Origin of the sequence: Streptomyces fumanus (genome assembly GCF_014655295.1) — a bacterium.
Classification (GTDB): domain Bacteria; phylum Actinomycetota; class Actinomycetes; order Streptomycetales; family Streptomycetaceae; genus Streptomyces; species Streptomyces fumanus.
On sequence record NZ_BNBI01000009.1, the window covers coordinates 167016 to 282358 of the forward strand.

The following is a 115343-nucleotide window of genomic DNA, read 5'->3' on the forward strand; positions in this document are numbered from 1 at the left end:
CGCCCGCCGCCGCGGCGATCTCCGCCTCGGCGACCACGCCGGTGACGCGGCGCAGCTTCTTCATCGGGCCCAGCTCGGAGTCGTAGACCTTCTTGACGCCGTCGCCGAGGGACGCCTCGATGGTGCGGATGTCGCGGACCAGCCGGGTCAGGCCCTGCGGTTCGACGGAGGCGGCCTGGTCGGAGCCCCACATGGCGCGGTCGAGGGTGATGTGGCGCTCGACGAAGGTGGCGCCGAGGGCGACGGCGGCCAGGGTGGTCTGCAGGCCGGTCTCGTGGCCGGAGTAGCCGATCGGGACGTTCGGGTACTCCTGCTGGAGGGTGTTGATGACCCGCAGGTTCAGCTCCTCGGCCTTGGCCGGGTAGGTGGAGGTGGCGTGGCAGAGCAGGATGTTGTCGCTGCCCAGGACCTCGACCGCGTGCCGGATCTGCTTGGGGGTGGACATGCCGGTGGAGAGGATGATGGTGCGGCCGGTGGCGCGCAGGGTACGCAGCAGCTCGTCGTCGGTCAGCGAGGCGCTGGCCACCTTGTGGGCGGGCACGTCGAACTTCTCCAGGAAGGCGACGGCCTCGGTGTCCCACGGGGAGGCGAACCAGTCGATCCCCTTCTCCTTGCAGTACGCGTCGATCTGGCGGTACTCGTCCTCGCCGAACTCCACGCGGTGGCGGTAGTCGATGTACGTCATCCGGCCCCAGGGGGTGTCGCGCTCGATGTCCCATTGGTCGCGCGGGGTGCAGATCTCCGGGGTGCGCTTCTGGAACTTCACGGCGTCGCAGCCGGCCTCGGCGGCCACGTCGATCAGCTTGAAGGCGTTCTCCAGCTCGCCGTTGTGGTTGATGCCGATCTCGCCGGTGATGTAGACGGGCTGACCGGGGCCGGCGGTCTTGGAACCGAGGGCGCGCAGGCGGGAGTTGGTGCTCATGGCAGGAGGGGTCCTTACTTGGTGAGGGGGGCGAGAGAGTCGAGCGAGGGTCCGAGGATCCAGCCGGCGATCTCCCGGATCGCGCCGTCGCCACCGGGGACGGTGGTGACCGCGCGGGCGGCGCCACGGACGACGTCGTGGGCGCCGGCGACCGCCACGGGCCAGCCGACGAGGGCGAAGCACGGAAGGTCGTTGACGTCGTTGCCGACGTAGAGCACGCGCTCGGGGGCGATGCCCTGGTCCTCGCACCACTGCTTGAGGGCGAGGTCCTTGCGGTCGACGCCGTGCAGCACCGGCAGGTGGAGCTTGCGGGCGCGGGCGGCGACGACCGGGTTCTGCTCGGTGGACAGGATCAGCATGCGCAGTCCCGAGCGGCGCAGGGCGGCGATGCCCAGGCCGTCGCCGCGGTGCACGGCGACGAACTCCCGTCCGTCGGAGTCGATCAGCACCCGGTCGTCGGTCTGGGTGCCGTCGAAGTCGAGCACGACCGCGTCGATGTCGTCGGCCGTGGGCAGGGCGCCCGGCCGGTCGGCGTCGAGCAGCGGGGCGAGCGCGCGGGCGCGGGCCAGGTCGTGCGGGTCGTCGATCTCCAGGACGCGGGCGGGGTCGGTGCGCACCGGCTCGGTGCGGCCGAAGAAGCGGTGCCGGTGCTCGCGGAAGCCGGGCGCGGCCATGGCGTAGGCGGCGCCGGTCTCCAGCAGGTCCTGGGGGCGGTCCTGGCGGCGGGGCCGGTAGGACTTGTCGTGGTTGACGCCGTACCCGCCCTCGGCGGGGTCGTCGCCGTCGCGCCAGAGGAAGCCGTGGAACGGGGCGACGGTCACCGCGGTGTCGGCGCCCTGCTCGGCGACGGCGGCGGCCACCGCGTCGATGTCCTCGCGGATCAGGAACGGGCTGGTGCACTGCACGAGCAGCACCACGTCGACGGGGGTGCCGTGCAGCGCCTCGTGGGCGTCCAGGGCGTGCAGCACGGCGGCCTCGGAGGTGGCGGTGTCCCCGGCGATGGCGGCGGGGCGCAGCACCACCTCGGCGCCGGCCTGCCGGGCGGCGGCGGCGATGGCCTGGTCGTCGGTGGAGACGACCACGTCGGTGACCAGGCGGGCGGCGCGGCACTCGCGGACCGCGCGGGCCACCAGCGGGACGCCGCCGACGGGGGCGAGGTTCTTCGCGGGGACGCCCTTGGAGCCGCCCCGCGCGGGGATCACCGCGAGCACCCGGCGCTTCGTCGCGCCGCGGCCCGCTTCCGGGTGGGTCATGGGGTCTGCTCCTCGGGCAGGGGGCGGGGTGGTGGCCGGGCCCGTCACAGCTCCCCCATCCGCCGGATGACGGGCGCCACCCGCTGCACTCCGTGCCGGTAGGCGCCGCGGGCGGCGCGGCGCACGATCTGCCGGACCGGACCGGGGTCCTTGTCGGCGGCGGGCGCGCCGGGCAGCGGGTGGCCGTCGGGGGCGAGGTGGTGCCGGGCGAGGATGCCGGGCAGGTAGCCGGGGGCGGTGACGGGCGTGTAGTACGGGGTGAGCGGGGGCAGGCCGCCGGGCCGGTCGAGCAGCTTGGCGATGCGCTCCCGGGCGGCGTCGAAGGCGGACTCGTACGCCCCGCCCTCGGCGGCGACGCCCTGCCGGGCCACCCACTCCGCGTCCGGTACCGGCCGGTGGCCGGCGTCGAGCTGGTCCCAGGAGGCGAGGCAGCCGGAGCCCACGAAGTGGTGGTTGCCGAGCGCCTCGCGGACCCCGAGGTCGGTGAGGACGACGGTGGGGATGCGGCGGTGCAGGGACTCCAGGGCGGCCGTGGAGCTGACGGTGACCAGCAGGTCGGTGCGGTCCAGGACCTCGCCCATGTGTCCGTAGACGAGGCGGAAGTTGGGCGGCGGATCGGCCCGCTGCACCAGCTTCTGGTACGGCAGTTCCTCGATGTGGGTGGTGTGCTCGCCGGGCTTGGACCGCAGCTTGAGCAGCACCTCCCGCTCGGGGTGCTTGCGGGCGTGCCGGATCAGCCGCTCCAGCAGGTACGTACGGTCCCGGCGGCTGTCGGGAACGGAGGGCTGGGCGGCGAAGACGACGGTGTACGGGTCGTGCTCGCCGGTGTAGGCGGCGCCGCCGAGGAAGGGCAGCGCGACCTCGGTCACCGCGCCCGCGTCGGCGCCCACCCCTTCGTACACGGCGCGGAAGCGCTCCGCGTCCTGGCGGGAGTTGGCGAGCACCAGGTCGGCGCCGTGCCGCAGCAGCAGGCCGTCGGCGAGCTTCTCGTAGACGACGCCGACATAGCCGGTGACGACGACGGGGCGGTCGGCGCGGTCGGCCCAGACCCGGCCGAGCCCGTGCAGCATGGCCTGGACGCCGCCGCCGACCAGGGCGAGGACCAGGATGTCGTACGGCTTCTCGCCCATGGCGCGCAGGAACTCCACCGCCGTGACCTCGTCGAGGGAGTCGGCGCTGACGCCGACCTCCCGCAACTGGCGGGCGGTGGGGGTCGCACGGCCGCGCAGCAGATAGCCGTCCAGACGGAGTTCCGTCCGGCCGGCCTGCCGCGGGGCGATGCGGTTCGCGGTGAGCGCGCCCCATTTCCACCGGGTGTCGGAATCCGCGAGGACCGCCACCCGCAGGGGCTTCGTTGGACTGGCTGGCACGTCGATGACGCTAGGAAGCGATGGCGAGGTGCGGCCCAACCCGAACACAACAAACGGTTAACAGCACACCGCCGAATGGAGAATCGGCTCGTCGGACGCTCGGAAAAGTGTTCGCGTCACGGCTTCGCCATACGGCGTTCACCCGGTATCAAGGTGCGGGTAAAGCCGTGTGCCGGGCCGCCGCCTAACGTCCGTGACGTGCTCAAGCTCTCCGTCATCGTGCCGTTCTACAACGTGCGGCCATACGTCCCCGATGCCCTGCGCAGTCTGCGTGCCAACGCGCGCGAGGACTTCGAATTCATTCTCGTCGACGACCGCTCCACCGACGGGACCGCGGACCTGCTCGCGCGCGCGGAGCGCGAGCTGCCGGGGGCGGTGCTGATCAGACACGAGGAGAACGGCGGTCTGGCGACCGCCCGGAACACCGGTATCGACGCGGCCCGCGGGGAGTACCTGACCTTCCTGGACGGCGACGACTGGCTGGCGCCCGGGTACTACGCCAAGCTGGTCGCCGCCATCGAGGACCTGGGCTGCGACTTCGTGCGCACCGACCATGTGCAGTGCACCGCGCGGGCCCGGTCGGTGCACCGGGTGCCGCACGGCCGGCGCAATGTGGTGCTGTCCCCGCGCGGGGCGATCCTGCCCGCCCACCGCACCACCTCCGTCGACTACGCCTACGCCTGGGCCGGCATCTACCACCGCAGGCTGGTCGACCGCGGCCTGCTGCACTTCACCCACGGGCTGCGCACCGCCGAGGACCGGCCGTGGATCTGGAAGCTGCACCGCGAGGCCGACTCGTTCGCGGTGACCAGCCTGCTCGGCGTCTTCTACCGGCGCGGGGTCGCCTCCTCGCTCACCCAGGTCGGCGACGCCCGGCAGCTCGACTTCGTGCGCGCCTTCGACCAGGTGATCGACGAGACGGCCGCCGACCCGGAGGCGGCGGCGCTGCTGCCGAAGGCGGTGCGCACGTACTGCGCGATCATCTCCCACCATCTCGGTTCCATCGAAAGGTTCGAGGCGCCCGTGGCCCGGAAACTGAAGGCGATGAGCACCGCCGCGCTGCGGCGGATGCCGCAGGACGTGCTCGACGACGCGCTGGCCTCGATGGACGCCGAGCGGGCCGCCAAGCTGCGCAGGCTGCGCCGCCGTCCGGTGCAGGGCACGGAGGTGGCGGCGTGACCACGCAAGTCTTCCTGGCGTCCACGCTGTACGGCACCGCGACGCTGGCCGCCGCCCTGGACGCCGGCTGCTTCGCCCCGGCCGACCGGCGCATCCTGCTGGTGTCGAACAACGCGACCACCCCGGAGACGACCCCGGCGGTGGACGCGATGCCGGGCTTCGAGCACCTGCGGTCCCGGTTCGACGACGTGGTGTCCTGGAACGAGACGATCTTCCCGTTCCACCCGGGGGCCTGGGCACCGCGCCCGGACGACGTCCCGATGTGGGAGCGGTATCTGCGGCTGGCCTGGGGCATCGGCGACGACGACATCGCGCTCGCCGTGGAGTCCATCCAGGTCAACCCGGCGCTCGGGGTGGCGCAGATCCTCACCGACGCGCCGGTCACGGTGTACGCGGACGGCCTGATGAGCTACGGGCCGACCCGCAACAAGATCGACCCGCTGGTCGGCACCCGGGTGGAGCGGCTGCTCCACCTGGACCTGGTGCCGGGCCTGCGCCCGCTGCTGCTCACCGAGTTCGGCGTCGCGCCCGAGGTGGTGCCGACCGGCGCGTTCACCAAGGTGCTGGCCGAGCTGGTCGACACCGGCGCGGACCTGCCCGAGGTCGAGGAGCCCGCGCTGCTGCTCGGCCAGTACCTGTCGGCGCTGAACATCCTCACCGCCGAGCAGGAGGAGGACCTGCACGTACGGATGCTCAAGGGCGCCGTCGCGCTCGGCCACACCCGGATCGTGTTCAAGCCGCACCCGACCGCGCCGGCCCGCTTCACCCGCACCCTGGAGCAGGAGGCCGAGCTGCTCGGCGCCGACCTGACCGTGCTGGACGCGCCGGTCCTCGCCGAGGTGCTCTACCAGCGCACCCGCCCGGCGCTGGTGGTCGGCTGCTTCTCCACGGCCCTGATCACCGCCTCCGCGCTGTACGGCCTGCCGGTCGCCCGGATCGGCACGGACACGCTGCTGGACCGGCTGTCGCCGTTCGAGAACAGCAACCGGATGCCGGTGACGATCGTGGACGCGCTGCTGCCCGACCTGACCGACCGGGCGGCCGTCGCCGCCGGGACCGGCGCCCTGGACCCGGCGGACCTCGCCGATCTGGTGCGGGCCGTCGGCTTCACCATGCAGCCGAAGATCCTGCCGGGGCTGCGCGCGGAGACCGAGCGGTACCTGGCGGCCCGACTGGACGAGCGGACCTGGCGCTACTTCAAGAAGAAGCGCCTGACCTCCCTGGGCCTGCCCGGCGGGGTGCCGGCGCAGCTCGGCTTCCTGCCGCGCAACGCGACGGTCCGCCGGGTGGCCCGCACCGCCCGCAGCCTCCAGCGGCGGGTGGTGCGCCGCTGAGCCGTCCAGGGCCCGGCGGTGAACAGCACGCGAAACCCATGGAAACGTAAGCCAAAGGGCCGGTTACTCCATGCAATCCATGGTGAACCCTGGTTCGTCCCTCTAGTATCGCGGATGCCGCCTGCTTCTTGCGCCATCGAACCCGTGAGGCATCCATGACGAACCTCGGTCGGCTCTACCCGCTCCTCGACGACGTGCAGCTCCCGGACACGATCCCCTACTCCCAGGTCAGCACCTGGGAGCTGCGGTTCCTCTATCTGCTGGGGCGGCACCACCTCACCGGCCGGGACCGGATCGTGGAACTGGGCTCCGGCGGGGGCGGCTCGACGTACGCGCTGGCGCTGGGGCTGAAGGAGAGCCCGGTCTTCGACGAGCGGACCGGGAAGCTGCACGCCTACGACTTCTTCCGCGTCGGCAAGGGCACCTTCGCCAGCGAGAAGTTCTTCACCGCCGGGACCAAGCCCGAGGACGGCAACTCCTTCCTGGACGACTTCCGCCGGCACCTGGAGCCGTTCCTGCCGTTCCTGGAGATCCACGCCGGGGACCTGTGGCAGACCTCCGACCCGCACGACACCAGCCCGGTGGAGTTCCTGCACATCGACATCGCCAAGACGGCCCGGGTCTTCCGCTGCGTCACCGAGCGGTTCCTGACCCGGCTGCGGCCCGGCTCGGTGGTGCTGCACCAGGACTTCGCCGGGCCCCGGCTGCCGTGGCTGCACCACAGCACCGGCGCGCTGCTGCCGTACATCGAGATCGCCGGGCCGCCGATCCGCTCCACGCTCGCCTTCGAGGTGGTCCGCCCGATCCCCGAGGAAGTGCTGCGGACCATCGCGCAGGACGCCTACACGGTCGACGAGAAACTCGACCTGATCTCCGCCGTGCAGGACCGGCTCGACCGGGACCACACCGGCGGCATCCCCTTCACCTCGGTCCTGGAGTTCGCCAAGGCGTACGTCGCCCACTACGCCGGCGACCACAAGCGGGCCTGGGCCCTGGCCAAGCCGCTGACCGGCGACGCATACCTGAGCCGGACCCGCGCCGACCACTTCACGCAGTTGCGCACGGCGTACGAGCAGGACCGCGAGCGGCACGGCGGCGGCTCGAAGCTGGGCAAGCTGGTGAAGAAGGCCGTCGGCCGCTGACGGACAGCGAAAACGCCGTGCGCCCCCCGGTCGGGGGGCGCACGGCGTTGCTCACGCGCCGAGGATCGCCCGGATGTCCGCCGCGTTGGCCTCGGTGACCTTCCACAGGGACTGCTGGCGTTCGTGCACATCGGCGACGGTCGCCGCGTGGTGGTCCAGGATGTCGATCGCCCGTTCGGTGAGGACCGCGCCCAGGTTCTTGTCGTGCACCGACACGCCCCACTCGGGCCGCTCGATGTCGGCCAGGAAGTACGCCATCTTCGGGTGCGAGATCAGCGAAACGATCGGCGTGCCGACCCCGAACGGGATCATGCCGGCGTGCCCGCGCATCCCGATGACCAGCCGCGTCTTGGCGTACAGATCGCGGATCTCGTCGTTGTCGAAGTCGTACATCGGGATCACCGGCAGCGATATGCCGTGCTCGCGGCGGAGATCGAAGGCGATCTTCTCGTCGTCCAGCGAGTGCGCGACGCACCGGACCTCGGTGTGCGCGCCGATGGCCCGCACCGCCTTGGCCATCTCGGCGAGGAAGTGCCCGTAGTCGTGGCCGAAGCGCAGGCCCGCCCGGTCGTAGGCCGCGTTCAGCAGGACGGTGTCCTCGCGGTACGACGGGTCGGTCCAGCCGGGGACCAACTGGCGGCTGACCGTGGTGGGGCAGGGCTGGAAGCGGACCTTGTCCTGGAGGTGGGGCGGGAGCATGGCCCGTACCTTGGCGATGGAGCCGTGGTTGCGCAGCCCGAAGAACGCGGACTTCTCCACCAGCAGCCGCAGGCTCTCCCGGAACCGCCCGGCCCGGTAGGACTGCCCGTCGAAGGCGTTGAACCCGACCGCGTACACCATGATCGGCACATCGATGGCGCGCAGGTGCTCGTCGGGGACGTTCCACTGCCAGGCGCTGTTGCCGTTGGGCATGGTGTCCGGGATGAACAGGCCGCCGCCGCCGATGACCAGTCCGCGCCGGGCGTTGACCCGCTCCAGGGCGGCCTTGTCGAACAGGCGGTGGGCGTGCACCGAGTGCCAGCGCCGGCTGGTGGTGTCCGCGCCGAAGCCGAGCCGTACCGTCTCCGGGAGCAGCTTGTCCCCGGCGTTGCCCTGCCGGTCCATGTAGAACGCGACGTGCGCGAGCTGGTCCTCGGGGGCGCCCAGCTCCTGCGCGGGCACACTGGCCGCGCGCTGCGCCCACAGGCGGCTGGAGCGGTGGGTGGGGTCGACGGCGAGGCCGGCCGTGGCGTACGTCAGCGCCTCCGCGTTGTCGCCGTGCACCCAGGCCATCTGGGCGAGCCGGGCGTAGGCGGTGGCGGCCCGGTTGGGGGCGGCGGTGGCCAGCAGCAACTGGGCCTTGGCCTCCTCGTACCGGGAGACGCTCATCAGGGCGTGCCCGAGGACCTCGTGCGGCCACGCCTCGTCGAGCGGGATGCGCACGCTGGAGAGGATGTCGACGGCGTCCTGGTAGTCGCCGGCCGCGATGTGCGCGGCGGCCACCTTGCGGGCGTACTCCACGTTGCCGGTGCGCCTGACGTGCGGGGTGCCGTAGTGCACCAGCAGGTCGTGGTGGAGGCCGCCGGAGGAGTTGAGGTAGGCGGCGTGGAACTCGGCGTCGGACATCTGGAACTCGCGCCAGCGGTCCTCCGCCTGCGTGTACCCGGACTCGCCGCCCTGCCAGGGCTTGTGCCGCCCGGTGAAGTGCAGGATCGCGGTGTCCTCCGGCACCGGCAGGTCGCCGGAGAGCCGCCGCTTGACGAAGTTGTACCGGGCGTCGAGGCGGACGAAGTCGCCGTTCAGGACGGCGTTGAGGATGCCCTGGTCGTGCTTGTCCAGCTCGTAGTCGCCGCTGCGGCCGGTGGCGTCCAGCTTGGCGCAGAACTCGTCGGACAGGTACTCGCGCTGGATGACCAGCAGCCCGGAGTTGAGCTTGTGCTGCCCGTAGAAGAACTGCGGCACGGCCGCCAGGCCCTCGCGGAGCTTGAGCAGCTCGCCCAGGTCACCGAGGACGACCATGTCGGTGTCGAGGGTGATGATGGTGTCGTACTCGCGGATGCGGAAGACGTCGAGGATGAAGTACGCCTTGCGGACCAGGTAGTTGTCCTGGTCGCCCTTCTTGTACGAGTCGTAGTGCTCGGCGTTCACCCGGCGCAGCACGATCCGCGGGTGCAGGGCGTGGATCTTGGCGATGGAGCCGGGGCGCAGGTCGTCGTAGAGGACGACGAAGTCCTCGCAGACGCTCGGGTTGGACAGGGCGAGGCTGCGCAGCAGGACGAGGAAACCGGGCAGGTAGTTCTCGTCGACGTAGGACGCGAAGGCGATGCGGCGCTTGCCGGTGAGGTCGTGGGCCGCCGTCGCCGGGAGGGCGGTGGCCGGCGTGGAGAGGGTCGTCGTCATCGCAGGGATATCCTCATGTCGGTCACGCTCTGGGCCCGCTGCATGACCCATTCCTTCTCGCTGGTGTATTCGTGCACGGACGTGATGGCCAGCTTCATCGCCTCGGGCACGCGGTAGGCGCCGCTCTCGTAGAAGTCGAAGCCGATCAGGTCGAGCTTGGGGCTGACGTCCAGGAAGTCCAGCAGGAACAGCATGTTGAAGCCGGTGGTCGGGATGCCGGACCAGGCGTCGGTGCCGAGGCGGCCGATGTTCCGCACCGGCCAGCGCAGCGACTCGTCGCCGAGGTAGGTCTGGGCGCCGGGGACCAGGCGGTTGCGCAGCGACCACTTCCAGTCGCCGGAGATGCCGCCGAAGACCAGCCGGGTGGTGACCTGCTTCTCCCAGTTGAAGCCGTGCTTGTGGATGGTGGCGTGGATGTCGGTCCGGCTGCCGGTGTGCTTGGGGTCGATCTTGTACGAGTTGAAGCGCACCACCAGGTCGTAGGCGTCGATCTCGGCGCCCATCGAACTGGCGCCGACCCGGCCGGAATTGGCGATCAGGCAGATCGACTTGCCGGCGATCTGGTTGCGGAACTCGCCCAGCGTGATCCACCGCACGCCCCCGATGGTCGGGTCGGCGACCGGGCCGCGCATCCGGCTGCGGCGCTGTTCGGCGTAGAGCCCGAGGACCGGGGTGAGCGCGGTCAGGTCCTGGTCGACGGCGGTGCGCAGCTCCAGGTACTGGCTGAGCAGTTGCTGCCGGTCGGCGACCGGGGCCTGCTCCTCGGCGAGGATCAGGAGCGCTCCCACCAGGCGCGGCTCGGCGGCGGCCCAGTCGCCGGCGGCGTGCGCGGCCAGCCCCTCGGCCCAGACGTCGGTGGCCTCGCCGCGGGCGTGCTCGCGGGCGGCCGGGCACTGCCGGGCCAGCAGGTCGAGCAGCTCGCGCTCCTTGTCGGCGCCGCCGCGCAGGCCGGCGATGCGGGCGCGGACGCCGAAGCCGTCGTCGTCGGTGAGGCTGAGGTACTTCTCGTACGCCTCGACCGCCTCGGTCTCCTCGCCGAGGGCCTCCAGCAGCCGGGCCCGCAGCCGCCAGCCGGCCCGGGAGTTCTTCCGCTGGGCGAGGACGGTGTCGCTGATGACCAGGGCGAGGTTCAGCTCGTCGTCGTACCCGCACTGCAGGGCCTTGTTGGCGACCGCGAGCAGGGCGTCGAGCAGCTCGTTGGGGATGGCGGCCCCGGCGACGGGGGCGGCGGCGCCCTTCACCGCCCGCTTGAGCAGGGCGGTGGCGCCGGACGGGGCAACGGCGGCGGGCGCGTCGATGCGGTAGGTGCCCCACACCACGAGCAGCTTGCGCAACTGCTCGGCGAGTTCGCCGCGCCGCCGGTCGAGGCTGCCGACGAGTTTGCCGCTGTGCACGGCGCAGGCACGCAGACAGTCGTCCAGCTCACCCCCACCGGTACGTGACCGCCTGTTCTGGACCCTCGTCATGGCACTCCTGGTCTTCTTTTCTGCTTTTTCCCAAGCGATGTTGGTTGTCGGGAGAATTTAGGAAGCAAAAACGACATCCGGATGAACGCACTGGTACTACCGGGCGAATCGTTGGCCTGTCGATCTGTCGTTCCCTCGATTCGGACTAATGTGCTGAGACGTCCACAGCGCATGCACAGCGCGTCCTCAGCCTCCGGCCCGACGAGGGGAACTCCGTGACCAGCACCACCGTGCGCCCGGCGCCCGAACCGACCCGGCCGCCGGACGCGGTGCCGGGCGCGGCACCGGCTCCCGCCCCGGCCCGCCGGGCACGGCCCCGGCTGCACGCCCTGGACGGGCTGCGGCTGCTGGCCGCGCTGATGGTGGCCGCGTACCACTTCGGCGGGCGCGGCGGGAACATCACCGTGGCCTGGGGCAGTTCGCCCAAGCACCAGTTCCCCACGCTGCACTCGTGGTTCGCCTACGGCTGCCTGGGCGTGCAGATCTTCTTCGTGATCAGCGGCTTCGTGATCTGCATGAGCGGCTGGGGACGACCGCTGCGGTCGTTCTTCGCCTCCCGCGCCGCCCGGCTGCTGCCCGCTTACTGGGTGGCGGTCGTCCTGGTGGCGGCCGTCTTCGCGCTGCCGGCGGTGGCCTACGAGGCGGTGTCGCCGAGCGACGCGCTGGTGAACCTGACGATGTTCCAGCAGCCGCTGGGCGCCGACCGGGTGCTGGGCGTGTGCTGGACGCTCTGGGTCGAGGTGCGGTTCTACGCGCTGTTCGCGCTCTGCGTCGTGCTGCCGGGCGCCACCCGGCGGCGGGTGATCATGTTCTGCGCCTGCTGGACGCTGGCCGCCGTGATCGCCGCCGCGGCCGACGAGCCGGTGCTCGACCTGGTGCTGATGCCGGAGTACGCCTCGCTGTTCGTCGGCGGCATCGGCCTGTACCTGGTCCACCGCGACCGGCGGGACGTGTACGCCTGGGGGATCGTGGGGGTGAGCCTGCTGATCGGCCAGCAGCAGGCGGTGGAGTCGCTGTGGCACCCGGCGGGCCCGGACGACTTCTCCTACCGGTCCTCGCTGGGCATCATCGCCGTGGTGACGTTCGGCTTCGCGGCGGTGGCGGCGATCGCGCTGGGCTGGCTGCGCTGGGCGAACTGGCGCTGGCTGACGCTGGCGGGGGCACTGACGTACCCGTTCTACCTGGTGCACGAGCACCTGGGCTGGGTGCTGATCGACGCCCTGCACCAGAGGCTGGGCGTGCCGTCGGCGGCGACCTTCGGCCTGACGGTGGCGGCGATGCTGGTGCTGGCCTGGCTGCTGTACCGGTTCGTGGAGACGCCGCTGACGCCGCAACTGCGGGCGGCGCTGTCCCGGCCGCGCCCGGAGCGCGCTCAGCCGATGCCGTAGCGGGGGCGGGGCCCCGGTCGGTGCCGTACGGGCGCCGGGTCTCAGTCGATGCCGTAGCGGGCGGCGATCCCGGTGAGCAGCAGGTCGAGACCTTCCTCGAAGTGGCGGTCGTAGTCGGCGAACAGCTCCGGTCCGGCCGCCGCGCTGAGCGGGAAGTCCGCCAGCATCCGGGCGCGTTCGGCCAGGTCGAAGCCGTCGCGCGGGCTGCCCGGCGAGGGCTGGACGCCCTGTTCCTCGGTGACGAAGCCGAGGGTGTAGAGGTACGTCGTGGTCACCGCCCGCACGGCCTGGGGGAGGGTGAGGCCGGTGCCGGTGAGCAGCGTCAGGTTCTCCTCCATCTGCTCGGCGTGCTCGATGCCGGTGAAGCGTGAGCCGCTGAACACCTTGGCGCCGTCGCGGTAGCCGAGCAGCGCCGCGCGCAGTCCCCGGTTGACCTTCAGCAGGCGGTCCCGCCAGGTGTCGGCCGGGTCGAGGGCGGTGCCGGCCACCATCCGCCGGAACATCTCGGTGGCCATCTCGTCCAGCAGCGCCTGCTTGTCCTTGAAGTGCCAGTACAGGGCGGGCGCCTTGACGTCCAGCTCCTTGGCGATGGCGCGCAGGGTGAGGCCCTCCAGGCCCACCTCGTTCAGCAGCTTCAGGGCGGTCTCCGCGACCCGCGCGCGGTCCAGCGGCGCCCGGCGTTCCGTGCTCACCGGGCCAACCTACCCTGACCGCGCTTGACACCTTAACGACGTTAAGGGCACGCTTGCCGGGACGGGCACTTAACGGCGTTAAGGAGCGGCATCGTGCAGACGGACGTACTGATCGTGGGCGCCGGCCCCACCGGGCTCGCCCTCGGCATCGACCTGGCCCGGCGCGGGATCGCCGCGCTGGTCCTGGAGAAGGCGGACGGCCTCTTCCCCGGTTCGCGCGGCAAGGGCCTCCAGCCGCGCACCCTGGAGGTCTTCGACGACCTCGGCGTGCTGGCCGCGATCCGCGCGGCGGGCGGCCGCTATCCGGTGGGGATGATCTGGCGGGACGGCGAGCGGCTCGGCGAGCACGCCCTGTGGGACCCGATCGAGCCGACCGAGCAGGCCCCGTACACCGAGCCGTGGATGGTGCCGCAGTGGCGCACCCAGCGGATATTGCGGGCGAGGCTGGAGGAACTGGGCGGGCGGATCCTCTTCGGCCGGGAGGTCGTCGGCCTCGACCAGGACGAGGCGGAGGTCCGGGTGCGCTGCGCCGACGGCAGCGCACTGCGCGCCCGGTACGCGGTCGCCGCCGACGGCGGACGCTCGGCGGTGCGCCGCGCGGTCGGCGTCCCGGTGACGGGCCGGGCCGTCGACCCGGGGCCCTCGCTCGTCGCGGACGTGCGGATCACCGGCCTGGACCGGGAGAACTGGCACCTCTTCCCGCCGGGCGACGACGGCGAGGGCCTGCTCGCCCTCTGCCCGCTGGCCGGCACCGACGACTTCCAGGTCACCGCCCGCTTCCCGGCGGGCACCGACGTGGACCTCTCCCTGGAGGGCATCCGCAAGACCGTCGCCGCCCGCACCCACCTGGCCCCTGAGCACGTGACGGAGGTGCGGTGGGCCTCGGACTTCCGGCCCCGCGAGGGGCTCGCCGACCGGTTCCGGGCGGGCCGTGTCCTGCTCGCCGGGGACGCGGCGCACCTCCACTCGCCGGCCGGCGGACAGGGGCTGAACACCAGCGTCCAGGACGCCTACAACCTGGGCTGGAAGCTGGGCGCGGTACTGACCGGCGGCGCCGACCCGGCACTGCTGGACACCTACGAGGAGGAGCGCCGCCGGGTCGCCGCCGAGATGCTCGGGCTGACCACCGGCGTCCACCGGGGCGAGGTGCGGCGCGGCAGGGCGACCGCGCAGCTCGACCTCGGCTACCGGGACTCCTCGCTGGCCCGGGAGACCCGGCCGGCCCCCGACGGTCCGGTACGGGCCGGTGACCGCGCCCCCGACGCCGTCCTGGACGGCACCCGGGTCTTCGACGCCTGCCGGGGCCCGCACTGGACCCTGCTCGCCCTGGACACCGCCCCGCCCGCGCTGCCGGACGCGGTACGGGTGGTGCGCGCCGCGGCCCATCCGGCGTACGGCACCGGGCTGTTCCTCGTCCGCCCGGACGGGTACGTCGGCTGGGCCGGCGATGCCGCCGCGGAGGGCCTCGGCGACTACCTGGCCCGCGTGGCGCTCGCCTGACCCCTTACGTACCGGCCAGCGACAGCTTCGCGGCGAACCCGAGGAACAGCGCCCCCGCCGCCGAGGTGGCCGTCGCCGACAGCCTCCGGCGGCGGCGGAAGGCGGCGGCGAGCCGGGTGCCGCTGAAGATCAGCGCGCTCAGGTACAGGAAGCTGAACAACTGCGCGAACGCGCCGAGCACCACGAACGACAGCGCCGGATAGGCGTACCCCGGGTCGACGAACTGCACGAAGAAGGCGACGAAGAACAGGATCGCCTTCGGGTTGAACAGGCTGACCACCAGCGCCCGGCGGAAGGGCCGCTCCTCGGGACCGGCCGCCGGCGCCGCCTCGGCGGCGCTCTCCTGGCGCCGGGTCCGCCACATCGCCCACGCGGCCCGCAGCATCCCGATCGCCAGCCAGGTCAGATAGCCGGCGCCCGCGTACTTCACGGCACCGAACAGCAGCGGGTTGGCCTGGAGCAGCGAGGCCACCCCGGCGGCCGACAGGGTCATCAGCGCGACGTCCCCGCACCAGACCCCGGCCGCCGCCCGGTACCCGGCGCGGACCCCGCAGCGGGCGGCGACGGAGAGGACGTACAGCGAGTTGGGGCCGGGCAGCAGGACGATGAGGACGAGGCCCGCGAGATACGTGGGAAGGTCGATGACGCCGAACATGAGAGGGAGTCTCGCACGAGTGTCCGGCGGGGCAGCGGGGGTCCGGTGGTCGAGAAGGTGCCTGATGGGTCAGAAGGTGCCTGGTGGGTCCGGTGGGTCTGGTGGGTCTGGTGGGTCCGGTGGGTCTGGTGGGTCTGGTGGGTCAGAACGCGTCTGACGGTACGTACGTCCCCCACACCCCGCGCAGCGCGTCGCACACCTCGCCGACCGTGGCCCGTGCCCGCAGCGCCTCCTTCATCGGGTACAGCACGTTGTCCTCGCCCTCGGCGGCCTTCCGCAGCGCGGTCAGGGCGGAGTCGACGGCCGGCTGGTCGCGCTCGGCGCGCAGCCGGGCGAGCCGCTCGGCCTGCTGCGCCTCGATGGCGGGGTCGACGCGGAGCGGCTCGTAGGGCTCCTCCTCGTCCAACTGGAACCGGTTGACGCCGACCACGACCCGCTCGCCGGAGTCGGTCTCCTGGGCGATCCGGTACGCGCTGCGCTCGATCTCGCTCTTCTGGAAGCCGTGCTCGATCGCGCTGACCGCGCCGCCGAAGTCCTCGACCTTGCGCATCAGCTCCAGCGCCGCCGCCTCCACGTCGTCGGTCATGCTCTCGATGACGTAGGACCCGGCGAACGGGTCGACGGTCGCCGTCACGTCCGTCTCGTAGGCGAGCACCTGCTGGGTGCGCAGGGCGAGCCGGGCGGACTTGTCGGTGGGCAGCGCGATGGCCTCGTCGAAGGAGTTGGTGTGCAGCGACTGGGTGCCGCCGAGCACCGCCGCGAGGCCCTGCACGGCCACCCGGACCAGGTTGACCTCGGGCTGCTGCGCGGTGAGCTGCACCCCGGCGGTCTGGGTGTGGAAGCGCAGCATCAGCGACTTGGGGTTCTTGGCGCCGAACTCCTCCTTCATCACCCGCGCCCAGATCCGGCGGGCGGCACGGAACTTGGCGACCTCCTCCAGGATCGTGGTCCGGGCCACGAAGAAGAACGACAGCCGGGGCGCGAAGTCGTCCACGTCCATCCCGGCGGCGACCGCCGTGCGGACGTACTCGATGCCGTCGGCGAGGGTGAAGGCGATCTCCTGCGCGGGCGAGGCACCCGCCTCCGCCATGTGGTAGCCGGAGATCGAAATGGTGTTCCACTTCGGGATCTCGGCCCGGCAGTACTTGAAGATGTCGGCGATCAGCCGCAGCGAGGGCTTGGGCGGGAAGATGTACGTGCCCCGCGCGATGTACTCCTTCAGCACGTCGTTCTGGATGGTGCCGGTCAGCTTGTCCGCGCCGACGCCCTGTTCCTCGGCGACGAGTTGGTAGAGGAGCAGCAGCAGGGCGGCCGGGGCGTTGATCGTCATCGACGTGGAGACCTTGTCCAGCGGGATGCCGTCGAACAGCACCCGCATGTCGTCGATCGAGTCGATCGCCACGCCGACCTTGCCGACCTCGCCGTGCGCGATCGGCGCGTCGGAGTCGTGGCCCATCTGGGTGGGCAGGTCGAAGGCGACCGACAGGCCCATGGTGCCGTTGGCGATGAGCTGCTTGTACCGGGCGTTGGACTCCGTCGCCGTGCCGAAACCGGCGTACTGGCGCATCGTCCAGGGCCGTCCCGTGTACATCGACGGGTACACGCCCCGGGTGAAGGGGTAGGCGCCCGGCTCGCCCAGCTTCTCGGCGGGGTTCCAGCCCGTGAGGGCGTCGGGCCCGTACACCGGCTCGATGGGCAGTCCGGACTCCGACTCACGCGCCATGGATGGTTGCCTCCCGCTGAGCAGTTACTCACTGGTTACCGGCTGGTACGCCCGACTTCTGGTCGGAGCGTAGCGGCGCCGCGCGCGCCCGGTGGAGGGGAGCACGCTGGGACCTTGCTCACAGCATGGTCGCGGTCCGGGTCACACACAACCGTGCGATTCCGTTAACGCCGTGTGCCGCGCGGGGATGCATGAGGGGTGACACCGGTGAGCCGATCGGGGAGGCGCGCGATGCGGGGCACGGGCAAGGCGTCGGCCGCGCTGCTGGTCCTGGCGGTGGCCTGCGGCTGCACGGTCCAGGGCACGGGCGAGGGCGGCGGGTCGCGCGCACCGATCCGCATCGAGTTCCCGGGCGGCACCCCTGCGGGCCGGACCTCGGACCCCGGACCGCGGGACCCGGACCCCGGTCGTCGGTCCCCGGACCCCGGGCCGCGGCAGTCGGACCCCCCGGACCGGCGGGACACGCACTCCCCGGACCGGTCGGACGGCGCGGACGGCCCGGGCCGTGCGGGACCCGCGCCCGCCGTGCTGTGGTCCCGCGGCGACACCGGCCGGGACGTCCGCGAACTCCAGGCCCGGCTGCGCCAGATCGCCTGGCTGTTCGACGGTCCGACCGGCACCTACGACGAGCTGACCGAGCGCGCGGTCCGCGGCTTCCAGGGCAAGCGCGGCCTGCCCGCGACCGGCCGGACGGACCGCGTCACCTGGCAGAAGCTGCTGGCGATGACCCGCGAACCGGGCTACTGGGACCTGTACCTGATGGGCGGCCAGCCCGCCGCCGCGCCCGACCCGCGCTGCCTGACCGGCCGGGTGCTGTGCATCAGCAAGACCAGCCGCACCCTGCGCTGGATGGTCGACGGCCGCACCCTGGCGACGATGGCGGTCCGCTTCGGCTCCCGGTACACGCCGACCCGCGACGGCGTCTTCGAGGTCTACTGGAAGTCCCGGAACCACTGGTCGACGCTCTACGACACGTCGATGCCGTACGCCATGTTCTTCAGCGGCGGCCAGGCGGTGCACTTCTCGTCCGACTTCGCGGCCCGGGGCTACGCCGGCGCCTCGCACGGCTGCGTCAACGTCCGGGACGAGGCGGCGATCGCCGACCTGTACGCGCGGGTCCGCACCGGCGACAAGGTCGTCGTCCACCGGTGAGGCGGAGAGGGCGCGGGCGGGACCGGGGGAACATGTCCCACCCGCGCCGAGGTGCACGAGCCGCGGGTACGGGGGGAACCCCGGCTCGGTGCGACAGCCGATGACCAGTCGGCTCACCCAGTACTGCGCCGGGCGGGCCGAAAGTGTCACTCCTTGGCGGAAGGTTTTTTTCCGCGTGGGGAACCGTGCTGGTCGGAGGGGGTGTGCGGGGGTACGGGACGGTGCGCGTCGGCGGCACCGCCCGCGCCCGAGGCGCCGCTGCCTTGCGGGCCCTTGCCCCGGCTCTTCTTCTCGGTGTTGCCGTTGTTGCCGTTGTTGCCGTTGGCTTTGTCGCTGTTGCCGTTGGCCTTGTCGCTGTTGCCCCTGTTGCCGTTGTTGCCGTTACTCCCCTTGTTACCGTTCTGGCCGTTCTGGCCGTTCCCCCTGTTGCCGTTGCCGCCCTGGGACTCGCCGGTCGTTCCCTTCCTGCCGTCGGCCTTGTCGCCGTCGTCGCCGTCGGCCTTGCCGCCGTGGCCCCGCTTCTCGCACTCGGCGTCGGGCGGCGTGCGCGGGCCGTGCTTGCGCAGGGCGTCGTGTTCCTTGCCGGCGCGGATGTCCCGGCAGGCGGAGGTGCGGTCCCGCTCGCCGGTGGGGTCCGGTGCGCCGGGGGCGTGCCCGGCGCCGGCCTCGTCGTGCGGGGCGGTGGTGCGGGCCGACGGGGAGGCCGGGGGGCGGTCGGGGGTGGCGGCGGTGGAGACGGAGGCGGCGGGGTCGGGGGCGCGGTGGTCGCCGAAGGGCGTCGGCAGGACTCCGGTTGCGGCCGCGATCCCGGCGCCGCCGACCATGCCGGCGGTGAGCGCGGCGGCCAGCCCCAGCTTCAGCGGGCGGGTCCGGCGCGGGCGCCCGGCATCGTTGTCGCGCCCGCCGAGCCGGACCAGCCCGGCGTCGAGGCCCCGGCCCCGGGCATCCCGGCCGGGGACGCCGGACCCGGCGCCCGCCGCGTCGGCGGAGGCGGCGCGCGCCTCGCGGAAGGCGGCCAGGGCGGCGGCCTCGCCGGGGAGTTCACCGCTGGTCGGCGGGGTCGGGGCGGACAGCGCGGCGAGGGTCGAGGCGAGCCGTTCGGCCCGGTCGCGGACCGCGGGGTCGACCGACTCCAGCGACTCCCCGCGCAGCAAAAGCTCCGCCGTTTCGCGGTCCAGCCACCTGTCCTGCTCGTCGGCCATCACATGTCCCTCTGCGTCCGCGCACGCGTATGCGTCACAGTGGCGGACGTCGCCGCACGGGCGCGCGGTTCTCGCTGGGCGGGCAGCGCGTCGAGCGCGTCGGCCGATTCCGCATCGGCGCCGAGGAGTTCGGCGAGGCGCTTCAGACCGCGGTGGGCGGCGGTGCGGACGGCGCCGGGACGTTTCCCCAGGGTCCGGGCGGCGGTCTTGGCGTCGAGGCCGACCACGACCCGGAGGACGACGGCCTCGGCCTGGTCCTGCGGCAGCTTGGCTATGAGGGAGAGGGTGGTGCCGGTGGTGAGCGCCTCGATGGCCTCGCCGGCGGTGTCGGAGGAGGCGGGCTTGCCGGTCAGTTCGGTCTCGTCGCCGACGGTCGCGGGGCGGCGCCCGCGCATCCGTATGTGGTCCAGGGCGCGGTTGCGGGCTATCCGGGCGGCCCAGCCGCGGAACCGGTCCGCGTCGCCGTCGAACCGCTCCAGGTCCCGGGCGATCTGCAGCCATGCCTCGGACGCCACGTCCTCGGCGTCCGGATCACCGACCAGCGTCCGTACATAGCCCAGCAGCCGCGGGTGCACCGCGCGGTACACAGTCCGGAACGCGGTCTCGTCCCCGTCCTGTGCCGCGCGCACCGCGGCGGTCAGCTCGGCGTCGTCCCCCAGCACCGCGCGCGCCTCTCTTTGCGCCTGTTTCGCCTCGGGTGGCCCACGGTGGTCTACCGCGGGACGGGGCGGGGCACCGCCCTCCGCACACCGGCGCGAACGGCACGTTACGTCCTGAAACCGCTCCCCGTCCATGGCCGTACTCCTGGCCGTACAGGATGCAACTAAGCCGTGACGCGGAGAGGTGTGACACAAAACGCAGGGGTGGCGCTGTAGGAAGTACGGGCCGCCGCGCGGCCCGCGCCGCGCGACGGCCGGGGCCTCTCCTGTGGGGGGTGGCGGCCCCGGCCGTCGCCTCGGCCGGGGTGCCCCGGTCACTGCTTCCCGCCCTTGCTCCCGCCCTTGTTCGCACTCTGCGCCGAGCCGTTGCCGGGGTGTGTCCTCGTCGGCCGGCCGGGGTCCGCCGGGCGGTCCGGTGGGGCGGGCCGGGCGGTGGGGGGTGTCGTCAGGCGGCGGGCGCAGTACGCGGCGACCTCGTCCTCGCCGCCCGCCGCCGCGACCAGGCGTCGCCAGGCGGTGGCGTTCCGCGCGGGGTCCGGGAGCCGTTCGTAGGCGCGGCAGTCGGCCTCGGGGTCCGGGGCGGGGGCCGGCCGGTCCGGGTCGGCGGGGGCGGAGGTGCGGGTGGGGTCGGCGGAGGTGGGCGCGGGGGCCTCGGGGGTGGGCCGGGCCGGGGGCGGTGGGGTCGTGGCGGCGGGCGGCCGGTCGCGGTGGCGGTCGGTGTCCCCGGGGGCCGGGCGGCCCGCGTCGATCGCGGCGTAGGCGACGCCGCCCAGGGCGAGGCCGGCCGCCAGCACCGACAGGGTGATCCGGCGCGCGGGCCGGCGGGGCCGCCAGTCGTCCCGGCGCCGGGTGCGCGCCGCCTGGTGCGTCCCGCTGTCCCGGGCGTCCCGGAACGCGGCGAGGGCCCGGTCCTCACGGCCGGCGGCGTCGGCGCGCAGGGCGGTGGCGAGCAGGGACTCCAGCGGGACGCGGTCGGCAGGGCCCCGACCGCCGTGCCGTCCAGCCATGTCCGCCGCCTCTGTCCGTTCCCGTTCCGGCCCGCCCGCCGGGCGGTTCCCGGCGCCGGTCATGTCGACTCCCCCAGCGTCCGGGGCGGCTCATCCGTCACACCGTCCGCGCGGAGCTGCCGCGCCAGCTTCTTCAGCCCCCGGTACGCGGCCGTCCGCACCGCCCCCGGCCGCTTGCCCAGCACCCGGGCCGCGGCCGGGCCGTCCAGGCCGACCACCACCCGCAGCAGCACCGCCTCCGCCTGGTCCCGGGGCAGCGCCCGGATCAGGGTCAGGGCCGCCTCCGTGGACAGCGACTCCAGCGCCTGGTCGTGGGTGGAGTGCGGGCCGGGCAGGTCCAGCAGGTCCCGCTCCAGGGCCGACCCCCGGGGCCGCACCCGCTGGCGCCGCAGGTGGTCCAGGGCCCGGTGCCGGGCGATGGTCGCCGTCCAGCCGCGGAAGCCCGCCCCGTCGCCCCGGAACCGCCCGAGGTCCCGGGCGATCTCCAGCCAGGCGTCGGACGCCACGTCCTCGGCGTCGTCCCCGACCAGCCCCCGCAGATAGCCGAGCAGACCGGGCTGCACGATCCGGTACGCGACCGCGAAGGCGGCCTCGTCGCCCTCCTGGGCACGCGCGACGGCCGCCCCCAGCTCCCCGTCGTACGCGGGTGCGCGACGGAGTTCCCCTCTCTGGCCCAAGAACCGTCCTCGTCCGTGCCGGGATCGCGGGCGCGCCCGGGCGGGCCCGCCTCCGTGCGGCACGACGGGTCGTGCCCCTGTCCTCCACGCTCCTCAGCGTCACGGCGCACGGAAGTGTCACAGGCGCGGACCGCGTCGGCACGCGCCGTCACCAGGAGTGACGTTTGGCCGGTGCTTGACGCTGAGTCAGTGACACCTGTGGGCCTACTGTGACAGGTGACCCGAACACGTTTTCTTCCTAGGGGTGGGGTAATTGAGTCCTCGCAGGACCCATGCGTACAGACCGCTCAGTCTGCGCGGGCGTGCCTGGCTGACGGCCGGGGCCGTGGTACTGAGCACGGCGGGTGTCGTCACGTACGCGACGGCCGACCAGCCCGCGCCGGCGGACGGCCGGGGCGGTGCGGAACGCGAACCCACCATCCGCACCGTCAAGCTGCACAGCGAGAGCGGGGGCCGCAAGGGACTGGAGCGCCGGACCACCGGCCGGTTCAGCGCGGTCCTGGTGACCTGGGACGACCCCGAGGCCAAGGCCAAGGGCACGCCCGAGGTGCGCACCCGGGACCTGGAGAGCGGTGACTGGTCCCCGTGGCAGCCGCTGGACACCGAGCCCAACCAGGCCGACGGCGCCGAGGGCGAACGCGCCGCCGCCCGCGGCGGCACCGGCTCGCTGTGGACCGGCGACTCCGACGGCATCGAGGTGCGCGTGGTCACGGCGGACGGCGAGGAGGCGGGCGGCCAGCCGGCCGGCATGGACGTCAAGCTGCTCGACCCGGGCACCGACCCGGAGGGCGGCCCGGAGCCGGCCGCGTACGCGGCGGACGCCACGGACCCGGCGACGCCCCCGGCCACGGACCAGGGGACGGTTCCGCCGACCGCCGACGAGCCCTCGGCCCCCGAGCCGACCGGGGTCTCGGACACCCCGGCGACCCCCGAGGTCCCGGCGACCCCCGAGTCCCCCGCGATCACGCAGACCCCGCCGGTCACCTCCGCACCACCCTCCCCGACCCCCTCCCCGACCTCCACGGTTCCCGCCCCCCGCCCCTCGACGGTGGTCAAGCCGCCCGTCATCACCCAGGCCGAGTGGGGCGCCTCCACGGAGTACGACGGCACGCCGGGCTACGGCACGAAGATCGACGCCGCCGTCGTCCACCACACCGGCATGGACAGCGACAACACCCTGTCCTGCGCCCAGTCCCGGGCCCGGCTGCGCTCCATCCAGCAGGAGCACTTCGCCCGCGGCTACTACGACATCGGCTACAACTTCCTCGTCGACCGCTGCGGCCAGATCTTCGAGGGCCGCAGCGGCGGCATGGACCTCCCGGTGACCGGCGCCCACGACGTCGGCTTCAACACCAACACCGTCGGCATCTCCTACCTCGGCAACTTCGAGTCGGCCCGGCCCAGCCGCGCCGCCCTCGACGCGATCGCGCGGATCGTGGCGTGGAAGTTCGGGATGTACGGCATCGACCCGACCGGCAAGGTCACCCTGACCTCCGGCAGCCCCAAGGGCCAGGACGGCAACCTGGTCGAGAAGGGCACCAAGATCACGCTGCCCCGGGTCTTCGGGCACCGGGACACCAACGCCACCGCCTGCCCCGGCAAGAACCTCTACCCCAAGCTCTCCCGGATCGCGGCGCTCGCGAAGACCCCGGGCATCTCGCACGCCCTGCCCACCTCCGACTACGACCGCGACGGCATCACCGACCTGGTCGCCGGCGTGCCGAAGGCGAACGGCGTGCGGGTCGTGCCCGGCGGCGTGGACGGCCCGGTCACCGCCAAGAAGGCCACGCTCACCCAGAACAGCCCCGGCGTGCCCGGTTCCTCCGAGTCCGGCGACGCCTTCGGCACCGCGACCGCCTGGGGCGACAACAACGGCGACGGTTACGCCGATCTGGTGATCGGCAGCCCGGGCGAGGACGACACCGACGGGCACGCCGACCGCGGCTCGGTCACGGTGCTGTACGGCCCCGGCCTGGCGTCCGGTTACTCGTACACCACCACCGGTGTCACCGCCACCGGAGCGAAGCTCGGCTCCGCCGTGGCCGTGGGCGACTTCAACGCCGACGGCAAGGCGGACGTCTTCTCGGCCGGCACCGGCAAGGGCGGCAACTACAACGTCCGGCTGCGCGGCGGCGCCACCACGTACGGCACCCTGACCTCCGCCACCGGCCCGGTCGCCTACCTCGACGCGGCGACCGGCGACTTCAACCGGGACGGCTACGCCGACGTCGCCCTCAACTACCGCGACACCGGCGGCACCGGCCGCGTCGTCCGCTTCGCGGGCTCGGCCTCCGGCCTGACCAAGGCCGGGGTCATCTCCGTCAAGGGCGGCCGGTCGCTCGCGGTCGGCGACTTCAACGGCAACGGGTACGACGACCTGGTCATCGGCCAGCCGGTGGCCGCCGAGTCCGGCGGCGTCTCCGGCGGGCAGCTCACCATGCTGTTCGGCACCTCCAGCGGGTTCACCACCACCGGCATGAAGGTGATCCACCAGAACACCGCCTCCGTCCCCGGCGGCAACGAGTCCGGCGACGCCCTCGGCACCTCCGTCTCGGCCGGCGACTACGACGCCGACGGTTACACGGACGTCCTGGCCGGCGCCCCCGGCGAGGACCTCACCCGCGACGGCGCCAACCGCGCCGACGCGGGCAACGCGCTGCTGCTCAAGGGCGGCTCGGCCGGCCTCACCGGCTCCGGTTCGGTCGCCGTCTCCCAGGACACCAGCGGCGTCCCCGGCTCCACCGAGACCGGAGACCGGCTCGGCTCCGCCGTGGCCCTCGCCGACCTGTCCGGGTACGGGCGGGCCGACCTCACCCTGGGCGCCGACGGCGAGGACGGCACCGACGGCGTCCTGATCCACGTGCCGAGCGGCAGCCGGGGCCTCGGGTTCGCCGACTCCGTGCTCTACAGCCGGACCACCCTGGGCACGCCGTCGGACGCCCGCCTCGGGCAGACGCTCACCCCCTGACCGGGCGGCGGGCCGGGACCGTACGCCCGTACGGTCCCGGCCCGGTCTCACCCGCCCGCCGTCGCCTCCCGGCACAGCAGCCGCAGCGAGCCGTCCCCGGTGTAGCGGCGGCGGGCCTCTTCCATCGGGTCCCACAGCTTCCCATCCGGGGTGCGCACCCAGTGGTCGCCGCCGGACGACCACCACTCGGCGCCGGTCTGGCGGACGATCACCTCGCCGGCGTAGGCGCCCAGGCCCCGCAGCACGGTCTCCACGGCGGCGTACGGGGCGTCCTCGCGGCGTATGCCGTCGATCACGCGGTCGACCCGCCACAGGCTCTGCGCCGAGTAGTCCAGGCGCAGCCGGGCGCCCTCGCGCAGGGCGGCCACCGCGTCCGCCGCCCACCGGGCCGGCCGGGCGGCGGCCTGCGGCCTGGGGTCCCGGCGCGCCGTCGCCGTGGTAGCTGTCGCTGTCGTCGTGGTCGCTGTCGTCGCACTCGTCGAAGTCGTCACACCCCAAGAGCGTCGGCGGACGTCGATTCGTCACCCTGTTCGGGACGGCGTCCCGGGGTCAGCCCACCTTCTCCGCCAGTGCCTTGAACCGCGCCCAGGACAGCTCGGGTGCGTCCGGGTCCCACAGCTTCTGGACGGTCGCCGCCAGCGGCAGCCTGATGCCGTCCGCGACCTGAGCCTGGGTCTGGGCGCCGGGGATGTCGCCCCAGACGGCGAAGGAGCCGCCGAGGATCTGGTCGTCGTACCGGGCGTCGACCGCCTCGGTGCCCCGGATCACGCGCGGGGTCCAGTGCTCGTAGATGCGCTGCCCGGTCGGGTAGACGAAGGTCTGCGGCTGCCCGAGGACGTAGTAGAGGAACTCGTCGTTGTAGTTGATCACCTGGCGGCCCTCCGCGAGGTACTCCGACGGCTGCCGGGCGCCGATCTCCTTGCCGGTCCAGTACGCCACCCGCAGGTCGTCGTCGGCCTTGACGGAGGTGCCGCGGAAGAAGCCGTCGTTCCAGGCGCGGGGGGTGCGGTGGTTCGCGCGGACGGTGGCGGCGCGGTCGTTGAGCCAGCCGGTGGTGAGGTCCTCGACGGTGGCGCCGGAGCCGTACTTCTCGCGGGCGGCGGCGGCCAACTGCGGATAGGACGCGGCCGGGTCGGAGACGGTCAGCGCCTGGTACTCGTCGCCGCCGAGGTGCCACTGGCCGCCGGGGAAGACCTCGGCGTACTCGTCGATCAGGTCGTCCACGATCTCGGCCGCGCCCGGCTTCGATATGTCGATCGCGCCCTTGGTGGCCGTCCCCCGCGCGTTGCGCAGTTGCAGGTCGGGGTGGGCGTCGAGGACGGCGCCGAGGTGCCCCGGCGAGTCGATCTCGGGGACGATGGTGATGTGCCGCGCGGCGGCGAGGCCGACGATCCTCTTGACCTGGGCCTTGGTCAGGTGGTCGGCCGAGACGATCTCCGGGTGCGAGGAGGACTCGATGCGGAAGCCCTGGTCGTCGGAGAAGTGCAGCCCCAGCTCGTTGTACTTCAGGTCGCCCAGCTCGCGTATCCGGTCCTCGATCCAGTCCGCCGAGTAGTGCTTGCGGGCGATGTCCAGCATCAGCCCCCGCCGCGGCTTGGCCGGCGCGTCCTTCACGACCCCCTCGGGCGCCGCCCCGCCGCCGCGCACCGCCTGCTTCAGCGTCCGGGTGCCGTAGAAGACGCCCGCCTCGGAGGGCCCGCGGACGGTGACCCGTCCGTCCCGCACGGTCATGGTGTACGACTCGGCGCCCGTCTTCAGGCCCTTGTCGACCTCCAGGCGCACGTCCCCGGCCCGCCGGTCGTCCTTCTCCCCGGCGTACGTCAGCCCCAGCTCGCCGGCGAGCAGGCGGCCCTCGTCGGCGAGGCCGGTGCCGTCCACGACGACCCGGTGGGCGCGCTCGGGCCGCCAGCCGGGGCCGCGGGCGGGGGTGTGCTCGCGTACCGAGGGGATGGTCCGGGGCGCGCTGGACAGGGCGTACGAGCGGCTCGGGGACGGGCTGGTCGCGGCGGGCGCCGCGGACACGCCGTCGGCGGCGGACCGCGCCGGGCCCCCGGAGCCGTCGTCCCCGGCGGCCCACACGCCCAGGCCGGCGCCGAGCGCCACGACCGCCGTACCGGCGATCACGGCCCGCTGTCCCGTCCTCCGCGCCGGACTCCGGCGCCCGTGCCGGCTCATGACGCCGACCTCGGGCCGCCGCTCCGGACCGGCGTCCACCACGCGTTCCGAAACTCTCCCGTTCGGGTGAAATTCAGGCATCGCACGGACATGACACACTCCCACTCGCTAACGTGACGCCACAGCTCTCACACAATCCACTGCCGACACACACGTGACGCCCACGAGGACCCACGCTGCCTGCGCACCGTCTGCCGGATCTCCCCGGCCGAGTCGCCCCACCCGTGCCGACGCAAACACGCGCCACCCCGGCCGCCCGGTCCGCACTGGACCGCTTCAACGCCGCGCCGCCCGGCGAGGCCGTCCGCACCCTGCTGCACTGTCTGCACAGCCCCCGCTGGGCCCGCCGCGTCGCCGCCCACCGCCCCTACCCCGACCTCCCCGCCCTGCTGGCGGCGGCGGACGAGGCGGCCTACGACCTGACCGGCGAGGACCTGGCCGAGGCGCTGGCGGCGGAGACCCTGCCCGGCCTGCCCGAGGACATCTACGCGGTGGCGGGCACGGCCCTGCGCGCGGCCCACGCGGCCTACGCGACCAAATTCGGACACGTGTTCGTCATCTGCCTCGACGGCGTACCGCGCTCCGAAACCCTGGACCACGCCCTCACGGCCATCCGGTCACGATTGGCGAACGATCCGGAGCGGGAGCGAGAGGTCACGGCCGAGGAACTCCGGCGCCTGGCCAGAGAGCGGCTGAGCCACGCCGTAGGGGCGCGGGGAACTGCGCGACCAGCCACACCACACCCGAACCCGGCAAACAAGACAAGCCCCCCACCCCCCTGACCACCGGCGGTACTCCGTTGCGTGCAACTTTGATCACACTGGTAGGCCCCCTGTAAGCGCCGCCGCGGCGGCTGGCTACGATGCTGGGGGCCGGTGGACCATACCCGGCCGGGCCCGACCGACAGAGAAGCCGGCGCGGCCCCAATCCCCGCTCCCGGAGGAAACTTCCGTGCCGGCTGGAACGCTGTACCGCGGCCGGGAAGGAATGTGGTCCTGGGTGGCTCACCGAGTCACCGGCGTCCTCATTTTCTTCTTCCTGTTCGTTCACGTGCTGGACACCGCTCTCGTGCGTGTCTCCCCCGAGGCTTACGACAAGGTCGTGGCCACGTACAAGACGCCGATCGTCGCGCTGCTGGAGTACGGCCTCGTCGCCGCCATCCTCTTCCACGCGCTCAATGGTCTGCGCGTCATCGCAGTCGACTTCTGGGTCAAGGGCTCCCGCTACCAGAAGCAGATGCTCTGGACCGTCGTCGCCCTCTGGGTCGTGCTGATGCTCGGGGCGCTCTACCCCGTCGTCGGCCACGCCGCTCGTGAACTGTTCGGGAGCTGACGCGCACTCATGTCGAAGAACACAGTCACGCCTGAATCCGCCGCCTCCGGAATCGGCCCCGTCGAGGGTGCCTCCGTCTACACGGTCGACAACCCGGCGCCGCTGATCGAGCCCCCGCGCAAGCGCACCAAGAAGTCCCCGAAGTCCACCCGCGGCAACTTCGAGATGGCCGCCTGGCTCTTCATGCGCCTGTCCGGCGTGGTGCTGGTCGTCCTCGTCCTGGGCCACCTGCTGATCCAGTTGGTGCTCGACGGCGGTGTCTCGAAGATCGGCTTCGCCTTCGTGGCCGGCCGCTGGGCCTCGCCGTTCTGGCAGGTCTGGGACCTGCTGATGCTGTGGCTGGCGATGCTGCACGGCGCCAACGGCCTGCGCACGGTCATCAACGACTACGCGGAGCGCCCGAACACCCGCCTGTGGCTCAAGGGCCTGCTCTACACCGCCACGGTGTTCACCATCCTGCTGGGCACGCTGGTGATCTTCACCTTCGACCCGAACATCCGCTAGGCACGGGGCTGCGAGAATCATGAAGGTACACAAGTACGACACCGTCATCGTCGGCGCCGGTGGCGCCGGTATGCGGGCCGCCATCGAGGCGACCAAGCGCAGCCGCACGGCCGTCCTGACGAAGCTCTACCCGACCCGCTCCCACACCGGCGCGGCGCAGGGCGGCATGGCCGCCGCGCTGGCCAACGTGGAGGAGGACAACTGGGAGTGGCACACCTTCGACACGGTCAAGGGCGGTGACTACCTGGTCGACCAGGACGCCGCCGAGATCCTGGCGAAGGAGGCCATCGACTCCGTCCTCGACCTGGAGAAGATGGGCCTGCCGTTCAACCGGACCCCGAACGGCACCATCGACCAGCGCCGCTTCGGCGGCCACTCCCGCAACCACGGCGAGGCCCCGGTCCGCCGGTCCTGCTACGCCGCGGACCGCACCGGCCACATGATCCTCCAGACGCTGTACCAGAACTGCGTCAAGGAGGGTGTGGAGTTCTTCAACGAGTTCTACGTCCTGGACCAGCTCATCACCGAGGTCGACGGCGTCAAGCGCTCGGCCGGCGTGGTGGCGTACGAGCTGGCCACCGGCGAGATCCACGTCTTCCAGGCGAAGTCCGTGATCTACGCCTCCGGCGGCACCGGCAAGTTCTTCAAGGTGACCTCCAACGCGCACACGCTGACCGGCGACGGCCAGGCGGCCGTCTACCGGCGCGGCATCCCGCTGGAGGACATGGAGTTCTTCCAGTTCCACCCGACCGGCATCTGGCGCATGGGCATCCTGCTCACCGAGGGCGCCCGCGGTGAGGGCGGCATCCTGCGCAACAAGGACGGCGAGCGCTTCATGGAGAAGTACGCGCCGGTCATGAAGGACCTCGCCTCCCGCGACGTCGTCTCGCGCTCCATCTACACGGAGATCCGCGAGGGCCGCGGCTGCGGTCCCGAGGGCGACCACGTCTACCTCGACCTGACCCACCTGCCGCCGGAGCAGCTCGACGCCAAGCTCCCGGACATCACCGAGTTCGCCCGTACGTACCTCGGCATCGAGCCGTACACGGACCCGATCCCGATCCAGCCCACCGCGCACTACGCGATGGGCGGCATCCCGACCAACGTCCAGGGCGAGGTCCTCTCCGACAACACCACCGTCGTCCCGGGCCTGTACGCGGCCGGCGAGGTGGCCTGCGTCTCCGTGCACGGCGCCAACCGGCTCGGCACCAACTCGCTGCTGGACATCAACGTCTTCGGCAAGCGGGCCGGCATCGCCGCCGCCGAGTACGCGCAGCGGGCGGACTACGTCGACCTGCCGGAGGCACCGGAGTCCTTCGTCGTCGAGCAGATCGAGCGGCTGCGCACCTCCACCGGCAACGAGCGGGTCTCGGAGCTGCGCCGCGAGCTGCAGGAGACGATGGACGCCAACGTCATGGTGTTCCGCACCGAGCAGACGATCAAGACCGCGGTCGAGAAGATCGGCGAGCTGCGGGCGCGGTACAAGAACGTCGCGATCCAGGACAAGGGCAAGCGGTACAACACCGACCTGCTTGAGGCCGTGGAGCTGGGCAACCTGCTCGACCTGGCCGAGGTCATGGCGGTCTCCGCGCTGGCCCGCAAGGAGTCCCGCGGCGGTCACTACCGCGAGGACTACCCCAACCGCGACGACGTCAACTTCATGCGCCACACCATGGCGTACCGCGAGGTGGGCGACGACGGCACCGAGTCCATCCGTCTCGACTACAAGCCGGTCGTCCAGACCCGCTACCAGCCGATGGAGCGTAAGTACTGATGGCTACCCCTGTTCTGGACAAGGCGGACGCGGCGGGCACCCCCGAGCCCGGGTTCGCCGACTCCCCCTACATCACCGTCACCTTCCGCGTCCGCCGGTTCAACCCGGAGGTCTCGGCCGAGGCGACCTGGCAGGACTTCCAGCTCGAGATCGACCCGAAGGAACGCGTCCTCGACGGCCTCCACAAGATCAAGTGGGACCTGGACGGCACGCTGACCTTCCGCCGCTCCTGCGCGCACGGCATCTGCGGCTCGGACGCGATGCGGATCAACGGCAAGAACCGCCTGGCGTGCAAGACGCTGATCAAGGACATCAACCCCGAGAAGCCGATCACGGTCGAGCCGATCAAGGGCCTGACGGTCCTGAAGGACCTGGTCGTCGACATGGAGCCGTTCTTCCAGGCGTACCGGGACGTGATGCCCTTCCTGATCACGAAGGACACCAACGAGCCGACCCGCGAGCGCCTTCAGTCGGCCGAGGACCGCGAGCGGTTCGACGACACCACGAAGTGCATCCTGTGCGCCGCCTGCACCACCTCGTGCCCGGTCTTCTGGAACGACGGCCAGTACTTCGGTCCGGCGGCCATCGTCAACGCGCACCGCTTCATCTTCGACTCGCGTGACGAGGCCGGCGAGCAGCGGCTGGAGATCCTCAATGACCGCGACGGCGTCTGGCGCTGCCGCACCACCTTCAACTGCACCGACGCCTGCCCCCGGGGCATCGAGGTCACGAAGGCCATCGCCGAGGTCAAGCGCGCCCTGATCACGCGCCGCTACTGACGCCCGGCACCCTGCCCGAAAGGCCCCGCTTCCGCCGGAAGCGGGGCCTTCGGCATGGGGCGTCCCGGAAATCACCGGTTCCGGGCGATCATCGGCTTACGCTGACGCCATGTCAGATGACCAGTCGTACGAGCTTCTCGGGTTCGACAACGTGCTGCTGCCGGTCGGGGACCTCGGTGAGGCGGTGGAGTTCTACGAGCGGGCCGGGTTCGCCGTGGGGTTCCGGTTCGACGAGGGCGGGATCGCGCTGCTGAAGGTCGGCGGTGAGACGCCCGGCCTGCTGCTGCGGCACGAGGAGGGGCTCGGGCACCGGCCGCCGCCCTGGCCCTCGCCCCGGGTGTGGCTGGAGGTGCCGGACGCCCGCACCGCCGCCAAGGCGCTCGCCGACGCCGGGATCGAGCCGTTCGAGGGGCCCGTGAAGTCGGTGACCGGCTGGACCGTGGAGTTCGCCGACCCGTGGGGCAACGTCACCGGCCTCACCGACTACACCAAGCGTCCCCAGCTCGGGCGCCGCCCCTGACCCCGCCCGCGGTGGCTAGGCTCCTCCCGTGCCAGCCATGAACGACGGTCCCGGTGAGGGAAGCCCGCCCAGCAAGTCCGAGCAGACCCGCGCCCTGATCCTGGAGACGGCGATGCGGCTGTTCCGGGAGCGGGGGTACGACAAGACCACCATGCGGGCCATCGCCCAGGAGGCTGGGGTCTCCGTCGGCAACGCCTACTACTACTTCGCCGGCAAGGAACACCTGATCCAGGGGTTCTACGACCGGATCGCCGCCGAGCACCAGGAGGCGGTCCGGGACGTGCTCGCCCGGGAGACCGACCTGGAGGCCCGGCTGGCGGGGGTGCTGAAGGTGTGGCTGGACATCGCCACCCCGTACCACGAGTTCGCGGTGCAGTTCTTCAAGAACGCCGCCGACCCGGACAGCCCGCTCAGCCCGTTCTCCCCGGAGTCGGAGCACGCGCGCGTGGAGGCCATCAGCGTCCACCGCGCGGTACTGGCCGGGGCCCGCACCAAGGTGCCCGCCGAGCTGGCCGACATCCTGCCCGAGCTGATGTGGCTCGCGCACATGGGACTCGTCCTGTACTGGATCTTCGACCGCACGGCGGGCCGCGAGCGCAGTTACCGGCTCGCCGAGCGCGGTGCCCGGCTCACCGCGCGGGGGGTGGCGCTGGCCCGCTTCCGGGTGCTGCGGCCGCTGGTGCGCGAGGTGCACGAGCTGTTCACGGACTTCCTGCCGGGGATGACGCGGTTCGCGCCGGACCCGGCCCGGGGCACGGCTCCCTGAACCACGGCCTCCCGCCCGCGCCGGGCGGGCGGGAGACGCCGCGGGGCGGTCAGTTGACGACGTCCACTCCCTCGTCGGCGAGCTGGAGGTCGTACGTCAGCGGGCCGTCGGCCACCACGACGTGCGCGGCGCGGGAGCCGTGCCCGGCGGCGGTCGCGGCCAGCAGATAGGTGCCCGGTCCGGGGACCGACAGGACGTAGGAGCCGTCGGCGAGGGCGGTGACGCGGTCGAGCTGCCGGCCGCCCTTGGCGAGCAGGGTGACGGCCGCGCCCACGACCGGATCGCCGTCGGCGGTGCGCACGAAGCCGTGCACGACGGAGGCGGGGCCCTCCTCGGCGGCCGGTGCCGCCGGTGCCGGCTCCGCCGGTTCCACCGCCAGGTGCGGCAGCCGCTTCTCCAGGCCCGCCGGCAGCCACCAGTTGGACCGGCCCAGCAGGTGCATCGCCGCCGGCACCAGCGCCGTCCGCAGGATGAACGCGTCCAGCGCGACCGCCGCGGCCAGGCCGATGCCCGCCATCGCGCCCTCGGTGTCGCCGCTGAGCACGAACGCGGAGAACACACTGATCATGATGAGGGCAGCGCAGTTGATGACCCGGCTGGTCTCCGCCAGGCCGACGCGCACCGCGCGGGCGTTGTCCTTGGTGTGCACCCACTCCTCGTGCATCCGGCTCACCAGGAAGACCTGGTAGTCCATGGACAGGCCGAACAGCAGCGACAGCATGATGACCGGCAGGAAGGAGGTGATCGGCCCTTCCTTGCCGAAGCCGAGGGCCTCCGCGCCCCAGCCCCACTGGAAGATCGCCACCAGTACGCCGAAGGACGCGGCGGCGGCCACCAGGTTCATCACGGCGGCCGTCAGCGGCACCACCAGCGAGCGGAACGCGACGAGCAGCAGCAGGAAGCCCAGCGCGATGATGGTCGCCACGAAGTACGGCAGCCGGTCCCCGGTGATGGTCGCGAAGTCCTTGAACACGGCGGTCACCCCGCCGACGTGCGCCTCGGCGCCCGCCGCCGGGATCACCTCGTCGCGCAGCCGGTCGATCAGCCGGTCGGTCTCCGCGGACTGCGGTGAGGTGGTCGGCACCACCTGGATGACGGAGACGCCGTTCGCGGGCGGCAGCGCGGCCACCTGGGCGACGCCGTCGACGCCCTCGATCTGCCGGGCCAGCCCGGCCGCGTCACCGCCGTCGACGACCACCTGGAGCGGGCCGTTGAAGCCGGGGCCGAAGCCCTCGGCGAGCAGGTCGTACGCCTGCCGGGTCGTGGTGGACGCCGGCTGGTTGCCCTGGTCGCTGGCGCCCAGCCGCAGCGAGAAGACCGGGATGGCCAGCACCGCCATCACCACCACGGCCACCGCCGCGGTCCCGCGCGGACGCCGCTGCACATACGCCGACCAGCGCGCCGCCAGCCCGGTCGTCGTCTCCTTCGGCTCCGGTCCGGCCGCGGCCAGCCTGCGCCGCTGCCGGCGGCTGAGCACCCGCATGCCGAGCAGCCCGAGCAGGGCGGGCAGCAGGGTGGTGGCCGCGAGCACGCTGAGCACCACGGTCAGGGAGGTCGCGACGACCACGCCGTCCAGGAAGCGCATGTTCATCACCAGCATCCCGGCGAGCGCGATGCAGACCGTGCCGCCCGCGAACAGCACCGCCCGCCCCGAGGTGTTCAGGGCGGTGACGGCCGCCTCCTCGGGGCTCGCGCCGCGCTGGATGCCGCGCCGGTGCCGGGTGACGATGAACAGGGCGTAGTCGATGCCGACGCCGAGGCCGATGAGCGAGCCGAGCAGCGGCGCCACCTCGGGGACGTCGGTGACGTGGCTGAGCAGGGTGGTGGACATCATGCCGGTGCCGACGCCCGCGACGGCGGTGACGATCGGCAGGAGCATCGCGAACACCGACCCGAAGGCCAGGAACAGGATGACGGCCGCCGCCGCGATGCCGACGAGTTCGGCGGTGCCCGTCGGCGGCTCCTGGGTGCGGGCGATGGCCTGGCCGCCCAGCTCCACGGTGAGTCCGTCGCGTTCGGCGTCCTTGGCCCGCTCCACCAGGTCCTCGATGACCGCCTTGTCGACGGCGTTGGCCTGCTCGGTGAAGGTGACCTGGGCGTAGGCGATCCGCCCGTCCCGGCTCACCTGGGCCGCGCCGTCCGGGGCGTACGGGTCGCTGACCCGGCCGACCCCCTCCAGCTCGCCGATGTCCCGCAGTGCGGGCACCATCCGGGACCGTACGGAGGCGTCCCGCACGGACCCCTCGTCGACCTTCCACACCACCGTGTCGGTGTCGCCGGAACTGCGCGGGAACGCCTTCTCCATCAGGTCCCCGGCCCGTGCGGAGTCCGTGTCCGGCAGGGAGAAGACGTCCGAGTAGGCGGTGCCCGCCGACGTCCCTCCCGCCCCCAGTCCGAACAGCGCCCCCAACCACAGCAACAGGACCACCAGCCGATGCCGGTAACACCATCGTGCCAATGCCGCCACGCCATACTCCTCGTCCGCAGGAATCATCGGTCGGTCCCCCAGGTCCTGCGCATCAGAATCGGCGCCGCCACGCGCGCGTGGACACCGTCTCCGCCCGACTCTCAAGGAACTCCAAAGCGGCATCGCTCCCCGCCGCCGGTGCCCGTGCGGATACTGGGGGCATGACGACGGTTCCCGGCACGGTGCTGGTCGTGGAGGACGAACCGAGCATCGCGGACGTCCTCACCATCGCCCTGCGTTTCCACGGCTTCGAGGTGATGTGCGCGGCCACCGTCCGCGACGCCCTCGCGCTCGCCGAGAGCACCCGGCCGGACGCGGCGCTGCTCGACGTGATGCTCCCCGACGGCGACGGCCGCGCACTCGGGCGGGAACTGCGCGCCCGGCGGCCCGAGGTGGCGCTGGTCTTCCTCACCGCGCGGGACGCGCCCGCCGAGATAGTCGGCGCCCTCGGCTTCGGCGACGACTACATCACCAAGCCGTTCAACATCGACGAGGTGGTCGCCCGCGTCCAGGCGGTGCTGCGCCGGGTCCGCCCCGCCGACGTGCTGCCGCAGCGGCCCCCGCTGCGCTACGGCGACCTGGAGCTGGACGAGACGACGTACACCGTGCGCCGCGCGGGCCGCTCGGTCGAGCTGACCCCCACCGAGTACGCCCTGCTGCGCTTCCTGATGCGCAACGGCGGCCGGATCGTGCCCAAGGAGCAACTGCTGCGGCACGTCTGGCAGTACGAGCACGCGCCGCCCGAGTCGACCGTCGTCGAGACCTACGTCAGCTATCTGCGCCGCAAACTGGACGCCCTGGGGCCGCCGGTGATCACCACCCGGCGGGGCGTCGGATACGGTCTGGCGTGAGGGCCCCGTGGGGCGGGCGCTCCCGCCGCGTGCCGTCCCTGCGGGCCAAGCTGACGCTGGCCAACGTGGCGCTGCTGGCGCTCGGCATCGTGGTGGCGACCGCCGTCAGCCTGATCGGGATGCGGCACTACCTCATCGACCAGATCGACGCCGAGCTCAACCGCGGCCGGCAGACGCTCGGCGGCAAGCCGCTCACCCTGGAGGAGATCAACAGCCTCGGCGCGATGGCGCTGGTCCTGGACCAGTTCCTGGGCGAGAGCGACCGGCCCACGCCCCCGGACCAGATCTTCACCGCCATCGACCGGCGGGGCCGGGTGATCGCCGTGGCCGGCCTGGACGTGACCGAGGGCCAGCGCGCCCTGGCCGCCGCGGTGGACGACCCGCGGGCCCTGGCCGCCGACCCCGAGCCGCGGGACCTCACCGTGCGCGGCCACCCGTACCGGGCCACCGGCATCCCGCTGGCCGACGGCACCTATCTGCTCACCGCCACCTCCACCGGCGCCCTGCACACGGGCGTCGCCAAGGCCCTCAAGCTCGACCTGGCCGCCGGGACCGTGCTGCTGGGGCTGCTGGCCTGGCTGACCATGATGAGCGTCCGGCGCCGGCTGCGGCCGCTGGAGGACATGGTGGAGACCTCCTCCGCGATCGCCGAGGGCGACCTGACCCGGCGGGTGCCCTCCAGCAAGGAGGCCACCGCCGAGGTGGAGCAACTGCGGCTGGCGCTGAACTCGATGCTGCACCAGGTGGAGTCGGCGTACCGCACCCGGGAGCGCAGCGCCGCCCAGTTGCGCCGCTTCGTCGCCGACGCCTCGCACGAGCTGCGCACCCCGCTCTCCGCGATCCGCGGCTACCTCCAGCTCTACGACAAGGGCATGCTGAACGAACCGGGCGAGCGGAAGCGGGCCTGGGGGCGGGTGCTCGCCGAGAGCGACCGCATGGGCCGGCTGGTCGACGAACTGCTCACCCTGGCCCGCCTCGACCAGCGCCCCGAACTGCGCCTGCGGCCCGTGGACATCGCCCGTCTGGTCCGGGACGCCGCCGACGACCTGCGCGTCCAGCAGCCCGGCCGGCCCGTCACGGTGCACGCCGACGGCTCCCTGCTGGTGCGCGCCGACGAGTCCGGGCTGCGGCAGATCGTCGGCAACCTCCTGGCCAACGTACGGGTCCACACGCCCGCGGACGTGCCGGTGCGGCTCGCCGTTGAGCGGTCCGGCGGGGTGGTCCGGCTGCAGGTCGAGGACAAGGGGCCGGGGCTCGCGGCGGAGGACGCGGCCCGGGTCTTCGACCGGTTCTTCCGGGCCGGCGGCGGCGCGGGCAGCGGCCTGGGGCTGGCCATCGTGCAGAGCGCGGCCCGGTCCCTCGGCGGCGAGGTCACGGTGCGCACCGCGCCGGGCGAGGGGCTGGCGGTGACGGTGACGCTGCCGGCCCGCACCGGGCCGCCGGACCCGGTCACGCCCGGCGCGACGCCAGCTCCACCACCGTGACGTCGGACTCGGCGCCCACACGGGTCGGCGGACCCCAGGCGCCGGCGCCCCGGCTGACGTACAACTGGGTGTCGCCGTAGCGCTCCAGGCCGGCGACGGTCGGGTTGGCGGCGGCGGCGAGCAGGCTCCCGGGCCAGAGCTGGCCGCCGTGGGTGTGGCCGGAGAGCTGGAGGTCGACGCCGTGGTCGACGGCGTCGTGGATCTGCACCGGCTGGTGGGCGAGGAGCACACAGGCGCGGGCCGGGTCGCGGTCGCCGAGGGCGCGCTCGTAGTCGGGGCCCTGGCCCTCGTCCTCCCCGGCGATGTCGTTGACGCCGGCGAGGTCGAAGTGGGGCAGTTCGGTGCGGGCGTTCTCCAGGGGGCGCAGGCCGAGGCGGCGGACCTCCTCGACCCACTGTTCGGCGCCGGAGAAGTACTCGTGGTTGCCGGTGACGAAGTACGCGCCGTGCCGGGCGCGGAGCCCGGCCAGCGGGGCGGCGGCCGGGCCGAGGTCCTTGACGCTGCCGTCCACGAGGTCGCCGACGACCGCGATGAGGTCGGGCTGGGTGGCGTTGATCGTGTCGACCACCCGCTGGGCGAAGCCGCGGCCCAGCACCGGGCCGAGGTGGATGTCGCTGACCACGGCGATCCGGAAGCCGTGCGCCGCACGCGGCAGCTTGGCCAGCGGCACGGTGATCCGCTTCACCGTCGGCCCGTTCAGCACGCCGTACGTGCCACGGGCGACCGTACCCACGGCCACCGCGGCGGCGGCACCACCGACGACCCGGGAGACGAAGAGGCGTCGGGAGGGGGCGGGGGGTGCGGAGGGTGCGGAGGGTACGGAGGGTTCGGTAGGCGCGGGGGCGGGGTCCGCTGATCGCGCGGGGTCTACCGATCGCGCCGGGTCCGCCGGTCGCGCCGGGTCCGCCGGTGCCTCCGGCCGGGTGCCGCCGCCCCCCGACGGCTCCGGTATCCGCTCTGGCTCCGGCGCGGGCGCCTCCGCGGGCGCCGGCGTGCGGGCCCGCGCCCGGTGCTCCAGGAAGCGGCGCAGCAGCGGCCGTACCGCCTCGCCGGCCAGGACGGCCAGCAGCAGGTAGACCGACAGGGCCAGCCACAGGAAGCCCGGCCAGGCCAGGATCTGCTGGAGCCGGAAGGGCGCGCCCGAGCGCTCGGCGACCAGCGCGCCGATCGCGAGGGCCCAGCCCCCGGCGATCAGCACCGCGCCCGCGCGGCGCACACCGCCCGCGCGCCGGGTCGTGTCGCGGAACAGGCGCCGCCACACGTACCAGTTCGCCCCCACCAGCACGCCCGCCACGCCCAGCGCGAGCAGCGCGAAGACGACCACCATGCCGTCGTACCCCCTCAGTTGTGCCGTCGGTGACGGCTATGACGTGCGGCGCAGTGCGCGCAGACCGCGCAACCCGATGACCCCGATGACCGTCCCCAATACGAAGGAGACGACGGCGAGCAGCAGGTGGACCCAGAAGTACGCCGTGGGGTCGCCGTCCTCGAACGCGAGCCCGCTGCTGTCCTTGACCAGGTTTTTGACGAAAGTGATCCAGATGACCCAGCTCCACACCCCGAAGGCGAGCAGGAACCAGGACAGGGGGCGGCTGAGCTTCATGCCCTCAGTATCGCCGCCGCGTGTCCGGATCCGTGTCCGGGGTGGGGAGGCGGGCGCGACGCCGCCCGCGGCGGGAGGTACGTTCTCGGTCGTGCCCGCACCCATGCCGACCGCCAGGCGCGCCCTGCTGGTCACCGCCGCCGTCCTGACCGCCGTCCCGTCCCTGGTGCTCACCGCGCCCGCCGCGCAGGCGGCCCCGAAGCCGACCGCCACGCCCCCGTCGGACATGTCGACCGTAGGCGGCGCCCGGCTCGGCACGCCGGGGACCCAGGTCGACCTGGGCAGCGGCGCCCCGGTGCTGCCCAAGGGTCTGACCGCCCGGTCCTGGATCGTGGCCGACGCCGAGTCCGGCGACGTGCTCGCCGCGCACAACGCCCACTGGCGGCTGGCCCCGGCGAGCACCATGAAGATGCTCTTCGCGGACACCGTGCTGCCGAAGTTCCCCAAGAGCACCGAGCACAAGGTCCTGCCGTCCGACCTGGCCGGCATCGGCGCCGGGTCCAGCATGGTCGGCATCAAGGAGAACGAGACGTACACCGTGCACGACCTGTGGCTCGGTGTCTTCCTGCGCTCCGGCAACGACGCGGTGCACGTGCTGTCCGCGATGAACGGCGGCGTCAAGAACACCGTCCGGGAGATGAACGAGCACGCCGAGGAGTTGCAGGCCCTCGACACGCACGTGGTCAGCCCGGACGGCTACGACGCCCCGGGGCAGGTCTCCTCCGCCTACGACCTGACGCTGATCGCCCGCAGCGGACTGCAGAAGAAGGACTTCCGGGAGTACTGCTCGACGGTCTCCGCGAAGTTCCCGGGCGCGACCACGAAGAACAAGAAGGGCAAGAAGGTCCGGGAAAAGTTCGAGATCCAGAACACCAACCGGCTGCTCTCCGGCGACTCGGACGTCGACGTCTACCAGGGCATCGCCGGGGTGAAGAACGGCAACACCACCAACGCGGGCGCCACCTTCACCGGTGTCGCCGAGCGCAACGGCAAGGTGCTGCTGGTCACGGTCATGAACCCGGCGAAGCAGGAGCACAACGAGGTCTACAAGGAGACCGCCCGCCTCTTCGACTGGGGCTTCAAGGCGGCCGGCAAGGCCCGGCCGGTGGGCGAGCTGGTGCCGCCCAGGAGCGCGGCCCAGGCGAGCCCCCGGCCGGGGGCGAGCGCCTCCGGGGAGACCGGCCAGGCGGGCGGCGGCGCCGCGGACACCGGGGGCACCGCGGGCACCCGGCCGGTGTCCGGCGCGGCGGACGGCGGCTCCCGCGGCGCGGGGACCGCGCTGGGCATCGCGGCCGGGGCACTGGTGCTGCTCGCGGGCGCGGCGTTCCTGGTCAACCGCCGCTGGCCGCTGCCGGATCTGGTACGCCGCCGGAGCCGCCCCTGAGTTCGGTCTCCTTGCTGCCGGTCGCCGTCCAGGCGGCGCAGTACAGGACCAGCTTCGAGGTGAAGTTGATCCACAGCAGCAGGGCGACGGGCACGCCGAACGCGCCGTACATGCTCTTCGCGGCGATGCCCTGCATATAGCCGCTGAGCAGCAGCTTGAGCAGTTCGAAGCCGATCGCGCCGAGCAGCGCGGCCACCATCAGGCGGTGGCGCGTGGGCTCGGCGCCGGGCAGCAGCCCGAGGACGTAGAGCAGGACGAGGAAGTCGGCGAGGACGGCGACGGCGAAGGCGGCGATGTAGAGCAGGACGCCGCCGACGCCGCCGTCGTCCATGCCGAGCCGCCGGATGATCCAGCCGACCAGCGCCGAGGCGACGGTGGAGATGGCGAGGGTCACCAGGAGGGCGCCGCCGAGGCCGACCAGGATGCCGGCGTCCTTCACCCGGTGCAGGAGCGGATTGTCGTCCTCGTCGGGCAGCTCCCACACCGCGCGCAGACAGCCCCGGGTCGCGTCGACCCAGCCGATCCCGGTGAACAGCAGCAGGGCGCCCGCGATCACCCCGACGGTGCCGGCGTTCTGCACCAGGCCGTCGATGTTCAACTGGTCGGCGATGCCCGGGATCTGCTCGGCGATCTTCTCCTGGACCTGCTTCTGCTGGTCCTCGCTGAGCGTGGCGGCGGTGATCGCGGCGGCCAGGCTGAGCAGCGGGAACAGCGCGACGAAGCTCGTGAAGGTCATGGCGGCGGCGAGCCGCGTCCACTTCACCCTGTCCAGGCGTTCGAACGACCGCCACGCGTGCGTGACCATCAGCCGGGCGAGCCACGGCCCCACCACGGGAAGCCTTTTCAGCCAGTCCATGATCCGACCCTGCCCCCTGTCCGCTCGGTCCATGACCGGTCGTTCCGTCCGCCCCGGTCGCCCCCGGTGGTGCGGAAGACCAATGTCCGTGTGCCCCAGAAACGCAGGAGCGTGGCCAGCGCCATGCCGACCCCGGCCCCGGAGACGGTGTCCGCGCGCTGCGAGGTGAACCCCAGGCCGTAGTGGCCGACGGCCAGGCAGAGCAGTTGTACGGCGGCACCGGCCGCGTTGACCGCGAAGAACATGGCGTACGGGCGCAGGCCCCGGGGGCGGGTGTGCCGGTAGGTGCCCAGGGCGTTCCCGGCGTACGCGACCGTGCAGCCCGCGACGAAGGAGAGCGCCTTGGCGGTGAGCGGGCCGAGCCCGGCCGGTCCGCGCAGGAGGGTGAAGAGGCCGAGGTCGGCCGCGTAGGCGAGCAGTCCGGCGGCGGCGAAGCCGAGGAGTTCCCGGCGGTGTCCGGCGCCTGCCTGGCGGCCGGTCACCAATTGGCCACCGCCAGGGCGTACATCGCCGCCCACACCAGGCCGATCAGGGCGAGCGCGCGGTCGCGCAGGACGACGTCCTCGGGTTCGCCGGCCGTGCCCCGGTCGGCGAAGACGGCGTACCGCAGGACCGCCATGATGAACGCCACCATGGAGAGCTGCCGCCAGGGCAGCAGGCCGGTGTGCGGGACGCCGCCCTCCTCCAGCGCCCACAGGCAGTAGCCGAGGACGGCGACCCCGGCGGCGAGCTGCCAGACGAAGCGGAGGTAGCCGGTGGTGTACTCGGTGAGCAACGCGCGCGTGGCGCCCGCCTTCCCGGCCATCTGCACGGCCTCGGAGTAGCGCTTGGCGGAGACCATGAACAGCGCGCCGAAGCCGGTGGTGATCAGGAACCAGCGGGACGGCGGGATGCCCAGCGCCAGCCCGCCGATCATGGCCCGCATCAGGAAGCCGGTGGTGACCACGGCGAGGTCGACGACCAGGACGTGCTTGAGGACGACGCAGTACGCCAGTTGCATCACGAGGTAGGCGGTCAGCAGGGCGGCGACCGCGGGCGGGCAGAGCCAGGCGGCGGCCACGGGCGCGAGGACGCCGAGGACGCCGCCGGCGGCGTACGCGAGCGGGACCGGGACGTGTCCGGCGGCGACCGGGCGGTGCCGTTTGACGGGGTGGGCGCGGTCGGCGGCGGCGTCGCGGGCGTCGTTGACCAGGTAGACGGCGGCGGCGCAGGCGGTGAACAGGACGAACACCAGCGGGAGCCGGACCAGGGCGGCGCGGGAGAACAGTTCGCCGGCGGCGGCCGGGGCGGCGACCACCAGGACGTTCTTGATCCACTGCCGGGGGCGCGCGGTCTGGAGCAGTGCGCCCGGCAGGCCGCCCCTCGGCGGTGGCGCGGACCCCCGCCGCTCGGGCGTGCGCTGCCGCAGGACGGCCGTCTCAGCCACGGACGCCTCCCCGCATCCAGGCGGCGCCCAGATGGGCCGTGAGGGCGCCCAGGGCGGCCCCGGCCGCCACGTCCGAGGGGTAGTGGACGCCGGCCACCAGCCGGGACAGGCAGACCGCGCCGGCCAGCGGCCAGGCGGCGCGGGCCCCGAGCGCGCCGAACGCGACGGCGGCAGCGGCGGCGGAGGTGGCGTGCGAACTGGGGAAGGAGTGCCGGCCGGCGGTGCGCACCAGGGGCTGGACGTGCGCCGGGCGGGGCCGGCGCACGACCCGTTTCACCCCCATGCTGGCGAGGTGGGCGCCCGCGGTGAGGGCGGTGCCGCGCAGCCAGGCGCCGCGCCGCGGGCCGTCGACGGCGGCCCCGGTGAGGCCCGCCGCGAGCCACAGCGCCCCGTGTTCCCCGGCCCAGGACAGGGCGCGGGCGGCACCGGCCACCCGCGGGTCGCCGCCGCACGCCCTGAACGCCGAGACGATCCGGTGGTCCATGTTCATGGGGACTCACTGTTCACGCCCGGAGCACCGGAAGTCGGGCAAAACTCCGGCATTATTGAGCGACATCCCATTAATCACCCATTCCGGGGATGGCACGGATGTTTCAGAACGGATCAACTGCATAGGGACGATACGGTCACCGCCATGTCTGCCGACACCGTTCCCGTCACCGGATGGGGCCGCACCGCCCCCACCACCGCCCGCCTGGTCCGCCCGCGGAGCTACGCGGAGGCGGTCGCCGCCGTCCGGGACTGCGGGGCCCGCGGCGGCATCCCCCGGGGCCTGGGCCGGGCGTACGGCGACGCCGCGCAGAACGCGGGCGGGTCCGTGCTCGACATGACGGCCCTGGACCGCGTCCACGCCATCGACGTCGAGGGCGGCACCGTGCTCTGCGACGCGGGCATCTCCCTGCACACCCTGATGCGCCTGCTGCTGCCGCTCGGCTGGTTCGTGCCGGTCACGCCCGGCACCCGCTACGTCACCGTCGGCGGGGCGATCGGCGCCGACATCCACGGCAAGAACCACCACGTGTCGGGCTCGTTCTCGCGGCACGTGGTCTCCCTGGAGCTGCTGACGGCCGACGGCGAGGTCCGCGTCGTCCCGCGCGGCACCGAGCTGTTCGACGCCACCACCGGCGGCATGGGCCTGACCGGGGTCATCCTCACCGCGACCGTGCGGCTCCAGCCGGTGGAGACCTCGCTGATGCTGGTCGACACCGAGCGCGCCGGCGACCTCGACGACCTGATGGCCCGCCTGGCCGCCACCGACCACCGCTACCGCTACTCGGTCGCCTGGATCGACCTGCTGGCCCGCGGCGCGGCGACCGGCCGCGCGGTGCTCACCCGGGGCGACCACGCCCCCCTGGACGCCCTGCCGCGCCGCGCCCGGCGCGACCCCCTCGCCTTCCGTGCCTCCCGCCTCCCGGCCGCCCCCTCCTATGTACCGGAGGGCCTGCTCAGCCGGACCACCGTGGGCCTGTTCAACGAGCTCTGGTACCGCAAGGCGCCACGCGCGCGTGCCGGGCGGCTCCAGTCGATCCCGGCCTTCTTCCACCCCCTCGACGGCGTCCCGCACTGGAACCGGATCTACGGCCGGTCCGGCTTCGTCCAGTACCAGTTCGTCGTCGGCCACGGCCAGGAGGACGCCCTGCGCCGCATCGTGCGCCGCATCGCCGAACGCCGCTGCCCGTCCTTCCTGGCCGTCCTCAAGCGGTTCGGGGAGGCCGACCCGGGCTGGCTGTCCTTCCCCGTGCCCGGCTGGACGCTGGCCCTGGACATCCCGGCCGGCCTGCCCGGCCTCGGGCCCTTCCTGGACGGGCTCGACGAGGAGGTCGCGGCGGCCGGCGGCCGGGTCTACCTCGCCAAGGACTCCCGGCTGCGGCCCGAACTGCTGGCCGCGATGTACCCGCGCCTGGACGACTTCCGCGCCCTGCGCGCGGAGCTGGACCCGCGCGGAGTGTTCACCTCCGACCTGTCCCGCCGGCTCGAGCTCTAGGAGACCGCCATGAAGGACGCCTTCGGCCTGCCCCAGTCCCTGCTCGTCCTCGGCGGTACGTCCGAGATCGCGCTGGCCACCGCCCGCCGCCTGATCGCCCGCCGCACCCGCACCGTCTGGCTGGCCGGCCGCCCCTCCCCCGCCCTCGACGCGGCGGCCGGGGAACTGCGCGGGCTCGGCGCCGAGGTCCGCACCGTCGCCTTCGACGCCCTCGACCCCGACTCCCACGAGGCGGCCCTCGGCAAGGTCTTCGCGGAGGGCGACATCGACCTGGTGCTGCTCGCCTTCGGCATCCTGGGCGACCAGGCGCACGACGAACGGGAGCCGGCCGGCGCCGTCCGGGTCGCCCAGACCAACTACACCGGCGCGGTCAGCGCCGGCCTGGTCAGCGCCCGCGCCCTCCAGGCCCAGGGCCACGGCTCGCTGGTCGTGCTCTCCTCCGTCGCCGGGGAGCGGGCCCGCCGCGCCAACTTCATCTACGGCTCCAGCAAGGCCGGCCTGGACGCCTTCGCGCAGGGGCTGGGCGACGCGCTGCATGGCACCGGCGTGCACGTCATGGTCGTACGCCCCGGGTTCGTCCGCTCCCGGATGACCGCCGGGCTGGACGAGGCCCCCCTGGCGACCACCCCGGAGGCGGTGGCCGCCGCCGTGGAGCTGGGGCTGCGGCGCCGCTCGGAGACGGTGTGGGTGCCCGGCGCCCTCCGCGTGGTGATGTCCGCGCTGCGGCACCTCCCGCGCGGGGTGTTCCGGCGGCTGCCCGTCTAGGGGTGTGTCCGGGGGGCCGGGGGCCGGCCGCCCAGGGCCCTTCTTCGCAGGAGCGCGGAGGCTAGGAGCGCGTCGGGAGGGAGTCCCGGTCGGCGGGGCCGGCCTGGGGCGGGACGACCGCGTTGCCGAAGGGGAACTCGCGCAGCTTGCGCCAGACCCCGTCGGCGCCCTGCTCGTAGAGCGCGAAGCCGGTGCAGGGCCACTCGGCCTCGTAGTCGGCCAGCTCCTCGAAGGCACGGTCCATGGCCGCCTCCTCGATGCCGTGCGCCACCGTCACGTGCGGGTGGTAGGGGAACTGGAGTTCCCGCGCGACCGGCCCGGAGGCGTCCCGGACCTGCTTCTGCAGCCAGGTGCACGCGTCGGCGCCCTCCACCACGCGGACGAAGACCACCGGCGACAGCGGCCGGAAGGTGCCCGTGCCGGACAGCTTCATCGGGAAGGCCCGCCCGGCGGCCGCCACCTCCGCCAGGTGCGCCTCGATCGCGGGCAGCGCCGCGGCCTCGACCTCCGTCGGCGGCAGCAGGGTGACGTGGGTGGGGATACCGTGAGCCGCGGCGTCGCCGAAGCCCGCGCGCAGCTCCTGGAGCTGGCTGCCGTGAGGCTCCGGGACCGCGATCGACACGCCGATCGTTACGGTCCCCACGTCGTCTCCTGTCCTTGTGCCGGCGTAAGGCGGCCGCCGGCGCGGCCACCTGTCAATCGACTGTACGGCCACGACCGTGCCCGGGGCAGGCGCAACCGGAGTGATGTGCGGCGCTCCGGGCGCCGCTCAGTGCTTGGCGGGCAGGAAGCCCACGCGGTCGTACGCCTGGGAGAGGGTCTCCGCGGCCACGGCACGCGCCTTCTCGGCGCCCTTGGCCAGGACCGCGTCCAGCGTCTCCGGGTCGTCCAGGTACTGCTGGGTGCGCTCCCGGAACGGCGTCACGAACTCGACCATGATCTCGGCGAGGTCCGTCTTGAGCGCGCCGTAGCCCTTGCCCGCGTACTTCTCCTCCAGCTCGCCGATGCCCGCCCCGGTGAGGGTGGAGTAGATGGTGAGGAGGTTGCTGATGCCGGGCTTGTGCTCGACGTCGTAGCGGATCACGGTGTCGGTGTCGGTGACCGCGCTCCTGACCTTCTTGGCGGTGGTCTTCGGCTCGTCCAGGAGGTTGATCAGGCCCTTCGGCGTGGACGCCGACTTGCTCATCTTGACCGTCGGGTCCTGGAGGTCGTAGATCTTCGCCGTCTCCTTGAGGATGTACGCCGAGGGCACGGTGAAGGTGTCGCCGAAGCGGCCGTTGAAGCGCTCGGCCAGGTCGCGGGTGAGCTCGATGTGCTGGCGCTGGTCCTCGCCGACGGGGACCTGGTGGGCCTGGTACAGCAGGATGTCCGCGACCTGGAGCACCGGGTACGTGAACAGGCCGACGGAGGCGCGGTCGGCGCCCTGCTTGGCGGCCTTGTCCTTGAACTGGGTCATGCGGCCGGCCTCGCCGAAGCCGGTGATGCAGTTCATGACCCAGGCGAGCTGGGCGTGCTCGGGGACATGGCTCTGGACGAAGAGCGTGCAGCGGTCCGGGTCGAGGCCGGCGGCCAGCAACTGGGCGGCGGCCAGCCGGGTGTTGGCGCGCAGCTCCTTCGGGTCCTGCGGGACCGTGATCGCGTGCAGGTCGACGACCATGTAGAACGCGTCGTGGGTCTCCTGCAGGGCCACCCACTGGCGGACGGCGCCCAGGTAGTTGCCGAGGTGGAACGAGCCTGCGGTGGGCTGGATTCCGGAGAGCACGCGGGGTCGGTCAGAAGCCATGCTCACCATTCTCTCAGGTTCCGCGGACCGCTCCGGAACTGGCCGGGAACAGGGGGGAACCGATCGCGGCCCGGAGCGGCGCTCGCCCTGGCCCTGCGGCCCCTTGCCGGACGGATACCTCGGCTCCGCCGGGAGCGGGCGCAGGGGCCCCGGCAGGAGCTGATCGACGGATGAGCCGGCCCGACCGGTGGCACCCGCACCGCTACGTCGCGGGGCGGCCCGGCGGGAGGGCCGGGCCGCCCTGGCGGGAAGCCGTCCGCGCGGGCCGGCCGAGGGGTCAGCCGAGGTCGATCTCCGGGTACAGCGGGAAACCGGCCACGAGGTCGGTGGCCCGGCGGGAGATCTCCTCCGAGATCTTCGGGTCCAGGACGTGCTGGGCCTTGGAGGGGGCGCCCTTGCTGGTGGTGCCGGGCTCGGTGGCGGTCAGGACGCGGTCGATGAGACCGGCGACCTCGTCCATCTCGGCGGTGCCCAGGCCCCGGGTGGTCAGGGCGGGGGTGCCGATGCGGATGCCGGAGGTGTACCAGGCGCCGTTGGGGTCGGCCGGGATGGCGTTGCGGTTGGTGACGATGCCGGAGTCCAGCAGGGCGGCCTCGGCCTGGCGGCCGGTGAGCCCGTAGGAGGTGGCCACGTCGATCAGGTTGAGGTGGTTGTCGGTGCCGCCGGTGACCAGGGTGGCGCCGCGGCGCATCAGGCCCTCGGCGAGGGCGCGGGAGTTGTCGACGATGCGCTGGGCGTAGTCCCGGAAGGAGTCCTGGCGGGCCTCGGCGAGGGCGACGGCCTTGGCGGCCATCACGTGCGGCAGCGGGCCGCCGAGGACCATCGGGCAGCCGCGGTCGACCTGGTCCTTGAGGGAGTCGTCGCACAGGACCATGCCGCCGCGCGGGCCGCGCAGCGACTTGTGGGTGGTGGTGGTGACGATCTGGGCGTGCGGCACCGGGTCGAAGTCGCCGGTGAGGACCTTGCCGGCGACGAGACCGGCGAAGTGCGCCATGTCGACCATGAGGGTGGCGCCGACCTCGTCGGCGATCTCCCGCATGATCCGGAAGTTCACCAGCCGGGGGTAGGCGGAGTAGCCGGCGACGATGATCAGCGGCTTGAACTCGCGGGCGGTGGCGCGCAGGGCCTCGTAGTCGAGGAGGCCGGTGGCGGGGTCGGTGCCGTAGGAGCGCTGGTCGAACATCTTGCCGGAGATGTTCGGGCGGAAGCCGTGGGTGAGGTGGCCGCCGGCGTCCAGGGACATGCCGAGCATCCGCTGGTTGCCGAACGCCTGGCGCAGCTCGGCCCAGTCGGCGTCGGAGAGGTCGTTGATCTGGCGGACGCCGGTCTTCTCCAGGAAGGGGGCCTCGACCCGGTCGGCGAGGACGGCCCAGAAGGCGACCAGGTTGGCGTCGATGCCGGAGTGCGGCTGGACGTAGGCGTGCCGGGCGCCGAAGAGTTCCCGGGCGTGCTCGGCGGCCAGGGACTCGACGGTGTCGACGTTGCGGCAGCCGGCGTAGAAGCGGCGGCCGACGGTGCCCTCGGCGTACTTGTCGCTGAACCAGTTGCCCATCGCCAGCAGGGTGGCCGGGGAGGCGTAGTTCTCGGAGGCGATCAGCTTGAGCATCTCGCGCTGGTCGGCGACCTCCTGGCCGATCGCGTCGGCCACGCGCGGCTCGACGGCGCGGATCACGTCGAGGGCGGCACGGTAGGCGGTGGAAGCGGGGGTGAGCTCTGCGGACATGGGGACCTCCGGACGTTGCTGTCGGCGTTCTAGGTCGGCCCAGGCGCACGGCACGTTCCGGTCCCCGGTGATCAGGGAACCGGGGCCGCTCCCCGATGGTTCGTCCATCCCAGCGCGCCAGTCACGGCCCCGTGGCCAGCCTACCGGGTGGGGTCGGGGTGCGTTTGCCGGGTTGCTCGTCGTTGCCGGGTGCGGGTTCGTCGCGGCTGGTCGCGCGGTTCCCCGCGCCCCTTTCGGCGCCCCTTTCGGGGCGCTTCCCCTGACGCCTCAGAGGATCACGTGGGGCAGGAATCTCGCGTACTCGTCGGTGACCAGGCCGGAGGACTCGCGGATGCCGAGGCCGGCGGACTCGTCCTCGACGACCCAGGCGCCGAGGACGACGTGGTTGCCGTCGAAGGCGGGCAGCGGGGCGAGCTCCTGGTAGCAGACGGGCTCGGTGCGCGGGTCGGCCTCGGTGCCGGCCGGGTGGACGGTCACGCCGGCGCCCTCGCGGCCGAGCAGCGGCTTGGCGACGTAGCCGGTGGTGCGGGCCAGTTCGCGGGGGCCGTCGAGGTAGGCGGGGAGGAGGTTGGGGTGGCCGGGGTACAGCTCCCACAGGACGGCGAGGAGGGCCTTGTTGCTCAGCAGCATCTTCCAGGCGGGCTCGATCCACAGGGTGGTGCCGGTGCCGCCGCCGTTGTCGAGGGTGTCCAGGACGTGGTCGGCGAAGCGGTCGGTGGTGAGCCACTCCCAGGGGTAGAGCTTGAAGCAGCTCCGGATGAAGCGGAGCCGGTTGTCGACGAAGCGGCCGGAGAGCCGGTCCCAGCCGATCTCCTCCATGGAGATCCAGTCGGTGTCCAGGCCGGCCTGCTCGGCGGTCTCCTTGAGGTAGGCGACGGTCATGAGGTCCTCGCCGAGTTCGTCGGCGGAGGAGTGCGCGAAGTACAGGGGGCTGCCGGGCGGGAGCAGGGCGGCCTGTCTCTTCCAGGCGGCGACCAGGCGTTCGTGGAGGGAGTTCCACTGGTCGGCGCCGGCAAAGCGCTCCTCCATCCAGAACCACTGCGGGGAGGCGGCCTCCACGAGGGAGGTCGGGGTGTCGGCGTTGTACTCCAGCAGCTTGGCCGGGCCGGTGCCGTCGTAGCGCAGGTCGAAGCGGGCGTAGACGGAGGGGAGTTCGGCCCGGCGGTGCCATGCCTCGGTGACCGCGCGGACCACCCGGGGGTCGGTGATGCCGAGGTCGGCGAAGCGGCCGGCGGTGACGATGTGGTCGGCCGCGGCCAGGCACATGCGGTGCAGTTCCTCGACGACCTCCTCCAGCGCCTCGACCTCCTCCAGGGAGAAGAGGTAGTAGGCGCTCTCGTCCCAGTAGGGGCGCAGGGAGCCGTCGGGGTAGCGGGTCAGGGGGTAGATGAGCCCCTGTTCCTCGACGGTGCGCTGCCAGTCGGGGCGGGGGTCGATGGTGCGGCGTTCCACGGGTCAGCCGCCGCCGCTGCCGGAGCCGGAGCAGCCGAAGCCGCCCCGGTCCACGGCCTCGTCGCGGCTGAAGGTGCCGGAGGTGGCCCACGTGCCGCTGACGTCGGCGTCGTAGTACCAGTCGGCGTCGACCCGGGTGGCGCCGGTCTTCCTGCCGCCCTTGCGGGCGGAGCCGGAGGACTTGCAGTTCTTGTCGGCGACGATCCGGTAGCCGTTGAGGGTGTCGTAGCTGTCGCGGTCCACGCAGCGGCGGTCGGGTTCGGAGCCGCACGAGGTCAGCGCTGCCGCCAGGACGCCCATGCCGCCGAGCACCACGGTGCTGGACCGCAGCCGCCGCCGGGTCTCTGCCATGTTCCTGTCTCCCCCTCGTCCCGGCCGGTCTTGCGGCCCTCGTCCGGCAGTTGGGCCGATGATATGCACGGCCGTCACCGGGGAGGGACTTTACGGCAGGGCGCGGCAGAGGGCGTCCAGGGCCCCCGCCCAGGCGTGGTCGGGCGGGGTGCCGTAGCCGACGACGACGGCGTCGACGGGCTCGGCGACGGCCCGGGGGTGGCGGAAGTAGGACAGGCCGTACAGGGCGAGGTGCTGCCAGGTGGCGGCCTGGACGACGGACTGCTCGGTGCCGGGCGGCAGGCGGAGCACGGCGTGCAGGCCGGCCGCGATGCCGGTGGCGCGGACCTCGGGGTTGCGGGCGGCGAGCGCGGCGATCAGGGCGTCGCGGCGCCGGCGGTAGCGCAGCCGGGCGGCGCGGACGTGCCGGTCGTGGGCGCCGGAGGTGAGGAACTCGGCGAGGGTGAGCTGTTCCAGGGCCGCGCAGGTGTCGCTGGAGCCCTTGGCGGCGACCATGTCGTCCATCAGCCCCGGCGGCAGGACCGCCCAGCCCAGCCGGACGCCGGGGGCGAGGGACTTGCTGGCGGTGCCCAGATAGACCACGCGGTCGGGGTCCAGGCCCTGGAGGGCGCCGACGGGCTGGCGGTCGTAGCGGAACTCGCCGTCGTAGTCGTCCTCCAGGACCAGGGCGCCGGTGCGCCGGGCCCAGTCCACGACGGCCGCCCGCCGGTCGGGCCGCAGCGGCTCGCCCATCGGGAACTGGTGGGCGGGGGTGAGCAGGACGGCCCCGGCGTCACAGGCCGGCGAGCGGGGGTCGGTGCCCCGGTCGTCATAGGGCAGCGGGACGGTGCGCAGACCGGCGGCGGTGAGCAGGTCCCGGTGGAAGTGCAGGCCGTAGGACTCCACGGCGACCGTGTGGACGCCTCGGGCGCGCAGCACCGTGCCGAGCAGGGTGAGGCCGTGCGCGAACCCGCCGCAGACCAGGACGCGTTCCGGACCGGTGCGGACACCGCGGACGCGGGAGAGGTAGCCGGCGAGGGCGGTGCGCAGTTCGGGGCGGCCGCGGGGGTCGCCGTAGCCGAGGGCGTCGTTCGGGGCGGCGGCCAGCGCGCGGCGGGCGGCCCTGAGCCACTCGGCGCGCGGGAAGGAGGCGAGGTCGGGGGTGCCGGGGCGCAGGTCGTAGGCGGGGCCGGCGGGCACCCGGGGGTGGCTGACCGGGTCGGTCACCGGCGCGGCCACGGCCCGGTCGGCGACCCGGGTGCCCGAGCCCTGGCGCGCGGTGAGCCAGCCCTCGGCGACCAGGTCGGCGTAGGCGTCGGCGACGGTGTTGCGGGCGATGCCCAGGTCGGCGGCGAGGGTACGGGAGGACGGCAGACGGGTGCCGGGGGCGAGGCGGCCGGTGCGGACGGCGTCGCGCAGGGCGTCGGTCAGGCCCCGGCGCAGCCCCGGCCCGGTCGGTTCCAGGTGCAGGTCGAAGCCGAGAGTGGCCCAGGATCGCGGCATGGAAATGGACCATACTCCTGGGCTGCTTCGTTCCTAGGGTCGAGGCATGACGATCGACACGACGACCCGCATCGAAGCCACCCCGTCTCCGACTCCTTACGCGCCCGAACCACCCGCCCGGCTGGAGTGGGCCAAGCACGCCCCCGAGGTCTACAAGGCGATGATCCGGCTGGACGCCGCCGCCAAGCGGGGCCTGGACCCGAAGCTGTACGAGCTGGTGAAGATCCGCGCCTCGCAGATCAACCACTGCGCGCTCTGCATCGACATGCACACCAAGGACGCGCTCGCGGCGGGCGAGAGCGTGGAGCGGATCGTGCAGCTCTCCGCCTGGGAGGAGTCCCGCGCGTTCTACACGGAGCGGGAGCTGGCGGCGCTGGAGCTGACCGAGGCGGTGACCGTGCTGACGGACGGTTTCGTGCCGGACGAGGTGTACGAGAAGGCCGCCGCGCACTTCGAGGAGGCGGAGCTGGCCCAGTTGATCGCCGCGATCGCGGTGATCAACGCCTGGAACCGGTTCGGGGTCACCTGCCGGATGGCGCCGGGCCACTACCGGCCGGGGCAGCACGGATGACCGCGCGCACCGGGCTGCTCGACCGCGAGGTCGCCGCGGCGATGTCGGCGCTCAGCGCGGCGGCGAAGCGGGGGCTCGGCGACCCGGCCCTCGCCGAGCTGGTGGTGATCCGCGCCTCGCAGCTCAACCACTGCGCCTTCTGTCTGGACATGCATCTCACCCTCGCCCGCGAGTACGGGGTGAGCGAACAGCAGCTCGATCTCCTCGCCGCCTGGGAGGAGGCCGAGGGCGTCTTCGACGAGCGGGAGCGGGCCGCGCTGGCACTGACCGAGGCGGTGACCGTGCTGACCGACGGCTTCGTGCCGGACGCGGTGTACGAGAAGGCCGCCGCGCACTTCGCCCCGGGGGAACTCGCCCATCTGATCGGGCTGATCGCCGCCATCAACAACTGGAACCGGGTGATGGTCAGCCGCCGCATTCCGCCGGGGGGATATACACCGTGAGCACCGCAGGCGACGCCGGCTCCGTGGGCGGGGCCGACTCCGTGGACCGGGCCGGTTCCGTGCGGGACGCCGGTTGCGCGGACAAGGCCGAGCGTTTCCGCGCGCTGCACCGGCATCGCGCGCCGGACGATCCGCTGGTGCTGCCCGGGCCGTGGGACGCGGCGAGCGCCCGGGTGTTCGAGGAGGCCGGGTTCCCGGCGCTCGCGACACCCAGCGCGGGCGTCGCGGCCTCCCTCGGCTACGAGGACGGGCACACCCCGGCCGACGAGATGTTCGCGGCGGTCGCCAGGATCACGCGGGCCGTGCGGGTGCCGGTGTCGGCGGACGTGGAGGACGGGTACGGGCTGGCGCCGAAGGAGCTGGTGGAGCGGCTGCTGGCGGCGGGCGCCGTGGGCTGCAACCTGGAGGACTCGGCCGGGGGCGTGCTCAAGGACCCGCGCGAACACGCGGAGTGGCTCGCCGAGGTGCGCTCGGCGGCGGGGGGCGAGCTGTTCGTCAACGCGCGGGTGGACACGTTCCTGCGCGGCGTCTGCGACCCCGAACGGGCCATCGAGCGGGCCGCGTTGTACGTGGCGGCGGGCGCGGACTGCGTGTATCCGATCCTGGCCCCGCCGGAGGTCCTGCCGTTGCTGCGGGCCGGGATATCCGGGCCGGTCAACGTGTTCGCGCGGCCCGGCCAGGACCCCTCGCCCGCCCGGCTGGGCGAACTCGGGGCCACCCGGATCACCTTCGGCCCCGGCCTCCAGCGCCACGCGACCGAGGCCCTCCGGGAGACGGCGGCACGGCTGCGGAGCTGAGCGGGGACGGACGAGCGACGGCTCACCGGCCGGATCGGGGGGCGGTCGGTGGGCCGGAGGGGCGGGCCGGTGGGGCCGGACATGCCGGAGGCCCCGCACCGGGCGGGGCCTCGCGGGGAACGCGGAATCAGATGAGGCCGAGGCCGCGGACCGCCTCGCGCTCGTCCGCCAGCTCCTTGACGGAGGCGTCGATACGGGTGCGGGAGAACTCGTTGATCTCCAGGCCCTGGACGATCTCGTACTTGCCGTCCTTGCAGGTGACCGGGAAGGAGGAGATCAGGCCCTCCGGGACGCCGTAGGAGCCGTCCGACGGGATGCCCATGGAGACCCAGTCGCCCTCGGCGGTGCCGTTGACCCAGGTGTGGACGTGGTCGATGGCGGCGTTGGCGGCCGACGCGGCGGAGGACGCGCCCCGGGCCTCGATGATCGCCGCACCGCGCTTGGCGACGGTCGGGATGAAGTCCTCGGCCAGCCACTTCTCGTCGTTGACGACCTCGGCGGCGTTCTTGCCGGCGATGGTGGCGTGGAAGATGTCCGGGTACTGGGTGGCGGAGTGGTTGCCCCAGATGGTCAGCCGCTTGATGTCGGCGACCGTGGAGCCGGTCTTCTTCGCCAACTGGGTCAGCGCCCGGTTGTGGTCCAGACGGGTCATCGCGGTGAACCGCTCGGCCGGTACGTCGGGGGCGGCGGCCTGCGCGATCAGCGCGTTGGTGTTGGCCGGGTTGCCGACGACGAGGACCTTGATGTCGTCCGCGGCGTGGTCGTTGATGGCCTTGCCCTGCGGCTTGAAGATGCCGCCGTTGGCCTCCAGGAGGTCACCGCGCTCCATGCCCTTGGTGCGGGGGCGGGCACCGACGAGCAGGGCGACGTTGGCGCCGTCGAAGGCGACGTTCGGGTCGTCGGTGATCTCGATGCCCTGGAGCAGCGGGAACGCGCAGTCGTCCAGTTCCATCGCGGTGCCCTCGGCGGCCTTCAGCGCCGGGGTGATCTCCAGCAGGCGCAGCTTGACCGGCACGTCCGCGCCGAGCAACTGGCCGGAGGCGATGCGGAAGAGCAGGGCGTAACCGATCTGGCCGGCCGCGCCGGTGACGGTGACGTTCACGGGAGTGCGGGTCATGGCGTTCTCCGTATGAGCTGGCGGTGGGGCGTCCCTGCCCCGCTGTGTTTGATCGATCTCTTGGCGTCAAGAGATCTACCCAGCGGTCAGGCTATCGCGCATCCGGGATGCCGGACGTCCGGGTCGGTGTAACCCGGCCCACAGCGTCGCCGTACACATCCGCGCACACAGAAGAGGCGGCCGCCGGTCCGGGAGAGGGGGGACCTGGGCGACCGCCGTGGGGGGAGAAACCGTTGCCGGGCTCCCGTGGGGGGGTACTTTTCGCGTGCCCGCGATGGCGGGCGCCATGCACCCCCGCCGGAAGTTTTTTCCGGGACGGTTCTTCCGGGACGGGTTCCTCGGGAACGGGTTCTTCGGGGACGGGACGGATCACGCCCGGCCCCCGGTGCCGTTATGGGGTGCAGCCCTTCTCGCCCGACGCGAGGGTGACGCACGCGGTGGCGTCGGCGGCGTCCGGCACCGCCACCATCGGGGTGTACGCGATGGTGTCCCCGGCCGTGGTGACCGAGCCGGTCTGCTTGGCCTTGCCCGCGCTGACCTCGACCTCGTCGCCCGGCGCGGCCTGCGTGACCCGGCCCCAGACGGCACCGCAGACCTTGCTGTAGCGGACCTCGACCAGGGTGGTGCCGACGGTGACGGACTGCTCGGTGGTGACCAGGTCGCCGCCGCAGCCCATAGCCTCCGCGTCCTTGCCGGTGCACTGGTCGCCGCTGCACTTCACGCCCGGCGGCAGGCTCTTGCGGGCGGTCGCGGTGGGCGAGGGCGAGGGCTTGGCACCCTCGTTCTCCTTCTCCCCGCCGTCGTGCAGCAGGAAGAAGGCCCCGGCGAGCACGCCCAGGACACCGACGACACCGGCGGCGAACATCGCCGTCCGCTTGCCGGCGGGGCCGCGCCGGGGGCGGGGAGCGGGGGGCGGCGTGCCGTGCGGGCCACCGCCGTACGGGGGCGGCGGGGTTCCGTACGGAGCCGACGGCGTTCCGTACGGACTGCCCGGGACGGACGGGCGCGGGCCGCCCGGGACGGACGGCCGGGGACGGCCCGGAGCGGCGGGTGGGCCGCCGAAGGCCACGGTGGCGTCCCGCCCGGGTACGGCCCCGCCGCGGCGGGGCCCGGAGGGCGCGGGGCCGCGGTACCCGGCCAGTCCCCAGGAGTTGACGGGCGCGGACTCACCGGCGGCCGGACCCGGTCCGGGCGACGCGGCGGCCGGGCCCCGGTCCCGTACGGCACCGTCGCGGCCCGTGGCCGAGTCCGCGCTGTCCGCGGCCGTCGGCCGGCTCGGTACGGGCGGGGAGGCGGGCCCGGCAGCGGCGGAACCGGGACCTGTGGGACCGGGACCCGTGGGACCGGCGGGGCCGGGACCGGCGGGGCCAGTCGGACGCGTGGGGCCAGGACCCGCCCGGCCGCCCTCCGTCTCGTTCCGTCCGCCGCCCGGTTCGCCGAGTGCCGCCCGTGCCTGGGAGATCCGTATGGCCTCGATCGTCCGGTCGTGCCGCATCTCCGCGCGGCTCCAGGCGCGTTCGGCCAGCTCCCACATGGTGGTCAGGTGGACCGGGTCGGTCTCCGTGACCTCGGCCAGGGCCACGACCGCGCCCTTGGGGGCGAGCAGCCGGCCGTTGAGGTACTTCTCCCAGGAGGTCTTGCTGTAACCCGTGGCGTCGGCCAGCGCCGCGACGCTCAGATCACTGCGGTCGACGAGCCGGCGCAACTGGCCGGCGAACTCGCGGATCTGCGGATCGAGATCGTCCGGCAGTGCCTTCCAACGAGGCATCGCTTCCCCCCTCTTCCCCCGGGTGACGTGCTGGTCGTTCCCCCTGTGCGTGAAGCCCTCCGCCGAGTCCCCGGCCGGCTGCTCACGGGGATGCGTCGGTCGGGGGTCTCAGGTTCCCGGGGTGGGGGCGCACAGGAGCGCGGTGGCCGCGGGTGTGCACGGTCGCACGCCAGTCGGCCGCGGTCCAGTGTTCCATCGGGCCCTCGCTCCGCCCAAATGAACCCCGGAAGCCGTCCTGACCTCGCCGTACGGGTGGGTCTGGGCGGGCCGGTGCGGTCCGGTGCGGCCCATGCGTCACGTTCGTCACGGAGTCCGTTCCAGAACGGTCACTTCCGTGCCACAGCGTACTGACAGGCGTTGAACAGCCGCTGCGGGGCGCGGGAAGGTGGGTGCGGACGGCGGCCCGTCCCTCCACGGGGGAGGGGACGGGCCGCCGTCGCGCTGTCCGGTGTCACTCGTTGCTGACGGTGAAGTGCAGGGCGTCCTTGAGGAACGGGATCTGCAGCCACGGATCGGGCTGGGCCATCATCGCCAGCAGGACGATGGCCAGGCCCAGGACCCCGTAGGTGGCGATGTCGGTGAAGCGGGAGCGGACCGCGAGCATGCCGACGTCGGGCAGCAGCCAGCGCAGCGCGGCTCCGCCGAGCAGGGCGAGGCCGATGAGCAGCATGCCGTAGCGGAAGACGTCCAGCGCGGTCAGCAGCAGGCCGAGACCGACCAGGCCGGCCACGGCGAGGACGGGCCACTGCCGGGCGGGCGCCGGGGCGTCCCGGGGCGCGGCCCGGCCACCGCCCTCGGGGGGCGCGGTGTCCCGGGTGAACAGCGGGAAGCGGCGGGTGACGCGCCGGGGCCGCCCGTGCGCGTCGGGCGCGCTGACCGGGTCGGTCACGGTGATGCCGTCGAGGTCCGGCTCAGTACCGGCCCCCTTCCGCCCCTCCTCCACGTCCGCCTCCCGGCTCGCTCCCCCGGCCCTGGACCCGGCCGTCTCCGGGCTCGCTCCCCCGGTCCTCGGCGTGTCCGGCTGCGCGGAGGCCCCCCGCTTCTCCCCCTCAGCCGGCACTGCGTTCCGCCGCCTCGACGACGTTGACGAGGAGCTGGGCGCGGGTCATCGGGCCGACGCCGCCGGGGTTGGGGGAGATCCAGGCGGCGACCTCGGCGACGCCGGGGTGGACATCGCCGACGATCTTGCCCTCGGCGTTGCGGGAGACGCCCACGTCGAGGACGGCCGCGCCCGGCTTGACGTCCTCGGCGCGGATCAGGTGCGGCGAGCCCGCGGCGGCGACGATGATGTCGGCGCGCTTGAGGTGGGCGGAGAGGTCACGGGTACCGGTGTGGCACTGGGTGACCGTGGCGTTCTCGCTGCGCCGGGTGAGCAGCAGCGGCATCGGCCGGCCGATGGTCACCCCGCGGCCGACGACCACGACCTCGGCGCCCTTGATCTCGACGCCGTAGCGGCGCAGCAGGGTGAGGATGCCGTTGGGGGTGCAGGGCAGCGGCGCCGGCTCGTTGAGGACGAGGCGGCCGAGGTTCATCGGGTGGAGCCCGTCCGCGTCCTTGTCCGGGTCCATCAGCTCCAGGATGCGGTTCTCGTCGATGCCCCGGGGCAGCGGGAGCTGGACGATGTAGCCGGTGCAGGCGGGGTCCTCGTTCAGCTCGCGGACGACCGCCTCGATCTCCTCCTGCGTGGCCGTGGCGGGCAGTTCGCGCTGGATGGAGGCGATGCCGACCTGGGCGCAGTCGCGGTGCTTGCCGGCGACGTACTTCTGGCTGCCGGGGTCGTCGCCGACCAGGACGGTGCCGAGGCCGGGCGTGACGCCCTTCTCCTTCAGCGCCGCCACGCGGGCGGCCAGTTCGGACTTGATCGCGGCTGCGGTGGCCTTGCCATCGAGAATCTGGGCGGTCATGACCCCATCCTCGCGGATGACCGGCCCCCTGTTCCAATCCGGAGGCCGGCGGACCGCCCGCACCGGGCCCGGCCATGATCGGCCAGGTTGCACTTGCACAACGTCCGATGATTTGAACTGGACAATCACTCGCCCGGCCTACGACGATGAACGGCGCACTGCGCGGTCAAGCTCGGGGGGCGAACCGCTCGTACGTCCGACGTTCCTCCGTGTCGTCCGCATCGTCCCCGCTTGCGCTACGGAGGAAGCCCGCCATGAGTTTCGGCTCGCCCAACAACCCCTACGGTCAGCCGCAGAATCCCCAGCAGCCCGGTTACGGCCACCCCCAGCCGGACCAGTCCGGATACGGCCACCCCCAGCAGGGCCAGCCCGGCTACGGCGCCCCCCAGCAGCCCGGATACGGCCAGCCCCAGCAGGGCCAGCCCGGCTACGGCTACCCGCAGGCGCCCGGCCTCCCGCCGCAGCAGGGGTACGGCTATCCGCAGCAGCCCGGTTACCCGGGCGGGTCCGTGCCGGGTGGTCCGCGGGTCGCCTCGATGGGCCGCCGCTTCGGCGCCCGGGTGATCGACGGTGTGGCCTTCGGAATCATCTACACCGTGCTCATCGTGGTCGGGGTGGTCGGCTCCCTCGGCGCGGCGCAGGACTGCGACCCGAACTCCGTGAACTACGACTCGTGCATCAACGACGCCGGGTCGGACTTCGCCAGTGCGTTCGGTGCGATGTTCGGTGTGCTGGCGATCGTGGGCCTGCTCTACGAGTGGCTGATGACCGGTCTGGTGGGCGCCACGCTCGGCAAGCTGTGCGTCGGCATCCGCGTGGTCAAGGTGGACACCGGCCAGAAGCCGGGCCTGGGTTCGTCCTTCATCCGGTGGATCATCCCGATGGTCGGCAGCATCGCCTGCGGTATCGGTCAGTTGCTGGTCTACCTGTCCCCGTTCTGGGACAAGTCCGGCCGCCAGCAGGGCTGGCACGACAAGGCCGCCAGCACGATGGTCGTCCAGAACTGACGCCGCAGGGGCGTCGCGTTCCCGCCATTCACCCGTGAGGGCCGTGTCTCACCCGTACGAGGGGGGCACGGCCCTTATGTGTCGCCCTAGTCTGAGGAGGCAGCCGTCAGGCACGGGGAGACGCACCTTGTACAGCATCATCGTGGTACCTCCGCCGACCACGGAGGACGGGCCCGGCCGCACCGCCCCCGCACAGCTCCGGCTCGCCCCCGGCGAACGGCTGGCCTTCGGCCGGTCGGTCCCCGAGGGCGGACTGCTGATCGCGCACGACGGGGTGTCCCGCAGGGCGGGTGAGATCACGGCCCAGGGCTCCTTCTGGACCCTCAGCAACCTCTCGGCCCGCCAGACGTACGTGGTGGAGAACCCGGAAGGGGCGGGCGAGCACATCAAGGTGGCGCCGGGGCGGCTGGACGCGCCGGTGCCGTTCGAGTTCTCGCGGATCGTGCTGCCCGCGGCGGGCGATCTGCTGCCGGTCGAGGTGTGGGCGCCGCGCCACGACTATCTGCGCGCCGAGGACGGCACCGACGGGGAGCCGACCGCCCCGGCCTTCTCCGTGGACCGCACCAAGCGGTACTTCGCGGTGCTGGCCGCCCTGTGCGAACCGCGGCTGCGCGGCACGCCGCACGCGCCGCTGCCGACGGTCGAGCAGGTCGTCGAGCGGCTGCGGCCGGGCTGGCCGGCCGCGTCCCGTACGACGGTGCAGTGGAACATCGACTACCTGGCCGTCAAGCTGCGGCTGAAACCGGGCCCGGAGACCGCCGAGCCGGGGACCCGGCTGAACGGCAAGAAGGAGTCCCTGGTCTCCCTGGCGCTCCGGTTCGACCTGGTCCGCGAGGACGACCTGGCCGTACTGGCGACGGCGCCCCGGCCGGCGGCACCCGGGCGGTCGGCGTCCGAGCGGTCGGCCCCGGCGTCCGGGCCGCCCGCGTCCCGCCGGTCGGCGTCCGAGCGGGCGGCGTCCGAGCGGTCGGCGCCCGGCCGGCCGATGGCCGAGCAGCCCGCGTCCAGGCGGTCGGTCCGGTGACCGAGCCCTACGCCGTGCCGGTGCCGAAGGGATACCGGGTCGGCGACTGGGAGGTGCGGGAGCCGATCGCGACCGGCGCGTTCGGCAGCGTGTACGAGGGACGGCGCCGCTCCGGCGGCGACGACCTCCCGGCGACGGTGGCGCTGAAGTTCCTGCCCACCGGCACGGGCACCCCCCGCCACCTCACCCACCTGCGCGAACTGATCGACCGCGAGGTCGAGCTGCACCGCCGCCTGAGCCGGCCCCGGCTGATCCGGATGTACGCCACCCTCACCGTCGACGACCCGGCCCGCCCCTGCCTCGACGGCGCCACCGTCCTCGTACTGGAGCGGGCCGAGCGGTCGCTGGCGGCGCTGCCGGTGCGGCCGGCGGACGGGCCCGCGCTGCTCGCGCAGATCTGCGAGGGACTGGCACAACTGCACGAGGCGGGCTGGGTGCACGGGGATCTGAAACCGGCCAACGTGCTGCTGATGAAGGACGGTTCGGTCCGGCTGGCCGACTTCAACATGGCCGCCGAGCTGGAGGGCACCCACGCCTACACGCCCGCCTTCTCCACGCCCGACTACACCCCGCCGGAACTGCTCTGGGCGGAGATCGGCGAGCGGGGCCGGCAGATCCGTCCGTCCGCCGACGTATGGGCGTTCGGCGTCCTCGCCCACCTGCTGCTCACCGGCACCTTCCCGCTGCCCGGCGGCACCCCGGCGGCCCGGCGGGACGCGGCGGTCGCCTACGCCCGGGGCACCGCGGAGCTGCGGCTGTCGCCCGCGCTGCCGGAGCCGTGGCGGGACATCGTGCGGGCCTGTCTGACCCGTACGCACGCCGAACGCATCGGCACCCGGGCCCTGGCGCGCCGGGTGGCGGCGGCGGCCGGCGGGGCACCCCCGCGCCGCACCCGGACCTGGCGGCTGCTGCTGCTGGCCGGCGCGGCCGCCGCCGCCGTCGCGCTGGGCCTCGGCGTCAGCGCCGTCCTCGACGACGACACCGCGCCCGGCGGCCGGTCCGGCGGTACCGGCGGCGCGCGGGCCGCCGCCGCCTCCTACGGCGCGGCGGAACTCCGTACCGACCGGGACATCCCGGCCGCCTACCGGCTGCTGATCGTGGAGACCGCCCACGACTGCGACCGCGAAGAGGTCAGCCCCGTGCTGATCGCGGCCATGCTGAAGGTGGAGAGCGACTTCGACCCGCTGCTCTCCGACCCGGAGAAGAACGAGTACGGCATCGCCCGCTGGACCCCCAGCGTGCTGCGCTGGTGGATGCACGAGGACGGCACCCCCGGCGAGACCGTCCCCGAACCCCCGTTCCCGCCCGCCGAGTCCATCCCGGCGATGGGCCGCTACCTGTGCTGGATCACGCCCCGGCTCGACGACGACCTGCCCGGCGACCGCCGGGTGCTGATCGCCGCCGCGTACCGCACGTCGTACGACAAGGTGAACGACACGGGCGGCGTTCCCCCGAAATACCGCGCCTACGCCGCCCGCGTCGCCCACTACCTCAAGGAGTACACCCCGCCGGGGCGGTCGTGACCCTGGGAGTTCACAGGTACCGCACAGGGTGCCCGGCGGGCACGGTGGTGGCACACCGCCTCGGCGGTACGACCACCGACGTTCATGGGGGAACGACAGTGAACATCACCAAGCCCGCCGCCCTGCTCCTCGCGGCCTCGGCCCTGGTCGCCGGCTCCACGGCCGCGGCCACCGCCGCCGACCCGGCCGGCACCCGGGTCACCGGCCTCCAGCGGGCCGCCGACCAGGTGCTCGCCGACCGGCACCAGCCGCTCAGCGTCTCCGCCGACGCGGTCAGGTACGAGGGCCTGACCGTCACCGAGGCGCCGAAGACCACGTCCGCCCGGGACCTGGCCTGCGCCTACGGCCACCTCTGCATGATCGTGAAGGGCACCAAGTTCGACTTCTACAAGTGCCAGACGTGGAACGTGACCAACTGGACCGGCGACGGCCCGTTCACCAACAACCAGACGCCGGGCACGGTGGCGAAGTTCTTCAACAAGGACGGCAGCGTCCGCTGGACGTCCACCGCCTACCAGGCGGGCACCGCCACCTGGGACCCGATCTGGTCCCTGCGCCCCTGCTGATCGCGGCTGCCGCGAGGGCCCGCCGGTCGGTGACCGGCGGGCCCTCGCCGCGTTCCGGGAGTTCCGGACGGCTCAGGGCGGCAGTCCCGGCTCAGTGGAAGAAGTGGCGCGTGCCCGTGAAGTACATGGTCACGCCGGCCTTCTTCGCCGCCTCGACCACCAGTTCGTCACGGACCGAACCGCCCGGCTGGACCACGGCCTTGACGCCCGCCGCGGTCAGGATCTCCAGGCCGTCCGGGAACGGGAAGAACGCGTCGGACGCCGCGTACGCGCCCTGGGCGCGCTCGGCGCCGGCCCGCTCGACCGCGAGCTTCGCGGAGTCGACCCGGTTGACCTGGCCCATGCCGACGCCGACCGAGGCGCCGTCCTTGGCCAGCAGGATCGCGTTGGACTTCACCGCGCGGCACGCCTTCCAGGCGAACGCCAGCTCGGCCAGCTCCGCCTCGCCGAGCGCCTCGCCGGTGGCCAGCGTCCAGGTGGCCGGGTCGTCGCCCTCGGCCTGGAGGCGGTCGGCGACCTGGAGCAGGGCGCCGCCGTCGATGGGCTTGACCTCCACCGGGTGCGCGGGGGTCTCCGGGCAGCGCAGCACGCGGATGTTCTTCTTCTTGGTGAGGGCCTCCAGCGCGCCCTCCTCGTAGTCCGGCGCCACGATGACCTCGGTGAAGATCTCCGCGACCTGCTCGGCCATCTCCTTGCTGACCGGCCGGTTCACCGCGATCACGCCGCCGAACGCGGACAGCGGGTCGCAGGCGTGCGCCTTGCGGTGCGCCTCGGCGACGTCCGCGCCGATCGCGATGCCGCAGGGGTTGGCGTGCTTGATGATCGCCACACAGGGCTCGGCGTGGTCGTAGGCGGCCCGGCGGGCGGCGTCGGTGTCCGTGTAGTTGTTGTACGACATCTCCTTGCCGTGCAACTGCTCCGCCTCGGCCAGGCCGCCGGTGCCCGCGGTGTAGAGGGCGGCGGGCTGGTGCGGGTTCTCGCCGTAGCGCAGGGTGTGCGAGCGCTCCAGGCTGGTGGCGAGGAACTCCGGGAACGCGGAGTCGTCGGCGGGGGCGTACGCGGAGGCGAACCAGGAGGAGACCGCGATGTCGTACTCGGCGGTGTGCCGGAACGCCTCGGCGGCCAGGCGCTTGCGGGCGGCCAGGTCGAACCCGCCGTCGCGCACCGCGGCGAGCACGTCGGCGTACCGGGCGGGGCTGGTGACCACCGCGACCGAGGGGTGGTTCTTGGCGGCGGCGCGGACCATCGACGGGCCGCCGATGTCGATCTGCTCGACGCACTCGTCCGGGGTGGCGCCCGAGGCGACGGTCTCGCGGAACGGGTAGAGGTTGACCACGACCAGGTCGAACGGCTCCACGCCCAGCTCGGCGAGCTGCTCGCGGTGGCTGTCCAGCCGCAGGTCGGCGAGGATGCCCGCGTGCACCTTCGGGTGCAGGGTCTTGACCCGGCCGTCCAGGCACTCGGGGAAGCCGGTCAGCTCCTCGACCTTGGTGACGGGGATGCCGGCGGCGGCGATCCGGCCGGCCGTGGAGCCGGTGGAGACGAGTTCGACGCCCGCGTCGTGCAGCCCGCGGGCGAGGTCCTCCAGCCCGGTCTTGTCGTAGACGCTGACGAGCGCGCGACGGATGGCCCGCTGGGAGCTCTCGGCGGTGGCGGTCACTGGATAACTACCTTTCGTCCCTCAATGCGATAGCCGCGGCGGGCGAGCCGCCCCACGACATCGACGAGCAGCCTTCGCTCGACTTCCTTGATGCGCTCGTGCAGAGCGCTCTCGTCGTCCTCGTCCCGGATCTCCACCACGCCCTGCGCGATGATCGGCCCGGTGTCGACGCCGTCGTCGACGAAGTGGACGGTGCAGCCGGTGACCTTGGCGCCGTACGCGAGCGCGTCCCGTACGCCGTGGGCCCCCGGGAAGCTCGGGAGGAGAGCGGGGTGGGTGTTGACGAACCGCCCCCCGAAACGGGCCAGGAACTCCTTGCCCACGATCTTCATGAACCCGGCCGAGACCACCAGGTCCGGCTCGTGGGCGGCGACGGCGGCGGCGAGCGCCGCGTCCCACTCCTCGCGGGTGGCGTGGTCCCTGACCTTGCACACGAACGTCGGCAGCCCGGCGCGCTCGGCACGCGCGAGCCCCTCGATGCCGTCGCGGTCCGCGCCGACGGCGACGATCTCGGCCCCGTACGTCTCGGCGCCGGTGGCGGCGATCTCGTCGAGCAGCGCCTGCAGGTTGGTGCCGGATCCGGAGACCAGCACGACCAGTCGCCTGACGCGCTCGGCCACGGGCTTGGCGGCCACGGTGGGGGCCCTTTCTCGGGGAAGCGGGTGCCTGCGGCCGGTCCGCACCGCCGCGTTTGTACGGTCGTACGAATGCTTCGCGCCCCGGGATACGGGGAAGTCTACGAAGCGGCCGGCCGTCAGCAACGATACCGGCACACCGGACGGCCCCCTCGGGACGGGGGCGTGGCCGGAAGGTAGCGTCTGGTCGAAGCGGGGCGCTGCCGCCGGTGTGGCGGTCGGCGCCGGTGCTCGGCGTCGGTGGTGCCCCGTGCTGCCGGCCCTCGCCGCGGCGCGTTCGGCGGCGGCCGACGGTCGGCGGCGGCCGCGGTCGGTGACGGTGGTTGTCGACGGTGGTCGGCGGCGGCCGCGGTCGGCGGCGTGGGCGTCGGCGGTGGCGGGAACGCTGCTGGTGTGCCGGGCGTTCACCAGTCGTACCCGTATCGCCCGCTCGACCCGACCATTCCTATTCGCCAAGGGGAAGACGCTCACTTGATGCCGGACCGCAGCCTGCGACTGCTCATGCTCCCCCAGCAGTCGGCGCAGGGAGGGGAGCACAGCACCGGTGTGCTGCTGCGGGAGCGCCCGTCCTCGCCGCCCGACGCGCCCAGTGGCCCCGACGGGGCGTCCCCGTCCCAGGACGACAACCCCTTCGCGCCCCCGCCCGAGGGCACCCCGGACCGGCCCTGGCAGCCCCGGCACCCGTCGGGCGGTGACGACCAGGACGGCGACCGGGGCGCGCAGGGCGGCCGCACGCCCTGGGGCGGCCGCTGGAGCGACCGGCAGCCCGGCCGCTCCCCCGGCGGCTTCGGCGAGCGTCCCGGGCCGCGCCCCGAGGGGCCGTCCGGCGGTCCCGGCCCGCGCTGGGACCCGGCCGACCCCGCCCAGCGCCGCGCTCGGTACGCGCTGCTGAGCGGCATGTGGGCGCTGTTCTTCGCCCTGTTCAGTTGGCCGTACGTGGCCCTGCTGCTCGGCGCGCTCGCCCTGTACTGGGGCATCAGCGCCCTGCGCGCCAAGCCCCGGGCCGCCACCGACCCCGACACCCCGGCGGCGCCCGAGCCGGCCGGCCGGCCGCAGACGACCGCCGCGGTCAGCGGCCTGGTCACGGCCTCGCTGGGCATCGTCCTGGTCGCCGCGTCCTTCGCCGCGCAACTCGTCTACAGCGACTACTACACGTGCCGCAGCGACGCCCTCACCAACGAGTCGAGACAGTCCTGCAGCGAGCATCTGCCGGAGCAGTTGCGGGGGGTGCTGGGCAGCGAGGGCTGATCCTCGGCGGTCCCGTCCCCTGTGACTCGGCTCATGGGGTCGTCGGGCCGGTGGGGGGTTCCGGGGGCACCAGGTCGTAAGGGTGCAGCGCGCTGTCGTCGCCGCCGTCGCCGTCCTTCAGGTCGGGGTGGGCGGCGTGGTCGTAGAGCGGGGCGGGGGTCGGCGTCGGTGCCGGTGACCGCGGTGCCTTGCGCGGGAGGCTCCAGTCGCCGAGCGCGGGTACGGGGACGCGCAGCCGTCGGCGGTCCAGCACGGGTACCGGGACGCGCAGGCGGCGGTCCAGCCCGGGCACCGGAATGCCCAGGTACCGGCGGTCCCCTCGGGTGCCGTCGTCCGGGGCCGTCGCGGCGCCGGCCCCGGTGCGTCCGGCGGTGCCGCGTCCGCCCAGGCAGCGCCAGATCCGTACGGCCACCGCCGTCGGCACGGCGACGGTCGCGGTCCACACCAGGGCCGCGCCCCCGGCCTGCCACCACACCGGCCCGAACCGCGCCAGCGCGGCGTTGCCCAGCGCCCCGCCCGCCAGCGCGGTCAGCAACGCGACCAGGACGGCGCACAGCACCGCGGAGAGCGCGGCGGAGACGGCGGTACGGCCGAGGGGCCAGGCACCGGCTGGGGTGCCGTCGGGGTCCCAGGGGCCGGGGCCGGGGCGGGGACGGGGGGTGGCGGGTTCCCGGCCGCCGGGTCCCGGGGCGCCGGGTTCCGGGCCGCCGGGTCTTTTGGCGTCGCTGGCGTCGGGTTTCCTGGCGTCGGGGCGGGTGCCGTCGGTGCGGGTGGCGTCGGGGCGGGTGCCCGGGTCGGAGGTGGTCGGCGCGGGGTCGTCCGGGTGGCCGGGCGCGTGGCCGTGGTCCGGGTTCCCGCAGTGCTCCGTCGCGGAGCGGGCCGTGAACCAGCCCGCCGTGACACCGGCCGCGAGCGGCACGACCCCGGTCGCCCAGTGCAGCGGCGTGCCCGGACCCGCGTCCGGTACCGCCGCCAGCAGCGGGAACGGCGGCAGCAGCGGCGCGGGCGCCGAGGCGTACGGGCCGACCAGATGCCCGGTGCCCAGCACGAACCCCGGCCCGAGCGCGTACGCCGACGCCCACACCGCCGCGTTCGGCACCAGCGCCAGACAGAGCAGCAGCACCGCGATCTGCCCCGACCACCCCTCCGACAGCCGCAGGAACGAGCCCCGGGCCGCCCCGCCGTGCCCCACCAGCGACACCGCCAGCAGCAGCGCCCCGCCGCCGACCAGCACCGCCGTGCCGGCGCCCGCGGCCCGCGCGGCGGCGCCCACCCGGGCGTCCGGCTCCACGATCAGCACCCGCAGATGCCAGGGCAGTACCCGCAGCGCCCGGCCCACCGGCCCGCCCGGCCGGCCGAACGCCGTCCACACCCCCGCGCCGGCCGCCGCCATCGTGACCAGCGGCAGCCACAGCACCGTCCACGGCCAGGAGGGCCGCAGCGCGCCGCCGGCCGCGTACAGCACCACGGGCAGGGCCACGCCGAGGTAGCCGAGGACGACGCCGGCCCAGGCGATCCGCGCCGAGACGTGCGGCGGAGCGGCGGCCCGGTCCGCCCGTACGCCCGGCCGGCCGACGCGGGTCGCGGAGGGCATCCCCGGGCCCACGGCCAGACCCACGCCGTCGTCGACGTCCGTGGCGTCCCGGGCGGCCCGGTGCAGCAGCCACACCGGCAGCAGCAGGAACAGCAGCGGGGTGACCCCGACGGGCGCGGAGCCGCCGCCGAGCCGTTCGACGCGGACGAGTTCGACGCCGTGCGCCAGCACCCACAGGGCGGCCGTCATGTGCAGCGCGCCGCCCGGCCCGCTGTCCGGGTACGGCGAACTGATCCACAGCAGCATCACCAGCACGGCCACCGCGCAGAGCCCCAGCCCGGCCGCGATCGCCCCGCCGAGCAGCCCGGCGGCCAGCCCCGGCGAACGGTCCCGCCAGCGGGCGAGCAGCACGGACAGCGGCGGTCGGCGGACAGTCGTATGGATCACGCCCGCCATGCTGCCAACGACACGCGCTCCAGCGACGTAACAGGCGAAGCCCCGTTGTGTCGCTCAATATACGTTTATGTACTTTTTCGTACGAAGGGGCGCCCGGTGACGCAGACACCTGCCATCCCGCTCCCCCCTCCCGGCGCGCGCCGACGCCTGCGTGAGGCGGCGTCGATGACGCAGGCTCAGCTCGCGGCGCGGGTGGGGGTGAGCCGCGAGACGGTACGCGCGTGGGAGACCGGCCGCACGACCCCGCGCGGCCGGAAGGGGGAGGCGTACGCGAGGCTGCTGGACGCGCTGGCCGGCGGGGAGGGCGACGTGACTGCCCGTCAGGCCGCGGAGGCCGGGAGCCTCGTACGGTCGACGGAGGCGGGCGGCGGGCCGTCCGGGGCCGCGCAGCAGGACGGGCCGCCGGTCGCGGAGAAGGCGGCCGGCAAGAAGGCGGCCGACGAGACGGCGGTCGGCGAGACGGCGGTCGGCGAGACGGCGGTCGGCGAGACGGCGGTCGAGGAGGAGGCCGTCACGGGAGAGGCGACTGGGCCCGCCGGTCTGACGCCCGCTCAGGCGTTCGACGCGCTGTACGCCTTCTGCGCCCCCGCCCTCGTACGGCAGACCTATCTGCTCACCGGCCGCCGGGACCTGGCCCGCGAGTCGGTCGAGCGGGCCTTCCAGCGGGCCTGGGAACACTGGCCCGAGGTGGCCCGCGACCCCGACCCGGCGGGCTGGGTGCGGGCGGCGGCGTACGAGTACGCGCTCTCCCCCTGGCAGCGGTTCCGCCTCCGCCACCGTCACCCCGAGCCACCGCCCGCCGACCCCTCCGCCCGGGTTCTGCTGTCCGTCCTGCGGAGGCTCCCGCCGCCGCACCGCCGCACCCTGCTGCTGTACGACGGGGTCGGTCTGAATCTGCCCGAGACGGCCGCGGAGACGGAGGCGACGACTCCGGCGACGGCCAACCGGCTGCTGCGCGCCCGCGAGGCCGTCGCCGCCCGGCTGCCCGAGCTGGCCGACCCGGGCGAACTGCACCGCAAGCTGGGCGAGGCGGCGTCGGCCGAGCAACTGCGGGCGGCGGGGGCACCGGCGGTGCGGACGGGCAGCGAACGCCGGGCCCGGTTCTGGACCCGGGCCGCCATCGCCTTCACGGTCGCCCTGATCGGCACCACCGCGCTGACGCTGCGGACGGCGCCCACGCGGTACGAGCCGCCGGTGCCCGCCGGGGAGACGGTGCGGGGTGTGCCGCCGAGGGTGGCGCCGGGGGCGCTGTCGGACGAGGAACTGCGGTTGCGGGCCGCGCTGCGCGAGGAGTGGCGGAGCGGGCCGGACCGGCTGGTTCCGCTGGCCCGCTGAACGCGCGAGGGCCCGCGCCCCCGGTGGACGGGGGTGCGGGCCCTCGCGGCAAGGCGATGCGCGGACCGGCGTACGGGCCGGTACGGACCTGCGTACGAGCCGGTGCGCGGACCTGCGTATGGACCGGTGGTGACCGGCGTACGGACCGGTGCGCGGACCTGCGTACGGACCGGTGGTGACCGGCGTACGGACCGGTGCGCGGACCGTACGTGGTCCGCCGTCCGGTCCCGGTGGTCAGCCGGCCAGGATCTCGCGGGCCAGCTTCGCCGTCTCGGTCGGCGTCTTGCCGACCTTGACGCCGGCGGCCTCCAGGGCCTCCTTCTTGGCCTGGGCGGTACCGGAGGAACCGGAGACGATGGCGCCGGCGTGGCCCATGGTCTTGCCCTCGGGCGCGGTGAAGCCCGCGACGTAGCCGACGACCGGCTTGGTCACGTTGTCCTTGATGAAGGCCGCGGCCCGCTCCTCGGCGTCGCCGCCGATCTCGCCGATCATGACGATCAGGTCGGTGTCGGGGTCGTCCTGGAAGGCGGCCAGGGCGTCGATGTGGGTGGTGCCGATGATCGGGTCACCGCCGATGCCGACGGCCGTGGAGAAGCCGATGTCGCGCAGCTCGTACATCATCTGGTACGTCAGCGTGCCGGACTTCGAGACCAGGCCGATGCGGCCCGGCTTGGTGATGTCGCCCGGGATGATGCCGACGTTGGACTGGCCCGGGGTGATGATGCCGGGGCAGTTCGGGCCGATGATGCGGGTCTTGTTGCCCTTCTTGCCGGCGTACGCCCAGAAGGAGGCCGTGTCGTGCACGGCGATGCCCTCGGTGATCACGACCGCGAGGGGGATCTCGGCGTCGATCGCCTCGACGACGGCGTCCTTGGTGAACTTCTCCGGCACGAAGATGACGGAGACGTCGGCGCCGGTCTTCTCGATGGCCTCCTTGACGGTCCCGAAGACGGGTACCTCGGTGCCGTCGAAGTCCACGGACTGACCCGCCTTGCGCGGGTTCACGCCGCCCACGACGTTGGTGCCGTCGCCGAGCATGAGCTTGGTGTGCTTCATGCCGGTGGCGCCGGTCATGCCCTGGACGATGACCTTGCTGTCCTTGTTGAGCCAGATAGCCATGGTGTGTTGGTGTCCTCGTCCTGAGTGCTTACTTGGCGGCGGCGTGAGCCAGCTCGGCGGCCTTGTCGGCCGCGCCGTCCATGGTGTCGACGCGCTGCACCAGCGGGTGGTTCGCGTCGGTGAGGATCTTGCGGCCCAGCTCGGCGTTGTTGCCGTCGAGGCGGACGACGAGCGGCTTCTCGACCTTCTCGCCGCGGTCCTCCAGGAGCTTCAGCGCCTGGACGATGCCGTTGGCGACCTCGTCGCAGGCGGTGATGCCGCCGAAGACGTTGACGAAGACGGAGCGGACGTCCGGGTCGCCGAGGATGATCTCCAGGCCGTTGGCCATCACCTGGGCGGAGGCGCCACCGCCGATGTCCAGGAAGTTGGCGGGCTTGACGTTGCCGTGCTTCTCACCGGCGTACGCGACGACGTCCAGGGTGCTCATGACGAGACCCGCGCCGTTGCCGATGATGCCGACCTCGCCGTCGAGCTTGACGTAGTTGAGGTTCTTCTCCTTGGCGGCGGCCTCGAGCGGGTTGGCCGCGGCCTTGTCGTGGAGCTCCTCGAAGTCGGGGTGGCGGAACTCGGCGTTGTCGTCGAGGGACACCTTGCCGTCCAGGGCGATGACCTCGCCGGAGGCGACCTTGGCCAGCGGGTTGACCTCGACCAGGAGGGCGTCCTCCTTGATGAAGGTGTCCCAGAGCTTGACCAGCACGTCGGCGACCTTGTCGGCGACCTCGGCCGGGAACTTCGCGGCCTCGACGATCTCGCGGGCCTTCTCCGGCGTCACACCGTCGATCGCGTCGATCGGGGTCTTGGCGACGGCCTCGGGGCGGGTCGCGGCGACCTCCTCGATCTCCATGCCGCCCTCGACGGAGGCGATGGAGAGGAAGGTGCGGTTGGCGCGGTCGAGGAGGAAGGAGACGTAGTACTCCTCGACGATCTCGGGCGCGGTCTCGGCGATCATCACCTTGTGGACCGTGTGGCCCTTGATGTCCATGCCGAGGATGTCCGTCGCGCGGGCGACGGCCTCGTCCGGGGTGGCCGCCAGCTTCACGCCACCGGCCTTGCCGCGGCCACCGACCTTCACCTGAGCCTTGACGACGGACTTGCCGCCCAGACGCTCGGTGATCTCGCGCGCCGCCTCAGGCGTGTCGATGACTTCACCGGCCAGCACCGGTACATCGTGCTTGGCGAAGAGGTCCCTCGCCTGGTACTCGAACAGGTCCACGCGCTTCCGTCCCTATCAGTGATCTCGCGGTTCGTTGGATGCGTGGGCGTGCCGCGAAGGGCAACGTGACGTCCGCTGTTGTCACAAGGGAGGCGCACACGGTGTCCGAGCGCGCGGCATGTCCGTCTCGCAGGTTATCGCCGCTGGCACGGGGTCTCTAAATCGCATCTCACACCTGAGCGGTGATACCTGTCACATGATGCCGCCCGGCCTGGCACGGGGTGCCGGGGACGCCCCCGGCGGTCGGGGGCCTCACCGGGCGGGGGGTGGTGGGGTGAGGACGGCCGGGGGCTGCCCGGGGGCCGGTCGGGGGCTCGATCGGGGCTCGGTCGGCCTCACCGCGCGGTAGGCCGCGTACGGCTCGGTGGGGCGTCTGCGGCCCGGTCGGTCACGTGGGGCCTGGTACCTCACGCGCGGCCTGCTGGATCGCGTGCGGACCGGTCGTCGCGTGCGGCCCGGTCGGTCACTGGGGTCCTCCGGTCGGTCACGTGGGGTCCGGTATCGGCAGCGGGCGTTTCTCGATCGCCGCCGCCATCACGTCCGGGAACAGGTCCGGCGTGCAGGCGAAGGCCGGTGCGCCCAGCGCGGCCAGCGCCGCCGCGTGCTCCCGGTCGTAGGCGGGCGCCCCCTCGTCGGACAGCGCCAGCAGCGTCACGAACTGCACCCCCGACGCCTTCATCGCCGCCACCCGTTTCAGCATCTCGTTCCGTATCCCCCCTTCGTACAGGTCGCTGATCAGCACGACCACCGTCTCGGCGGGCCGGGTGATCTGCGACTGGCAGTAGGCCAGCGCCCGGTTGATGTCCGTGCCGCCGCCCAACTGGGTGCCGAAGAGCACGTCGACCGGGTCGTCGAGCTGGTCGGTGAGGTCGACGACGGCCGTGTCGAAGACGACCAGCCGGGTGCTGATCGACCGCATGGACGCCAGCACCGCCCCGAACACCGACGCGTACACCACCGACGCCGCCATCGACCCGGACTGGTCGATGCAGAGGACGACCTCCTTCTTCACCGACCGGGAGGCCCGCCCGTAACCGACGAGCCGCTCGGGCACGATCGTCCGGTACTCCGGCAGGTAGTGCTTGAGGTTGGCGGCGATCGTGCGGTTCCAGTCGATGTCGTGGTGGCGGGGCCGGCTGACCCGGGCGCTGCGGTCGAGGGCCCCGGTGAGGGTGGCCCGGGTGCGGGTGGCGAGCCGCTTCTCCAGGTCCTCGACGACCTTGCGCACGACCGCCCGGGCGGTCTCCTTGGTGGTCTCGGGCATCGCCTTGTTCAGCGAGAGCAGCGTGCCGACGAGGTGGACGTCGGCCTCCACCGCCGCCAGCATCTCCGGCTCCAGCAGCAGCGTGGCGAGGCCGAGCCGGTCGATGGCGTCGCGCTGCATCACCTGGACGACGGAGGACGGGAAGTACGTCCGGATGTCGCCGAGCCAGCGGGCCACGGAGGGTGCCGAGGCGCCGAGCCCCGCCGCGCGTTCCCGTCCCGTCCCCGGCCGGTTCCCCTTGCCGTAGAGCGCGGCGAGCGCGCCGTCCATCGCCGCGTCCCGTCCGGAGAGCGCGCAGCCGGTGCCGTCGGCGCTGTCGCCGCCGAGGACGAGCCGCCAGCGCCGCAGCCGCTCCTGGGCCCCCCGGTCCTCGTCGTGGTCCTGGCCGATCCGCTCGGTGGTCATGTCCGCACCCCCACAGGGTCGTTGTCGTGCCGGGCCCGGTCGCCGTCCCGGGCTCTTTCGCCGTCCTCGGCTCCTCCGCCGTCCTCGGCTCCCGTGCCGTCCTCGGCTCCTCCGCCGTCCCCGGCTCCCGTGCCGTCCTCGGCTCCTCCGCCGTCCCCGGCTCCCGTGCCGTCCTCGGCTCCTCCGCCGCCGGTGGCGTCGTCGTGGGCGCCGAGGCCCAGCAGCAGGCTCAGCACCGGCACCACGGCGTCCGCGCGGGCCGCGTCCGGCTCGGCCGCGAATCCCGGTATGCCGCCACCCGCGCCGGTCGGGCCGCCCCGGGTGGCGGGGCCGCGCCGGACCAGTTCGCCCAGGGTCCGGCGCACACCGGGCTCGTACGCCGAGAAGGTGCGCCGCAGCAGCGGCAGTACGTCCGTGAACGCCTCCCCCGGCACGCCGGTCAGCCAGGCGTCGACCAGGCCGAGCAGCTTCTCGTCGTGGACGAGGAGCATCCCGCCGCCGGAGCCGCCGCCGACGAAGCCCTCGATCCAGGCGGCGGCGTCCACCGGCGGGGTCCCCGGCGAGAGGGCGAGGCCCATGAGGCGGGCGGCGTCGTCCGCCGGCAGTTCCCCGTCGTCCAGCAGCAGCCGCACCGCACGGCCGCGGATGACGCCGGGCACGGTGTCCCGCCGGGACAGCACCCGCAGTACCCGCTGCCAGCGGGCCCGCAGATCCCCGTGGCCCGGTGCGGGGGCGTCGCCCTGGGCCGGGGCGGCGCCGCCCAGCAGGCCCACCGCGCCGTGCACGGCGTCGACGTGGCGGCGCATCTCCTCGGCCGCGTCCCTGTCCAGCGCGGCGCACGCCGGGGGCAGGCCGACGAACACCCGCTCGGCGAGGCCCGCGGCGACCTCGGCGAGCGCCCCGGTGTCGGTGCCGCGCACATCGCCGTAGCGCAGGGAGCGGACCAGCGCCGGCAGGGCTTGGGCGAGATGGCCGACGTCCGTGTCGAGGGCCGCCCGGTCGGCGAGGACGCGCATCACCGTCGGGAGCGCGTCCGGCAGTTCGGCCAGCAGACAGCGCTCGGCGAGCGCGGTGACGTCGGCGAGGCCCGGTGCGGCGAGCGCGTCCGCCTCGGCCCGGGCGGTCGCGGCGGACAGCACCGTGGTGCCCCATACGCCCGCCTCGGCGACCCGCACCGACAGCTCGGGCTCCCAGCGCAGCCGCCACGTCTCCCGGAAGGTGCCGGTGCTGCCCCGGGACGCGGCCGGTTCGCCCCAGTGGACGCCGAGCAACCGCAGGCGGTGCAGGAGGCGGCTGCGCCCGGCGTCGGTGTCCTTGCGCAGGTCCAGTTCCAGCTCGCGCTCCAGCGCCTCCGGTTTCAGCCGCAACCGGCGCTGGACGCGGGTGAGGTCCCGCTGCAACGGCACGGCGGGCGCGTCCGCGGGCACCTCGCCCAGGACGTCCCCGACGACCAGCCGGTCGTGCACCAGGGCCAGCGGTACGTCCGAGCCCTCGCACATCACCGCGCGCACGGCGTCGGTGGTCTCGCTCAGGCCGGGCAGCGGGCGCCCGCGCATCGCGGCGAGCGTCTCGGCGAGCCGCACGGCCTCGATGACATGGGCGGAGGAGACGATCCGGTCCTCCTCCCGCAGCAGGCCGGCCACCTTGGTCAGCCACCGCTCGACGGGCCGGTCCGGCGCGGCGAACAGATGCCCGTACCAACCTGGCGAGGCGATGCCCGCGCCGTAGCCGCTGCTCCGGGACAGCCTGCGGTGGGTCCACGGCACCCACGTCATGTCCGTCTTCGTCTTGGGCAGCCCCTTCAGCAGGGCCCGGTCGGCGGCGACGGTGACCTTGCGGCGCAGCGCGGGCACGTGCCAGGCCCCGCACACCACGGCCACCGCACCACCCGGGAACTCGCGCAGCGCCGCCCGCAACTGAAGCCGCATGTACGCCTCCCGGACCAGGTCCCGGTCGCGTACGGGGACCTGGGGGCGGTCGGGGGCGGGTACGGGGGTGTGGTCGGGGGTGGGTACGGGGGCGTGGTCGGGGTCCCGGTCGGGCGCGGACGCCGGGCCCCGGTCGGGCTCGGTGTTCTCCTCCGTCTCCCGTAGCGCGCCCATCGCCTCCTCCAGCGCGGTGAACGGTGCGAGGGGGGCGTCCCCGCCGCCGCCCCGGTGTTCGACGACGTCCTCCCACCAGCGCTCGGGGTCGTCGTACCCGCCGGCCTCGGCGAGCACGGCGAGCGGATCGGTCCGTACGTCGGGGGCGCGGTCCTCGTCCGCTCCGCCCTCCGGCGTCTCCTCCCCGGTCGTCGCCTGCCACGCGAGGGTGTGGGCGGCCGGGAGGTCGATGAAGCGCGCCGGGACGCCGTGCTCCACGGCCCAGCGGAGGGCGACCCACTCCGGGGAGAACTCGGCCAGCGGCCAGAACGCCGACCGGCCGGGCTCGTCCACGGCGTGGGCGAGCAGGGCGACCGGCGGCCGCATCTCCTCGTGGGCGACGAGCGGGATCAGCGGGTCGGCCTCGGGCGGCCCCTCGATCAGCACGACCTGGGGCCGCACCGCCTCCAGCGCCGCCCGCACGGCACGGGCGGACCCGGGACCGTGGTGCCGGACGCCGAGCAGCAGGGGGGCTCCCCCCGTCCCGGCACGGGCCCCCGCCGGTCCAGTGCCGCCAGGGTGCTCCGTACCCGCCGTATCTGCCGTACTCGCCGTGTCTGCCGTACCCCCCGTACTCGCCGTACCCGCCGTGGAGCGGTCAGTGTCGGTCACGTCGTCCCCCTCCCCTCCGCGTCCACGCCGAGTCGCCCTCGTCCCCGGTCGCGGCGACCGCGTGGGCCGCCGTCCCGGGCACCGTCCGTACCGCCGTCCGGGGTGCGGTCCGGGTCATCGTCCAGGGCGCCGTCCCCGTACCGTTCACGCGGTCACCTCCCGGCAGGCCCGGTAGAAGTCCGTCCAGCCGTCGCGCTCGCGGACGACCGTCTCCAGGTACTCCTGCCAGATGACGCGGTCGGCCGCCGGGTCGCGGACCACCGCGCCGAGGATGCCCGCGGCCACGTCGCCGGGCCGCAGCACGCCGTCCCCGAAGTGCGCGGCCAGCGCCAGCCCGTTGGTGACGACGGAGATCGCCTCGGCCGTGGACAGCGTGCCGCTGGGCGACTTCAGCTTCGTCCGCCCGTCCACCGTCACCCCGTCGCGCAGCTCGCGGAAGACGGTCACGACACGGCGGATCTCGTCGATGCCGTCGGGCGCGGCCGGCAGGTCGAGGGAGCGGCCGATCTGGTCGACGCGGCGCGAGACGATGTCGACCTCGGCCTCGGCGCTCTCCGGCAGCGGCAGCACCACGGTGTTGAAGCGGCGGCGCAGGGCGCTGGACAGGTCGTTGACCCCGCGGTCGCGGTCGTTGGCCGTGGCGATCAGGTTGAACCCCCGGACCGCCTGCACCTCCTCGCCCAGCTCGGGTATCGGCAGCGTCTTCTCCGACAGGATCGTGATCAGCGTGTCCTGTACGTCGGCGGGGATGCGGGTCAGCTCCTCGACCCGGGCGGTCATCCCCTCGGCCATCGCCCGCATGACCGGGCTGGGCACCAGCGCCTCCCGGCTGGGGCCGTGGGCGAGCAGCCGCGCGTAGTTCCAGCCGTAGCGGATCGCCTCCTCCGGTGTGCCGGCCGTCCCCTGCACCAGCAGGGTCGAGTCGCCGCTGACGGCCGCCGCGAGATGCTCGGACACCCAGGTCTTGGCGGTGCCGGGCACGCCCAGCAGGAGCAGGGCGCGGTCGGTGGCCAGCGTGGTGACGGCGACCTCGACGATGCGGCGCGGGCCCACGTACTTCGGGGTGATCACCGTGCCGTCCGGCAGGGTGCCGCCCAGCAGGTACGTCGCGACGGCCCACGGCGAGAGTTTCCAGCGGGCCGGGCGCGGACGGTCGTCCTGCGCGGCCAGCGCGGCCAGTTCGCCCGCGAAGGCGTCCTCGGCGTGCGGACGCAGGGCCTCCGCGCTCTCGGGCGCGCCCGCGGAAGTCTGGGGTTCCGGGCCCGTGTTCACAGGCGCGGACCCGTTCTGGCTCGGGTCGACGGACGTCGGTTCTGCGGACACAGGCATGGCTGAGTCCCCCTCCAGCTCGGCCGGTTCGGATCTGGCATCAACCGTGCACCACACCACTGACAATCGCTCTGACCTGCACAAATGTGCTCGCGGAGGCCGATTGTCAGTGGCAGGTCCTAGTTTCGAGACATGACTCAGCAGGGGGAGCGCTGGACCGCGGACCAGGTGCTGGCACTGGCGCCTGACGCCGCGTCACGCAAAGCGGGAAGCAAACTCGGCGCGGCCGGACCGTGGTCCGACGCGGGATGTGACGACGAGGGGAGGGTGTGGGGGCTGTGCAAGGGCAGCGGCAGCAAGCCGTACCAGACGGTCGTCGACCTCGCGGGCGCGGCGGGGCCCGCTTACAAGTGCAGTTGTCCGAGCCGGAAGTTCCCGTGCAAGCACGCCCTCGGACTGCTGCTGCTCTGGGCCGGCGAGGACGGCGCCGTCGCGCCGGGGCAGGCACCGGACTGGGCGGAGCAGTGGCTGACGACGCGGCGGCAGCGGGCGGAGCGGCAGCGCCCGGCCGAGTCCGCCGGTGCCCCGGCCGGTGATCCGGAGGCGGCGCGGCGCAGGGCGGAGCGCCGGGCCGAGCGGATCACGGCGGGCACGACGGAGCTGGAGCAGCGGCTGGCGGACCTGCTGCGCGGCGGTCTGGCCGGCGCGGAGCAGGCCGGGTACGGGATGTGGGAGGAGACCGCGGCCCGCATGGTCGACGCGCAGGCGCCGGGGCTCGCCGCCCGGGTACGGGAGCTGGGCGCCGTCCCTTCGTCCGGGCCCGGCTGGCCGGTCCGCCTCCTCGAGGAGTGCGCCCTCCTCCACCTCCTGGACCGGGGCTGGCTGCGCCGGGAGCATCTGCCGGACGGCCTGGCGGCGACGGTCCGCTCCCGCATCGGCCTGACCGGGGCGCCGGACGGGCCCGCCCTGCGCGACCACTGGCTGGTCCTCGCCCAGTACGACACGGCGGACGCCCGCCTGACGACCCGGCGCGTCTGGATCCACGGCGCCGCGTCGCACCGCACCGCCCTGCTGCTCTCCTACGGTGCCGCCGGCCGCGCCCCGGAGCTGGCGCTGCCGGTCGGGCTGGCCCTGGAGTGCGAGGTCACCCCGTATCCGGGTGCCGGACAGCACCGGGCGTCGCTGGGCGAGCGGTTCGCCCCGCCCGCGCGGACGACGATCCGTCCTCCGGGGGTCACGACCTCCGAGGCGACGGCCCAGTACGGCGAGGCGCTCCGCGACGACCCCTGGCTGGACTCCGTGCCGGTGACCCTCGACCGGGTCATACCCGTCCCCGACGGCGACTCCTGGCAACTGGCCGACGCCGACGGGGACACCGCACTGCCGCTCACGCCCACCGCCCGCACCCGGCCTGGCCTGTGGCGCCTGGTCGCCCTCTCGGGCGGCGCTCCCGTCACGGTCTTCGGCGAGTGCGGCCACCGGGGCTTCACCCCCTTGACCGCCTGGCCGACCGCCCCCGGCCCCGCGGTACCGCTGTGCTGACGGCACCGACCCCGCCCCCTCCGCCCTCTTGAGAGGAAGGACCCGCATGACCAGGCCCCCAGCGCCCGCGCCCGCGTCCACGTCCGCACCCGCACCCGCACCCGCACCCGCACCCGCACCCGCACCCGCACCCGTGAACGCCGACTGGGAGGAACTCGTCACCTCCGCCCTGCTCGGCACCGACCGGCGCACTCCCCCGGGCTGCGCGCCCGGCCCGGAGGCGCCGCTGGCGCTGCTGGACGCGGCCGCCCTGGCGACCGTACGGAGAAGGGCGGGGCTGCGTCCCGCCCCGGCGGCGGAGCGGCCCGCACCGGCGCCGGAGGACCGGCGTCCGCCCCTGCCGGCGGCGGCGGCCCGGCGGCTGGCGATGCTGCTCGCCGACCGGCCCGGCACCTCCGGCGGTGGCCGCAGAGGCACCGCGCCCGACCTGATGGAGCTGCTGCCCCAGTGGCTCGCGACGGCGAACGCCCGTGGGTTCGCCGCGCCGCCGGAGACCCTGCCCGCCCTGCTGGACGCGGCGCGGGGACGGACGGACCTGCGTCCGGCGGCCCTCGCCTTCGCCGGGCCGCGCGCCCTGTGGCTGGCCCGGCTGAACCCCGACTGGCGGTTCGCCCTGCGCGCGGCACCGGGCGGGGACGCCGCCCTGCCGCGCCCCGAGGAGACGGACAAGGTCCGGCGGTTGTGGCAGGAGGGCCTGTTCGCCGAGCGGGTCACGCTGCTGACCTCCCTGCGCGGTCACGATCCGGCCATGGCACGCGAGTTGCTGGCCTCGACGTGGGGGACGGAGCGGGCCGAGGACCGGCTGATGTTCCTCGACTCACTGCGCACCGGCCTGGGCGCCGGGGACGAGCCGTTCCTGGAGCAGGCGCTGGGCGATCGCAGCCGCAACGTCCGGGCCACGGCGGCGGAGTTGCTGTCGGCGCTGCCGGGCTCGGCGCTCGCCGCGCGGATGGCGGCGCGGGCCCTGACCTGCGTCTCCGTGGACCGGAGCCAGGTCACACCGACCCTCGTGGTGGAGGCGCCGCACGAGTGCGACGCCGCGATGGAGCGCGACGGGGTGGTGCCGAAGCCGCCCGCGGGGCGCGGTGAACGGTCGTGGTGGTTCGGCCAGTTGGTGGAGGCGACGCCGCTGGGCACCTGGTCCGGGCGGCTCGGCGGACGTACGCCGGAGGAGATCGTCGCCCTCCCGGTGGCGGACGACTGGCAGGGCGAGTTGCACGGGGCCTGGTGCCGGGCGGCCGTGCGGCAGCGGGACGCCGTGTGGGCGCGGGCACTGCTCGGGCTGCCCACGGCACCGGAGGCCGGGGGGCCGGGGGCGGTGTCGCTGGCGGAGCGGGCGAAGCTGCTCGGCACGCTGGGCGCCGGCGAACGGGCCGAGTGGGTCGCCGGGTTCATCGCGACGCACGGGCTGTCCGAGGCGTTCCAGCTTCTCGGGGTGTGCGCGGTGCCCTGGGCGGCGCCGCTCGGCGGGGCGGTGGTCGACGCGCTCAACATCGCGCGGGACGCCGGGAACTATCCGTGGAGCTTCAGCGGCGTCATGGGGCTGGCCGAGCGCTGCCTCGACCCCTCGGAGGCGAGCCGGCTCGACGGGCTGCTGGCGATACCGGACGAGCCGGAGGACGCCTCGCCGGGGGCGGGCGGGTACTGGGCTGAGGCGTTCCAGCGCCTGGTCACCACGTTGCGCTTGCGCGCGGCGATGACCGAGGAACTGAATGGCACGGTCGACTCCGCCGACTCCCCCGGCCCCGTCGACGCCACCGGCCGAGCGGAGCCCCGATAGCCCTCCGGCACCCCCAGCCCCTGCTGCCGTCTCCCGTCACGCCCCCGCGGGCTGGCGCACGTTCTCCCGTACCCACTCCACGATGGACGCCGTCGTGGCGCCGGGCGTGAAGATCTCGGCGACGCCCTTCTCCTTCAGCGGGGGGATGTCCGCCTCGGGGATGATCCCGCCGCCGAAGACCAGGATGTCCTCCGCGTCCCGCTCCTTGAGGAGGTCGATCACCGCGGCGAAGAGCGTGTTGTGCGCCCCGGAGAGGATGGACAGCCCGATCGCGTCGGCGTCCTCCTGGATCGCGGTGTCGACGATCTGCTCGGGGGTCTGGTGGAGGCCGGTGTAGATGACCTCCATACCGGCGTCGCGCAGCGCCCGCGCGATCACCTTGGCCCCGCGATCGTGGCCGTCGAGCCCCGGCTTGGCCACCACCACGCGGATCGGACCGGCTGCCACACCCATCACTGCCTCCATGAAGCGACTACATCCATCCGTACCGACAAGACCTGCTGGTGCCGCCGGCATCTCTGACACCGCCAGTACCGCACACGCCACCCGACCCACGCCCACCGCACACGCCACGCGGACGGCCCGCGGACGGCACCGAGGTACCCCGCGACACCCGCCGCAGCCGCGCCAGACGCAGCAACCGCCACGCACGCCGCAACCACGACACCCGCCGCACTCGCCACGCACGCCGCAACCGCCGCGCCGCCGCACACTCGCCGCGCACATCCGGGACGTACCGGTTCACGCAGCGTGCATGCCCCGCGCGGGCCCGGTGTACGCCCGTCGCACCGCCCCACGACCGGGGCGCCCGGCACCCACGCCCGGGGGAAGTGAACGAACGTTATCGCCAGCATCCCGCAACCGGCGGTTTCGCGGTGGATACAGAGGGGGAAATCACACGTGGGACACGTTCACCGCGCAACGTTCCGCGGACTCGTGGGGACGAGCGCACGGAGAGCCACAGCATCGCGGCCGGTCAGCGGCGCGCTGGGCGTACGGGGAAGCGCGCGGCAGAGAACGAGCGAGCGGGAGCCGCCCCTACCACGGGCAGACGCTTCCTGCCGCGCGGCAGACGCTCCGCGAACCCCCTTCACCTCACCCAGCACCTGTGTCACGGCTCTCCATGAGGGCACACGGGAGACAGAGGCGTCCCTCCGCGTGCTGACAGGAGGTCGACCGATGAAGGTCACCAGGGCAGCGCAGCCCTTTCTCCCCCTCTGTCAGCGACTTGTGCCGGCCCTGCCGGTCCCGGCGCTGCCCGGCAGACTCACCGGGCTCTCCCTGACCCTGCTGAAGGCGACCGCCCTGGAGGTCGCGATCCTGGCCGGGCACCTGCTCCTGTACCCCTCGGGCATGACGCAGGAACGCCGGGCCGCCCTCCCCCTCCCGGCGTCCGGGCCGGCCGGTACCGGTCCGGGGCTGGCCCCGGAGGACACCGTCCAACTGCCGAGGCAGGCCGAGAGCCGCCCGCCGGTGGTCCTGCTGCACGGCTTCATCGACAACCGCTCGGTCTTCCTGCTGCTGCGCCGCAGCCTGGCCCAGCACGGCAGGCAGCAGGTCGTCTCGCTCAACTACTCGCCGCTGACCTGCGACATCCGCATCGCCGCGGAGCTGCTGGGCCGGCACATAGAGGAGATCTGCGAGCGCACGGGCGCGCGGCAGGTCGACATCGTCGGGCACAGCCTCGGCGGGCTGATCGGCCGCTATTACATACAGCGCCTGGGCGGTGACCACCGCGTCCGAATGCTCGTGACCCTCGGCACCCCGCACGCCGGCACCCGGGTGGTGCCGCTGGCCAACGCGCACCCGATCGTCCGCCAGATGCGCCCCGGCTCCCCGGTGCTCGAGGAGCTGGCGCTGCCCTCGCCGGGCTGCCGTACCCGGTTCGTCAGCTTCTGGAGCGATCTGGACCGGATGATGGACCCGCTGGAGACGGCCTGCCTGGACCATCCCGACCTGTCGGCGCGGAACGTGCGGGTGAGCGGCGTCGGTCACCTGGCGCTGCCGGTGCACCCGGCCGTCGCGGCCGGCATACGGCAGGCCCTCGACGCGACCGACGACACCGGCCCGGCCGGCACCGGCTCCCCGGGTCTCACCGTCGCCTGACAGCAGGCGGACAGCCCGGCGAAAGCTCCGCGACGGGGACCGAGCAGCCCTCGACAACTCGAACAAGGGTCGAACGCCAAGTCAAACTCGCGCCCGCCGACCGCCAAATCACGGCCGATTGCCCGTTTCCTGCGTGCGTGAAACCTGCGGAAGATTGTCGTGCCCGCATACCGCCGGGTACAGTCGCCGCACTGCTCTGGCAGCCCCTGTTGTCGAGGCGAAAGAGAAGTTGGTGAACGACCGTCACCCGTCGGGGACCATGACCACCCCGGCCTCGGCCTCCGACGCCGACTCGGCGCACTACGCGTCGTACGGCTCCCAGGAGGCCGCGTACGGCGACCTCACCACTTACGACGGGTACGACGCCACCGGTTTTTCCACCGGCGCCCCCGCCGCCCAGCCCCACGCCGCCCAGCCCCTGGACACCGGGTCCTTCGCCGCCGACCCGCTCTTCGGCAGCCTCCCCGGGCAGCACACCGGCGGCTACGACACGACCGGCGCGACCGGCGCGTACGACTCCGCGCAGTGGTCCACCGGCGCCCAGCAGACACTGAACTACGACCCGTACGCGGCCCAGCACCACGCCGCCTACGACACCGGGGCCTACGACACCACCGCCTGGACGGCCGACTACCCGCCGTCGGCGGCCATTCCGACGCAGGGCGCCGGTCCGGAGACCAGCGGCCAGTGGGACACCGGCGACTGGAGCCGGCACGACCGGACCGGCGAACCGGCCGACCCGACCCAGCAGTGGCAGTGGGCCACGGGGACCTTCGCGGCGGGCACGTTCGACACCGGCGCCTACGACGCCACCCAGTGGAACACCGACGGCACGCCCGCCCCCGCCACGGACTTCGCGGACGGCACCGAACCGGCCCGGCACGAGGAACCCGCCCAGCACCCCGGCCCGGACCCGCACCTCGACCCGGACCCCGCCCCGGATCCGCACGACGACCACGGCCTGACCGCCACCGGCGAACTCCCCGCCGTCGAGGTGCTCCTCGACGGCCAGGAGGAGACCGTGTCACCCCAGGACGCGCCCCCGGCCGCCTCCCGCGCCGGTGCCCGCGCCGCCTCCCGCTCCCGCCGCCGCCCGGCCAAGCGGTCCGCGCTGTTCACCATCGCCGTGCCCTCGGCCTGTGTGATGGGGGTCGCCGGCATCGCCGCCGCCTCCGTCAACACGCTGACCGGCGACGACGGCACCGAGGCGGCCGCCGCCGCCCCGGACGCGACGCCGGTGAAGCCGTCCGCCGCCAACAACAAGCTGGACACCCAGCTCGCCAGCCTCTCCGCCGGCGCCGACGACTTCGCCGACCGGGCCAGCCGCACCCAGGAGCGCATCGACCTCAAGGCGGAGCAGGCGGCCGAGAAGAAGCGCGCGGCGCAGGAGGCGGCGCGCAAGGAGCGGCTGCGCCCCAAGTTCGCGCTGCCGGTGGCGCAGCACGGGCTCAGCGCCTACTACGGCCAGGCCGGCATCAACTGGATGTCCGTCCACTCCGGCATCGACTTCCCCGTCTCGTACGGCACGACGGTGATGGCCGCGACCGACGGCACGGTCCGCACCCAGTACAACAGCGCGTACGGGAACATGATGATCGTGACGGCGAAGGACGGCACGGAGACGTGGTACTGCCACCTCTCCAGCTACCGTGTCGCCTCGGGGACGGCCGTGAAGGCCGGGGACCCGATCGCGTACTCCGGTAACTCGGGCAACTCGACCGGGCCGCACGTGCACTTCGAGGTGCGGCCGGCCGGGGGCTCGGCGATCGACCCGCTGGCGTGGCTGCGCAGCCACGGCCTCGACCCGACCTGACCTCACCCGCCGCGCGTCAGAGCTTCTCCACCGGCGCGTAGCGCAGCAGCAGCCGCTTGGGCTTGGTGTCGCCGAAGTCGATCGTCGCCTCCGCGTTGGCCCCCGTGCCCTTGACGGCGACGACGGTGCCGAGGCCGAACTGGTCGTGGGTGACCCGGTCGCCGACCGCCAGCGACACGGTCGGCTTCTCGCCGGCCCGGCTGGTGGCGAACCCGGAGCCGCCGGACGCGGAGGACCGGGAGCGCGAGGACGACAGGGAGGCCGCGACCCCGGAGACCGCCCCGGCGGACGGGGCGGAGGCGCTCGATCCGGTCCGCTTCCAGGTCACGTGGGCGGCCGGGATCTCCTCCAGGAAACGGGAGGGCGGGTTGTAGGAGGGCTGGCCCCAGGCGCTGCGCATCGTGGAGCGGGTCAGGTACAGCCGTTCGCGGGCGCGGGTGATGCCGACGTACGCCAGGCGGCGTTCCTCCTCCAGTTCCTTGGTCTGGCCGAGGGCGCGCAGGTGCGGGAAGACGCCGTCCTCCATGCCGGTGAGGAAGACGACCGGGAACTCCAGGCCCTTGGCGGTGTGCAGCGTCATCAGGGTGACGACGCCGTCGCCGTCCTCCTCGTCCGGGATCTGGTCGGAGTCGGCGACCAGCGCGACCCGTTCCAGGAAGTCGGCCAGGGTCCCGGCCTCCTCGCCCTCGCCGCGCTCCTGCTCGAACTCCAGGGCGACGGCGGCGAGTTCCTGGAGGTTCTCGATACGGGTCTCGTCCTGCGGGTCGGTGGACGCCTGCAACTCGGCGAGGTACCCGGTGCGTTCGAGGACCGCCTCCAGCACGGTGGCCGGTCCGGCGCCGGACTCCACGACGGTACGGAGGTCCTCCATCAGCGTGTTGAACCGCTTGACGGCGTTGGTGGAGCGCGCGGCCATGCCGTACGCCTCGTCCACGCGCCTGAGCGCCTGCGGGAAGCTGATCTTCTCGCGCTGGGCGAGGGCGTCGATCATGGCCTCGGCGCGGTCGCCGATGCCCCGCTTGGGCACGTTGAGGATGCGGCGCAGCGGCACCGAGTCCTCGGGGTTGGCGAGGACGCGCAGGTAGGCCAGGACGTCCCGGACCTCCTTGCGCTCGTAGAAGCGGACGCCGCCGACCACCTTGTAGGGCAGGCCGGTGCGGATGAAGACCTCTTCGAAGACCCGGGACTGGGCGTTGGTCCGGTAGAAGACGGCGACGTCGCCGGCCTTGGCCTCGCCCGCGTCGGTGAGGCGGTCTATCTCGTCGGCGACGAACTGGGCCTCGTCGTGCTCGGTGTCGGCGACGTACCCGGTGATCTGAGAGCCGGCGCCGGCGTTGGTCCAGAGGTTCTTGGGGCGGCGCGACTCGTTGCGTTCGATGACCGCGTTGGCGGCGCTGAGGATGGTCTGGGTGGAGCGGTAGTTCTGCTCCAGCAGGATGGTCGTGGCGTCCGGGTAGTCCTCCTCGAACTGGAGGATGTTGCGGATGGTGGCGCCGCGGAAGGCGTAGATCGACTGGTCGGCGTCGCCGACCACGCACAGCTCGGCGGGCGGGACCTCGGCCTCGGGCGGCACGTCGGCCGGGTGCTCGGCCAGGCCGCCGACCAGTTCGCGCACGAGGGCGTACTGCGCGTGGTTGGTGTCCTGGTACTCGTCGACCAGGACGTGCCGGAAGCGGCGGCGGTAGTGCTCGGCGACGTCCGGGAAGGCGCGGAGCAGGTTGACCGTCGTCATGATCAGGTCGTCGAAGTCGAGGGCGTTGGCCTCGCGCAGCCGCGCCTGGTACATCGCGTACGCCTGGGCGAGGGTCTTCTCGAAGCCGTCGGCGGCCTGGGCGGCGAAGTCCTCCTCGTCGATCAGCTCGTTCTTCAGGTTGCTGATCTTGGCGCTGAAGGACTTCGGCGGGAACCGCTTCGGGTCCAGGTCCAGGTCGCGGCAGACCAGCGCCATCAGCCGCTTGGAGTCGGCGGCGTCGTAGATCGAGAAGGACGAGGTGAAGCCGAGCCGCTTGGACTCGCGGCGCAGAATGCGCACGCACGCGCTGTGGAAGGTCATCACCCACATCGCGTTCGCCCGCGGGCCGACGAGCTGCTCGACGCGCTCCTTCATCTCGCCCGCGGCCTTGTTGGTGAAGGTGATCGCGAGGATCTGGCCGGGGTGCACCCCGCGCTCGGCGAGCAGGTAGGCGATGCGGTGGGTGAGCACGCGGGTCTTGCCGGAGCCCGCGCCGGCCACGATGAGCAGGGGGGAACCGGCGTGCACGACGGCGGCACGCTGGTTGTCGTTGAGCCCCTCCAGGAGGGCGGCGGAGTCGACCACCGGGCGGGGGGCGCCGTCCCGGTAGTACGCCTCCCGGTCCGGGGGCGCGTCGAACTTCCCGGCGAACAGGTCGTCCGGAATCGGCTCCGAAACGTGGTCGTCCTCGGGGGGTGGCGGAGGCTCCTCCTCGTGGCCGCGGGGGGCCTGGAGGCTCGCCAGGAAGCTGTCGTCAAAGAGGCTGCTCATCGCTCCCCGAGTCTAGGGCGCCCCACCGACAACCGGCCGCCGCCTCGGAAACCCGGCCGGAAACGGGATCACGCACGGGCCGCCGGACACGCTCCCGGCAGCGAGAATCACCGTCAGTGACAACCGTACCCAAGGTCACGAAAATGTATCGGGCATATCACCCGTCAATCTTCACAGGGGCCGCACCGGTTGGCTACGGTGCGGGCGGGCCGCACGACCCCCACCGGCGAACGTCGCCGGGCCGCGCGGCCCCCGCCGCATCCGGCGCGCCGCCCCACGGCGTGCCCGGAACCGGGGACTCACCGAAGACCTGGGGTGAATCGGTTCACACCCCCCTTTCGCGGGGCCGGACCGATCGTGGGCGGCCTCCCTCCTCACCAGCCGCCCGGGATCCCCACGGCCGGCCCGGTAGGCGGAGCACGGAAGGAGTCGCCGTCCTTGGCGTCGCACCGCAAGTCGCGTCCCGCCGGCACGCGCGTGGCAGGCATCCGGGTCCCCGCCCTGGCCACGGCGGCCCTCACCTCCGTGGCCCTGCTCTCCCAGACGGCCACCGCCGCCCCGGCCGACGACCGGCCGAGCCTGGAGGAGGTCCGGAAGAAGGTCGACGACCTGTACCGCCAGGCCGGGTCGGCCACCGAGAAGTACAACGCGGTCAAGGAGCGGACCACGAAGCAGCGCGAGCGCGTCGACACCCTCCTGGACGACGTGGCCCGGCGCACCCAGGAGCTGAACGACGCGCGCGAGGAGCTGGGCTCCTTCGCCGCCGCCCAGTACCGCTCCGGCGCCTCGCTCCCCGACACCGCGACCCTGCTGCTGGCGGACACCCCGCAGGGCTACTTCGACCAGACCCACCTGATGGACCGGCTCACCGGCCGCCAGAAGGAGGCGGTCGACGACTACATCACCCAGCAGTCGCGGACGATGAAGAAGCGCCAGGAGGCCACCGAGAGCCTGCGGACGCTGACCGACTCGCAACGGGACCTGAAGACGGCCAAGGCCACGGTCCAGCGGAAACTCACCACCGCGCGGAAGCTGCTCTCGGAGCTGACCGCCGAGGAGAAGGCGCGGCTCGCGGCGCTCGAGAAGAAGAAGCAGCGGGAGGCCGCCCGCAAGGCCGCGGAACTGGCCCGGCGGCAGGCGGCGGAACGCGAGGAGCGGCGGGAGCGGGCCGGACAGCCGGCCGCGGAGCACACCGCCACGCCCGGCACCCCGGACCCGGCCGGCTCCGGCACCACCGCCCCGGACGCCTCGTACACCACCGCGGCCGGGAAGGCGCTGGCCTTCGCCCGCGCGCAGATCGGCAAACCGTACGTATGGGGCGCCACGGGACCCGGCTCGTACGACTGCTCGGGCCTGACCCAGGCCGCCTGGCGGGCCGCGGACGTGGCGCTCCCACGCACCACCTACGACCAGGTGAACGCCGGCACCACCGTGCCCCTCTCCCAGGCACAACCCGGTGACCTGGTCTTCTTCTACGACGACGTCTCCCACGTCGGCCTCTACATCGGCGACGGCATGATGATCCACGCCCCGAAGCCGGGCGCGTACGTCCGTGAGGAATCCGTCTACTACGACGGAGAGTCGTCGATCCACAGCGTGGTGCGACCGGCCTGACAGGTCCCGCTCTCTAGCATCGGCGCATGTCGTCCGGCACCACTTCCCTGCGCGCCTGGTGGGCGCGGCGTCCACCGGCGGCCGGGGCCGCGGTGATGGCGACCGGCATCGTCTCGGTCGGCCTGCACCTGACGGGGCACGAGTGGCTGTCCCGGGCCGCCCTGGTCCTGGCCTGCGTCGCCTGGCTGGGGCTGGCCGGGAACTTCGTCACCCTGCTGCTGCGGGAGCGCGCGACATGGCTCGCGCGGGCGGTCACGCCGGGCGCGCTCACCGCGGTGGCCGCGACGACCGTGCTGGGCACCCGGATCTCGCAGCTCGGCCGGCAGGCCCCGGCGGCGGTGCTGCTGGCGCTGGCGACGGTGCTGTGGCCGGGGCTGATCGTCCTGGTGGTACGGCACTGGGGGCGGCGGATGCCCGGGGCGGTGTTCCTGGGCTGTGTGGCCACCCAGGGCCTGGCGGTGCTCGGCGCCACGCTGGCGGCCGTCACCTCGACGGCGTGGCTGGCGCACGCGGCCCTGGTGCCGTTCTGGCTCGGGCTCGTGCTCTACGCCGCCGCCCTGTGGCGGTTCGACCCGTGGCAGGTGACGCGGGGCGCCGGGGACCACTGGGTGGCGGGCGGCGCGCTCGCCATCTCGGCGCTGGCCGGGTCCAAGCTGCTCGCCGCCGGGGGCGCGGGCCCGTACCTGTGGAACCGGGACGACGCCGACGTCCTGCGCACCGCCACCGTCGTCCTGCTCGTCCTCGACCTGGCCTGGTACGCGGTGCTGCTCGTCGCCGAGGTGCTCCGGCCGCGCCTTAGCTACGACGTGCGGCGCTGGTCGACGGTGTTCCCGCTGGGCATGACGGCGGCGGCGACGCTGTCCGTCGCCGCCGTCGTGCAGGTGCCCTGGCTGGAGGGGCCGGGCCGGGTGCTGCTGTGGATCGGGGTGGCCGCGTGGCTGGCGGTGGCCGCGGGGGCGGTCGGCTCCGCTAGGGCGGAACTAGGGCGGCTCAGGTCCACAGCACGGCGATGAAGATGTTCGCCACGGTCAGCAGGCCGACCAGGCCGAAGAGCGGCTTGTCCACCTTCTCGTCGTCCCGCTTCACATAGACCAGGCCGAGGATCACGATCAGCAGGGCCAGCTTGACGCCGATCTTGATGTTGTTGACGGACTGGTCGTCCGCCTGGTTCAGGCCGACCAGGATCACCCCCGTGACCAGCATCGTCAGCGCGCCGTGCAGCATGGCCGGGCCGAACCGGGCGGTGCCCTGGCCCATCGCCTTCATCTGGGTGAGGAAGCCGCCGAGCAGCGCCGCGATGCCGATGATGTGAAGGCCGACGAAGAGGTGGATGAGTACGTCCATGGGGCCGGAGCCTAACGAGGGGTGCGCACTCCCCCCGACACCGCCCCGGCCCCCGGACGGCCCCCGGACGACTCCCGGACGACTCCCGCCGGGGACGCGGACAGGCGCGCGATAGCACCCGGCCGCCCTCCCCCGCTGCCCGATCCCACACAACAATCACCACTCAGCGTGAAGAGAACGACTGCTGCCCTCCCTCTTGGTCACATACGGTCACGACCGGTCCCCTGTCGTCACTTCCGCGCATCGCCGCACCCGCCCGGCGCACCCCGGTCTAGCGTCCTCCCCCAGGTGTCCGGCTCCCACCGCCGCCCGGGCCAAGGGCGGTCGCCGGCATCACCGCCGGAAGGCCCGGTGGCGGCCCGTCCCCCTGTGCGGGACCGCCACCGGGCCGACCGCGGACGACGGGGGTCGTCACAGCAGTCGTACGGAAGGACGTGGATTCCCCGGTGGCAGCACACCGCAGACCCCGGCAGCGCCCGGCGCACGGCGGACCCGCCCGCACCGCCGCCACCGTCGCCCTCGCCGGCGCGGCGACCGCGACGGCGTGGACCGGCACCGGGCACGCCGCCCCCGAACCGACCCCGGAGCAGATCAAGGGCAGAGTCGACCGGCTGTACCGGGAGGCGGAGGTGGCCACCGAGAAGTACAACGGCGCCAAGGAGAAGGCCGACGCGGCCGAACGGAAGCTGACGGACCTGCGGGACGAGACGGCCCGCGGACAGGACCGGCTCAACGCCGCCCGGGAGGCGCTCGGCCCCGTCGCCACCGCCCAGTACCGCACCGGCGGGATCGACCCCGCCGTACAGCTCGCGCTCTCCGCCGACCCCGAGCAGTACCTCGACTCGGCCGCCTGGATCGAACGGGCCGGCAGCCTGCACGCCGCCGCCCTCGGCCGGGTCCGCGCCCAGCTCCGCGAGATCGAACGGCTGCGCGGCGCCGCCCGCGTCGAACTCACCTCGCTGACCTCCCGCAAGGCCGAACTGAAACGGCACCGCGAGACCGTCACCGGCAAACTCGCCGAGGCCCGCCGCCTGCTGTCCCGGCTGACCGCCGAGCAGCGCGCCCGCCTCGGCACCGCCCCCGACCGCGCCACCCGCTCCCCGGGCGCCCGGGACGCCCTCGCCGGTGCCGCCACCCCCGCCGCCCCCGCCGTGCCCGACTCCCGCGCCGCGGCGGCCGTCTCCTACGCCTACGCCAAGCTCGGCAGCCCCTACGTCTGGGGCGCGACCGGCCCGGACGCCTTCGACTGCTCGGGCCTGGTCCAGGCCGCGTACCGCGCCGCGGGCGTCTCCCTGCCCCGCACCAGCTACGCCCAGATCGGCGCCGGCCGCCGTGTCTCCCGCACCGAACTCCGCCCCGGCGACCTGGTGTTCTTCTACTCCGGCGTCAGCCACGTGGGCATCTATGTGGGCAACGGCCGGATGATCCACGCCCCGAACCCCGCCGCGCCGGTCCGGCTGGCACCGGTCGACCAGATGCCGTTCGCCGGGGCGACGCGGGTGGTGTGAGCGGGGGCGGGGTGCGCGGGTGGGGTGCGCGCGGACGGGTGGGTCAGACCAGCCGCCGGGCCGTCGCCCATCTGGTCAGCTCATGGCGGTTGGACAACTGCAGCTTGCGCAGGACCGCCGAGACATGGGACTCGACCGTCTTGACGGAGATGAACAGTTGCTTGGCGATCTCCTTGTACGCGTAGCCGCGGGCGATCAGGCGCAGCACCTCGCGCTCCCGCTGGGTGAGCCGGTCGAGGTCCTCGTCGACCGGCGGGGCGTCGGTGGAGGCGAACGCGTCCAGGACGAAGCCGGCCAGCCGCGGGGAGAACACCGCGTCGCCCTCCTGGACCCGGAAGATGGAGTCGACGAGGTCCGTGCCGGTGATGGTCTTGGTGACGTACCCCCGGGCGCCGCCGCGGATCACGCCGATCACGTCCTCCGCCGCGTCCGAGACGGACAGCGCGAGGAACCGGACCGGCCGCTCGGCGTCGGCCATCAACGGGGCGCAGCGGCGCAGCACTTCCACCCCGCCGCCGCCCGGCAGATGCACGTCGAGGAGGACCACCTCGGGCCGGGTCGCGGTGATGACCGTGACCGCCTGGTCGACGTCGGCGGCCTCCCCGACCACCTCGACACCGGTCTGCGCGGTCTGGCCGATCTCGGCCTGCACTCCGGTACGGAACATCCGGTGGTCGTCGACGAGGACCACGCGCACGTGGCGTGCCCCCGCGCCGCCGGCCGGTGCGCCGGACTCCGCGGTCCCCTCGGTCGGGTCGCTCATGACGTCTTCTCCGCCCTCTCCATCTCCAGCTCGACCTCCGTGCCGCCGCCGGGCACCGCGCGCAGCCGCGCCGTGCCCCCGTTGCGCTCCATCCGGCCGATGATCGATTCTCTGACACCCATGCGGTCGGCGGGTATCGAGTCGAGGTCGAAGCCGGGGCCGCGGTCCCGGACGGACACGAAGACCGTCCTGCCCTCGACTTCGGCGTAGACCTGTACGGCGCCGCCCTGGCCACCGTACTTGGCGGCGTTCACCATCGCTTCGCGCGCGGCCTGCATCTGTGCCCCGGTCCCTTCGTCGAGCGGGCAGTCGCCGACGACGACGACCTCTATGGGGACGCCGTGCTGGTCCTCCACCTCGGCCGCGTTGCGCTTCACGGCCTCGGCGAGGGTGGTGGGCTCGTCGTCCTCGTCCTTGCCGTTGCCCTCCGGTCGGTAGAGCCAGGCGCGCAGGTCGCGCTCCTGGGCGCGGGCGAGGCGGCGCACCTCGCCCGGCTGGTCCGCGTTGCGCTGGATCAGGGTCAGGGTGTGCAGCACCGAGTCGTGGACGTGCGCGGCGACTTCGGCCCGCTCCTGCGCGCGGATGCGCATCAGGCGTTCCTCGGAGAGGTCCTGCGTCATCCGGACGAGATACGGACCGGCCAGCAGCGTCGTGCCGACCAGGACGGCGAGGGCCGCCTGGAGGACGGAGCCGAGGTGGGCGGCGGAGCCCTGGAGGACGAAGACGCCGGTGACACCGGCCGTCACCAGCAGCACACCGCCGCCGGTGCGCAGCAGCGTGACCGTGCGCCGGTGGCGGCCGACCTCGGCCCAGCGGGCCCGGCGGGCGTTGTCCGCCTGCCGCCAGACCAGGGCGACGCCCGCGCCGACCAGCACGGCCGGCCACAGGTACACCCTGGCGCCGCCGCCGAGGTCGACACTGCCCACGAAGATCATGGCCACCACGACCATGAGGAGCAGGGCGACGATCTGCCCCTTGTCCGGTTTGCGGGTGACCAGTCTGCGGCGGCCGTCGGGCGAGGTGCCGGTGGAGACCAGGGACGGGGGCCGCTGGGTCTCGACCCCGCCGACGCCGAGCGGCACGAAGAACCAGAACGCCGCGTACAGCAGCGCGCCGAGGCCGTCGGCCATGAACAGGCCGACGAAGACGAGCCGCACCCAGATCACGGGCAGCCCGAGGTGCCCGGCGAGCCCCCGCGCCACACCACCGAGCCAGCGTCCGTCGCTGCTGCGGTAGAGCTTGCGCGACGGCCGCGGTTCGGCGATGGGCGCTGCTGCGGCTTCCGGCATGCCAATGATGGTCACACGGCGCGACGGCCCGGGCATCAGGGTCGGTCCCTAAGACTCCCCTGATCTTCCGGCGGCGCCGCCGTCGAACGCCTCCCGGGTCCCGGCTCGGGGCCGATCTCAGGGTCCGACCAGGGTCGTCCCGACTGCCGCCGGGGCTTCGCGCCCGCCACCATGGACGCATGACAGAACACGAGCACGCCGCGACGGGTCCGGGACCCGGCTCCGGCCCGCACCCGCCGCCGGGTGCCGGGCCGCGCGGCGCCGCGCCCGCCGCGGGCACCGCGCCCGGACCGGGCGTTCCCGGGCCGCCGCACACGTTCCGCCGGGACCGGCGGCACAAGGTGCTCGCCGGGGTGTGCGCCGGGCTGGGCCGGCAGTGCGACCTGGACCCGGTGATCTTCCGGATCACGCTGGCGGTGCTCTCCGCGACCGGCGGCCTCGGTCTGATCTTCTACGGCTTCGCCTGGCTGTTCGTCCCGACCGACGACGAGGACGAGAACGAGGTGCGCAAGCTGCTCACCGGCCGGGTCGACGGTCAGGCGCTGACGGCCGTCCTCTTCGCCCTGGTCGGCTGCGGGGTCTTCCTCACCATGCTGGAGAACGGCGGGGTGCTGTCCTTCGCCGTCATACTCTCCCTCCTCCTCGCCGGCGCGGGGTACTGGTCGCGGCGGCGCGGCGCCCACGGCCCCGACCCGCTCGCCGCCCAGGCCGTGGCCGACGCTCCGCCCGAGGCCCAGGCACCGCCGGTCGCCTCCGCGTACCCGTCCTGGTGGCGCGACCCCATCGTCAAGGACGGCTCGCACGTCGGGGGCACGGGGTATCTGTGGGGGCCCTGGGACGCCCGCGGCCGGGACATCGCGGCGGCGATCACCATCGGGCGCACCGACCCCGCGGCCGGTGCGGTGCCGCGCGAGACGCCGCCGAAGCGGCGCGACGCCCGCCGGATCGGCGGCCCGGTCTTCCTGCTCGCCGTCCTCGCCGGTGGCCTCGCCACCCATCTGACCTGGGACGACCACCCGCTGGGCAGCAGCCTTCAGACGGGGCTGTCCTGCGCACTGGTGATCTTCGGGCTGGGCATCGCGGTCAGCGCGTTCCTCGGGCGGACCGGCATCGGTTCGATCTTCTGGGCGGTGGTCACCGCGGGCCTGCTCGCCGCGTCGGCCGCCCTGCCCAGCAACATCGGCACCCACTGGGCGCGCGCCGACTGGCGACCCGCCTCGGTCGCACAGGTGCGGGAGCAGTACGACATCGGCAGCGGCGTCGGCACCCTCGACCTGTCCCGGCTGACGGTGGGCGACGGGCAGACGGTCAGCACCCGGGCCGATGTCGGCGCGGGCCGAATACGGGTGATCGTGCCGCGTGACGTGACCGTGCGGCTGGACATCGAGGTCGGCGTGGGGGACATCCAGTTGCCGGGCGACGACCAGCAGGACGTGGACGTGGCGCCGGGCAAGCACAAGCAGGTGACCCTGCCCCCGACCGGGGGCGGCGAGAGCACCGGGACACTCGACCTGGACCTCCAGGTCGGCGTCGGACAGGCGGAGGTCAGCCGTGCTGCGTCATGAGTTCCAGCCGGGGCGGCTGGTCGCCGGTCTCTTCCTGACCCTGGCGGGCGCCGTCTACGCCGGGGACGCGGGCGGGCTGTGGGACGCGCCGTGGTTCGTGTCGATACCCGTCGTGGTGTGCGGCCTCTGCCTCGCGGGCGCGGTCGCCGTCCTCACCCGGGGCATCCGGCGACGCCGCCGGACCGCGACCCGGTCGTCCGCCGACCGGCCACCGGCGGACACGGGGGCCGACGCCCGTCCCCAGTGACCTCGGCGGACCGCACTCCCTGCTGCCGACCCTCCTCCCGGACCTGCCGCCGACGCTTCCCTGGTTCAGGCGCTCAGATCGCTCGGATCGCGCAGATCGCCGCTAGCGGTAGCCGCCGGTCCGCTGCCGGCGGCGGGCATGGAGGCGGGCGTCCAGGGAGAGCAGCGGTGTGCCGGCGAGGACGAGGGGGATCCAGGCCATGAGGTAGGCGAGGTCGTTGCCGTAGTAGTACGGGTCGGTGGCCCAGCTCACGGTCAGCCACAGGCTGAGCGAGATCAGGGCGCCGCCGAGCGCGGCGAGCCGGCCGAGCAGGCCGAGCAGGGTGCCGATGCCGACGGCGATCTCGCCGAGGGCGATGGCGTAGCCGAAGCCGACCGGGCTCTTCAGGGCCAGGTCGACGAGTGCGGGGATGGCGGAGGAGTCGCGGACGGTCCGCATCATGCTGCCGACGGAGCCGGTTCCGGTGTCCTGCAGGAAGGCGCTGTCGGTGAGCTTGTCGAGGCCGGCGTAGAGGAAGGTGACGCCGAGGAAGAGACGGAGGGGGAGCAGGGCGTACCGGGTGGCACCGTCGCGCCAGTCGCGTCCGCCTCCGCCGAGGTGGGGTCTGTGGGTGTGGGTGCGCATGCCATGGGTCATGGGTGGGGCCGCCTATCGCTCCGCGGGTGCCGAGACAAGACCTCCTCACGAGACCATACGCAGCGGGTGGGGGCCATGCTCATCGGGTGATCGACAGGGGATTCTCACCCTCGTTCGCGGTGGTGTCCCAGCCGCCCGCCCCGGTCGCCCGTGCCAGCCGCCCGCCCCGGTCGCCCGTGCCGGTCGCTCGTGCTGGTCGCCTCTCCCCTCACCTGCCGCTCCCGTGGTCCCGGGGGCCGGCCGGCCGACGGGCGCGTGGCGCGGACCGGTCCGGCGGCTACGGGAGGGTCAGTCCGTCACATCCACCGTGCAGCGGTTGGTCTCGACTCCGGCCGCGGTGATCACCTGGATGTCGACGCGGCCCGGTTCCACATCGGCCGGGACCGGGACGGTGAGGAGGGTGTCGGTGGGGTTGCTGAAACCGCCCGGGACGGGGACGAGGGGGACGTGGACGTTGACGGGACCGATGCGGACGACCATGCGGGAGAGCCGGTCGGCGCTCTGGGCGCCCGGGGGGACGAAGCCGGCGCCGCGGATCTCGATGTCGTCGCCGGTGCGGATGGGGCCGTCCAGGGCACCGGCCTCGCGGGCCCGGACCACGGAGAGGATGACCGGCCGGCCGCCCTCGGCGTACTTGCCGGCCAGGTAGGTGGCCGCCGAGACCAGCACCAGGACCGCCAGCCCCCACGGCAGGTCGGGCAACTGTCCGGGGCGCCGCGCCAGCCGGACCGCCGCGAAGACCAGGGCGACCGCGCCGATCACCACGTACTGGATGTCGGCGAAGGTGCCGCGGCCCGAGTCGTCGGTCAGGAGGTCGGCCGCGCGGGGGCGGTCGGCGGGCACCTTCTGCAGCCGCTGGGCGAGGACACGCAGGCCGACGACCCGGCGTACCAGCACGGCGATGGCGCAGACGACGGCCAGGACGGTGACCACGCCGGCGCCCCGGCGCAGTTCCAGGCCGGAGATCAGGGCGTCCCGCTCGCCGGGCCCGGAGGCCAGCGCCAACTGCCCGGCCAGCACCAGTACGGCGTACCCGACGAAGAGCACCCAGGCCGCCGCCACCGCGCGGGAGGTCGACAGCCGGTTGTCCTCACCGATGACCGGGGCCAGTGCCCCGCCGCGCGCCCGGTGGAACCAGGAGGCCGCGGTCAGCGCCCCGGCCACGAGCAGTGCCGCCAGCAGCCCGGCGGTCCGCGCGGGCGTCCAGCTCGCGCCGACCGCGGTGAGCGCCTGCACGAGCAGCAGCACCACGACCGCCGCCCACACCGCGCCGACCGTGCGGCGCCAGAGCCCCGTCAGCCATGCCTCGCCCTCGGCCCGGCGGCGTTCGGCGACGAGTTCGGCGGACTGGGTCAGCGCCTCGGAGACCCACTGCCGGGACGCCGACGCCGAGTGGGCGACCGCGGCCGGCAACCCCTGCCCGGCGGCGAACTCCTCCCGTCTGCGCAGGAACTCGGCGACCGCGCGCCGATGTCCCGCGCGGGCGCCGTGCGGGCAGTCCCCGCAGGTGCACCCGCCCCCGTGCGCGCCCGCGCCACCGTGTCCCGCCTCCTGCACCGCCACGCCCGACGTCCACCTTCCGCACCCCTGGGCCCGAGCCCGCGTCTCCCCCGCAACTCCCGTGGGACGACAGCGAATTGTGCCCTATCCGGGCCCGTGCGCGTCGGGCACCCCCGGCGCCCGGGGCCCGCCGCGAGTGACATCAGGTCCGCCGTGTTGACCCGGCTGCGAGAATTTCCCCATGGCCGAGATCATCCAGCGCGACGGGACCTGGGCCTTCGACGGCAGCACGGTCCGGATCACGCCGGGTCTGCACCGCTCGGTGCCGCTGTTCCGGCAGACGTACGGGGAGATCGCGGTGCCGCTGGACGCCGTGTCGGGTGTGGTCTTCGAGGCCGATCGCAGGCGCGGGAGGCTGCGGTTGCGGCTGCGCGAGGGCGCCGATCCGCTGCTCCAGGCGACCGGGGGCCGGCTGCCGGACGCGGCGGACCCGTACCGGCTGGCGGTGGACACCGACCGGGCGGGGGTCGCGGAGTACGTCGCCGAGGAGATCCGGCACGCGCTGCTGCTCGACGGTGTGCCGCAGGAGCCGGTCGGGAGCTATCTGCTGCCGGGGCCGCCGGTCCCGGTCGCGGTCCGATCCTCGGACGGCCTGGTCTCCTTCGACGGTACGCGGGTGCGGATCGACTGGGCGGAGACCTCCGGCCGGGTCAAGCGGGCCACCGGCCCGCGGATCATCGCCCTGGCCGATCTGGTGCAGGTGGAGTGGCTGCCCAACTCCGGCCACGAGGACGGTTTCCTCAGGTTCGTCACCCGGGAGACGGTGTTCGCCAAGCTGCCGCCGGACAAGGACCCCTACGCGCTGGATCTGTGGGGCAGTGCCCGGCGGGATCTGCTCACCGCGCTGGTCGCGGCGGCGGTCACCGCCCGGTTGCCGCACCCCTCGGCCTGCGCCGCCGCACACCCCGGCGAAGCAGGTGCCGCCGCACACCCCGGCGAGGCCGGCGGCGCCGCGCGCCGGGCCCCGGCCGTGCCGCCGCCGCGGGCCGACCACCACGACGTACTGCTGCGCAGGCTGCGGGAGCTGGGGCAGTTGCACCGGGACGGGGTGCTGACGGACGAGGAGTTCGCACGGACCAAGGCAGCGGTGCTACGGGACTTCTGAGCGGGCGTCAGCTCCGCGCGCGTCGGGTCCGCTGCGGCCGTCAGCTCAGCCCGCGTCGGCTGCGCTGCGGCCGTCAACTCAGCCCGCGTCGGCTGCGCTGCGGCCGTCAAGTCAGCCCGCGTCGGCTGCGCTGTGGGCGTCAGCTCAGCAGGTCGGGTTCGCTGCGGCTGATGTCCTGCCAGAGCGGCTGGTAGTTGATCCAGGCCATCAGGTCGCCGCCGGTCTGCTCCCGGGTGGCCGTGGCCTGCCGGTGGTCGATCAGCACCGGGCGGCCCGCCGCCCGCGCGGTGAGCTGGACCTGGCAGGACCGTTCCATCGACAGGAACCACCAGGCCGCGGCGTCCACCGAGTCGCCGACCGTCAGCAGCCCGTGGTTGCGCAGCACCAGCGCCTTGCGACTGCCGAGCACCGAGGCGATCCGCCGTCCCTCCTCGGCGTCGACGGTGACCCCGCTGTAGCTGTCGTACAGGGCGTGGTCCTCGTAGAAGGCGCAGCTCTCCTGGGTGATGGGGTCCAGCAGGTCGCCGAGGGCGGCGAGGGCCCGGCCGTGCACCGAGTGGCAGTGGGCGACGGCGACCACGTCGGGCCGGGCGGCGTGCACCTGGGAGTGGACGGTGAACGCGGCCTGGTTGACGTGGTAGCGGCCCTCGACGACCTGGCCCTCGGCGTTGGCCAGCACCAGGTCGCTCACCGTGACGTGCTTGAACGGCAGCCCGAACGGATTCACCCAGAAGCAGTCGCTGAACTCGGGGTCGCGGGCGGTGATGTGCCCGGAGACCCCGTCCTCCAGCCCGTACCGCCCGAAGATCCGCAGTGCGCCCGCGAGGCGTTCCTTGCGGTGCCGGCGTTCCGCCTCGACCGAGTCGTGCATCGGCGGCATCGCGAACTGGAGTCTGTCGGTGGGCAGCGGCGGGGGCGGAGTCGCCCCGGGCGTCCCGTGCATGGGTCCTCCGGCACTGGGTTGGTTCACGGGGCGGAAGGTACCGCCGGTGAGCCGGGGAGGACAGTTCTGTTCCGTAAAGATGGGCGCGGACCGGGACCGCGGAGCAGAAACCCGACAGAGGGTGTCCGGTATCGGGGACAGACTCGGTGGCATGACTGGCACCACGACAGCGAACTGGGGCACCTTCGCCGCCGCCGAACCCGATCTGGCCGCCACCGTCGAACGGCGGTTCGGCGCCTACCGGCACCATGTGCTGGCGACCCTGCGCGGGGACGGCTCGCCCCGCACCACCGGCCTGGAGGTCCGGTTCCTCGGCGGCGAGCTGTGGCTCGGCATGATGCCCGACTCCCGCAAGGCGCTCGACCTGCGCCGCGATCCGCGCTTCGCGCTCCAGGCCAACCCCGGCGACGGCACCGGCATGGGCGGCGGCGACGTCCGGATCAGCGGGCGGGCCGTCGAGGTCGAGGACCCGGCGGTCAAGGCCGGGTACGCGAAAGAGGTGGAACCGCCGGAGCCGTTCCACCTCTTCCGGACCGAGCTGACCGAGATCACCCGGACCTTCGTCGAGGACGACAGGTACCTCGTCCTCCAGGTCTGGCGGCCCGGCCGACCGGTGCGCGTGCTCAGACGCGCCTAGGGGTCACTCCCACTCGATGGTCCCCGGCGGCTTGCTGGTGACGTCGAGGACGACGCGGTTGACGTCCTTGACCTCGTTGGTGATCCGGGTCGAGATCCGGGACAGCACGTCGTACGGCAGGCGGGACCAGTCGGCCGTCATGGCGTCCTCGGAGGAGACCGGCCGCAGCACGATCGGGTGGCCGTAGGTGCGGCCGTCGCCCTGGACGCCGACCGAGCGGACGTCGGCGAGGAGGACCACCGGGCACTGCCAGATGTCGCGGTCGAGGCCGGCCGCCGTCAGCTCCTCGCGGGCGATGGCGTCGGCCTCGCGGAGCAGGTCGAGCCGCTCCTTGGTGACCTCGCCGACGATCCGGATGCCGAGGCCGGGCCCCGGGAACGGCTGCCGGTGGACGATCTCCTCGGGCAGGCCCAGCTCCTGGCCGACCATCCGGACCTCGTCCTTGAACAGCTTGCGCAGCGGTTCGATCAGCCGGAACTCCAGGTCCTCCGGGAGGCCGCCGACATTGTGGTGGGACTTGATGTTGGCGGCGCCGGTGCCGCCGCCGGACTCGACGACGTCCGGGTAGAGGGTGCCCTGGACCAGGAACTCCACGGCCGGGCCCTGGTCGGCGATGATCTCGGCCTGGGCCTGCTCGAAGACCCGGATGAACTCGCGGCCGATGATCTTCCGCTTCTCCTCGGGGTCGGTGACCCCCTTGAGCGCGTTCAGGAACCGCTCGGCGGCGTCCACGACCTTGAGCTGTACGCCCGTGGCGGCCACGAAGTCCTTCTCGACCTGCTCGGTCTCGCCCTTGCGCATCAGGCCGTGGTCGACGTAGACGCAGGTGAGCTGGGAGCCGATGGCCTTCTGGACCAGCGCGGCGGCGACCGCGGAGTCCACGCCGCCGGACAGCCCGCAGATGGCGCGCTTGTCGCCGACCAGCTCGCGGATCGCGGCGACCTGCTCGTCGATCACATTGCCGGTGGTCCAGTCCGGGCGGAGGCCCGCGCCGCGGTACAGGAAGTGCTCCAGCACCTGCTGACCGTGGGTGGAGTGCATCACCTCGGGGTGGTACTGGACGCCGTACAGCTTCTTCTCGTCGTTCTCGAACGCGGCGACCGGGACGACGTCCGTGGAGGCCGTGACGGTGAAGCCGTCGGGGGCGGCGGAGCAGGCGTCGCCGTGCGACATCCAGACCGCCTGCTCCTCCGGGGTGCCCTCGAAGAGGGTGGAGGACGGCTTGGAGACGGCCAGGCCGGTACGGCCGTACTCGCGGGCGCCGGTGTTGTCGACGGTGCCGCCGAGGGTCTGCGCCATGAGCTGGAAGCCGTAGCACATGCCGAAGACGGGGACGCCGGCCTCGAACAGGGCGGGGTCGACGGTCGGGGCGCCCTCCTCGTAGACCGACGAGGGGCCGCCGGAGAGGATTATCGCCGCCGGGTTCCTGGCGAGGATCTCCTCGACCGGCATGGTGCTCGGCACGATCTCGCTGTAGACCCGCGCCTCGCGGACGCGACGGGCGATGAGCTGGGCGTACTGCGCGCCGAAGTCGACGACCAGGACGGTGTCGGGGGCGGCGCTGGCAGCGGGGGACGCTGATGACACGGGGTGCCTTCCGGCGGTCGGGCGGGGGTCTTGTGCTTACCGATTCTACCGAGGCGCGGGCCGGGGACGCTCCGCCCTCCGCGGGCGGCCACCGGCCGGGGCGCGCAACCGCCCCGGGGCGCCCCCGCGTCTCACCATGCGACCCGGCTTGGACGCCGTCCGCGCGGGCGGCATACTGGGGCCATGCTCACGCACCCGACCTTCGTGTTTACCTATGGCGACCGGCCCGCCGGCTGCCATGGTCGTGCCGCTTGAGCTACTGACGAGCGACTTCCCAGGCGCCCCGGGCCGACAAGGCCCGGGGCGCCTGGCGTTTCCCGGACCGTCGTCCCGGGGCCCCGCACCGACCGGCGAGGAGCCCCCGACATGACCGTCCCGACCCCGTCCCACACGACCGCACCGGGTACGACGACCGCACCGACCGCACCGGGCGTGCCCGTCCCCACCCGGTCCGACGCGACCGGCGCGCGCACCCCCGAGGCGGCCGGTGTGATCACCGGCGCCCGGGAGCGCATCGACGCGCTGGACGACCGGATCATCGGCCTGATCCAGGAACGCATGGCCGTCTCGGCCGTCATCCAGGAGGCCCGCATCACCTCCGGCGGGCGGCGGGTGAACCTGGCCCGCGAGATGGAGGTCCTCGGCCACTACCGGGACGCCCTCGGCAAGCCGGGCACGGCCCTCGCCATGACCCTGCTGGAGCTGTGCCGCGGTCGCATCTGAGTTCACCCCCGCTCTCACCCGTACGGCGCGTGACCGCCCCGGCGCCGCTTCGTTGGTACCGGTGTCCGCGCCAGCCAGGGGCGGGCGCGCAGAACCACGCGTGGCTCGCTGGGGCGATGAGACGTACGGATCGTGCCGTGCGTCGTGGGACCTCGCCCCAGGCATGTGACCGGACGGCAGGGGACAGCAGCCCGGTCACCGAGAGAACGGCCGGTCCCGGGGACGCCCGGGGCCGGCCGCCCCTTCGTCGCCTCCCTGCCCCCGTCAGGTGCGCGGCGGCACCGTCGGCACCCCCAGGAACGGCAGCCGCAGCGCGCCGAACGCGTCCGCCGGGACCGCCGGCGTCCTGGGCTCGACCGGGCTCAGCCGCTCGTACGGACGCCCCTGCGCCGGGCGCGGGTCGGTGTCCCCCTTGTTGGGCCAGAACGACATCGCCCGCTCGGCCTGGGCCGTGATCGTCAGCGACGGGTTGACGCCGAGGTTGGCGGAGACCGCGGCGCCGTCCACGACCGAGATCCCCGGGTGGCCGTAGAGCCGGTGGTACGGGTCGATCACGCCGGTCTCGCGGGAGGCGCCGATCGGGCAGCCGCCGAGGAAGTGCGCGGTGAGCGGGGTGCCCATCAGCTCGCCGACGTTGGAGCCGGGGAAGCCGTTGATCTCGGCGGCGAGCGCGGTGGCGCCCTCGGTGGCCGCCTCGATCTGCTTGGGGTTGGGCGAGCCGTGGCCCTGGCGGGCGGTGAGCAGGCCCTTGCCGACGCCCGCCGGTTTCAGGTACGTCGTCAGGGAGTTGTCCAGCGACTGCATGACCAGGCCGATGATGGTCCGCTCCGACCAGCGGCGGTTGGACAGCGAGCGCAGCACCAGCACGGGGTGCCGGGCCGCGTGGGCGAGGAAGCCGAGGACGCGGGAGGTGCCGGTGGCGGTCTGCCCGGCGTAGGGGACCTGGAGGATCGACAGGCTGCCCATCGAGTTGGAGCCCTTGCCGTACCGGACCGGCTCGATGTGGGTGCTGGGGTCCGGGTGGATCGAGGAGGTGATGGCGACGCCGCGGGTGAAGTCGGCCCGGGGCGCGCCGGTGGCCTTGCGGTAGCGGCGGTCGTCGGTCTGGGCGCCGACCAGGGCCTCGGAGTTGGTGCGGGTCAGCGCGCCGAGCCGGTCGGATATGTACGGGAGCTGGCCGCCGGCCTTCATCCGGTGCAGCAGGGTCTGGGTGCCGTAGGTGCCGGCCGCGAGGACGACCCGGCGGGCGGTGTAGGTGCGGCCGGGTGCCTTGCCCTTGCGGTCGGTGGGGAGGGTGGCGACGGCGTACCCGCCGCGGGAGTCGTCGGTGACGGAGACGACCGTCGTCATCGGGTGCACGACCGCGCCGGCCTTCTCGGCGAGGTAGAGGTAGTTCTCGTTGAGGGTGTTCTTCGCGCCGTGCCGGCAGCCGGTCATGCACTCGCCGCACTCGCGGCAGGCCCGCCGCTCGGGGCCCGCGCCGCCGAAGTACGGGTCGGGGACCCGCTGCCCCGGCCTGGCCCGGACCGACCCGTCGGCGTCCTCGCCGTCGCCGAAGAAGACGCCGACCGGCGCCAGGTGGAAGGTGTCGCCGCAGCCCATCCGCTCGGCGGCGGCCTTGAGGTGCACGTCGGACGGGGTCATCGTCGGGTTGAGCCGGACCCCGAGCATCCGCCGGGCCTGGTCGTAGTACGGCGCCAGCTCGTCCTGCCAGTCGGTGATGTCCCGCCACTGGGGATCGTCGAAGAACGGTTTCGGCGGGACGTAGAGGGTGTTGGCGTAGTTGAGCGAGCCGCCGCCGACGCCCGCGCCTGCCAGGACCATGACATTGCCGAGCAGATGGATGCGCTGGAGGCCGTACATGCCGAGCCTGGGGGCCCAGAGGTAGTTCTTCAGGTCCCAGGAGGTCTTCGGCAGCGTCTGGGGGGTGAAGCGGCGGCCGGCCTCCAGGACGCCGACCTTGTAGCCCTTCTCGGTCAGGCGGAGGGCGGACACGGAGCCGCCGAAGCCGGAGCCGACGACGATGACGTCGTAGTCGTATGCGTCCTGGGGCACGGGGTCTCCTCGTCGAGTTCGCGTGCGGCTTGTCCGTGGTGGCTCGCGCTCCGGCGCGGAGCCGCGTATGCGATGCGGCCCGCGCCCCTCAGGTGCGTCACCTGAGCCGGAACGCCTTCATGGCGCGCAGGCCGCGGCTCATGAAGCGGGCGTAGCCCTCGTCGTCCATGCCGAGGGCGGGGGCCAGCGGGAGCAGGCGCTGTTCGGCGATGGTCTGGGTCTCGGTGTACTTGAGGATGCCCTCGGAGCCGTGCCGGCGGCCGAGGCCGGAGTCCTTCATGCCGCCCATCGGGGACCGGACGCTGCCGTACGCCGAGGCGTAGCCCTCGTTGAGGTTGACGGTGCCGGTGCGCAGGCGGGCGCCGATCGCCCGGCCGCGGCGGGCGTCCCGCGTCCAGACCGAGGAGTTCAGGCCGTACGGCGTGGAGTTGGCGCGGTCGACGGCCTCGTCGTCGGTCCGGAAGCGCTGGACGGAGACGACCGGCCCGAAGGTCTCCTCGGCGCAGACGGTCATGGCCTCGGTGACCCCGTCGAGGATGGTCGGCTCGTGGAAGAACGGGCCGATGTCGGGGCGCGCGGCCCCGCCCGCGACGATCCGCGCGCCGTGCGCGACGGCGTCCTCGATGTGCCGCCGTACGGTGTCCAGTTGCTGCCCGCTGACCAGCGACCCCATGTCGGCGCCGTACGCGAGGGCGCTGCCCAGCCGCATCGCGCGGGTGCGGGCGGCGAAGCGCTCCAGGAAGGCGTCGGCGACCGACTCGTGCACCAGCAGCCGCTCGATGGAGACGCACAGTTGCCCGGCGGAGGAGAAGCAGGCGCGGACCGCGCCCGCCGCGGCCTTGTCGAGGTCGGCGTCGTCGAGGACCAGCATGGCGTTCTTGCCGCCGAGTTCGAGCGAGAAGCCGACCAGCCGGTCGGCGGCGATCTGGGCGACCTCGCGGCCGGTGCGGGTGGAGCCGGTGAAGGAGACGTAGTCGCCGCGCTTGACGACCTCGGGGCCGACGACGGGGCCGAGGCCGATGACGGCCTGGAGCACGTCGGCGGGCAGTCCGGCCTCGATCAGCAGGTCCCGGGCCCACAGCGCGGTCAGGCAGGACTCGGTGTCCGGCTTCATCACCACGGCGTTGCCCGCGACCAGGGCGGGCAGGGCGTCGCCGACGGAGAGTTCGAGGGGGTAGTTCCAGGGGACGATCTGGCCGACGACGCCGCGCGGGTGGCGCAGCTCGGTGACCTTCGTCAGCACCGGTATGGCGCCGGTGTGCCGCTTGGGCCGCAGATAGGCGCCGGCCCGGTGACCGTAGTGCCGGGCCGCCATGGCGACGGCCTGGACCTCCTCGTGGGCGTGCAGGCGGGCCTTGCCGGTCTCCAGTTGGATCAGGTCGAGGACCTCGGCCTGGCGTTCGAGCACCAGGTCGTGGAAGCGGAGCAGGACGGCCGCGCGCCGCCGTACCGGGGTGGCCGCCCACACCGCCTGGGCGGCCCGGGCCAGGTCGAAGGCCCGCGCCACGTCCTCGGGGGTGGACTCGGGCAGGTCGGCCAGCTTCTCGCCGGTGAACGGGGTGTGGTTGACGGTCCGGCCGGAGCCGACGACGCCCTTGACCAGCCGGGCGACCAGCTCGGGGGTGACCACGTCGGCGGCGGTACGGGTGCCCGCCGGGGTGGGGGCGACCGGGTTGGTGCCCGGGGCCGGGGCCGGGGCGCCGGTGGTGCCGGGGGTGCCGGTGGGGGTGCCGGGGGTGTCCGTGCCGGTGAGGTCCGGGGCCTGCGCGTCCGTCATGTGCGGCAGGGTATGACGCGGCGGGGCCTTTGTGTACCCGTCGGTAACGGGGATTCCGGGAGGGCTCGCACGCTGCCAGCGATCGCTGGCAAGGAATGGCCTGATCAGGGCGGTTGTGGGGGGTGGTGCGGGGGCGGGGGTTCTTTTCGGCCGAGGGCCGCGATCGCGCGGGACCAGGCGGGACCGGGCGGGACCAGGCGGGACCACGCGGGTTCCTGCGGGGAGCGCCCCGGGTGCCCCCCGGTCAGGTCGCCGACGGCACGACCGTGGCCGTGGCCGTGGATGTGACCGTGGCCGTGGCCGTGGGCGCGGGCGTGGACCGCTCCGGCGTACGCGTCACGGTGACCGTCTCGGTCGGGACGCTGGACGGCACGGTCGTCACCGTCCGGGTCGGGACGCCGGACGGCGCGCTCGTGGCCGTCACCGACGCCGAGGGCGACGGCGTGTCCCCGTCGTCGCCGAGGCCGTCGATGAGCAGAGCGGCCGCGGAGATGCCCGCGCCCGCCGTCGCTGCGGCCAGCACCACCGCCATCAGCAGGCCGCGCCGGCTGTGCCGCGTCCCCTCCACGGGCGGCGCCGGGGGGCGGCCCGTGGCGAGGAAGTCGCGCAGCATCCGTTCCGCCCCGGCCGCGTCCAGCCGCCGTACGGGGTCGCGTTCGAGCAGTCCGCGCAGGAGCGGAAGGAGCGGCCCGGCCCGCGCGGGGAGCCGTATCTCCTCGGAGATGACGGCGTGCACGATGCCGCTGAGCGAGTCCCGGCGGAACGGCGACTCGCCGCTGAGCACCGCGCACAGCAGCGCGCCCAGCGACCACAGGTCGGAGTGCGGACCGGTTCCGGCGCCGGACATCCGCTCGGGCGCGGTGTACTCGGGGGACCCGACGAAGGACCCGGCCTCGGTGAGGGTGGTGGCGCCCGCGACCCGGGCGACGCCGAAGTCGGTGAGGACGACCCGGCCGTCCTCGGCGACCAGCACGTTGGACGGCTTGACGTCGCGGTGCAGGACCCCGGCCTCGTGCGCGGTGCGCAGGGCGCCGAGCAGGGCGAGCCCGATCCGGGCGGCCTCGGCGGTGTCGACCGGGCCGTGCGCGGCGACCCGGTCGGCGAGCGAACCGCCGTGGATCAACTCCATGACCAGGTACGGGCGTTCGTCGTCCTCCACCACGTCGTGCACGACGACGATGTGCGGATGGCTCAGTTGGGCGACCGCGCGGGCCTCGCGCAGGACGCCCTCGCGGCGCCGGCGGGCCTCGGCATCGGAAAGTCCCTCGTCGAACGGGAGGGCCTTGACGGCGACCTCCCGGCCGAGCAGTTCGTCGGTGGCCCGCCAGACGACGCCCATGCCGCCGCGCCCGAGCCGCGACTGAAGCCGGTAGCGGCCCGCGATGACACGCCCGCCCGCCCCCTCGGTCACCATGGGCCCATCATGCCCCACCGCACGGACCGGCTCGGAGCCGCCGAACGGGGGTGGCCGACAACCGACGTGCGGCCGGACCCGTCAGCCGGTCTTCTCCTGCCAGCCCTGGAGCACGGCCGTGAACTGCTCGCGCGTGGTCGCCCAGTCCGCCTCGGGCGAGGACATGTAGAGGACGTACTCGACGCCGTCCCGGGACAGGTACGCCTCCTCCACCGCCCGGCGCGGGCCGGGGAACGGCGTGTCCTTGGCCAGGGCGTTCCAGGTGAACTCCCAGCGTGCGCTGTCCCGGTCCCGGTAGGTGGAGCGCTCCAGCGTCACCCGCCGGTAGTCGACCAGCTTGAGCTGCTGCTCCAGGTCGAGCTGGTGGGCGTAGGGGTCGTTGAAGTCGGGCGCGGTGTCCATGGCGATCCGGACGAAGTGCTCGCCGCCGTCGGGGGTGTAGTCGATCTGCCGGAGGTCGCCGTCCTCGTCGAGCGGCTGCCGTTTCCAGCCCTCGGGCAGCCAGAGGCTGAAACCGAGCGGGTCGTCGTACCGGACCCACCCCTTGGGCACGGAGCCCGAGGGTTCGTCGTCGGCCGTGGTCGAGGTGGTGCCGGTCGGGGCCGGGGTGGTGCCGGTCGGGGCCGGTGACGCGGAGACGGCGGTGTCCTTTCCGCTGTCCTTCCCGGTGTCCTCGTCGTGGTCGGCGCCGGTCATCAGGACGGCGGCCACCGCGCCGACGACCACGGCGGCGGCGATCGCCACGGCGAGGGCCCGCAGTCCGCGCCGCCGGAACGGGCCACCAGGTCCGGCCGGGGCACCGGTACCGGTGGGCGGCTGCCGGTCCGGGGGCGTGCCACCGGGGTGGGCCGCCGTCGTCGCGCCGGGGTGGCCCGGCGCGCCGGTCGCCGTCGTGGTGGTGGCGGGGCCGGTCGTGGTCGGGGCGCCCTGGCCTCCGTATCCCTCGTACCCGGCGTATCCGTCGTACCCGGCGTAACCCCCGGGCCCGGCGGATCCGTCGTACCGCGACTGCCCGGTGCCGTGCGGGTGCCCGTCGCCCGTCAGCCGCGTGGTCGGCACGTACGCCTGGGCCCCGCTGGGCCGCCGTCCCTCCGCCGCCTCCGCGAGCATCTGCTCGGCCTCGGCCGCCGAGGGCCGGGTGGCCGGATCCTTGCGCAGCAGGGCGGTGATGACGGGCCCGAGGGGACCGGCGTACCGGGGTTCCTCGGCCTCCTCCTCGACGACCGCCTGCATGGTGCCCAGGGGCGAGGTGCGGCGGAACGGCGATCTGCCCTCGACCGCCGTGTAGAGCGTCGCGCCCAGCGCCCACAGGTCGGAGGCGGGGCCGGGATCGTGGCCGCGGACCCGCTCGGGGGCGAGGTAGTCGACCGAGCCGACGACCTCGCCGGTACGCGTGATGGTGTTGTCGCCCTCGATCTGCGCGATGCCGAAGTCGGTGAGCAGGACGCGTCCGTCCCGGCCGAGGAGGACGTTGCCGGGCTTGACGTCGCGGTGCAGGACGCCGGCGGAGTGCGCGGCGCCGAGGGCGCGCAGCACCCACAGACCGATCCGCGCCGCCTCGCGGGGCTCGACGCGCTGCTCCTCCTTGACCGCGTCGGCCAGCGAACGGCCCTCGACCAGCTCCATCACGATCCACGGCCGGCCGTCGTGCTCCAGTACGTCGTGCACGGTGACGACGGCGGAGTGGTTGATCCGCGCGGCGGCCCGCGCCTCACCGCGGGTGCGCGCCAGCAGGACGGCCCGGTCGCTCTCGGCGACGTACAGCGCGGCGGTCAGCTCCTTGATGGCGACCGTCCGGTGCAGCACCTCGTCGTGGGCGCGCCACACCCGGCCCATGCCACCGCTGCCGATGGCGTCAGCGAGCCGGTAGCGGCCCGCGAGGAGCCGGCCTTGCATCTGATTCACGTTGCCCCGCAATGCTCTTGACAGGGTCAGCGTAGGGACCGGTTCCCGCGCAGGGAACCGCCGGGGCGGCCCGGAGACCGCTCTGTGACGGTTGTCGCTTTCCGCGCCGGAAGTGAACCGAAGGGGTCCGCCGGGCGTCGGCCCGCCGTCGCGCCGGGTTCCTCAACTCCAATGCGACAGCGAGCCTCCTGGCGCGGCGTCACTTCTCGGCCCGGTACGTCGCCGACGCCTGCTCGTACAGGCGGGTCACCTCGTCGCGCTCCGCCTCCGGGCCGCGCACCTGCACCACGTGGTACCGCCCGTCGATCAGCATGGCGAGGTTGCGCACGTACAGCTCGCCCCCGTCGTCGCCGTTCCAGGTGAACTGGCCCTCGGCCATGCGCCGCCCGCCGACCTCGATGCTCTTCAGCCCGGTGGAGGTGGCCCAACTGGAGTCGCGGTAGGGCTGGAGCTCGGGCTCCCTGTCCCGCTGGTACTTCATCGGGTCGCCGCCGAACTCGGCGGCCGTGTCCCGGCCGGGCACCACGAGCAGTTCCAGGTCGCCGCGCCCGTACACCACTTGGCCGCGCCCGTTGACGGGGGTGCGGTGCCAGCCCTTGGCGACGGCGACGCGGAAGCCCTCCGGGTCCTTGCGCAGGACGAAGCCGTCGGCGGCGCCGGGCTCGGTGGTCTGCGGCTCGGTGGAACGGGCGGGCCGCGAGGGGTCCGCCCCCTGCCCCGGTTCCTCCCGCCCGGGCCGGGACTCGTCCTCCGGGCCCGCCGACGCGCCGGGCGGCATCTGGCTGACCTCGCCGGCGGCGCTCGTCCGGTCCGTGGAGCCGGTCCCGTCCGTCCGGCCGGCCTTCGGCATGAAGAGCATGGCGTACCCGACCGCCGCCGCCATGAGCAGCAGCACCAGCACCAGCAGGGTGCGGCCGAGCCGGTGCGCGGAACGCCGTTCCCCACGGCCCCGCTTGTGCCGGCCGTGGTGCGCGGGCAGCCCGGCGCGCCGCCTGCGCACCAGCTCGCCCCGGCGGCGGACGACCGGCAGCTTGGCGGTGTCCAGGGGCGGCGCGGGGACGACGTTCAGTCCGGCGTCCGGCTCCGGTGCCGAACGCACCAGCGAACGCAACCAGCCACGCAGCTCCTCGAAGTCGAGGCGCTCGGTCGGGTCCTGCCGCAGCAGCGACTCCACCACCGGCCGCAGCGGCCCGCACTCCTCGGCGAAGGCCGGCGGTTCCGCGCAGACCATCTGCACCAGCTCGGCCGTGGACTCCTCCGGGTACGGCGCGTGCCCCTGTACGGCGCGGAAGAGCAGGGCGCCCAGCGCCCACAGGTCGGTGGCGGGGCCGATGGGCGCGGCGAGCTGCCAGTTCTCGTGCACCGGGCCGGCCTGCTCCGGGGCCCAGCGCTCGGTCACCGGCCCGACCACGGCCATCCGCGTCTGCCGCGCCCGCTCGGCCGCCAGCGCGGTCGTCGGCCCGCGTCCCCGCACGCGCGCCTGCGAGACCAGCTCGTCCCACCGGCCCGGGGTGGGAGCGGGGGCGGGGGCGTTCCGGGTGTCGGGGACGGGGGCGGGGGCGTGGCGGGTGCCGGGCGCCGGGCCCTGGCCGCCGCCGCCCGGGGTGTCGCCCGTACGGGGTGTCGCCCCGTGCCAGGACGTGGCCGCCGGGGCGGCCGAGGTGGTCCGTACGCCGTAGGGGTCGGCGATCTGGCCGGGCGGGGACGCGGGCGCGCCGCGCCCGGGGGCGTACGGCGGCTGCGCCGACCCGTTGCCGCCGGGGCCGGGCCCGGGTCCGCCGCCGGGGGCGGGGCGGGCGCCGGGCAGCGCCGCCCGGCCGTTCTGCGCCTCCTGGACGCGGGCGGCGGCGCGGGCGCCCGCGCGGTAGGCGGCGATCGCCCCGGCGCGCGCCGCGCGGACGTCACCGGCGCCTTCGAGCGCCCGCGGCCCGCTTCCGGCGGGGGTTCCGGCGCCGCCCTGGGCCGGCAGGCCGCCGGCCACCCGTGCCTGTATCGCGGCCCGCCGCGCGGCTTCGGGGTCGCCGGGTCCGCTACCGGGCTCGATGGCCACCGTGGCGGCACCGGCACCCGCACCCGCACCACCGGCCGGGACCGGCTCCGCCCCGGCGCCCGGCTCCCCCGGTTCGCCCTCCGGCACCGGCACCGGGTCGTACCCGGACAGCGCCTCCTCCGCCGCGCCGACCGCCAGCCCGGTCAGCATCACGCGTCCGTCGTCGCAGACCAGCACCGTGCGCGCGGTGATGTTCCGGTGCACCCAGCCGTGGGCGTGCAGCACCCGCAGCGCCGTCAGCACGTCGGAGGCGACCTCGGCGGCCCGGTACGGGGAGAGCGGCTCCTCGGCGAGGAGCGCGGCCAGCGGCCGGGCGGCCACCAGCTCGCTGACCACCCAGAGCGAACCGCCCTCGGCGAACACGTCGAAGACCTGGTCGAGCCGGGGGTGGTCGGGGATGGCCGCCGCGGCCTGCGCCGCCTCCACGGCCCGCCGTACCACCGGGTCCGTGGGCCGCCGGGTCCCGCCGCCCGCGGCCGGCCCCCGCTGCCCGGGGCGGCGCGGGTCGCCGTCACGCGCGGTGAACCCGTCGGGCAGCCCCTCGGCGTCGAGCACCTCCGCCTCGACGACCTCCGGCAGCGGCACCTGCCGTATCAGGACCTCCTGCCCGCTGTAGGTGTCGAAGGCCCGGGTCTCGGTGAGTTCGTACTCGTCGGACGGCGGCAGCGGCAGGCGGTAGCGGTCGGCGAGCACCCGTCCCGCGTAGTCGTCCACGATGCCTCCCCGGCCACCCCGGTCGGTCAAATCCGTTCGCCCCGCGTCCCGTTCCGGGTGCGTACGGTCCGCAAGCACTCACGATACGTGCCGGAGGCAACCCGCAAAGAGGTGATGCCAGATCTCAACCTTGTGAAACCGGCGCGGGCCCGGCTCAGGACTTGGGCTCGAAGGTCTTCGTCAGGGTCCGCCAGGTGTCCCGGCGCAGGTCGCTGCCCCAGTCGGCGGACTTCGCGGTGTACATCAGCGCGTACCCCTGGTGGTCATTGACGACGAATCCCCGGTCGATCGTGCGGTACTTGGTGCCGCTCTCGACGTAGGTGAATTCCCAGTCCGCCGCGTTCCAGCCCCGGTAGCCCACCTTCTCGATGCGGATCTTCTGGTACTGGGAGCGCGTCATGTAGCGCTCCTGGTTCTTCCAGTCCGCCACCGGGTCGCTCTTGGGGGTGGAGGTCCAGGCGACGAGCAGCTTCTGCCCGCCGGGCCCGGTGAACCGGTCCCCGGCGGCGCCCGTGGACGCGTACTTCCAGCCCTTGGGCAGTCCTATCTCGTAGCCCTGCTTGCCCTGGTGCGTCGATACGGCGCCGTCGCCGGCGGCGTCCCCCTTGCCGTCATTGTCGTCGGAGCCACCGGAGTCGTCGGTGTCCGCCGACTCCCCGGCGTCCTCGGAGGAACCGGCCCCGGCGCCGGCCGACGCGCTCCGCCCGCCGCTCGGCGTGGCGGCGCTCGGCGACGAGGCCCCGTCCGTACGGGTCCCGCCGGCCTCGTCCCGCCCGGCGCCGTCGCTCGCGGTGGCCGTGGCCGCGCCCTTGGTGCCGCCCCCGGCGCTCTTCTCGTCGTCGCCCCCCAGGGTGAGGGCGAGGACCAGACCGAGCACGGCGAGCACCACGACGACCGCGATGATCACCAGGGTGCGCTTCGGCACCACGTCGGTGAGGGACGCCTTCGGCACGGGCCGGGCCGGCAGGTCCGGCGGCGGCATCACGGGCCAGCCGGAGCTGCGCCCGCCGGACCCGGTGCCGGTGCCACCCGGCGCGGACCGCTGCCCGGCGGTGCCCGCGGCACCGGACGCGGCGGCCGCCGGCGCGGTCTTGCGCGCCGCCGCCGGGGACGCGGACGCCCCGGCGGCGGTGGACGTGCCGGAGCCGTCGGTGGCCGGTCCGCCGCTGCCGGACTTGGAGCGGGTGACGGCCGCGCCGGCCGCCCCCGCCGAGACGGCGGCCTTCTTCACCGAGCGCAGGGCGCCGCGCAGCTTCTCCCCGGCCTCCTCGCCCCGCCGGCTCCCGGCACCCGCCCGCTCGTCGAGCTGGGCCGGCAGCGGCACCACCTTGGTGGCGTCCACCGGTTCCGCGGCGGTGCCGGGCGAGTTGATGATCTTGGTGAGCAGCGCGCGGGCCCCGGCGTCGTCGAGCCGCTTGGCGGGGTCCTTGGTGAGCAGTCCGTGGATGACGTCCCTGAGCGGTCCGGCGTTCCTCGGCTCCTCCAGCGGCTCGGTCATCACCGCGGTGAGCGTGGCGATCGCGGAGCCCTTGTCGTAGGGCGGGGTGCCCTCCACCGCCGCGTACAGCAGCCCGCCCAGCGACCACAGGTCGGCCGCCGGTCCCGGCTTGTGACCGCGGGCCCGCTCCGGGGAGATGTAGGAGGGGGCGCCGACGAGCATGCCGGTGGAGGTGATGGACGGGTCGCCCTCGACCTGGGCGATGCCGAAGTCGGTGAGCACGACCCGGCCGTCCTCGGCGATCAGCACGTTGGACGGCTTCACGTCGCGGTGCAGGATGCCCTCGCGGTGCGCCGAGCGCAGCACGTCCAGGACGGCGAGGCCGACCTCGGCGGCGCGGCGCGGCTCCAGCAGTCCGTCCTCGCGGATCACCTCGGCGAGCGACTTGCCCTCGACGAGTTCCATCACGATCCACGGCCGGTCGTCCTCGTCGACCACGTCGAAGACCGTCACGGCGCTGTTGTTGCGGATCCGCGCGATCGCCTTGGCCTCGCGCAGCGTACGCGTGATCAGGCGCCGCTTCTCCTCCTCGTCGATGTTCGACGGGAACCGCAGCTCCTTGACGGCGACCGTGCGTCCCAGGGTCTCGTCCTCGGCCCGCCACACCGTCCCCATGCCGCCGCGGCCGAGCACATCTCCCAGCCGGTACCGCCCGGCGAGGAGACGTGCGCTCTTGTCCTGACGGGATGTCCCCGCCCGCTCCGCCTCCGACATGCGTCCCCTCATGCAACCCGCCCTGACAGAGCCTTCATTGTCCCTCACCCGACAAGTGCTCGACGCCCAGGGTGCCCCTGGCGGCGCAGTCCGGTCCCGCGCGTGGCGGGGCCCGGTGCACCCGGCGTTCCACGGCCTTGCACGACGGGCGCGAGGAAGGAGGAGCCCGCGGTGCCGCCGACGCGGACGCCACCGGCGTTCGCCCTGCTCC

93 protein-coding genes, 1 pseudogene and 1 riboswitch (1 of these 95 only partly in view) are annotated in these 115343 nt (G+C 73.6%); of the genes and pseudogenes, 40 read left to right on the forward strand and 54 right to left on the reverse strand.

Features of this window, described 5'->3' with window-relative positions; translation table 11 throughout:
• The 3 genes in view from IE316_RS20870 to IE316_RS20880 are tightly spaced (at most 44 nt apart) and all read right to left on the reverse strand, a layout consistent with a single transcriptional unit that may run on beyond the window.
• On the reverse strand, positions 1-922 hold the 5' portion of the coding sequence (locus IE316_RS20870; protein ID WP_190205952.1) for an N-acetylneuraminate synthase family protein. Its footprint begins 17 nt before the window's first position; the window shows 922 of its 939 coding nt (coding positions 1-922); its start codon is at positions 920-922; the stop codon falls past the left edge of the window.
• A gap of 14 nt (positions 923-936) precedes the next feature.
• Positions 937-2175, reverse strand: a complete 1239-nt coding sequence (locus IE316_RS20875) for an N-acylneuraminate cytidylyltransferase (RefSeq protein ID WP_190205953.1) — start codon at positions 2173-2175, stop codon at positions 937-939.
• Positions 2176-2219: 44 nt separating this feature from the next.
• Positions 2220-3545: a DUF6716 putative glycosyltransferase gene (locus IE316_RS20880; RefSeq protein WP_190205954.1), complete on the reverse strand. Its 1326-nt coding sequence runs from the start codon at positions 3543-3545 to the stop codon at positions 2220-2222.
• 198 nt (positions 3546-3743) lie between these two features.
• Between IE316_RS20880 and IE316_RS20885 the strand changes: the two genes are divergently transcribed.
• The 3 genes from IE316_RS20885 to IE316_RS20895 all read left to right on the forward strand — a co-directional run bounded on the left by IE316_RS20885 (position 3744) and on the right by IE316_RS20895 (position 7200).
• On the forward strand, positions 3744-4724 hold the full coding sequence (locus tag IE316_RS20885; protein WP_190205955.1) for a glycosyltransferase family 2 protein: 981 nt from the start codon (positions 3744-3746) through the stop codon (positions 4722-4724).
• A complete protein-coding gene (locus IE316_RS20890) occupies positions 4721-6058 on the forward strand; it encodes a polysialyltransferase family glycosyltransferase (protein ID WP_190205956.1) in 1338 nt (445 codons plus the stop codon). The genes IE316_RS20885 and IE316_RS20890 overlap by 4 nt, the downstream gene beginning before the upstream one ends.
• A 155-nt stretch (positions 6059-6213) precedes the next feature.
• Positions 6214-7200 carry a class I SAM-dependent methyltransferase gene (locus tag IE316_RS20895; RefSeq protein WP_190205957.1) on the forward strand — a complete coding sequence of 329 codons (987 nt, stop codon included), beginning with the start codon at positions 6214-6216 and terminating at the stop codon, positions 7198-7200.
• A 51-nt stretch (positions 7201-7251) separates the two neighbouring features.
• Here the strand turns inward: IE316_RS20895 and IE316_RS20900 are convergent, their stop codons facing one another.
• Both IE316_RS20900 and IE316_RS20905 read right to left on the reverse strand, forming a co-directional pair.
• A complete protein-coding gene (locus tag IE316_RS20900; RefSeq protein WP_190205958.1) occupies positions 7252-9579 on the reverse strand; it encodes a glycosyltransferase in 2328 nt (775 codons plus the stop codon).
• Positions 9576-11045 carry a glycosyltransferase family 29 protein gene (locus IE316_RS20905; protein ID WP_190205959.1) on the reverse strand — a complete coding sequence of 490 codons (1470 nt, stop codon included), beginning with the start codon at positions 11043-11045 and terminating at the stop codon, positions 9576-9578. The genes IE316_RS20900 and IE316_RS20905 overlap by 4 nt, the downstream gene beginning before the upstream one ends.
• 215 nt (positions 11046-11260) lie before the next feature.
• Between IE316_RS20905 and IE316_RS20910 the strand changes: the two genes are divergently transcribed.
• A complete protein-coding gene (locus IE316_RS20910; protein ID WP_190205960.1) occupies positions 11261-12433 on the forward strand; it encodes an acyltransferase family protein in 1173 nt (390 codons plus the stop codon).
• 41 nt (positions 12434-12474) lie between these two features.
• Here the strand turns inward: IE316_RS20910 and IE316_RS20915 are convergent, their stop codons facing one another.
• Entirely contained in the window at positions 12475-13125 is a 651-nt protein-coding gene (locus tag IE316_RS20915; RefSeq protein WP_190205961.1) for a TetR/AcrR family transcriptional regulator C-terminal domain-containing protein, read from the reverse strand.
• A gap of 93 nt (positions 13126-13218) precedes the next feature.
• Between IE316_RS20915 and IE316_RS20920 the strand changes: the two genes are divergently transcribed.
• On the forward strand, positions 13219-14625 hold the full coding sequence (locus tag IE316_RS20920) for an FAD-dependent monooxygenase (RefSeq protein WP_190205962.1): 1407 nt from the start codon (positions 13219-13221) through the stop codon (positions 14623-14625).
• A 4-nt stretch (positions 14626-14629) separates the two neighbouring features.
• Here the strand turns inward: IE316_RS20920 and leuE are convergent, their stop codons facing one another.
• Together leuE and IE316_RS20930 are read right to left on the reverse strand one after the other, a co-directional pair.
• Positions 14630-15280, reverse strand: a complete 651-nt coding sequence (gene leuE, locus IE316_RS20925) for a leucine efflux protein LeuE (protein ID WP_190205963.1) — start codon at positions 15278-15280, stop codon at positions 14630-14632.
• 142 nt (positions 15281-15422) lie between these two features.
• On the reverse strand, positions 15423-17003 hold the full coding sequence (locus IE316_RS20930; protein ID WP_190205964.1) for an acyl-CoA mutase large subunit family protein: 1581 nt from the start codon (positions 17001-17003) through the stop codon (positions 15423-15425).
• 231 nt (positions 17004-17234) lie between these two features.
• Between IE316_RS20930 and IE316_RS20935 the strand changes: the two genes are divergently transcribed.
• On the forward strand, positions 17235-18155 hold the full coding sequence (locus IE316_RS20935; RefSeq protein WP_190205965.1) for a L,D-transpeptidase family protein: 921 nt from the start codon (positions 17235-17237) through the stop codon (positions 18153-18155).
• 146 nt (positions 18156-18301) lie between these two features.
• Here IE316_RS20935 and IE316_RS20940 read toward each other — a convergent pair whose 3' ends face one another.
• From IE316_RS20940 to IE316_RS20955, 4 genes are all read right to left on the reverse strand, one after another.
• Positions 18302-19357: a hypothetical protein gene (locus tag IE316_RS20940; protein WP_190205966.1), complete on the reverse strand. Its 1056-nt coding sequence runs from the start codon at positions 19355-19357 to the stop codon at positions 18302-18304.
• Positions 19357-20019: an RNA polymerase sigma factor gene (locus IE316_RS20945; protein WP_190205967.1), complete on the reverse strand. Its 663-nt coding sequence runs from the start codon at positions 20017-20019 to the stop codon at positions 19357-19359. Before IE316_RS20945 ends, IE316_RS20940 begins: the two co-directional genes overlap by 1 nt.
• Before the next feature lie 311 nt (positions 20020-20330).
• On the reverse strand, positions 20331-21023 hold the full coding sequence (locus tag IE316_RS20950) for a hypothetical protein (protein ID WP_190205968.1): 693 nt from the start codon (positions 21021-21023) through the stop codon (positions 20331-20333).
• A 59-nt stretch (positions 21024-21082) separates the two neighbouring features.
• Positions 21083-21700, reverse strand: coding sequence for an RNA polymerase sigma factor (locus IE316_RS20955; RefSeq protein ID WP_190205969.1), 618 nt, complete (start codon positions 21698-21700; stop codon positions 21083-21085).
• A gap of 325 nt (positions 21701-22025) precedes the next feature.
• Here IE316_RS20955 and IE316_RS20960 point away from each other — a divergent pair, with 325 nt between their 5' ends.
• Positions 22026-24668, forward strand: a complete 2643-nt coding sequence (locus tag IE316_RS20960) for an N-acetylmuramoyl-L-alanine amidase (RefSeq protein WP_229910497.1) — start codon at positions 22026-22028, stop codon at positions 24666-24668.
• 47 nt (positions 24669-24715) lie between these two features.
• Here the strand turns inward: IE316_RS20960 and IE316_RS20965 are convergent, their stop codons facing one another.
• Together IE316_RS20965 and IE316_RS20970 are read right to left on the reverse strand one after the other, a co-directional pair.
• Entirely contained in the window at positions 24716-25159 is a 444-nt protein-coding gene (locus IE316_RS20965) for a hypothetical protein (RefSeq protein ID WP_190205971.1), read from the reverse strand.
• A gap of 58 nt (positions 25160-25217) precedes the next feature.
• Entirely contained in the window at positions 25218-26843 is a 1626-nt protein-coding gene (locus IE316_RS20970; RefSeq protein WP_190206174.1) for a beta-N-acetylhexosaminidase, read from the reverse strand.
• A gap of 224 nt (positions 26844-27067) precedes the next feature.
• Here IE316_RS20970 and IE316_RS20975 point away from each other — a divergent pair, with 224 nt between their 5' ends.
• From IE316_RS20975 to IE316_RS21005, 7 genes are all read left to right on the forward strand, one after another.
• Positions 27068-27625, forward strand: a complete 558-nt coding sequence (locus IE316_RS20975; RefSeq protein WP_229910498.1) for a 2-oxo-4-hydroxy-4-carboxy-5-ureidoimidazoline decarboxylase — start codon at positions 27068-27070, stop codon at positions 27623-27625.
• Between the two features lie 169 nt (positions 27626-27794).
• Positions 27795-28175 (forward strand): succinate dehydrogenase, cytochrome b556 subunit, encoded by a 381-nt coding sequence (gene sdhC, locus IE316_RS20980; RefSeq protein ID WP_190205972.1) that lies wholly within the window; start codon positions 27795-27797, stop codon positions 28173-28175.
• 9 nt (positions 28176-28184) lie between these two features.
• Complete coding sequence (locus IE316_RS20985; protein WP_190205973.1) at positions 28185-28679, forward strand: succinate dehydrogenase hydrophobic membrane anchor subunit; 495 nt, start codon at positions 28185-28187, stop codon at positions 28677-28679.
• 19 nt (positions 28680-28698) lie between these two features.
• Positions 28699-30453 carry a succinate dehydrogenase flavoprotein subunit gene (sdhA, locus tag IE316_RS20990; protein WP_190205974.1) on the forward strand — a complete coding sequence of 585 codons (1755 nt, stop codon included), beginning with the start codon at positions 28699-28701 and terminating at the stop codon, positions 30451-30453.
• The gene (locus IE316_RS20995) at positions 30453-31232 is read left to right on the forward strand and encodes a succinate dehydrogenase iron-sulfur subunit (RefSeq protein WP_190205975.1); all 780 of its coding nucleotides are present in this window, start codon (positions 30453-30455) and stop codon (positions 31230-31232) included. The genes sdhA and IE316_RS20995 overlap by 1 nt, the downstream gene beginning before the upstream one ends.
• Positions 31233-31341: 109 nt before the next feature.
• Positions 31342-31752: a VOC family protein gene (locus tag IE316_RS21000; protein ID WP_190205976.1), complete on the forward strand. Its 411-nt coding sequence runs from the start codon at positions 31342-31344 to the stop codon at positions 31750-31752.
• Between the two features lie 28 nt (positions 31753-31780).
• Positions 31781-32518, forward strand: coding sequence for a TetR/AcrR family transcriptional regulator (locus IE316_RS21005; protein WP_190205977.1), 738 nt, complete (start codon positions 31781-31783; stop codon positions 32516-32518).
• Between the two features lie 49 nt (positions 32519-32567).
• Here the strand turns inward: IE316_RS21005 and IE316_RS21010 are convergent, their stop codons facing one another.
• Positions 32568-34976 carry an MMPL family transporter gene (locus IE316_RS21010; RefSeq protein ID WP_229910513.1) on the reverse strand — a complete coding sequence of 803 codons (2409 nt, stop codon included), beginning with the start codon at positions 34974-34976 and terminating at the stop codon, positions 32568-32570.
• Between the two features lie 170 nt (positions 34977-35146).
• On the opposite strand from IE316_RS21010, the gene IE316_RS21015 reads away from it, so the two are divergent.
• Both IE316_RS21015 and IE316_RS21020 read left to right on the forward strand, forming a co-directional pair.
• Positions 35147-35836, forward strand: coding sequence for a response regulator transcription factor (locus IE316_RS21015; protein ID WP_190205979.1), 690 nt, complete (start codon positions 35147-35149; stop codon positions 35834-35836).
• Positions 35833-37320 carry a sensor histidine kinase gene (locus IE316_RS21020; protein WP_229910499.1) on the forward strand — a complete coding sequence of 496 codons (1488 nt, stop codon included), beginning with the start codon at positions 35833-35835 and terminating at the stop codon, positions 37318-37320. Before IE316_RS21015 ends, IE316_RS21020 begins: the two co-directional genes overlap by 4 nt.
• Here the strand turns inward: IE316_RS21020 and IE316_RS21025 are convergent.
• Together IE316_RS21025 and IE316_RS21030 are read right to left on the reverse strand one after the other, a co-directional pair.
• On the reverse strand, positions 37286-38647 hold the full coding sequence (locus IE316_RS21025; RefSeq protein WP_190205980.1) for a metallophosphoesterase: 1362 nt from the start codon (positions 38645-38647) through the stop codon (positions 37286-37288). The genes IE316_RS21020 and IE316_RS21025 overlap by 35 nt on opposite strands.
• Positions 38648-38683: 36 nt before the next feature.
• Complete coding sequence (locus IE316_RS21030) at positions 38684-39028, reverse strand: SCO4848 family membrane protein (RefSeq protein ID WP_506005152.1); 345 nt, start codon at positions 39026-39028, stop codon at positions 38684-38686.
• On the opposite strand from IE316_RS21030, the gene IE316_RS21035 reads away from it, so the two are divergent.
• Positions 39015-40307 carry a D-alanyl-D-alanine carboxypeptidase family protein gene (locus IE316_RS21035; RefSeq protein ID WP_351055284.1) on the forward strand — a complete coding sequence of 431 codons (1293 nt, stop codon included), beginning with the start codon at positions 39015-39017 and terminating at the stop codon, positions 40305-40307. The two genes, IE316_RS21030 and IE316_RS21035, sit on opposite strands and share 14 nt — an antisense overlap.
• Here IE316_RS21035 and IE316_RS21040 read toward each other — a convergent pair.
• The 4 genes from IE316_RS21040 to IE316_RS21055 are packed head-to-tail and all read right to left on the reverse strand — an operon-like array spanning position 40255 to position 43079.
• Positions 40255-41163, reverse strand: coding sequence for a YihY/virulence factor BrkB family protein (locus IE316_RS21040; RefSeq protein WP_229910500.1), 909 nt, complete (start codon positions 41161-41163; stop codon positions 40255-40257). The genes IE316_RS21035 and IE316_RS21040 overlap by 53 nt on opposite strands.
• Complete coding sequence (locus IE316_RS21045; protein ID WP_229910501.1) at positions 41151-41645, reverse strand: GtrA family protein; 495 nt, start codon at positions 41643-41645, stop codon at positions 41151-41153. Before IE316_RS21045 ends, IE316_RS21040 begins: the two co-directional genes overlap by 13 nt.
• A complete protein-coding gene (locus IE316_RS21050; RefSeq protein WP_190205985.1) occupies positions 41642-42589 on the reverse strand; it encodes a decaprenyl-phosphate phosphoribosyltransferase in 948 nt (315 codons plus the stop codon). The genes IE316_RS21045 and IE316_RS21050 overlap by 4 nt, the downstream gene beginning before the upstream one ends.
• A complete protein-coding gene (locus tag IE316_RS21055; RefSeq protein ID WP_373311249.1) occupies positions 42582-43079 on the reverse strand; it encodes a phosphatase PAP2 family protein in 498 nt (165 codons plus the stop codon). The genes IE316_RS21050 and IE316_RS21055 overlap by 8 nt, the downstream gene beginning before the upstream one ends.
• A 144-nt stretch (positions 43080-43223) precedes the next feature.
• Between IE316_RS21055 and dprE1 the strand changes: the two genes are divergently transcribed.
• Both dprE1 and dprE2 read left to right on the forward strand, forming a co-directional pair.
• The gene (dprE1, locus tag IE316_RS21060; protein WP_190205986.1) at positions 43224-44573 is read left to right on the forward strand and encodes a decaprenylphosphoryl-beta-D-ribose oxidase; all 1350 of its coding nucleotides are present in this window, start codon (positions 43224-43226) and stop codon (positions 44571-44573) included.
• Between the two features lie 9 nt (positions 44574-44582).
• Positions 44583-45338, forward strand: a complete 756-nt coding sequence (dprE2, locus tag IE316_RS21065; RefSeq protein ID WP_190205987.1) for a decaprenylphospho-beta-D-erythro-pentofuranosid-2-ulose 2-reductase — start codon at positions 44583-44585, stop codon at positions 45336-45338.
• Between the two features lie 61 nt (positions 45339-45399).
• Here the strand turns inward: dprE2 and IE316_RS21070 are convergent, their stop codons facing one another.
• The 6 genes from IE316_RS21070 to pdxR form a co-directional block, all read right to left on the reverse strand.
• Entirely contained in the window at positions 45400-45981 is a 582-nt protein-coding gene (locus tag IE316_RS21070; RefSeq protein WP_190205988.1) for a 2'-5' RNA ligase family protein, read from the reverse strand.
• Between the two features lie 126 nt (positions 45982-46107).
• The gene (gene trpS / locus IE316_RS21075; protein WP_190205989.1) at positions 46108-47121 is read right to left on the reverse strand and encodes a tryptophan--tRNA ligase; all 1014 of its coding nucleotides are present in this window, start codon (positions 47119-47121) and stop codon (positions 46108-46110) included.
• 277 nt (positions 47122-47398) lie between these two features.
• Complete coding sequence (locus IE316_RS21080) at positions 47399-48844, reverse strand: glycine hydroxymethyltransferase (RefSeq protein ID WP_190205990.1); 1446 nt, start codon at positions 48842-48844, stop codon at positions 47399-47401.
• A 30-nt stretch (positions 48845-48874) separates the two neighbouring features.
• A riboswitch (ZMP/ZTP riboswitch) is annotated at positions 48875-48979 on the reverse strand.
• 132 nt (positions 48980-49111) lie between these two features.
• Positions 49112-50296, reverse strand: coding sequence for a glutathionylspermidine synthase family protein (locus IE316_RS21085; RefSeq protein WP_190205991.1), 1185 nt, complete (start codon positions 50294-50296; stop codon positions 49112-49114).
• A gap of 3 nt (positions 50297-50299) precedes the next feature.
• A complete protein-coding gene (locus tag IE316_RS21090) occupies positions 50300-50647 on the reverse strand; it encodes a hypothetical protein (protein WP_190205992.1) in 348 nt (115 codons plus the stop codon).
• A 90-nt stretch (positions 50648-50737) separates the two neighbouring features.
• Positions 50738-52129, reverse strand: a complete 1392-nt coding sequence (gene pdxR / locus IE316_RS21095) for a MocR-like pyridoxine biosynthesis transcription factor PdxR (RefSeq protein WP_190205993.1) — start codon at positions 52127-52129, stop codon at positions 50738-50740.
• Positions 52130-52175: 46 nt separating this feature from the next.
• Here pdxR and IE316_RS21100 point away from each other — a divergent pair, with 46 nt between their 5' ends.
• From IE316_RS21100 to IE316_RS21110, 3 genes are read left to right on the forward strand one after another with little or no spacing between them, the layout of a single operon-like run.
• The gene (locus IE316_RS21100) at positions 52176-52700 is read left to right on the forward strand and encodes a carboxymuconolactone decarboxylase family protein (RefSeq protein WP_190205994.1); all 525 of its coding nucleotides are present in this window, start codon (positions 52176-52178) and stop codon (positions 52698-52700) included.
• The gene (locus IE316_RS21105; protein WP_190205995.1) at positions 52697-53143 is read left to right on the forward strand and encodes a carboxymuconolactone decarboxylase family protein; all 447 of its coding nucleotides are present in this window, start codon (positions 52697-52699) and stop codon (positions 53141-53143) included. Before IE316_RS21100 ends, IE316_RS21105 begins: the two co-directional genes overlap by 4 nt.
• A gap of 59 nt (positions 53144-53202) precedes the next feature.
• Positions 53203-53940: an isocitrate lyase/PEP mutase family protein gene (locus IE316_RS21110; protein WP_190206178.1), complete on the forward strand. Its 738-nt coding sequence runs from the start codon at positions 53203-53205 to the stop codon at positions 53938-53940.
• 127 nt (positions 53941-54067) lie between these two features.
• Here IE316_RS21110 and IE316_RS21115 read toward each other — a convergent pair whose 3' ends face one another.
• From IE316_RS21115 to IE316_RS21130, 4 genes are all read right to left on the reverse strand, one after another.
• Entirely contained in the window at positions 54068-55057 is a 990-nt protein-coding gene (locus IE316_RS21115) for a malate dehydrogenase (protein WP_190205996.1), read from the reverse strand.
• Positions 55058-55448: 391 nt separating this feature from the next.
• Entirely contained in the window at positions 55449-56825 is a 1377-nt protein-coding gene (locus IE316_RS21120) for a helix-turn-helix domain-containing protein (protein WP_190205997.1), read from the reverse strand.
• A gap of 451 nt (positions 56826-57276) precedes the next feature.
• Positions 57277-57768: a DUF3017 domain-containing protein gene (locus tag IE316_RS21125; RefSeq protein ID WP_190205998.1), complete on the reverse strand. Its 492-nt coding sequence runs from the start codon at positions 57766-57768 to the stop codon at positions 57277-57279.
• A 106-nt stretch (positions 57769-57874) separates the two neighbouring features.
• Positions 57875-58729 (reverse strand): bifunctional methylenetetrahydrofolate dehydrogenase/methenyltetrahydrofolate cyclohydrolase, encoded by an 855-nt coding sequence (locus IE316_RS21130; RefSeq protein ID WP_190205999.1) that lies wholly within the window; start codon positions 58727-58729, stop codon positions 57875-57877.
• 254 nt (positions 58730-58983) lie between these two features.
• On the opposite strand from IE316_RS21130, the gene IE316_RS21135 reads away from it, so the two are divergent.
• From IE316_RS21135 to IE316_RS21150, 4 genes and pseudogenes are all read left to right on the forward strand, one after another.
• Positions 58984-59736 carry an RDD family protein gene (locus IE316_RS21135; protein WP_190206000.1) on the forward strand — a complete coding sequence of 251 codons (753 nt, stop codon included), beginning with the start codon at positions 58984-58986 and terminating at the stop codon, positions 59734-59736.
• A gap of 127 nt (positions 59737-59863) precedes the next feature.
• A pseudogene (locus IE316_RS21140) lies at positions 59864-60601 on the forward strand (FHA domain-containing protein); the annotation flags it as partial.
• A 155-nt stretch (positions 60602-60756) separates the two neighbouring features.
• Positions 60757-62283 (forward strand): protein kinase domain-containing protein, encoded by a 1527-nt coding sequence (locus tag IE316_RS21145; protein ID WP_190206001.1) that lies wholly within the window; start codon positions 60757-60759, stop codon positions 62281-62283.
• 98 nt (positions 62284-62381) lie between these two features.
• The gene (locus tag IE316_RS21150; RefSeq protein ID WP_190206002.1) at positions 62382-62849 is read left to right on the forward strand and encodes a hypothetical protein; all 468 of its coding nucleotides are present in this window, start codon (positions 62382-62384) and stop codon (positions 62847-62849) included.
• A gap of 91 nt (positions 62850-62940) precedes the next feature.
• Here the strand turns inward: IE316_RS21150 and purH are convergent, their stop codons facing one another.
• Both purH and purN read right to left on the reverse strand, forming a co-directional pair.
• A complete protein-coding gene (purH, locus tag IE316_RS21155; protein ID WP_190206003.1) occupies positions 62941-64509 on the reverse strand; it encodes a bifunctional phosphoribosylaminoimidazolecarboxamide formyltransferase/IMP cyclohydrolase in 1569 nt (522 codons plus the stop codon).
• A complete protein-coding gene (gene purN, locus IE316_RS21160) occupies positions 64506-65144 on the reverse strand; it encodes a phosphoribosylglycinamide formyltransferase (protein WP_190206004.1) in 639 nt (212 codons plus the stop codon). The genes purH and purN overlap by 4 nt, the downstream gene beginning before the upstream one ends.
• A gap of 474 nt (positions 65145-65618) precedes the next feature.
• On the opposite strand from purN, the gene IE316_RS21165 reads away from it, so the two are divergent.
• The gene (locus tag IE316_RS21165) at positions 65619-66392 is read left to right on the forward strand and encodes a hypothetical protein (protein ID WP_190206005.1); all 774 of its coding nucleotides are present in this window, start codon (positions 65619-65621) and stop codon (positions 66390-66392) included.
• 31 nt (positions 66393-66423) lie between these two features.
• Here IE316_RS21165 and IE316_RS35620 read toward each other — a convergent pair whose 3' ends face one another.
• Positions 66424-68382 (reverse strand): cell division protein PerM, encoded by a 1959-nt coding sequence (locus tag IE316_RS35620; RefSeq protein WP_229910502.1) that lies wholly within the window; start codon positions 68380-68382, stop codon positions 66424-66426.
• Positions 68383-68478: 96 nt separating this feature from the next.
• On the opposite strand from IE316_RS35620, the gene IE316_RS21180 reads away from it, so the two are divergent.
• A complete protein-coding gene (locus IE316_RS21180; protein WP_190206006.1) occupies positions 68479-69717 on the forward strand; it encodes a helix-turn-helix domain-containing protein in 1239 nt (412 codons plus the stop codon).
• 234 nt (positions 69718-69951) lie between these two features.
• On the opposite strand, the gene sucD is transcribed toward IE316_RS21180, so the two are convergent.
• From sucD to IE316_RS21205, 5 genes are all read right to left on the reverse strand, one after another.
• Positions 69952-70836 (reverse strand): succinate--CoA ligase subunit alpha, encoded by an 885-nt coding sequence (sucD, locus tag IE316_RS21185; protein ID WP_190206007.1) that lies wholly within the window; start codon positions 70834-70836, stop codon positions 69952-69954.
• Positions 70837-70864: 28 nt separating this feature from the next.
• The gene (gene sucC / locus IE316_RS21190; RefSeq protein WP_190206008.1) at positions 70865-72049 is read right to left on the reverse strand and encodes an ADP-forming succinate--CoA ligase subunit beta; all 1185 of its coding nucleotides are present in this window, start codon (positions 72047-72049) and stop codon (positions 70865-70867) included.
• A gap of 484 nt (positions 72050-72533) precedes the next feature.
• A complete protein-coding gene (locus tag IE316_RS21195; protein WP_190206009.1) occupies positions 72534-73718 on the reverse strand; it encodes a VWA domain-containing protein in 1185 nt (394 codons plus the stop codon).
• Positions 73715-76327 carry a DUF5682 family protein gene (locus tag IE316_RS21200; RefSeq protein WP_229910514.1) on the reverse strand — a complete coding sequence of 871 codons (2613 nt, stop codon included), beginning with the start codon at positions 76325-76327 and terminating at the stop codon, positions 73715-73717. Before IE316_RS21200 ends, IE316_RS21195 begins: the two co-directional genes overlap by 4 nt.
• A gap of 288 nt (positions 76328-76615) precedes the next feature.
• Positions 76616-77800 carry an ATP-binding protein gene (locus tag IE316_RS21205; RefSeq protein WP_190206010.1) on the reverse strand — a complete coding sequence of 395 codons (1185 nt, stop codon included), beginning with the start codon at positions 77798-77800 and terminating at the stop codon, positions 76616-76618.
• A 132-nt stretch (positions 77801-77932) separates the two neighbouring features.
• On the opposite strand from IE316_RS21205, the gene IE316_RS21210 reads away from it, so the two are divergent.
• Positions 77933-79282 (forward strand): SWIM zinc finger family protein, encoded by a 1350-nt coding sequence (locus IE316_RS21210; RefSeq protein WP_190206011.1) that lies wholly within the window; start codon positions 77933-77935, stop codon positions 79280-79282.
• Between the two features lie 46 nt (positions 79283-79328).
• On the forward strand, positions 79329-81062 hold the full coding sequence (locus IE316_RS21215; RefSeq protein ID WP_229910503.1) for a DUF5691 domain-containing protein: 1734 nt from the start codon (positions 79329-79331) through the stop codon (positions 81060-81062).
• Positions 81063-81098: 36 nt separating this feature from the next.
• On the opposite strand, the gene icmB is transcribed toward IE316_RS21215, so the two are convergent.
• The gene (icmB, locus tag IE316_RS21220; protein ID WP_190206012.1) at positions 81099-81515 is read right to left on the reverse strand and encodes a coenzyme B12-dependent isobutyryl CoA mutase small subunit; all 417 of its coding nucleotides are present in this window, start codon (positions 81513-81515) and stop codon (positions 81099-81101) included.
• Between the two features lie 726 nt (positions 81516-82241).
• Between icmB and IE316_RS21225 the strand changes: the two genes are divergently transcribed.
• A complete protein-coding gene (locus IE316_RS21225; RefSeq protein WP_190206013.1) occupies positions 82242-83168 on the forward strand; it encodes an esterase/lipase family protein in 927 nt (308 codons plus the stop codon).
• A gap of 232 nt (positions 83169-83400) precedes the next feature.
• Positions 83401-84981 (forward strand): M23 family metallopeptidase, encoded by a 1581-nt coding sequence (locus IE316_RS21230; RefSeq protein WP_190206014.1) that lies wholly within the window; start codon positions 83401-83403, stop codon positions 84979-84981.
• 16 nt (positions 84982-84997) lie between these two features.
• On the opposite strand, the gene pcrA is transcribed toward IE316_RS21230, so the two are convergent.
• Entirely contained in the window at positions 84998-87484 is a 2487-nt protein-coding gene (gene pcrA, locus IE316_RS21235) for a DNA helicase PcrA (protein WP_190206015.1), read from the reverse strand.
• Positions 87485-87922: 438 nt separating this feature from the next.
• On the opposite strand from pcrA, the gene IE316_RS21240 reads away from it, so the two are divergent.
• Positions 87923-89098: a C40 family peptidase gene (locus IE316_RS21240; RefSeq protein ID WP_190206016.1), complete on the forward strand. Its 1176-nt coding sequence runs from the start codon at positions 87923-87925 to the stop codon at positions 89096-89098.
• A gap of 26 nt (positions 89099-89124) precedes the next feature.
• Positions 89125-90111, forward strand: a complete 987-nt coding sequence (locus tag IE316_RS21245) for a tellurite resistance/C4-dicarboxylate transporter family protein (RefSeq protein ID WP_190206017.1) — start codon at positions 89125-89127, stop codon at positions 90109-90111.
• Here the strand turns inward: IE316_RS21245 and IE316_RS21250 are convergent.
• Positions 90089-90442 (reverse strand): hypothetical protein, encoded by a 354-nt coding sequence (locus IE316_RS21250; RefSeq protein ID WP_190206018.1) that lies wholly within the window; start codon positions 90440-90442, stop codon positions 90089-90091. The two genes, IE316_RS21245 and IE316_RS21250, sit on opposite strands and share 23 nt — an antisense overlap.
• Positions 90443-90888: 446 nt before the next feature.
• Here IE316_RS21250 and IE316_RS21255 point away from each other — a divergent pair, with 446 nt between their 5' ends.
• Positions 90889-91950 (forward strand): C40 family peptidase, encoded by a 1062-nt coding sequence (locus IE316_RS21255; RefSeq protein WP_190206019.1) that lies wholly within the window; start codon positions 90889-90891, stop codon positions 91948-91950.
• Positions 91951-91993: 43 nt separating this feature from the next.
• Here the strand turns inward: IE316_RS21255 and IE316_RS21260 are convergent, their stop codons facing one another.
• Together IE316_RS21260 and IE316_RS21265 are read right to left on the reverse strand one after the other, a co-directional pair.
• Positions 91994-92713 carry a LuxR C-terminal-related transcriptional regulator gene (locus IE316_RS21260; protein WP_190206020.1) on the reverse strand — a complete coding sequence of 240 codons (720 nt, stop codon included), beginning with the start codon at positions 92711-92713 and terminating at the stop codon, positions 91994-91996.
• Positions 92710-94002: an ATP-binding protein gene (locus IE316_RS21265; protein ID WP_190206021.1), complete on the reverse strand. Its 1293-nt coding sequence runs from the start codon at positions 94000-94002 to the stop codon at positions 92710-92712. The genes IE316_RS21260 and IE316_RS21265 overlap by 4 nt, the downstream gene beginning before the upstream one ends.
• 179 nt (positions 94003-94181) lie before the next feature.
• Here IE316_RS21265 and IE316_RS21270 point away from each other — a divergent pair, with 179 nt between their 5' ends.
• Both IE316_RS21270 and IE316_RS21275 read left to right on the forward strand, forming a co-directional pair.
• A complete protein-coding gene (locus tag IE316_RS21270) occupies positions 94182-95567 on the forward strand; it encodes a PspC domain-containing protein (protein WP_190206022.1) in 1386 nt (461 codons plus the stop codon).
• Positions 95554-95814 carry a hypothetical protein gene (locus IE316_RS21275; protein WP_190206023.1) on the forward strand — a complete coding sequence of 87 codons (261 nt, stop codon included), beginning with the start codon at positions 95554-95556 and terminating at the stop codon, positions 95812-95814. The genes IE316_RS21270 and IE316_RS21275 overlap by 14 nt, the downstream gene beginning before the upstream one ends.
• A gap of 102 nt (positions 95815-95916) precedes the next feature.
• Here IE316_RS21275 and IE316_RS21280 read toward each other — a convergent pair whose 3' ends face one another.
• Together IE316_RS21280 and IE316_RS21285 are read right to left on the reverse strand one after the other, a co-directional pair.
• Complete coding sequence (locus tag IE316_RS21280) at positions 95917-96438, reverse strand: DoxX family membrane protein (protein WP_190206024.1); 522 nt, start codon at positions 96436-96438, stop codon at positions 95917-95919.
• A gap of 300 nt (positions 96439-96738) precedes the next feature.
• Complete coding sequence (locus IE316_RS21285) at positions 96739-98013, reverse strand: hypothetical protein (RefSeq protein WP_190206025.1); 1275 nt, start codon at positions 98011-98013, stop codon at positions 96739-96741.
• A 178-nt stretch (positions 98014-98191) separates the two neighbouring features.
• Here IE316_RS21285 and IE316_RS21290 point away from each other — a divergent pair, with 178 nt between their 5' ends.
• On the forward strand, positions 98192-99115 hold the full coding sequence (locus IE316_RS21290; protein WP_190206026.1) for a DUF4429 domain-containing protein: 924 nt from the start codon (positions 98192-98194) through the stop codon (positions 99113-99115).
• Between the two features lie 139 nt (positions 99116-99254).
• Here the strand turns inward: IE316_RS21290 and IE316_RS21295 are convergent, their stop codons facing one another.
• Entirely contained in the window at positions 99255-100058 is an 804-nt protein-coding gene (locus IE316_RS21295; protein WP_190206027.1) for a class II aldolase/adducin family protein, read from the reverse strand.
• Between the two features lie 151 nt (positions 100059-100209).
• Here IE316_RS21295 and IE316_RS21300 point away from each other — a divergent pair, with 151 nt between their 5' ends.
• On the forward strand, positions 100210-100695 hold the full coding sequence (locus tag IE316_RS21300) for a pyridoxamine 5'-phosphate oxidase family protein (protein WP_190206028.1): 486 nt from the start codon (positions 100210-100212) through the stop codon (positions 100693-100695).
• Between the two features lie 3 nt (positions 100696-100698).
• On the opposite strand, the gene guaA is transcribed toward IE316_RS21300, so the two are convergent.
• Positions 100699-102282, reverse strand: a complete 1584-nt coding sequence (gene guaA / locus IE316_RS21305; protein ID WP_190206029.1) for a glutamine-hydrolyzing GMP synthase — start codon at positions 102280-102282, stop codon at positions 100699-100701.
• A gap of 366 nt (positions 102283-102648) precedes the next feature.
• Between guaA and IE316_RS21310 the strand changes: the two genes are divergently transcribed.
• On the forward strand, positions 102649-103005 hold the full coding sequence (locus tag IE316_RS21310) for a chorismate mutase (RefSeq protein WP_229910504.1): 357 nt from the start codon (positions 102649-102651) through the stop codon (positions 103003-103005).
• Positions 103006-103269: 264 nt separating this feature from the next.
• Here IE316_RS21310 and IE316_RS21315 read toward each other — a convergent pair whose 3' ends face one another.
• The 6 genes from IE316_RS21315 to IE316_RS21340 all read right to left on the reverse strand — a co-directional run bounded on the left by IE316_RS21315 (position 103270) and on the right by IE316_RS21340 (position 115132).
• Entirely contained in the window at positions 103270-105060 is a 1791-nt protein-coding gene (locus tag IE316_RS21315) for a GMC family oxidoreductase N-terminal domain-containing protein (protein ID WP_190206030.1), read from the reverse strand.
• Between the two features lie 97 nt (positions 105061-105157).
• Entirely contained in the window at positions 105158-106837 is a 1680-nt protein-coding gene (locus IE316_RS21320; RefSeq protein ID WP_190206031.1) for a succinic semialdehyde dehydrogenase, read from the reverse strand.
• 244 nt (positions 106838-107081) lie between these two features.
• Positions 107082-108251 (reverse strand): serine/threonine-protein kinase, encoded by a 1170-nt coding sequence (locus tag IE316_RS21325; RefSeq protein WP_190206032.1) that lies wholly within the window; start codon positions 108249-108251, stop codon positions 107082-107084.
• A gap of 81 nt (positions 108252-108332) precedes the next feature.
• Positions 108333-110147 (reverse strand): serine/threonine-protein kinase, encoded by a 1815-nt coding sequence (locus IE316_RS21330; RefSeq protein ID WP_190206033.1) that lies wholly within the window; start codon positions 110145-110147, stop codon positions 108333-108335.
• 208 nt (positions 110148-110355) lie between these two features.
• Positions 110356-112920 carry a serine/threonine kinase C-terminal domain-containing protein gene (locus tag IE316_RS21335; RefSeq protein WP_190206034.1) on the reverse strand — a complete coding sequence of 855 codons (2565 nt, stop codon included), beginning with the start codon at positions 112918-112920 and terminating at the stop codon, positions 110356-110358.
• A gap of 154 nt (positions 112921-113074) precedes the next feature.
• Positions 113075-115132 (reverse strand): serine/threonine-protein kinase, encoded by a 2058-nt coding sequence (locus IE316_RS21340; RefSeq protein ID WP_190206035.1) that lies wholly within the window; start codon positions 115130-115132, stop codon positions 113075-113077.
• Between the last annotated feature and the right edge of the window lie 211 nt (positions 115133-115343).

Excerpts from the sequence above, each read along its gene's own strand:
- IE316_RS20875 (WP_190205953.1), bottom strand. The coding sequence starts at position 2,175 with ATGACCCACCCGGAAGCGGGCCGCGGCGCGACGAAGCGCCGGGTGCTC.
- IE316_RS20895 (WP_190205957.1), top strand. The coding sequence starts at position 6,214 with ATGACGAACCTCGGTCGGCTCTACCCGCTCCTCGACGACGTGCAGCTC.
- IE316_RS20900 (WP_190205958.1), bottom strand. The coding sequence starts at position 9,579 with ATGACGACGACCCTCTCCACGCCGGCCACCGCCCTCCCGGCGACGGCG.
- IE316_RS20905 (WP_190205959.1), bottom strand. The coding sequence starts at position 11,045 with ATGACGAGGGTCCAGAACAGGCGGTCACGTACCGGTGGGGGTGAGCTG.
- leuE (WP_190205963.1), bottom strand. The coding sequence starts at position 15,280 with ATGTTCGGCGTCATCGACCTTCCCACGTATCTCGCGGGCCTCGTCCTC.
- IE316_RS20930 (WP_190205964.1), bottom strand. The coding sequence starts at position 17,003 with ATGGCGCGTGAGTCGGAGTCCGGACTGCCCATCGAGCCGGTGTACGGG.
- IE316_RS20935 (WP_190205965.1), top strand. The coding sequence starts at position 17,235 with ATGCGGGGCACGGGCAAGGCGTCGGCCGCGCTGCTGGTCCTGGCGGTG.
- IE316_RS20940 (WP_190205966.1), bottom strand. The coding sequence starts at position 19,357 with ATGGCCGACGAGCAGGACAGGTGGCTGGACCGCGAAACGGCGGAGCTT.
- IE316_RS20950 (WP_190205968.1), bottom strand. The coding sequence starts at position 21,023 with ATGGCTGGACGGCACGGCGGTCGGGGCCCTGCCGACCGCGTCCCGCTG.
- IE316_RS20970 (WP_190206174.1), bottom strand. The coding sequence starts at position 26,843 with ATGAGCCGGCACGGGCGCCGGAGTCCGGCGCGGAGGACGGGACAGCGG.
- IE316_RS20985 (WP_190205973.1), top strand. The coding sequence starts at position 28,185 with ATGTCGAAGAACACAGTCACGCCTGAATCCGCCGCCTCCGGAATCGGC.
- sdhA (WP_190205974.1), top strand. The coding sequence starts at position 28,699 with ATGAAGGTACACAAGTACGACACCGTCATCGTCGGCGCCGGTGGCGCC.
- IE316_RS20995 (WP_190205975.1), top strand. The coding sequence starts at position 30,453 with ATGGCTACCCCTGTTCTGGACAAGGCGGACGCGGCGGGCACCCCCGAG.
- IE316_RS21000 (WP_190205976.1), top strand. The coding sequence starts at position 31,342 with ATGTCAGATGACCAGTCGTACGAGCTTCTCGGGTTCGACAACGTGCTG.
- IE316_RS21015 (WP_190205979.1), top strand. The coding sequence starts at position 35,147 with ATGACGACGGTTCCCGGCACGGTGCTGGTCGTGGAGGACGAACCGAGC.
- IE316_RS21025 (WP_190205980.1), bottom strand. The coding sequence starts at position 38,647 with ATGGTGGTCGTCTTCGCGCTGCTCGCGCTGGGCGTGGCGGGCGTGCTG.
- IE316_RS21030 (WP_506005152.1), bottom strand. The coding sequence starts at position 39,028 with ATGGGTGCGGGCACGACCGAGAACGTACCTCCCGCCGCGGGCGGCGTC.
- IE316_RS21040 (WP_229910500.1), bottom strand. The coding sequence starts at position 41,163 with ATGGACTGGCTGAAAAGGCTTCCCGTGGTGGGGCCGTGGCTCGCCCGG.
- IE316_RS21055 (WP_373311249.1), bottom strand. The coding sequence starts at position 43,079 with ATGAACATGGACCACCGGATCGTCTCGGCGTTCAGGGCGTGCGGCGGC.
- dprE1 (WP_190205986.1), top strand. The coding sequence starts at position 43,224 with ATGTCTGCCGACACCGTTCCCGTCACCGGATGGGGCCGCACCGCCCCC.
- dprE2 (WP_190205987.1), top strand. The coding sequence starts at position 44,583 with ATGAAGGACGCCTTCGGCCTGCCCCAGTCCCTGCTCGTCCTCGGCGGT.
- trpS (WP_190205989.1), bottom strand. The coding sequence starts at position 47,121 with ATGGCTTCTGACCGACCCCGCGTGCTCTCCGGAATCCAGCCCACCGCA.
- IE316_RS21080 (WP_190205990.1), bottom strand. The coding sequence starts at position 48,844 with ATGTCCGCAGAGCTCACCCCCGCTTCCACCGCCTACCGTGCCGCCCTC.
- IE316_RS21090 (WP_190205992.1), bottom strand. The coding sequence starts at position 50,647 with ATGGCAGAGACCCGGCGGCGGCTGCGGTCCAGCACCGTGGTGCTCGGC.
- pdxR (WP_190205993.1), bottom strand. The coding sequence starts at position 52,129 with ATGCCGCGATCCTGGGCCACTCTCGGCTTCGACCTGCACCTGGAACCG.
- IE316_RS21100 (WP_190205994.1), top strand. The coding sequence starts at position 52,176 with ATGACGATCGACACGACGACCCGCATCGAAGCCACCCCGTCTCCGACT.
- IE316_RS21105 (WP_190205995.1), top strand. The coding sequence starts at position 52,697 with ATGACCGCGCGCACCGGGCTGCTCGACCGCGAGGTCGCCGCGGCGATG.
- IE316_RS21115 (WP_190205996.1), bottom strand. The coding sequence starts at position 55,057 with ATGACCCGCACTCCCGTGAACGTCACCGTCACCGGCGCGGCCGGCCAG.
- IE316_RS21120 (WP_190205997.1), bottom strand. The coding sequence starts at position 56,825 with ATGCCTCGTTGGAAGGCACTGCCGGACGATCTCGATCCGCAGATCCGC.
- IE316_RS21130 (WP_190205999.1), bottom strand. The coding sequence starts at position 58,729 with ATGACCGCCCAGATTCTCGATGGCAAGGCCACCGCAGCCGCGATCAAG.
- IE316_RS21135 (WP_190206000.1), top strand. The coding sequence starts at position 58,984 with ATGAGTTTCGGCTCGCCCAACAACCCCTACGGTCAGCCGCAGAATCCC.
- IE316_RS21165 (WP_190206005.1), top strand. The coding sequence starts at position 65,619 with ATGCCGGACCGCAGCCTGCGACTGCTCATGCTCCCCCAGCAGTCGGCG.
- IE316_RS35620 (WP_229910502.1), bottom strand. The coding sequence starts at position 68,382 with ATGGCGGGCGTGATCCATACGACTGTCCGCCGACCGCCGCTGTCCGTG.
- sucD (WP_190206007.1), bottom strand. The coding sequence starts at position 70,836 with ATGGCTATCTGGCTCAACAAGGACAGCAAGGTCATCGTCCAGGGCATG.
- IE316_RS21195 (WP_190206009.1), bottom strand. The coding sequence starts at position 73,718 with ATGACCACCGAGCGGATCGGCCAGGACCACGACGAGGACCGGGGGGCC.
- IE316_RS21205 (WP_190206010.1), bottom strand. The coding sequence starts at position 77,800 with ATGCCTGTGTCCGCAGAACCGACGTCCGTCGACCCGAGCCAGAACGGG.
- IE316_RS21210 (WP_190206011.1), top strand. The coding sequence starts at position 77,933 with ATGACTCAGCAGGGGGAGCGCTGGACCGCGGACCAGGTGCTGGCACTG.
- IE316_RS21215 (WP_229910503.1), top strand. The coding sequence starts at position 79,329 with ATGACCAGGCCCCCAGCGCCCGCGCCCGCGTCCACGTCCGCACCCGCA.
- icmB (WP_190206012.1), bottom strand. The coding sequence starts at position 81,515 with ATGGGTGTGGCAGCCGGTCCGATCCGCGTGGTGGTGGCCAAGCCGGGG.
- IE316_RS21225 (WP_190206013.1), top strand. The coding sequence starts at position 82,242 with ATGAAGGTCACCAGGGCAGCGCAGCCCTTTCTCCCCCTCTGTCAGCGA.
- pcrA (WP_190206015.1), bottom strand. The coding sequence starts at position 87,484 with ATGAGCAGCCTCTTTGACGACAGCTTCCTGGCGAGCCTCCAGGCCCCC.
- IE316_RS21245 (WP_190206017.1), top strand. The coding sequence starts at position 89,125 with ATGTCGTCCGGCACCACTTCCCTGCGCGCCTGGTGGGCGCGGCGTCCA.
- IE316_RS21250 (WP_190206018.1), bottom strand. The coding sequence starts at position 90,442 with ATGGACGTACTCATCCACCTCTTCGTCGGCCTTCACATCATCGGCATC.
- IE316_RS21260 (WP_190206020.1), bottom strand. The coding sequence starts at position 92,713 with ATGAGCGACCCGACCGAGGGGACCGCGGAGTCCGGCGCACCGGCCGGC.
- IE316_RS21265 (WP_190206021.1), bottom strand. The coding sequence starts at position 94,002 with ATGCCGGAAGCCGCAGCAGCGCCCATCGCCGAACCGCGGCCGTCGCGC.
- IE316_RS21270 (WP_190206022.1), top strand. The coding sequence starts at position 94,182 with ATGACAGAACACGAGCACGCCGCGACGGGTCCGGGACCCGGCTCCGGC.
- IE316_RS21280 (WP_190206024.1), bottom strand. The coding sequence starts at position 96,438 with ATGCGCACCCACACCCACAGACCCCACCTCGGCGGAGGCGGACGCGAC.
- IE316_RS21290 (WP_190206026.1), top strand. The coding sequence starts at position 98,192 with ATGGCCGAGATCATCCAGCGCGACGGGACCTGGGCCTTCGACGGCAGC.
- IE316_RS21295 (WP_190206027.1), bottom strand. The coding sequence starts at position 100,058 with ATGCACGGGACGCCCGGGGCGACTCCGCCCCCGCCGCTGCCCACCGAC.
- IE316_RS21300 (WP_190206028.1), top strand. The coding sequence starts at position 100,210 with ATGACTGGCACCACGACAGCGAACTGGGGCACCTTCGCCGCCGCCGAA.
- IE316_RS21310 (WP_229910504.1), top strand. The coding sequence starts at position 102,649 with ATGACCGTCCCGACCCCGTCCCACACGACCGCACCGGGTACGACGACC.
- IE316_RS21320 (WP_190206031.1), bottom strand. The coding sequence starts at position 106,837 with ATGACGGACGCGCAGGCCCCGGACCTCACCGGCACGGACACCCCCGGC.
- IE316_RS21325 (WP_190206032.1), bottom strand. The coding sequence starts at position 108,251 with ATGGTGACCGAGGGGGCGGGCGGGCGTGTCATCGCGGGCCGCTACCGG.
- IE316_RS21330 (WP_190206033.1), bottom strand. The coding sequence starts at position 110,147 with ATGCAAGGCCGGCTCCTCGCGGGCCGCTACCGGCTCGCTGACGCCATC.
- IE316_RS21340 (WP_190206035.1), bottom strand. The coding sequence starts at position 115,132 with ATGTCGGAGGCGGAGCGGGCGGGGACATCCCGTCAGGACAAGAGCGCA.